Source organism: Nocardia grenadensis NBRC 108939, assembly GCF_001613445.1.
In the GTDB taxonomy this organism is placed as follows: domain Bacteria; phylum Actinomycetota; class Actinomycetes; order Mycobacteriales; family Mycobacteriaceae; genus Nocardia; species Nocardia grenadensis.
On the sequence record NZ_BDCJ01000022.1, the window covers coordinates 1 to 115,061 of the forward strand.

A 115,061-nucleotide genomic window follows, 5' to 3' on the forward strand; every position below is an offset into this window, starting at 1 on the left:
ACCCGGCGCTCACCGTAGCGGTGACTCACCGCGTCGAAGACGATCTCGCTCATTACATCCGCTCCACGAGTACTGCGATCCCCTGACCACCGCCGATAGCACAGGCCGCCAGCCCGAGGGCGGGCCCGTCCGGCCGTAACATCTGGCTCGCCAGCCGCACCAGCAGGACCGCACCCGAGGCGCCCCAGGGATGGCCCATGGCGATCGCGCCGCCCTCCGGGCAGAGAACCGCCTCGTCCACACCCAGTTCGTCGGCCACGGCCAGCACCACCGAGGCGAAGGCCTCCGTGATCTCCACGATGCCGAGCTCGGCCACCGAGTGACCGGTCCGCCGCAGCACCTTCCGGATCGCCGGCACCGGTCCCAGCCCGGGCAGGGCGGGATCCGAGCCGCTCACCGCCGAACCGAGGACCCGCAGCGCGGGCAATCCGGCCGCGCGCGTCTCGCTCGTCACGGCCAGCACGGCGGCACCGTCGGAGATCCCGCAGGAGTTGCCGGCGGTCGCGGTGCCGTCGGTGCCGAAGCTGGGCCGCAGCCGGCCCAGTCGCTGCGCGGTCATCCCCGGCCGGATGCGCTGGTCCCGGCTCACTCCCGCGACCGGTACCAGCTCCGCGCCGAAATCGGTGGCGGCGGCACGCGCATGGGAGCGGGCGGCGTAGGCGTCCTGGCGTTCCCGGCCGATACCGCGGTGCCGGGCGAGATCATCGGCGGCGACACCCATATCCGGGTCGGGAAAACCCTCGGGCGCGAACGGCGCGCGGGTATAGCGCACCGGTTCCCGCTCCGGCTCGGGCGGCCAGAACCGCCACGGCGCGGTACTCGCGGATTCGACACCACCGGCGAGGATCAACCCGTCCCCGCCGCTGCGCACCCGCAGCGCAGCCTGCATCACCGCGTCCAGCCCGGAGCCGCACTGCCGGTCCACGGTGACGCCGGGTACCTGCGTACCCAGCCCGGCCCGCAGCGCCGCGACCCGGGCCGGATTCCCGCCGGGGCCCAGACAGTTGCCCAGCACCACATCGTCGATCTCGTCGTCCATCCCGGCCACGCGCAACTCCCCGGCGACGGCCCGCAGGACCGGGGCGGCCAGATCGGTCACGGTCAGCCCGGCGAACGCGTGCCCGGCCGTGCCGATCGGGGTGCGCCGGGCGGCGACCAGAACAGGAACAGCACTCACGCCAGCAAGTCTTTCAACCGGCCGCGGGCGACCTTCCCCGCGGTCGTAGTGGGAAGCTCCCCGACCCGCACCCAGCGCCGCGGCAGCGCTTCCCGGCTCAGCAGCCCGCGCGCCCGCCGCCGTACCTCCTCGATCGCGATCCCGTTCAATTGCACTGCCGCCGTGACGGTTTCACCGAACACCGCATGCGCCGAACCGATCACCGCGGCCGCCACCACCCCGTCGATCCCGCCGAGCACCCGTTCCACATCCTCGGCGACGACGGTGGTACCGCCGACATTGATCACCGCCGCACCCCGTCCCCGGACCGTGAGTTCCCGGTCGTCGCCGAGTACGGCCAGATCACCGACGCCGAACCATTCGGGCGCACCGAGCACCGTGTAGGGCGACCGCACGTAGAGCAATCCGTCGCGGATCTCGGCGTCCACCTCGTCGAACAACCGCAGCGGTTCCGGTACCCGCCGGGCCGCGACCAGCGATACCTCGGAGGAGCCGTAGTACTCGACGACCCGCAGGTGACGGGCCGCCGCGAGCGCGCCGGGGTCGGCCGCGATACCCGCGACGACGGCGGTGTGCAGTTCGGGCGCGGCCCGCACGACCTCGCGCAGTACCGCCGGGACGGCGTGCACGACGGTGGCCTGTCGTGGGTCGTCGGTGACGCAGGCCCCGCACCACAGCGCGTGCAGGGCCCCGAACAGATGCATTGTCGCGTGCAGCGGGCCGGTGAGCAGGACCCGGTCGGCGGTCGCGACCTCGGTGATCGCGGTGAAGGACGGAAAACTGTCGTACCAGGAGGCGGCGGTGCGGGCCAGCGGCCGGGGCCGTCCGGTCGATCCCGAGGTCGCGACCAGCAGGAACGCCGAGGCCGGCCATTCGGTGCGGTCCGGACGCGTAGCGGGGTCCTCCACGGTGACCGGGACACCGCGCCGCGCGGCCGCGCAGACGCAGATCAGCGCGTCGGCGACCGGCAGGCCGGACGCGTCGTATCCACCCGGGCCCGGTTCGTGCCGGTCGATCCAGCGGTCGACCGCGCGATCGAGTTCGGCGTAGCTGTACCGCCGCCCGTCGAGATCGAGCGCGGACGCGGCACCGGCGCCGCCGAGTACCGGCGGATCGACCGGAATGATCTCCTTGTCGATCCGCCCCGCCGTCGGCCCCCGGCTAGCCACGAATCAACCCGGGGTAGGCGCGGTGCACCCCTTTGGCCACCATCGTCGCGACGACCACCTTCAGCGCATCGCCCGCCAGGAACACACCGTTGGAGGCGATGGCCGGCCACAGCGCCATATCGGTGCGCAGCAGCAGTCCGAGGGTTCCGAAGAAGTAGATGACCACCATCCCGCCGATCGCGTTGATCAACAGCGCCGGCAGGACCGCGTACCTGGGCACGATCCGGGCGGTGAGCAACCCGATGAACAGTGCTGCCGGGATCCAACCGACCAGATAGCCGGCACTCGGGCCGGCCAGCGCGGTGAGCCCGGTGCGGCCGCCCGACAGCAACGGTAACCCGATGACGGTCAGCGCGATGAAGACCGCCACCGCGGCTGTGCCCTTGCGCGGACCCAGCACCGCCCCGGCCAGTACGACACCGAGAGTCTGCACGGTGATCGGCACCGGACTGAATCCGACCGTGACGGCACCCGGCAGTCCCAGCGCCGCGATCAACGCGGCGAAGACCGCGATCTGCGCCATATCGCGTGCGGTGATACCCGGCCGCGGCATCCGCTCGTTATCGACACCGCTCACCGGGATACCTCCGCAACACCATGACTTGAACAACGTTCAAGATAGCAATCGCCGGGTGACCTGCCGACAGGTCCCCCGCGGTCGGCCCGCCCGGCGTCCGAATCCGGGCGCCGCCCACCCCACACCCCGCTTCACACCGCGACCCGGTCGTACGGTGATCGATGACCCGGATCACCGTACGACCGCCCGAAGGACCACGATGACGCAGCCGCTACCGACCGCGACACACTGGGGCAACTTCCTGATCGATCGCGCCGGCGACGGCGAACTCCGCGTCACCCCCGCCGGGTCCGACCCCGACCCCTCGCCGATCGGCCGCTCGCTCGCCGCGACCCACGACCCCGACCACCGGATCGCCCGGCCCGCCGTCCGGCTCGGCTACTACCGGGACCGCGAGCACAGCGACACCACGCGCCGCGGCCGCGAACCGTTCGTGGAGGTCGACTGGGACGAAGCCCTGGATATCACCGCCGACGCCCTGCGGTCCACCCGGGAGCGCTCGGGTAATCGCGCGATCTACGGTGGCTCCTACGGCTGGGCCAGCGCCGGCCGGTTCCACCACACCCAGGGGCAGATCCATCGCTTCCTGCGGATGTTCGGCGGCTACACCGCCTCGGTGGACACCTATTCGTTCGCCGCCGCGGAGGTCACCATCCCGCACGTATTGGGGATGAACGCCTACTACGCGGCCCGGCAGTCCCCCACCACGGAGGAGATCGTGCGGCACTGCGCCCGCATCGTCTTCTTCGGCGGGGCAGCGGCACGGAACGCCCAGGTCAACCCGGGTAGTTTCGGTGCCCACGGCTATCGCGACCATCTCGCGGCCCTCCGTGCGGCCGGCGTCGACACGATCAATATCGGTCCCGTCCGCGACGACCTCGAGCCGGTGCCGGTCGCCCGCTGGGTCCCGTGCCGGCCCGGCAGCGATGTGGCGATCATGCTGGCCCTGGTGCACACCCTCCTGGCCGAGGATCTGCACGACCGGGCTTTCCTCCAGCGCTACACCGTCGGTTTCGACCGTTTCGCCGACTACGTGACCGGGCGCGCGGACGGCGAACCGAAAACCCCGGAATGGGCGGCATCGCTGTCGGAGGTACCCGCCGCCGAGATCCGGGAGCTGGCCCGGCTACTCGCCCGGGAACGCTGCGTGATCGGGCTGCCCTACGCGCTGCAACGCGCGGAACACGGAGAGCAGACCTACTGGGCCGCGTGGGCACTGGCCGCCGCCCTCGGCCATATCGGCCTGCCCGGCGGCGGCGTTCTCATGGGCGCCGGCAGCGGAATGACCAACGGAATGCAGCGACGGCACCTGCCGTTCGAGATCGCCGCCCTGCCCCAACCACCGAACCCGGTCGCCGACGTGATCCCGGTGGCGCGCCTCACCGACATGCTGGAACGTCCCGGCGAGACCGTCGACTACAACGGCCGCGTCCTCACCTATCCGCATATCGACCTCGTCTACTGGGCCGGCGGCAACCCGTTCCACCATCATCAGGACCTCAACCGGCTGCGCCGCGCCTGGACCCGACCGCGGACGGTCATCGTCAACGAGATCGGCTGGACGTCCACCGCCCGGCTGGCCGATATCGTGCTGCCCGGCACGGCCGCCCAGGAACGCGAGGATTTCGCCGCCTCGCGGGTCGATCACTGGCTCTCCCCCATGCGCGCGGCCCTGCCGCCCTACGGGGAGGCACGCGACGATTACGCGATCTTCGCCGCCCTCGCCGACCGGCTGGGCTTCGGTCACCGGTTCACCGAGGGACGCACCGCGCGGCGGTGGGTGGAACACCTGTGGCAGACCACCGTCGACAACGCGGCCGCCGCCGGCATCTCCCTCCCTGATTACCGCGAGTTCCGGTCCGGTGCGCCGATCGACCTGCGCCCCCGGCTTCCCGAAAGCCGACACGTCCTCGAACGTTTTCGGGAGGACCCGGACCGCCATCCGCTCGGTACACCGTCGGGCCGGATCGAGATCTTCTCCCGCACCGTCGCGGACTTCGGCTACCCCGATTGCCCCGGTCACCCCGCCTGGTTTCCGGCCCGGGAATGGCTCGGCAGCCCCCGCGCGCAACGCTTCCCGCTGCATCTGCTCTCCCACCAGCCCGCGACCCGCCTGCACAGCCAGCTCGACTACGGCGCCACCAGCCGGGAATCCAAGATCCACGACCGCGAACCGCTGCGCATGCACCCCGCCGACGCCGCCGCCCGCGACCTGCGTGACGGCGATATCGTCCGCGTCTTCAACGACCGCGGCACCCTTCTCGCGGGCCTCCGGCTCACCGACATGGTCCGTCCCGGCGTCGTGCACATGGCCACCGGCGCCTGGTACGACCCCTTGGATCCCGACGACCCGGAAGCACTGGACGTACACGGCAACCCGAATACCGTCACCCACGACATCGGCACCGGTTCGCTGGCCCAGGGACCGGCGGTCAACAGCTGCCTGGTCCAGATCGAACGCTACGCGGGCGACCTCCCCCCGCTGCGCATCCACCGCCCCCCAGAGCTGATCCCGGCCGGACGACTCGGCGACCGCCCCGAATAATGGCCCGGCGACCAGCTCACGAGGGTCGATACGCTATCCGGTAGGCTCGTCGACCGGCCCGAAGCCACTTCCGACGGCTCGCCGCCAAGGCCACGATTGCCCGGGGCCGCCGGACGGTCAGGGACGATTCCCGCCCGCGCGTGGACCACCGACCTGCGGCCGATAGTACCCGAAAGATATTGCCGCATAACATGACTCGAGCGTCACACTGCAGGCTCGGCAGTCAGCAGATCATCGGTCCCGAGCTCGACCCGGGTGCCGAAACGGTAACTGATATCGGCGAGCCGAGTTCGTAACCATTGCGTATCCGATCGCCCTGGGCGCTCGAGCCGGAGACGACGGATACGCAGGGGCAGCATTCGCAGCACGGCCGGACCGGAAAGGTCGACGGTGGCGAGATACAGCAATCGCAGTTCGGGCCGGTAGGACTCGTGGCCGCCGATACCCTCGTAGTCGTCGATCACATCCCCGCATCCGTACAGGATGGGTTTGCCCCGGTAGATCTCGACAGGTCGAGGGTGGTGTGCGGAGTGGCCGTGCACGATATCGATACCGGCGTCGATGAGGCGGTGCGCGAACTGCCGCTCGCTCAGTCCGGTCCCGTACCCCCAGTTCGATCCCCAATGGACCGATACGACCGTCGGTTCACCGGCACGCCGGTGGGCCGCCAGGTGCGCCGCGATCTCGTCGGCGTGGCGCACCGAGGGATGGTCGATGCGCCGGACTCCGGGACGGCCGGCGGCAGCGGCCCAATCCGCTGGAACGCCGCTGGACCGGGTCGATACGGACGCGATCAGCATCCGGCGCCCGCCCGGTAGCGGCACCGCGGCGGGCTGTTGCGCCGCCGCGAGGTCGGCTCCCGCCCCCACGGCCCGGATATCCGCGGCGGCCAGCACGTCGAGTGTGTCCATCAATCCGCCGATACCGAAATCGAGAGCATGGTTGTTGCTCAACGCACAGACATCGGGGGCGAACGCGGTGAGTGCCGGCAGATTGCCGGGCTGCATCCGATAGTGGATGGCTTTACCGGGAGCGAAGTCGCCGTCCGCGGTGATCGCGGTTTCCAGATTGACCAGGCGCACTTCGGGCGCGAGTTCGTCCAGCAGGCCCGGCAGCTCACCCCACACCCAGTCGTAGCCGCAGGGCCGCGGCACCGGCCCGTGGGCCCGTTCAGCCAATTCGACGTAGCGCCGGGCGTCCCAGACCCATGGCTCCCGCAGTTCCGGGGATCCCGGATGCGGCAGGATCTGGTCCACGCCACGGCCCAGCATCACATCACCCCCGAGCAAGACCGTAACCGTCATCGTTACGCCACCTTGTACGGCACCGGCTCGGCCCGGCGCGCCCCCGAACCGACAACGCGCCGCGCCGGGGCGATCACGTGAGGCATCGGCCACACCCCGAAACCCATACCTGAAAGCTATCACTGAACCTGGGGCGACACCGGCCCGGGCACCACCCACCCAGGGTGGGACACCTGCTCAGATACGCATATCCAGGTATCGCTACCCCTCCCAGGCCTCGCGCACGACATCGGCCACTCGGGGCGCTTGCGCGATACCTGCGTCCGTGGCGGCAGGCGCGGTTGCCGGATCCAGCGGATTCACGCCCCAGGTGGATCTCGAGGCCCGGTCGGGCGTGATCAACAACTTCTCGGTATGGGAGCCGAACCCGCGCATCTCGCGGCGCGCACCGAATGGAATCGGCGCTATCACGATCACGCGGTCACGACCTGCCGCGAGATGCGCATTGACTCCCGACCACATACCGCCATCCATGTACCGGTGCGAGCCCAGGTGTACCGGCGGCCATACGAAAGGGACAGCGCAACTGGCGGTGACCGCGTCGACCAATTCGACAGAACCGTCCCGGTCGAACACTTCGAGCCGACCGGTATTGATATTCACCGCGGTCACCTTCAGGTCAGCGTCCGGCCAGGCATGCTCCGGTAATCTCCCGGCCAGCACAGCGCGCCGCCCCACGGCCAGGTCCGGGTTCGACCGCCGTGCCACCTGCCGGCCGAGCCGGCGAAGCCCCGCCGCTTTGTCGAGCGTCAACTTCGATGCCGCGATACGCGTGACCGCCCCTGCGCCGAGCCTGACCACCGGCCCTCCACTCGCGCCCGCGCGCTGCGAATCACAAAGATCCGACAAAGAGGTACCGCCTGCGAGCTGCGCTCCCACCACCGAGCCGGCCGATGTGCCGACCACCAAGTCGGCCCGGCGAAGGTGCAGACCCATCCGCTCGAGGCCGAGCAACAGACCCGTCATCCACGCACTCCCCGCTATACCGCCCCCACCGAGAACCAGAGCACGGCCGCCCGAAGCGGACCCACACACACCTTCCATGGCCCTGGTCCTATCACGGCCGGCACATAGTTCGGGTATGAACGTCGCCTGGGCCGTGCGGTATTCCGCGCTCCGGCGCCACCAATGCGACCCCGGCGGAGTAACCGGCCCCGCCTATGCGCATACCACCACCGAGCAGGGCCGACCGTGGCGAATCAGCGCGCAACGTACGTGCGATTCGGGGCCGGAGCTCGGCGGTATCCGACGGTCGATCCCAGGCCTTCGACTAGGCCGGCCCCGAACACAGAAAACCCCCTGACCAGTTGATATGACAGGGGGATCTTGTGGTCCCAGCTGGGATCGAACCAGCGACCTTCCGCGTGTGAGGCGGACGCTCTCCCGCTGAGCTATGAGACCGGGATGAACTGCTCGGGGAGATCTTTCGATGCCCTCCGAACGAGTACGAACTTTAACACGCACCACCCGTTCGCCACCAAATCACCCGGTTATCATTCCCGCACCTCGGTCGACCGGTGCCCTACACGCCGCCTGTTGCCGCCAGAGTCGGCCGGCCCCGGCCACTCGCCCGGCGTGAGCCGCACCGATACCTGTGGAAAATGACAAGGTTGTGATTTACCGGCATCTACCAGGCGATTTGTAGGTTTCGCCGAACGTCGGCTAATGTTCTGTCTCGCACCACGGAGGACGGAAACGGCCACCGGGGAGGCAGAATGCGGATGTAGCGCAGCTGGTAGCGCATCACCTTGCCAAGGTGAGGGTCGCGGGTTCGAATCCCGTCATCCGCTCGAGAGGTAGGGCCAGGCGCATAGAATGCCTTCCTCCTTTGCGCGGTGGAGTGGCCGAGTGGTGAGGCAACGGCCTGCAAAGCCGTGCACACGGGTTCGATTCCCGTCTCCACCTCGCGCGATTAGCTCAGCGGGAGAGCGCTTCCCTGACACGGAAGAGGTCACTGGTTCAATCCCAGTATCGCGCACCAGTCATATCGGTTGAGAGGCACTTTCCGAGCGAGTCGGAAGGTGCCTCTACTGCTTTCCGGCGCCACTACGCCGCGTAGCGGAGTATGCCCGCGATCTGTGTCCCATCGGGCAGGTCCTCGGCGCGCACGGCCAGGACCCGGCCACCGGTGAGCAGGACGCGGCGGCTTATCTCATCCAGGATGCCAGGCGTGTCGACCGGCTCCGGTTCGGCGAATGTGACCGCGCCGTCGGCGGATACGGCGCCGGGCGCCGAGGCGTCGATATCGACGAGCAAGGTGTCGACGGCGCCCGCGGTGGCCGCTCGGGCGAGATCGGAGATATCGGTGGCGGCCCGGCCCTCGCTGCGCCGACGGTCCAGTAGCTCGATCAGTTCGGACAGTTGCGCGGCGTAGTGGCGGTCCAGCACCGCCCGCGAACGATCGGCGAGCTCCTGGTCGGAGGCGTGCTCGGGGTTGCCGGAGATGCTCTCGGCGAGCAGACCGTCGTAGCTGTTCACCGACCGGAACAGGGAGTCGGTCGGTTCGGCGGCCGCCAGGATGAGCGGCACATTGCGGCCGGACAGGAAATCACGCAGTTCGGTATCGATGGCGCGGGCGTACTGGCGGACCCGCATCTTGCGGCCCTCTTCGCCCTGGATGCGACGCTTCGGGGCCCGATCGCCCAGGCTCGATTTGCCGGCGTACGCGGCCGCATTGGCCGGCAAGCCGGGTATCCGCACCGTGTACGCCGGTTTGTCGGCGCTGACCTCCACCAACCGGACGCTGCCTTCGGCCAGCGCCAGGACGAACGCCGACTGCGGGAAGGTCACGGCGCGGAGCAGGCGTTTGAGGTAGAAACTCTCGCCCACTGTGACGGAGGCGTTCAACTCGTTGGGTACCCGGAAGGTGCGGATCCGCGTCGGGGTGGCGAAAGCGACCAGGGTGCGCGACTGGTAGCGCCAGAACTCGGCGTCGTCGATGTGGCCGTCGAACTCCTCCTCGAGGGCTGTTCGCGCCGCCGGATCGGTGACCTGGTCGAGTGCCTGCCGGACCTGGTCCCAGAACGCGATCCGGTTGCGGTCCGGATCCGCGGCGTCCGAGTCGGTGGGGGTGTAGATCGACACGCACCAGTCGTCGGTGAGAGCGGCGAGTGCTTCGATCTCACCGCGGGTCGGGATATCGGTGTGCAGCACGAAATCCTCCACATCATGGGATCGGCGCGCCGAATCCGTGGAACCGGGGATTGCGGCGGCGGGTCGTGGCGGGCTCATCCGGCGGAGCGGGCTTCGCGAAGATCGGCCGAGGGGCTGATACTGCTCAGGGCGATTATTCGGCAAACTTCATTAGAGCACAGGACGACCGCGGACAGCCGGTACGCGTCCACCGGGATTGTCGGTGGACGCGGTTAAGCTGTCTCGCACGAACTCGGGCCGGCCGGCCCACCGGGTCCCGACAGGGGGTGTGTGTGCAGACGGAACCAGCCCGCGAGGTGCTGCCGGACGCCACGGACACCGGGGAATCGTTCCCGGACGATCTCCGTGCGCATCTGTCCTTCGCGCTCGAGGAATGCGGCCACGCCCTGGCCGAACTGGTGGACGAGTACGCGGTCGACCGGGAACGCGCCGCGACGATCCTGCGACTGCGGCTCGGTATCACCGGGGACCGTCCCGAAACGCTCACCCGTATCGGCGCGCGACTGGATTTCGCGCGGGACCGGGCCCGCCAACTGCACACCAAGGCGGTCGGCGAACTGCTCCGGCACACCGCGCGCTCCGGGCGGCTGCCGGTGCCCGAGTATGCCCGTCGCTACCCCGTGGGCACCCGGGATTCGACGCTCACTCGCGCGCTGCTGGCCGAAACCTACGCCACCGATACCGATATCGCGGTGAACGATCTGTCGTACCTGAAATTGCGGCTGGCGGGGCATACCGCGGCCGACGCGAAACGGGTCGCGGGTTTTGTCACCCAGCGCATCGTGGGTTGGCGCAAGAAGACCAACCACCTGCTCTCCCGGTTGCGCACCGACGGCGAACCCGCCGGACCACCGGCCCCCTGGCTCGACCGGATCGACTGGCCCACCGGAACCGGTTCGCCCGCACCGCTGCCCACCGGTCCGGCCCGGACGTTCGATGTGGACGACGACGGTCGTGGCCGGTTCTATCTATCCAAACCCGGACGTGATATAGGTTTCGACTCCGGGCTCGAGGCCCGGCTCCTCCGCCTGCTCGACGCGGACGACCGGATCCGCAACTTCCAGGAGTATCCCGACGCCGTGGGATACCGCATCGACGGTACGGAGCAGCTGCATTTCCCGACCGTCGTCGCCGAACTCACCGACGCACGCCTGGTACTGATCGACGAACAACCCCTGGGGCATATCGGTTTCCATGTGAACCGGGCGAAGTCCGCCGCGGCCCGCGCCCGGGCACACGAGAACGGCTGGGGCTGGTTGCTCTGGACGGGCAGCCACCTCGGTGAACCCGAACTGGTGTCCCACCGGGTGCCCGCGGGCGTCGAACACCGGCTCACCGAACTGCTCACCGAAGGCCCTGTCCGGCTACCCGCGCTCCGGCAGGTGCGGGCCGATACCGGATTCGACATCCTGGACCTCATCGCGCTGGTGGTCCGCAACGAATGGCGTTGGGAGCGAGGACCGTTCCGGCTCACTGCCGGGTAGCGGACGGAACTTCCGGCCGCGCCGCGGCGGGACCGCGTTCGGTGCAGCGGCGCGGAAACCGCCGGGTCGCGCCCGGCCGGTCTACCCAACGGGATCGGGCACAGTGAACGACGAGAGCGTACTGCTCGCGCTGCCGGACATCAGCCGGGCCCGGAGCCGGGGCGGGACATGCGGGAGCAGGCGCATCGCCGTCTCGCTGACGAGTAACCGGCCCCGGGAGCGTGGAATACCCCGCCGCAACACTGCGGGCGCGACCTCGCTACAGCGCCGGGCGTACGCGTCGACCTGCGCCCGGTAGGTGGGGAAGGCCACCGTATGATCGCCGTCGGCTTCGGCCAGCGCCCGGGCGAGGAGGTAGGCACCGACAACGGCGAGCGAGGTGCCACCCCCGACTGCCGGTCCGGGTGCGTACCCGGCGTCGCCCACCAGCGCCACCCGGCCCCGCGACCAGGTGTCCAGCTGGATCCGGCTGACAGAATCGAGATAGAAATCCTCGGCGCGGTCCATCTCGTCGAGCAGCAGCGGTATATCCCAGCCCTCGTCGCGGTACTCCGCGCGCAGCAGCCGGCGCTGGGCACCGATATCGCGAAGGTCGTGCCCCGGTTCTTCGCCGCGCCGGAACAGGAATACCGCCCGTGCCAGTCCGGTTTGCCGGACCGGATACATCGCGGCGATCCGGTTCACAGCGCTGTACAGCAGCGTCAGCCCGTCGAGCTCCCGATAGTTCGGGAGAGTGCCCACCGCGAAGTAGGCACCGAGATGTCGGCGCCAGCGCTCCTCCGGCCCGAAAACCAGCTCCCGGACTCTGGAATGCATACCGTCGGCACCGATGACGAGGTCGAATCGGGCCGAGTCACCACTGTCGAACGTCACCACCACTCCGTCACCGTGGTCGGTGAGTTCGGCGATCGAATTGCCGAAGCGGTAGTCGACGCGGCTACCGGTCGCCTCGTGCAGGATCGCCGCCAGTTCCCCGCGCATGATCTCGAGATGGCGCCCGTCGGCGAAAGCGTCCGAGATATCGCGCAGATCCACCGCGATGGGCCGTTTACCCGGCCGTTCGAGTCGGAGCGCGGTCGATTCGGTACTCGCCTCGCGCAGCGGCCCGAGCAGGTCCATATGGCCTATCACTGCCGTCGCCGGGGCGAAGAGATCTACCGCGTGACCACCCAGGCCCAGCCGTGGGAAGGGGGTGCGCTCGACGATCACCGGCGTGAATCCGAACCGATCGAGCCAGTAGGCGAGGACGGGCCCGGCCACGCTCGCCCCGGAAATCAGGATGTCCATAGTAATCCCTAGATTGTTTACTTATCGGTAGGTAAGTCAGCTTACTTACCGGGCGGTCAACACGCTAGGGTGAGGAAGTGCCGAGAATCAGATCCAGCGAAACCCGTGAGCGCATTCACGCCGCGGCGCTCGAACTCTTCACCGCGCGCGGTATCCAGGAGACGAGCCTGCGCCAGATCGCCGAAAAACTCGGACTCACCAAACCCGCGCTCTACTACCACTTCTCCTCACGCGAGGAGCTGCTGCGCAGCCTGGTACAGCCGTTGTTCGACGATGTCGAGGCCACGATCACCGCGGACGAAGACCGCGCCGGCAACGGCCCGGTGGACGCTCGGGAAATACTCGGGCGCTATTTCGATGTCTCCTACCGGCATCGCGCGGTTACCGCGCTGCTGCTCCGCGATATCGCGCCGCTGGCCGCGCTCGGCTTCCTCGAACGTATCGTCGAATGGCGCCGTCGGCTCACGACTCTGTTGGTGGGGCCCGAGGCCGAACTCGGCGATCGGGCCCGCGCCATCGTCGCACTGGGCGGACTCGGCGACTGTCTGGTTCTACTCGCCGACGCACCGGCGGAGGAACTGCGCGTGGCCGCACTCGACGCGGCGTGCGCCGCGCTGGACAGACGACCGCCCGCGCCGGACTCCGCGGCTCCCCCGCGCTGAGATCCGCCCGCCGGGTACGAGTTCGGGCCGGGCAGTTGCCGTCAGGGCTTGACCAGCATGGTCGCCGCGATGAAGGTCGCCAGCAACAGCATGACGAAAACCGTGATGAGCTGCCAGTTGTCGATGGTTTTGTGCAGGCGCCGGATGGTGTCCTCCAGCGCACGGTGCACCCGCCGCTCGTCGGCGATCCGGCGATCCACCGCCGCCACCGCCTCGGCCTGCTCCCGGGCGCGCTGCGCCGTCCGCTCCATCCGGGCGACGGTCCTGGCGAGCTGCCGCTTCTTCTCCCGCACCGCCTGCCGGGCCACGGCCAGCGCGGTGCGCTGCGACATCAGTTCCTGGCGCTGCTGTTCGAGCAGCAGTGCCTGGGCCCTGGTGTGCTTCTCCCAGTCGGTCACGGCCGCCCATCCTTTCCTCATATGATCGCGGTAACCCCACGCGACCTCGCCGGCCACCCACTCCCGCAGGAACTCCCGCAATTCGTAGGGCCGCGCGGCCGGCACGACCAGACCGGTGGGACCGGATTCCAGCATGCCGCTCACTGCACGGTACTCACACGAGGCGGGTGCGAGATCGGCGATACCGAGGGCGGGCAACTGGGACACCCAGAAACCGGGCGCGCACAACCACAGCACATTCGCACAACCCAACGCCCGCAGCCGGTCCGTATGTTGTTGCGCGAGTTCCTGGGTCAGTGGGCCGGTGCGCACCTCGATCGCACCCTGCTCGGTGCCGCGCCGCCACCAGACATCGACGGTGACCGGACCGCAGCGCCGGTCCACCACCGCCTCGTCCGCCCCGAACGCGAGCAACCGGCTCGCCAGCCAGAACTTGAGTCGCTGCGCATCCCACTGCGCCTCCACACAGTGCGCACAGCCGCAACCATAGCCGGAGGTGGTCTGCGGCGCCGTATCCGTGCTCACCGGACCGTCGGATATACCCAGGTCGGACAACATCGTCCGGCGCCCGCACCGAATATCAGTCCGCCGCTTCGTCTGCATGCGACCACCCATCTAACCCGTCCCACCATGTCGGCCCGACACCACACCGACGTATTCCAGGGTGCGCCACAAAGGCCGGTCGACGCCAGGTTTCTGCCCAGCAGTTACCCAGATGGGACCCACGCGACCCTCACCCCCGGCGGTGTCCCGGTCACCGGATCGGGGGCTGTCAGCACCGAACGCACCAGGGTGCGCAGCCACGCGTGCGCGGGGGCGGGGGTGTTGCGCGGATGCCAGGCCAGCGAAATCGTCACCTCCGGCAACGGCAGCGGAATCTCGAACGCGCACAGACCCAGTGCCGGCAGGGCGGTGGCCGCCACGACCGCGGGGGCCGGGCACACCGCGACACCGGAACGCACGGCGAGCAACGCCGTTGTCAGATCGGGGACAGTGGCCACGACGCGGCGGGTGCGGCCGTGCAGGGCGAGCCGGTCGTCGATGGGGCCGCGGGCGATTCCGCGCGCCGAGACGCTGATATGGGCCGCGGCGGCGTAGGCGGCCACGGTCACCCGTTCGGTGACCAGCGGATGCCCGGGGGCGGCGACACCGATCAACCGGTCCCCGCGTACCCGTTCCACCCGGGTCTGCGGATCGGCCTGCGCGATCACCCCGACCTGTGCGTCGATCCGGCCGTCACGCAGCGCGCTCGCCGAACCGGCCGCTTCGCCGGGCACGAATCGCAGGGTCACGCCCGGCGCTCGGGCCCGGACCTCGGTGAGCAGCCGGGCGGCGAGTTCGGGCAGCACCGCGTCGTCCACGTGCACCGCGAACCCGCGGACCAGGGCGGCCGGGTCGACGGTATCGGGTTTCGCCAGCAGCGCCCGTCCTTGTTCGACCAGCGCACCGACCTCGAACCGCAACTCGAGCGCGCGGGGAGTCGGCACAAGTTGGCGCCCGGCCCGGACCAGCAGCGGGTCGTTGTAGACCCGGCGCAATCGCGCCAGGGTGCGGCTCATCGCCGGTGGCGAGGTGTTGAGCCGTTCGGCGGCCTGCGTGACACTGTTGGTCTCGAGCAGGGCGTGCAGGGCCACCAGCAGGTTCAGATCCAGATCCGGCACGGCCGGGTCAGGTTCGCGAGGACGCGCCGGTGGCCTGTGTCTCGGGTTCGGAGGCCGCCGATTCCGAATCGCCGATTGCCCGTTCCGGTGTCTCCGGTCCGGCGGCAGACACCGAACCGGTGGCCGGTGCCCGCTCGGCGGTCTCGGCCGCTACCGGGTCGGTCGTTCCGGGAGCCGGTGCCGAACCCGCCGTTGCCGCGGGCGCCGTGCCGCCGGCGCCGGCAGCCGGTGTCCGGTCGGTGGCGGCGGCCGACTCCGTGCCCGTGCTTCCGTTCGCCGGTACCGGATCGGTCTCCACCGGTTCGGCGCCGTCCGGTGCCGTGGTGGCTGTACCCGGTTCCGTCGCCTCCCGGGTGCCGGGCTCGGCGGTGGACGCGGATGCCGCGCCCGCCGGGGCCTCGCCGGGTGTCTGCGGATCGGGTGACGGCGGCGCGGAGTTCTCGGCGGCCGCCGCGGCCGCAGCCGCTTGGGCCGCCCGCATATCGAGCCGGACCGTGGGGCTATTGGATCGTGCGGCGATACCGGCCGCCCGCTTTTCGGCCGCCGCCCGCCGGGCCGCGTCCCGGGCGACGTCCACCGCCGACTGCTGCGCGGCGGGAGGCGGCTCCGTGGGTTGTGTGTCGGCGGACGGCGCCGCGTTCTCCGGATGCGGCGTGTCCGGCGGCTGTGGGGCGTTCACCGGCCACCGGGTGTGCACCGCCGCGGGCGCGGGCCGGGACTGCTCCACCGGTTGCGGAGGTGCTCCGGGCGCGGTGTGCGGTTCCGGTCCGGCCGGGTGCGCGGCAGGCATCGCAATGATCTTCGTCCGCTCGTCGGCGCCCGGGAGAGCCGACTCCGGCAGTTTCACGGTCGGCGATTCGGAGGCCACCGGTCGCCCGCCGGACGAGTCGGGGCGCGCGGCACCGGTGTGAATCGGTTCGGTCGCACCGGTCGGCGGGGACGCCGGCTGCGGTGGCGACAAGGGCGGCTGCGGCTGCGACGAGGGCGCACCGTAGGCGTCCGCGCCGAGAGGCCGGCCCACGGACCCCCGTTTCCGGCGCGACACCACCTTGTAGTCACCGGGCCGGGCCGGACGCACCCATTGCGCGGCACGGGCCGCGAGAGGCAACTTCACCCCGAGATCGGCGAGCAGTTCATCGATATCGCGCAGGGCGTAAGGCGTCACCGAGGTACCGTGCGCGTGGTGACCGCCGGTGTACTCGTGCATCCAACGCAAGCGGGCCTCGATCCGCTCGCTCATCGTCTCCGCGGGCGGCAGGGACAGAGTCCGGGTGAGCAGGGCCGAGGTCCAGTGCGCGCCGACCTCCGCACCCACCGCACTCAGCAACGAGGAGTTGTAACCGGCGAAGGTCAGATGCGGTACCTGCAACGGCAGGATCTGCCGGTACAGCCGGAAATTACCGTTGTCGTCGGTGAGCTGGCGCTGCACGTACGGGGTCAGGAACGGGACCCGCTGCTGGAAACCGGTGGCGCAGACAACGATATCCGCACGGATCAACCGGCCGTCGGACAATTCGGCATACGGGCCGCCCTGGCCGCCACCCAGCGCGGCGACCTCCGTCCCGCCGCACACGGTGATCCGGCCGGCCGCGACCTGATCGGCGAAATCATCGGCGACCAGGCCGAACGCGGCCTCGTGGGCCCGGTCGAACCGCACCGGCGGCACCAGCCCGAGCTCCGCGGCCCGGGACCGCTGGGCCACCAGCGCTTCGATGAGATCGAGGTTGCTCTCCCGGAAGGAACGGCCCGGGCCGTGCAGCAGGCGCTCGAACCGGCCGGGCTCGGGATGCCGGAAATGGGCGGTACCGGTGCGGGTGAGCAGCACCCGTTCGGCGTCCAGCCCGGGGGCCGGCCGGCGCGGCATCTTCCACAGCAGCCGACGCGCCACCACCGTGGTCTCGGCGGCCACCCGGCTGATCTCGGTGGCCAGGTCGCAGGCTGCCGCGCCGTAACCGACCACCACGACCGAACGGTCGCGGACCGCGTCCACATCCAGGAACTGGGTGCTGTGCCCCAATTGGCCTCCGGCACGCCCGAATTCGGTCATTCCCGCGAAATCGGGGAGCTCCGGTTCGCTGAACACACCGTTGGCGATGACGAGGTGATCGCAGGAGGTGCGGTGCACACCGTCGAGATCGCGTATCTCGAGCAGCCAGCCGCCGTCGACCGGGTCGGCCGCCACCACTTCGGTGCGCAGCCGGAGGCGATCGGTCAGCCCGAAGGCACGCACGTAGCTCGCCAGGTACTCCTGCATCCGGGCTCCGTCGAGCACCCGCGGGTAGTCGGCGGGCATCGGATGGTCGGAGAAGTGGTAGGTGTACTTGCTGCTCTGCGCGCGTAAGCCCGGGTAACGGCGAGTCTCGCTCCACACGCCGCCGATATCGGGGGCTCGGTCGAAAACCTCGACCGCGAACCCATCCTCACTCAGGACCTTCGCGCAGACCAGACCCGCGATACCCGCACCGACGATCGCGATGCGGTTCCCGCTCCTCATGGGCGAGAGATTACGTCGGATGTGTCCGGAGGCAAAGCCGGAGGCTCTATTACGCCTATCGCCGCAGGTCGCACGAGTCCACCGGAACCTCGGACCAGCTGTCCGCAGAGCGGGCCCGTACCGTCCGGACCAGCGCAACACCGGAGGCCGTACCGCTGTGGTCTCATGGGGATATGACCACTGTCACCGTGGACCGGGCCGGACTGTGGGACGCCGAGGCGCTCAGCGATGTCGCCGCCGCGACGTTCCCGCTGGCCTGCCCGCCGGGTTCGGATATGGAAGATATCGAGGTATTTCTGGCGGAGGTGCTCTCCGGTGAACGGTTCGGGGAGTATCTGTCCGATCCGGCGCGCACGGTCCTCAAAGCGGTCGCGGACGACGAGATCGTCGGATACGCCATCCTGCACAGTGGGCCGCCCTCCGATTCCGCGGTGGCGGCGGCGGTCGCGCTGGATCCAGTGCTCGAGATCAGCAAGATGTATGTGCTGCCGGGCCATCACGGCACCGGAGTGTCGAGCGCGCTCATGCACGCGGCCCTGGAGCAGGCCCGCGGGGCCGATTACGCCGGCGTCTGGCTCGCCGTGAACCAGGAGAACCTGCGGGCGCAACGCTTCTACGCCAAGTACGGCTTCGAGCAGGTGGGTACCCGCACCTTCACCGTCGGGCGTCAGGTGCACCGGGACTACGTACTGCGACTCGAGTTCTGAGCGTCGGCCGGACCGGTGGCCCGCCGGCGCGGTCTCAGTCCAGCATGCGCTGTTTCAGCGCGTCGACCTCCGCGGAGCTCAGCCCCAGGCCCTCGCTCACATAGCGGTCGAAACCGCCGTAGCTCACCGCGACCTGATCGAAGGCGGCGTCGAGCCATTCCCGCTGGACCCCGCCCACCGGGTCGCCGGCCGCAGCGCCGCGGTAGTGGTTGGACAGCAGATAGTCCTCGGTGACCGTGGTCCGATCCACCCCGAGCAGCGTGAGCAGTACCGCGGCGGTCCAGCCGGTCCGGTCCTTGCCGGCGGTGCAGTGGAAGAGCACCGCGCCGGCGTCGGGACCCCGCCCCGACGCCGCGATATCGCGCAACACCCCGGCCACCGCCTGGTTCGCGCCCGGGGCGGTGATGAACGCCCGGTACAGGTCGCTGCCACCGGCGAGGGTCGACACGAGTTCCGGCAGCGGGGCGGCACCGATCATGTCGTACCAGTGGGCGCGGGCACCGGCGGGGATCCGGTCCGGGCCGAGCGCGCGCTCGTAGACCGTGCGCAGATCGTCGACGGTACGGACTCCGCGCCGGGTCAGTTCCGTGAGATCCGTGGGCGTGAGGTTTGTGAGCTGATCGGTGCGGAACGCGATACCGGTGCGTACGGTGCGCCCGTCCACGGTGCGGTAGCCGCCGAGATCACGGGCATTGGGAGCGCCGGTCAGGTGTAGCGACCGGTCGACGGTGAGCACCTCCGCGGCCGCCGGCGCCATGGTGACATCCGCCGCCGCGACCGGGCCGAAGGCGATCAGGGCACCGGTGAGAACAGCGGCCGGTACACGCGCCGAACGATGAACCATGCGCGGAACTCCCCTCGCTCGCCGGCACCCCCGCGTGGCGTGCCGGACTCAGCAAACCAACCCCGGGGTTCGGGGTCAACCCGAAAACGGCGCGTCGTCGCACGCCGCGCGGATCGACACCCGGCGGCCGGAACGACCCGGCTACCGCAGGGCCGCGCTCAGGCCGGGACCTCGAAGCGGGACAGCGCCAGCAGGCGCGAGATCGCCCGTAGGTACTTCTTGCGATAGCCGCCGTCGAGCATCTCCGAGGAGAAGATCTCGTCGAGTTTCGCTCCCGAGACGGTCACCGGGACGCCCGCGTCGTAGAGCCGGTCGGCCAGCACCACCAGGCGCAGGGCCACCGCCTGATCGTTGACCGGATGCACCCCGGAGACGAACACCGCCGACACCCCGTCGATCAGCGCGCCGAATTTCGACGGGTGCAGGGTGCTCAGATGGCGCAGCAGGGCATCGAAATCGTCCAGCGTCGCCGCCGGGGTGCCCACCGCCCGTTCGTTCAGCTGCGCATCACTGCTGGGTTCCGGGGCCGGCGGCAGATCCCGGTGCCGGTAGTCGGGGCCGTCCACCCGCACCGTGTCGAAGATCGAGCCGAGCTTCTTGATCTCGCGCAGGAAATCCTGCGCCGCGAACCGGCCCTCGCCGAGCTGCCCGGGCAATGTGTTGGAGGTGGCCGCCACCGAGACGCCGCTCGCCGAAAGCTCGGTGAGCAGCCGGGAGACCAGCATGGTGTCCCCCGGATCGTCCAGTTCGAATTCGTCGATGCACAGCACACTGTTGGCCGACAGCCGCTCGACCGCGTTGCCGAAACCCAGCGCGCCGACGAGGTTGGTGAGTTCACCGAAGGTGCCGAACGATTTCGGCGCCGGCGCGTTGTGGAAGATCGAGGCCAGCAGGTGGGTCTTGCCGACACCGAACCCGCCGTCCAGGTACAGCCCCGCGCCCTGGGCCGGCTTCTTCTTCCCGAAGAAGGATTTCTTCTGCGCGGCCTTGTGGATGCCGGTGACCTTTTCCGCGAAGGCACGGGCCGAGGCGACCGCCGCGGCCTGGCTGGGCTCGTTCGAGTCGGGAATGTAGGTATCGAAACCGACCTCGTCGAACATGGGCGGCGGTACCATCTGGGCGACCAGCTGGTCGGCGGGGACCTCCGGGCGGCGGTCGACGAGGCGATCTGGCATGGACGTAGCCTAGTGACGTGGTATGAGCTGTTGGTATGCAGCGTATCCCCGATGCGATCCAGCTCACAGACCTCGACAACGACGCGCTCGCCGATCTGTACGCCTACCCGGGCGGGCCGGACGACAGTCGGCTGCGGGTCAATTTCGTCTCCAGTATCGACGGCGCCGTCACCGGATCCGGCGGCGTCTCGGGTGCGCTGGGCACACCGGCGGACAAACGGGTGTTCCATCTGCTGCGCGAATTGTGCGATGTCGTCCTGGTCGGCGCGGGCACGGTACGCGCGGAAAACTACGGGGGCGCGCAGACCGACCCGGGCCTGCGCCGGGAACTGTTCGCCCGGGGCATCGGCGGCCACGCCGAGGGCGACCCGCCGCCGATCGCGATCGTGACCGCCTCCGCCGCACTGGACCCCGGCCATCGGGTGATCGCCACCGCCCGGACCCCTACGCTGATCCTCACCACCGCGGCGGCGCCCGCGCAGCGGGTACGCGCGCTCGCCGCGGCGGGCGCCGAAGTGATCGAGATCGGGGACGAGATCATCGCGCCGCAGGCGGTCCCGGAGGCGCTTGTGGCGCGCGGGTTGCGGCGGATGCTGTGCGAGGGCGGACCGCAGCTGTTCGGCTCGCTGGCCGGCGCAGGCACGGTCGACGAGCTCTGCCTGACCACCGCGCCGCTGCTGGTCGGCGGGCCAGCTCGCCGGATCTCGGTGTCGCACGAGGAATTCGGGATGCGGATGACACCGGCGCATGTACTGCTGGACCCGGACGGGACGATGCTCACCCGCTGGGTGCGTGCCTGAAACCCGAGCGGCGCACCTGCGCGGCGGGGCCCGGGCGTCCCGATCCGGCGGATCCGATCCGGACCTGGCAGGGTATAGCGCATGCGCTGGACTCGGGCAGTGGTGCCGGCCTCGGCACTTTTGATCATGATCGCCGGTTGCGGGGCCGGTCCCTCGGACCGCCCGCACGTCGCCGTCGAACGTCCACCTGTGCCAGGCGAATCCACCACCTCCGCCCAGGTTCCACCGCCGCCCGCCGCCGAGGTCCCGAAGAAGGACCTCGCGTGGCGGGAGTGCACCCGGGAAACATTCGACCAGGCCGGGATGGGCCCGGGACCCGCCGGGCTGGTGCTGGAATGCGCCGATTTCTCCACCCCGATCGACAGCGCGGGCTCGGTGCTGGGCAACTTTCGTACCGGCGCGGTGCGCGCCCGGTTGCCGCAGACCCCGCCCGACGCCGCACCACTGGTCCTGACCTCCGGGGTGGACCGCTCCTCCGGCGCCACCCTCGCTGGGCTGGCCACCGGTCCGGCGAGCGCCCTGCTCGGCGCCCACCCCGTGGTCGCGGTGGACCGCCGGGGTATCGGCACCTCCCAGCCGATCGACTGTCTGCCCGCCGATATCCGCAGTGGTCTGCAGGACAACGCCCAGTTCACCCCGGGCGGTGACGCGGTGACCGGTATGTCCGACCTGTCCCGCAACGGAACCATTTCCTGCCGGGACTTCCTGCAGCCCTACGACGGCACCTTCGACGCCGCACACGCCGCCGACGATATCGAGCAATTGCGCCGCGAGTGGAATGTCGACCACATCGCCGTGCTGGGTACCGGCAGCGGCGCGCTGGTGGGCCTGGAGTACGCCCGCAAGTACGGTGATCGGCTGGCCCGGCTCGTCCTCGACTCCCCCACCCCGGTGGGTGTGGACACCGTCACCCGGACCGAGACCGCGGTCCAGGGTGCCGAGGCGGCGCTGTCGGCATTCGCCCAGCAGTGCGCCGGTATCTCGTGCTCGCTCGGACCCGATCCGCGCGCGGCCGTGACCGAACTGATGCAGAAAGCGGCCGACGGGCAGCTCGGCGACATCTCGGCAAACGGGGTCCGCACGGCCGTCACCGGGTTCCTCGGCAACCCCCGCGCGGACCAGACCGGCCGGATCGGCGTACTCGCCGACGCCCTGTCCGCGGCCGGGCGCGGCGACCTGGGCGCGCTGAAGGGACTGATCGATCAGCAGGAGGCCGCCACCGCGACCGACGGCCAGTTCGTCAACGGCTGCACCGATATGCCGCAGACTCCGCCCGCGCCGCAGGTCACCGACCTGACCGGTATCTGGGCGCAGAAGTATCCGGCGTTCGGCCGGGCGACGGCCCTGTCGATGCTGGCCTGCTTGGCATGGCCGGTGACCGAGGCGCCGGCGGCGCTGGAGAAACTCCAACTGCCGGTACTGGTACTCACCGGTGTGGCCGACCCGGTGACCGGGATCGCCCAAGCCTCGGTGACCGGTGCCCTCGGGGCCGCGGGCGCCCGGACCTCGACCATGACCTGGCAGGGCTGGGGTCACCCGGTGAGCGCGCACTCCGGATGCGCGCAGACCGCGCTCGTAACGTATCTGAAGGACGGGCGGCTGCCCGGCGACGGCACCGCCTGCCCCGCCTGACCGGTACTGCCCGAAGGCGCCTCGCGCAGGGTCCGAGGCGCGCCTGACCGGCGCGTCGAGGGTGGGCCCCGGCAACACCACGGCACCGCCCGGTGTACCGTGCCGTGGTGTTCCTTCGACAGCTCGAGCCCCGCACTGCTCGAACAACCGCCGACGTGATCCGGTTCGCGCTCTGGCCACTGGCGGTCATGACCGTGCTGAACCGGGTGTTCATCCAGGCTGTCAACGGTTTCGTGACCGACGACTACAAGCCGGTCTACCAGGCCTCGCTGGATTTCCTCAACGGGCGCGAGGTCTATACGGCGAATTTCGATTCGGTCGACCCGCACTACCTGTACCCGCCCAGCGGCACCCTGCTGATCGCGCCCATCGCGGTGATCGACTACGAGAAGTCGCGCTGGCTGTTCATCCTGCTCAACGCTGTCGCCATCCTGATCGCCTGGTATCTGCTGCTGCGGCTGTTCAACTACACGCTGCGCTCCATCGCCGCCCCGGTCCTGCTGCTGGCCATGTTCTTGTCCGAGACGGTGATCAACACGCTGGTGTTCACCAACGTCAACGGATGCCTGCTGCTGGCGGAGATGCTGTTCCTGATCCTGCTACTGCAACGAAGAGACCTGTGGGCCGGGGTGATCATGGGTCTGACGATCGCCGTGAAACCCACCCTGGCACCGCTGTTGCTGATAGCCCTGGTGCGCAAACAATGGAACGTGGTGATCGGGGCCGCCGGCATCCCGCTCGTACTGACCGCGATCGCCTGGCCACTGTCCCGAGATCCGGACAAGTTCTTCACGGGTACCTTCCCCTACCTGTTGGAGACACGCGACTACTTCAACAGCGCTATTCCCGGCAACGCCGAGTACTACGGGTTACCGCCCTGGCTGACCTGGGGCATCCGCCTGTCGATGGCGGTGCTGGTGCTGCTCTCGTTGTGGATCCTGTACCGGTACTACCGCGAAGATGAGCTGTTCTTCGTCACGACCTCCGCGGGAGTCCTGCTCACTGCGGAATTCCTCCTGTCCTCACTCGGCCAGATGTACTACTCGATGATGCTGTTCCCGTTCCTTATGTCGGTGGTGCTGCGCAATTCCGTGCTGCGCAACTGGCCGGCCTGGCTGGCGGTTTTCGGGTTCATGTCCTACGACAAATGGCTGTCGCACCGCTGGCCCGATATCGGCCGCAATCTGGAATACCTGCGGATCACCTTCGGCTGGGGCCTGCTGCTGGTCGTCGTGTTCTGTGTGCTCGGCGACCGGTACCTGGCCGCCCGGCGCGCGGGCCGGTTGCCGCGGCTGGACCCGGTGTGGATGGCCGAGGCGCCCGACTCCCGGGATGCCGGAGTGGACGATTTCGCCGCACCGGCCCCGCCGGTCCGGTCCTCGGTCGCCGGCCCCGGGGCGGAGCCCGAACGAGCCGGTGCGCGCGTGGTCGAGACGCAGGCCGTCCGCGGCTGATACGGGACGCGCCGCGGCACACGTATTAGCGTGGAGGCATGAGTTCCGAAACGGACGCGACCGATACCTCCCTGCCCGCCCCGAAGATCCAGCTCAGCCCGCAGGAGTGGCGGGCCAGGCTGGACCCCGCGGAGTACGCGGTGCTCCGCGAAGCCGGCACCGAGCGACCGTTCACCGGCGAATACACCGACACCACCGCCGAGGGGGTGTACAGCTGCCGCGCCTGCGGCGCCGAACTCTTCCGGAGCACGGAGAAGTTCGAGTCGCATTGCGGATGGCCGTCCTTCTTCGATCCGGCCGACTCGGACGCGGTACTACTGCGTGAGGACACTTCGCTGGGCATGCGCCGCGTCGAGGTGTTGTGCGCGAATTGCCACAGCCACCTCGGGCATGTCTTCGAGGGCGAGGGATATCCGACACCGACCGACAAGCGGTACTGCATCAACTCGATCTCCCTGCGCCTGCAACCCGCGACCGATACAGCACAGTGACCCGGCCCGCGTCCGGGCAGCACGTCATATGACAACCGCCCGGCGGATATCCCCCTACCCGGGGCCTCCGCCGGGCGGTTGTCCGACTGCCGGTCAGGGTAGTGCGGCGATGAGCTGATCGAGTTCGACCCGCGGCCCGGTGTAGAAGGGGGTCTCCTCCCGGACGTGCATCCGGGCCTCGGTGGCTCGCAGGTCGCGCATCAGATCGACGATGCGGTGCAGTTCCGGCGCCTCGAACGCGAGAATCCACTCGTAGTCGCCGAGCGCGAACGAGGCGACGGTGTTGGCTCGCACATCGGGATAGCCGCGGGCTTCCTTGCCGTGATCGGCGAGCATCTTGCGGCGTTCGTCGTCGGGCAGCAGATACCACTCGTAGGACCGGACGAACGGATAGACGCAAATGTAGTTCCCGGGTTCCTCGCCGGCCAGGAACGCCGGAATATGGCTCTTGTTGAACTCGGCGGGCCGGTGCAGCGCCACATTGCTCCAGACCGGGGTGCTCGCCCGGCCGAGTTCGGTGGTGCGCCGGAAATCGGCGTAGGCGGCCTGCAGGTCCTCGACCCGCTCGGCATGGCTCCAGACCATGAAATCCGCGTCGGCGCGCATACCGGCCACATCGTAGATACCGCGCACCACGACACCGCGATCGGCGAGCCCGTCGAAGAATTCGCGGGCCTCCTTCAACGTTGTGGCGCGGTCGTCCCCGAGCACTCCGGGCCGCACCTGGTACACGGAGAACATGAGATAGCGGATGGTGGAGTTGAGAGACTGGTAATCGAGTCGCGCCATAGCCCCATCGTGCCACTCGCCGGATCGTCGCGGGGGCGGGGCCGGTCGATCGGCGGCCCGGCTGCCCGGAACCCGATGTGCGGTGTTCAGGCCGGTGCCGGAGCCGCCCCGCCGGCGATACGCGCCGCGGCCCGCGTCGCCGCAGCCACGCACGCGGGCACCCCGACACCGTGCAGGTAGGCGCCGGTCACCGCGAGATCGCCGAAAGCGGCCACCGCGGATTCGATCTCGGCGACCCGTTCGGTGTGCCCCGGGGCGTACTGGGCGAGCCCACCCGGCCAGCGCTGCACGATCGCGGACCGCGGAGTGATCGGCAACCCCGTGACGGTGGCGAGGTCGGCGGCGGCGGCATCGATGAGTTCGGCATCGGACAGGCCCAGCACCGCGTCGTCACCGAATCGGCCGAACGAGACCCGCACCAGGGCCGAGCCCCGCGCGGCCAGATGCGCCCATTTCCGGCTGGACAGGGTGAACGCCTTGGCCCGCAACGGCTCCCCCGTCGCGACCAGCACACCCGAATTCGCCGGCAGTGCGGTGTCCTTCGGCAGTTCCAGTGCGACCAGGGCCGAGGAGGACAGCTCGATCCCGGCGGCCGCGCGCGCCGCCACGGGCGCGATATCGGCCAGCAACCGGGCCGTCACCGGTGCCGGGGTCGCGAGGACGACCGCCTCGAATTCCCCGAGCGGTTCCACCGTCCAACCACCCGGTATCCGCCGGAGACCGGTGACGGCGGTGTCGCCGACCGTGGTGGCCGCCGTCCGACCGGCCAGCGCGTCCAGCAGCGCGCCGTAACCGTCACGCAGCGCCCCGAACACCGGTGCGCCGGAAGGTGGGGGCAGTGCGGCCGCTACCGCCTCGGTGAGGCTCCCGGCGCCACGGTCCAGCGCGGCCGCGAGTGTGGGCAACGCCGCGCGGAGCCCGATGGACCGGGCAGAACCGGCATACACGCCGCCGAGTAGCGGGTCGACACTGCGCGCCACGGTCTGTTCCCCGAAGCGATCGGCCACCAGCGAGCAGACATCGATATCGGCACCGGGCCGCCACGTGAGCGGACGCCGCGGTTCGGCGGCGATACGCGCCACCGTCGCGACATCGACCAGTCCCTCGACAGCCGCCGCATCGGCCGGGATACCCATCAGTGTGCGCTCCGGCAGTGGATGGGCGCGCCCCTGCGACCAGATCAGCGGGCGCAGACCGGCCGGATGTACCAGCTGGTCGGCAATGCCCAGCTCATCCAGCAACTCGGGCACCTCCGGCCGCCGGCCGACGAACGCCTCCGCGCCCAGATCGACCGGTTCGCCCGCGATCTCGCTGGTCCGCAGCACCCCGCCGAACCGGTCCCGGATATCGGCCACCGTGATCGCGGCCGATTCCCCCAGCAGCCCGCGCAACCGGTAGGCCGCGACGAGCCCGCTGATCCCCCCACCGACCACCGCGATTCTCATCCCCCGACCGTATCCGGCGCCCGCGCACCGCGCGATCGAGCCCTCCGCACCCGAAACCCCCACCCGGCCGGGAGCGTCCGGTCCCGGGAGTCGATGTCAGGACGGGCGCCGCGGCCTCACAGCTCGTGGACCAGCTCCACCAGCGCCGTGAGCACCCCGGGATCGGTCTCGGGCAGTACCCCGTGACCCAGATTGAAGATATGGCCCGCGGCGCCCATGGCCAGCGCCGAATCCGCTTCGTCGGCGATCCGGCGCGCTTCGGCCTCCACGACCGGCCAGCCCGCGAAGAGCACCGCGGGATCGAGATTGCCCTGCAATGCTTTTCCGGGACCGACCCGCCGTACCGCCTCGGTCAGCGGCAGCCGCCAATCGACACCGACCACATCGGCCCCGGCCTCACCCATCGCGCCGAGCAGTTCCCCGGTGCCCACCCCGAAATGGATCCGGGGCACCCCGGCGTCGGCGAGTTCGGCGAAGACCCGTTCCGAATGCGGCAGCACATAGCGGCGGTAGTCGGCCAGCGCGAGCGCGCCGGCCCACGAGTCGAACAGCTGCACCGCGTCGACTCCGGCCTCGAGCTGGGCCCGCAGGAACACGATGGTGATATCGGTGAGCACTCCCAGCAGCGCGTGCCAGGCCTTCGGATCGCCGTGCATCATGGCCTTGGTGCGCTCGTGGTTCTTGCTGGGGCCGCCCTCCACCAGATAGGACGCCAGCGTGAACGGCGCACCCGCGAAACCGATGAGCGGAGTTTCCCCGAGCTCGGCGACCAGCAACCGCACCCCGTCGGTGACCGCGCCCACTTCCTCGGGCCGCAGCCGGGGCAGCGCCTGGATATCGGCGGCCGTACGGACCGGTGCGCTCACCACCGGACCGACACCGGCGACGATATCGAGGTCGATTCCGGCGGCCTTGAGCGGAACGACGATATCGGAGAACAAGATCGCCGCGTCGACGCCGTGGCGGCGGATCGGCTGCATGGTGATCTCACAGACGAGTTCCGGGTCGAAACACGACTCCAACATCCCGATACCTGCCCGGACCTCGCGGTATTCCGGCAGCGACCGGCCCGCCTGGCGCATGAACCACACCGGCCGCCGCGCCGGTGTGGCGCCGGTGGCGGCGGCCAGGAACGGGGCATCGGACAACCGGCGGCGCGTATATGTGCTCATCACCCGCCATCGTATGCGGCCCCACGCGGCCCGGCGCGCAAGGCCGCACAGCACCGCCGGGAGCGCTGATCCGCCGTCCTGGGCGGCGGCTGTGTACGCCGTCCGGCGAGTTGCGCGCTGTTTACCACGCTCGGGCCCGTCCATGCAGCAACAACGGTCGCCCGGCGCGCCTCCGCCCACCCCGGGGGCTACGGGTCTACCGTCATTCCCCGTGACACCGCTCGATATCCGCGACGGCGCACCCGACGACGGGCCCGGCGATGAACCCGCAGCGTTTCGTGCCGCCGTCTCGTCGATGGGCGCCGCATCCGTACATCCGCGGATCGAGCTCTCCCCGATCCGTCCGCCGCAGCGTCTCGCCCCGTACTCCTACGCGCTCGGCGCCGAGGTGATCCACGAGGACTCACCCGTCGTACCGATCGACTCCGACGGCGACGCCTTCGGGCGGCTCATCCTGCTCCACGACCCCGGTGGGGACGAGGCGTGGCACGGCGTCTTCCGGCTGGTCGCCTATATTCAGGCCGATATCGACGGCGCGCTGGCCGCCGATCCGCTCCTGCCGGAGGTCGCCTGGAGCTGGCTGGTGGACGCCCTGGAATCCCGGGAGGGGCCGTTCACCGCGCTCGGCGGTACGGTGACTTCCACCAGCTCGGTGCGCTACGGAGATATCGCGGGTCCGCCCCGCGCGCATCAGCTGGAACTACGGGCCTCGTGGACGGCCCGCACCACCGAGATGCGCCCCCATGTCGAAGCGTTCGGGGAAGTCCTGGCCTATGCGGCGGGTCTGCCGCCGGCGGGCATCACCGATCTGCGGCCCTCGCCGGTCGGCGAGACCGACCGTGGTTGAATATCGGACGCAGCCTCGGCCACGTAGAGTGGCCCTTTATGCCGGTAGTAGAGGAGCCCGAACACCTGTCCGGTGACCACCCGGATGGTGGCACCGGCCTGTCTCCGGCGTCCGATTCGGGCCCGTGCGCCGAGGCCACCGATTCCGGTCCGGCCGAGCCCACCGCGGTACCGCTGCTGGTCCCGGCCGAGGGTGTCCCCCCGGTCTGCCGTACCGCCGAGGGCGTAGCGGCGGCCGCGGAGCGTCTCGCCGCCGGATCCGGGCCGCTGGCGGTGGACGCCGAACGCGCCTCGGGTTTCCGGTATTCGTCGCGCGCGTATCTCATCCAGTTGCGCCGGGCCGGGGCGGGCACCGTGCTCATCGACCCGATACCGGTCGCCGACGCGCTCGCACCGCTGGCCGCGGCGATCAACGGACTCGAATGGATTCTGCACTCGGCCGACCAGGACCTACCCGGCCTGGCCGAGCTGGGCCTGCGCCCGGCGGTGCTGTTCGATACCGAACTGGGCGGGCGGCTGGCCGGGTTCCCCCGGGTCGGTCTGGCCGCCATGGTCGAGCAGTTGCTCGGCCGGGAGCTGCGTAAAGGGCACGGCGCCGCGGACTGGTCGACCCGGCCCCTTCCGGAGGCGTGGCTGAACTACGCCGCACTCGATGTGGAACTGTTGATCGAACTCCGTGCGGCTGTGGCCGCCTCGCTGGCCGAGCAGGGCAAAACCGATTGGGCCGCGCAGGAGTTCGAACATATCCGGCTACTCGAACCGGCCACGCCGAAACCGGACCGCTGGCGGCGCACCTCCGGCATCCATACGCTGCGCCGGGCCCGCCAGCTGGCGATTGTGCGAGAATTGTGGACCACCCGCGACACCCTGGCGCGCGGCCGCGATATCGCGCCCTCCCGGATCCTCCCGGATTCCGCCATCATCGCGGCCGCCAAGGCCGAACCCGCCTCGATCGGGCAGCTGCGCGAGCTACCGGTGTTCGGCGGCCCGCGCCAGCGCCGCTACTCCAGGGAATGGCTGGGCGCGGTGGAACGCGCGCGCGCTCTGCCGGACGAGGACCTCCCCCGGATGAGCCAGCCCTACGACGGACCGCCGCCGGTCAACCGCTGGGAACGGCGTGATCCCGCCGCCGCGGCCCGGCTGGCCCGGGCACGCGCGGTGATGACCCACATCTCCGAGCGGGTGGCGGTACCGGTGGAGAACCTGCTGTCGCCCGATCTGGTGCGCCGGCTGTGCTGGGACGGTCTGCCCGATTACCGCGGCGGGCCGGAGGCCGCCGGTGAGGTCACGGCGGCGGTCGACGGCTTCCTGAAGAGCCACGGTGCCCGGCCCTGGCAGCGCGAACTCGCCGCACAGCCACTGGCCGCCGCCCTGATCGATCCTCCGCCGAGCTGACGACCGCCCGCGGGCACGGGCGGCCGCGGGCGGGGCTAGCGTGCGTCCAGCCAGCCGGTGACTCGGCGGGTGATATCGGGGGCGGTCAGACCCAGCTCCTGGCGCACCTGCGCGATACTGCCGTGCTCCAGGAATTCCTGCGGAATGCCGATATCGCGCGCGGGCACGTCCAGACCGGCGGCCCGCAGCCGGGAGGATACGGTCGCCCCGATACCCCCGTGCAGACCGCTGTCCTCCAAGGTGACCACCAGGCGATAGTTCTCGGCCAGTTTGACGACGGTATCGGATACCGGCAGCACCCACCGCGGGTCGATGACCGTAGCGGTGACTCCGTCCGCCTCCAGCAGCTCCGCGGCCTGGAGCGCGGCCGGTACCAGGGCACCGACGGCCACGAACAGCACATCGCCGCGCTGGGCCTGCGCCGACGGCCCCTCCCGGTCCGGCAGCCACAGCACATCCACGCCGTCGAGCCGCTCGATCGCCCGGATCTCGGCACCCACACTGTCCTTGGGGAACCGCAACGCCGTCGGCCCGTCGTCGACCGCCAGCGCCTCGGAGAGTTCCTCGGCCAGGGTCGCGGCATCCCGCGGGGCGGCCACCCGCATACCGGGCACGATGCCGAGGAGTGACAGATCCCACATACCGTTGTGGCTCGCGCCGTCGGCGCCGGTGACCCCGGCACGGTCCAATACCAGGGTGACCGGCTGTTTCAGCAACGCGACATCCATCAGCAGCTGATCGAAGGCCCGGTTCAGGAAGGTCGAGTAGATGGCCACCACCGGGTGCAGGCCGCCCAGCGCGAGACCCGACGCCGAGGCCAGCGCGTGCTGTTCGGCGATACCGACATCGAAGAGCCGATCCGGGAAACGTTCGCCGAACGCGGACAGCCCGGTGGGCCCGGGCATGGCTGCGGTGATCGCGACGATATCGTCGCGGCGTTCGGCGTGGGTGATGAGTTCCTTGGCGAACACCGAGGTCCAGCTGGCCGCGGACCCGCTGCTCACGGATTCGCCGGTGAGCGGGTCTATGGGGCCGCAGGTGTGCATCTGATCGGCCACATGGTTCTCGGCCGGCTCGTAGCCGTGCCCCTTCTGGGTGACCGCGTGCACCACCACCGGGCCGCCGAAATCCTTGGCGTGCCGCAGCGCCGACTCGAGCGCGACGAGATCGTGGCCGTCCACCGGGCCGACGTATTTGAGACCCAGATCGCTGAACAGCTCCTGCGGGCTCACCGCGTCCTTTATCCCGGCCTTCACCGCGTGCACCATCGAGTACGCGGAATCACCCACGCCCGGAATGCTTTTCAGGAACCGGCGGCCCGTGTCGAGCATATGCTCGTACACCGGCTGGGTGCGCAGGGCCGTGAGCCGGTCGGCCAGCCCGCCGATGGTGGGGGCGTAGGAACGGCCGTTGTCGTTGACCACGATCACCACCGGGCGGTCCTTGGCCGCGGCGATATTGTTCAACGCCTCCCAGCACATACCGCCGGTGAGGGCCCCGTCGCCGACGACCGCCACGACATGGCGGTCCTGCCCGGTGAGCGCGAAGGCCTTGGCCAGGCCGTCGGCGTAGGACAGCGACGCCGAGGCGTGCGAGGACTCCACCCAGTCGTGTTCGCTCTCGGCACGGCTGGGATACCCCGACAACCCGTTCTTGCGGCGCAGGCTGTCGAAGCGGTCCTTGCGACCGGTCACGATCTTGTGCACATAGGCCTGGTGCCCGGTGTCGAAGATCAACGGATCGGCGGGCGAATCGAATACCCGATGCAGGGCGAGGGTGAGTTCCACCACCCCGAGGTTGGGTCCCAGGTGCCCGCCGGTGACGGCGACCTTGTGCACCAGGAATTCGCGGATCTCGGCCGCCAGCTCCCGCAGTTGCGGTGCCGAGAGCCGACGCACGTCTTCGGGCGTATCGACCCGGGAAAGCACTCCCACCTGATTCGCTCCCTCCGGATAGCGCAGTAGATCCGACCAGTCTAGGAGCCGCGGCCGACTGCACCACCCGGGCGGCAAGCCGTGCCCACCTCCGTACCGGGCCGGAACCGCGGTCCGGCGTACCGGTCCAGCCTAAGGTGAGGGGCGGGTGCCGCGCGAACCGAGTCCGGCCGCGGGCCCCGGGACGGCGGCGCACCGACGAGCGCCGCACACCGACCGCGAGGAGACCGGATGACCCAGCCACCGGCGGGAACGGTAACCGTATTCGGATACGGCACCGTCCGCGCCGCCCCCGACCTGATCGTGCTCTCGATCGGCGTCGAATGTCGCGCGAGCACCGTCGGACTGGCCTACGACCGGGCGGGCCGGAGCGTGACGGCGCTGACGACCGCGTTACGCGAAGACGGTGTCCCCGGCACCGATATCGGCACCGGCATGCTGTCGGTGCGCTCGGATACGGCCTGGCAGGACGGTACCGCCCGGGTGGTCGGCTATATCGCGACCAGCACGCTCACGGTCACACTCGCGGCCGCGGCCGATCCCGCGCGACCGGCGCCGTCGGAGGTGGTGGCCCATGCCGTGGCAGCGGGCGGCGACGACGCGCGGCTGGGTGGGCTGCGGCACACCTTCGCCGACCGGGAACGGCTCCTGGCGCGCGCCCGTGATGCCGCCTGGGACAACGCGCTGGACAAGGCGCGGCAGTACGCCCGGCGCGCCGCCCGCGAACTGGGTCCCGTGCTCGAGATCACCGAGCACACGACCGCGCCGCCGCCGACCCAGCCCGCTGAGCCCGGCGGGATCCGGATGGTGGCCGCGGCCGCGCCGGCGCCCGTGCCCATCGAATCCGGGGAGACCGAGATCACCGCGACACTGCGGGCCACCTGGCAGCTGAAGTAGGGCGCCGCGGCGCCGCACCGATCCGGTCAGCGCTCCAGGAGTGCAAGGCATTCCACATGATGGGTCGCCGGAAACGCGTCGAAGGCACGCAACGCGGTCAACCCGTAGCCGGCGTCCAGGTAGAGGCGCAGGTCCCGGGCGAACGACGCCGGATCGCAGCCGATGTGCACGATCCGGTCCGGCGCCGCGGCGGCCACCGCGTGCACCACCGGTTTACCCGCCCCGGCCCGCGGCGGATCGAGGACCACCACCCGTGGCCGCGGGTGGTGGTGTCCGGCCGCCCACTTCTCGACCCGCCCGGTGCGCAGGTCCAGCCACGGCAGATCGACCAGGGCGGCATTACCGGCGGCGACCGCGGCCGGTGCGGATTCCAGCGCCCGCACCGCGCCGGTCGGGCCGACCTGTTCGGCCAGGCGCGCCGCGAAAACCCCCGCGCCGCTGTACAGGTCCCACGCGGTCGCGCCCACGCCCGCATCGGCCCAGTCGGCGACGACATCCGAATAGCACTGCGCGGCACCGTGGTGCGCCTGCCAGAATCCGGCCACCGCCACCTCCCAGCGCCGCCCGGCCACGTACTGCACGGCCCGGCCGCTGCCCTCGACCACCCATTCGTCGCGGTCCGCGTGGGTGGCGGCGCGCCGGGCCGCCGTGCGCCGCCGCTGCGCACCCGGCGCCTCCGGCTCCGCGCCGGGCCGGCCCGCGCCGTCCCGCGGACCGCGGGTGCGTCCGGTACGCCGGTCGGCACGGCCTCCGGGGCCGGAACGGCCGGCGTACCGGTCACCGCCGCGCCGGCCGGTGTCGGGTATCGGCGGAGCGATTTCGACGATATGCCGGGCCCCGGTGTCGTCGACCGCGATCACGAGCTCCGCGCCGGGCGTCCAGCGGCGCCGGTCGATATCGTCCAGGGCGCCGGGCACGGGTTGCGGACACCGGAGGTCGGTGAGCACCCCGGTGCTGCGGTAGCGGTGCACACCCGCCCGGCCCGCCATATCCACCACGAGGCGGATCCGGGTGCGCCAACCGGCGGTGCCATCACCGGCGCCGGTGATGGGTTCCACCTCGACCGCGCGTTCGATCCCGGTAATGCGGCTCAGCTGTTCGGCGACCACCGCGGCCTTCAGCTGCCGCTGCGCCACCGCGGTGGCGAAGGAGAAATCGCAGCATCCCGCCCCACCCGGGCCCGATACCGGGCAGGTGGCGGGGATCCGGTCCGGTGAGGCCTCCAGGATTTCCACGGCCTCGGCCCGGCAGAACGCGCCGCCGCGGTCCTCGGTGACCCGCGCCCGCACCAGCTCACCGGGTAGGCCGTGCCGGACGAACACCACCCGGCCCTCGTGGCGTGCCACACAGAATCCCCCGTGCCCGGGCGGCCCGAGCCGTACCGACAGCACCCGATCGCGCCATGAACTCATCGGACCTCACCCATTGTCGCCGTAGCCGCGCCGTACCGCGCCCGGTGCCGCGGGTTCGCCCGCCGCCCGGGCGCGCGCCGAAGAACTCAGCTGCCACGGCACGCTGGTCACCATCACACCCGGTTCGAACAGCAACCGGCCCTTCAGCCGCAATGCGCTCTGATTGTGCAGAACCTGCTCCCACCAGTGCCCGACCACGTATTCGGGGATGAAGACGGTCACCACATCGCGTGGGGCGTCCTTGCGCACCCGCTTCACATAATCGAGCACCGGTTTGGTGATCTCGCGGTAGGGCGATTCGATAACTTTCAACGGGACCGGATTATCGCTCTTCTCCCAATCCCGCACGAGGGCCCGGGTGTCGTCCTCGTCCACGTTGACCGTGATCGCCTCGAGCGTATCCGGCCGCCCGGCCCGGGCGTAGGCCAATGCCCGGCGGGTCGGCAGGTGCAGTTTCGACACCAGGACGATCGAATGGGTCCGGCTCGGCAGGACCCCGTCCCATTCGTGTTCTTCCAGTTCCCGGGCCACCGAGTTGTAGTGGTGGTGGATCATCTTCATGATCACGAAGATCGCCGCCATGGTCACGATGGCGATCCAGGCGCCGGCGAAGAATTTCGTCACCAGCACGATTACCAGGACGGCCCCGGTGGCCACCAGGCCCAGCGCGTTGATGGCCCGGGACCGCATCATCCGGCGCCGTTCGGCCGGATCGGTCTCCCGGCCCAGCAACCGGCTCCAGTGCCGCAGCATGCCGGTCTGACTGAGGGTGAACGAGACGAACACCCCGATGATGTAGAGCTGGATCAGCCGGGTCACTTCCGCGTCGAACGCCACCACGAACGCGATCGCGCCGACCGCCAGGAACAGGATCCCGTTGCTGAAGGCGAGCCGGTCGCCGCGCGTGTGCAGCTGGCGGGGCAGGAAGCGGGCCTGGGCCAGGACCGAACCCAGGACCGGGAATCCGTTGAACGCGGTATTGGCGGCCAGTACCAAGATCACCGCGGTCACCGCGGCCACGAAGTAGAAACCGGGGGTGAAACCGCTGAACACCGCGTGCGCGATCTGGGCGATCAACGTTTTCTGGTGGTAGCCCTCGGGCGCGCCGACGAGTTGTTCGGGATCTTCGGCGAACACCACGTGCGCCTGGCGCGCGAGCACGATCATGCCGAGCAGCAATACTATGGCGATCGTCCCGAGCATCAGCAGGGTCGTCGCGGCATTACGCGATTTGGGTTTGCGGAAGGCCGGCACGCCGTTGCTGATCGCCTCGACACCGGTGAGCGCCGCGCAGCCGGAGGAGAAGGCGCGGGCGAGCAGAAAGATCAGCGCCAGTCCGGCCAGATGCTCCTCCTCGGCCCGGAGTTCGAAACCCGACGATTCCGCGCGGACTTCGTCACCGAGTACGAAGATCCGGATCAGCCCCCAGGCGAGCATGGTGAACATTCCGAACAGGAAGGCGTAGGACAGCAGCGCGAACGTCCGGCCGGACTCACGTACCCCGCGCAGGTTCATGGCGGTGATGAGCACGATGGCGGCCACCGCGAAGAGCACCTTGTGGGTCGCGACGAAGGGGATCGCCGAGCCGATGGTGGACGCGGCCGATGCGATCGAGACCGCGACCGTGAGCACATAGTCGACCAGCAGCGCGCTACCCACCGCCAGGCCGGCCGTGGGGCCCAGGTTCGTGGTGACCACCTCGAAGTCGCCACCGCCGGACGGGTAGGCGTGTACGTTCTGGCGGTAGCTGGTCACCACGATGACCAGTACGACCGCGACCGCGAGGCCGAGCCACGGGGCGTACGCGTAACCGGCCAGCCCGGACACCGACAGCACGAGGAAGATTTCCTCGGGCGCGTACGCGACCGAGGACATCGCGTCCGAGGCGAACACCGGCAGCGCGATCCGTTTCGGCAGCAGGGTGTGGCCCAGGGAGTCACTACGGAATGGCCGCCCCAACACCAGACGCTTGGTGGCGGTCGTCAACTTCGACACTGGACGGAGCATAAGCCCCCGTGCCCCGGTGCGCTGCGACGCACCACTGCACGGCGGGGTTTGGCCGCCCCCCGCGGGGGGAACGTGGCTGGGGGCGAGAACCAGCGGGTACGGTTCGGTTTCGCAGCAGCCACACGGCTGTTTCACTTGCCGCAGGGCACACACCGAGTCAGGAGCGAGGTTCACGGTGTACGTGGTGATCATGGGTTGCGGCCGGGTGGGGGCGTCGCTGGCCCGCGCCCTGGTCCGGATAGGTCACAAGGTCGCCGTCATCGACCGCAATCCGGACGCGTTCCGCCGCCTGGGCCCGGATTTCGCGGGTGAACAGGTCGTGGGCGTCGGATTCGACCGCGATGTCCTGCGCCGGGCAGGTATCGAACGGGCCGGTGCCTTCGCGGCCGTCTCCTCGGGCGACAACTCCAACATCATCTCCGCGCGGGTGTCGCGGGAGATGTTCGGTGTCGAACGTGTGGTGGCCCGTATCTACGACGCCAAACGTGCCGCCGTCTACGAACGGCTCGGTATCCCGACCATCGCCACCGTGCCCTGGACGACCGACCGTTTCCTGCACACACTGATCGGTGACGCGGGCACCACGACCTGGCGTGATCCCACCGGGACCGTCGCCGTCGCCCAGCTGATCCTGCACGAGGACTGGTACGGGCGCACGGTCAGCGAGCTGGAGGTCGCCACCGGCGCCCGGGTCGCGTTCGTCATCCGGTTCGGGCAGGGCATCCTGCCCGACGCCAAGACAGTCGTCCAAGCCGACGACATCGTGTACGTGGCCGCCACCTCCGGCTCCGCCGGGGAAGCCGTCGCGCTGGCCGCGAAACCTCCAGCCGATAAGGACCGATCATGAAAGTGGCCATTGCCGGAGCCGGCGCCGTCGGCCGCTCCATCGCCCGCGAACTACTCCGGGCGGGCCACAGCGTCATGCTGCTCGAACGCCAGCTCGACCATATCGACCGCGAGGCGGTGCCCGAAGCGATCTGGGTCCATGCCGACGCCTGCGAACTGCAACTGCTCGAGGACGCCGGGCTGGAGGACTACGAGGTCGTGATCGCCGCGACCGGCGACGACAAGGCCAACCTCGTCCACAGTCTCCTGGCCAAGACCGAATTCGGAGTGCGCCGGGTGGTCGCCCGGGTCAACGATCCACGCAACGAGTGGCTGTTCGACGGCTCCTGGGGTGTCGATGTGGCCGTCTCCACCCCGCGCCTGCTGGCCTCTCTTGTCGAAGAGGCGGTTTCGGTGGGCGATCTGGTCCGCTTGATGACCCTGCGGCAAGGGCAGGCCAATCTGGTCGAACTCACCCTGCCGCCGGATACGACGCTGGCCGGTAAACCTGTGCGCAATCTGACCCTGCCGCGGGATTCCGCGCTGGTCACCATCCTGCGTGGCGGGCGGGTCATCGTGCCGCAGCCCGACGACCCTTTCGAGGGCGACGACGAACTGCTGTTCGTCGTCTCCGCGACCGCCGAGGAGGAACTGCGTGCGGTGCTGGCACCGCACGGGATGGAACCGCAGACCGGCGCCACCACCGGCCTGTCCCCCGCGCAAGACGCCGAATACTGACCACCCGAGAGCACTCGGCCTACGTCCGCGGCCGTCAGGCGGCGACGGGCCGGGCCGCCCGCGCGCGCAGCTTGTTCAACGCGCGGTACTGCATGACCCGGATCACGCCCGGGCTGGTGCCGATCGCCGCCGCGGTCTCGGCCGCGCTCCAGCCCAGGACGATCCGCATCACCAGCACTTCCCGGTGCACGGGGTTGAGCTGCTGCATCAGTCCGCGGGCGAGGGCGCCGCGTTCGGCCGCCAGCGCCCACTCCTCGGGGCCGGCCGCGGTGCAGACCGCTTCGGGGACCTCGGCCACCGGATAGGCCGGATGGACCTGCGCGCCGCGGAACGCGTCGGACACCTTGTTCGCGGCGATGCCGTAGACGAAGGCGAGGAACGACTTCCCCTGATCCCGGTAGCGCCCGATGGCGTGCACGGTGGCCATCAGCACCTCTTGCGCCACATCGTCGGCAGTGACGTGCAGATGGTTGGCGCTGCCCAGACGGGTCCGGCAGTAACGCTGGACCAGGGGCTGGACCAGTCGCAGGATCTCGGCCACGGCGGCGCGGTCGCCGTCGGCCGCCGCCGGGACGAGGACGTCCAGTTCGGCGGAGATCCGGCGGCTCTGGGACCGCACCGGATGTTCGGATCCCCGCTCGGGGCGGGTGATCGGGTGCTGCTCGGTTCGCATTCGCCAATCCTCTCGGGAGATCGTCTTCACCAACGATCGTCCGATGAACGGCGCGTACGGGATAGACACCAAAGGGTGGGTCCTGGTCCACCCTTCCGGATGACGCCGACCCGCACCTCCGGATGACGCGGCGCCGCGAGAGTCAGGCCCGGCCGGCGGAATGCCGTCCGGAGCCGGCGGGCAGATGTCCGGCGCGGCGCACCGCCCAGACCGTCACCACCAGCGCGACGGCGGTGAGCGGCCAGCCCATCGCGATCCGCGCGGTGGCGAGCCAGCCTGTGCTGTCGGTGTCGTAGAGGTGGTTCTGAACCAGGTAGCGGGCACCGAAGACGAGTACCCACGCCACGGTCGCCAGATCGTAGAGGCGGACCACCCGCGGATCCGCACGCCAGTCGCCGCCGTGACCGTTGAGGACGCCCCACACCACCCCGACCAGGGGTCGTCGGACGATTATCGAGATCAGGAAGGCGGCACCGTAGATCAGGCTGGTGTAGATCCCGAACAGGAAGAAGCCCTTGGCCTCGCCCACCCGCCAGGCGATCAACGCGCAGATACCCACGCCCACGAACCCGGAGACGGCGGGCTGGATCGGCTCGCGGCGCACCAGCCGCCAGACCAGGATCGCCGCTGCCACCCCGAGCGCGGCCCAGATGGCCGCGGCGAGCCCGAACAGGGTGTTCACCGGGACGAAGACCAGTACCGGCAGCGTCGAGTAGATCAGGCCACCGAAGCCACCCAGCTGTTCGAGCAGGGTCCGCTCGTCCGGTTCCTCAGAGGTGTCGGTGGTGGCATCGGCCCGGGCGGCTGGCGCGGTCTCGGAAGTGGTCGCGGCCCGGGGCAGCGGTCTGGTGGCGTACTCGTCGCTCGATGGCATACGTCAGCTGTTTCCGCGCAATTCGTAGTAGGGGTTGTACATCACCTTACGGCCTTCGAGTTCTCCCACCCGGCCGCGCACCATGATGCGCCGTCCCGATTCGATACCGGGAATCCGGCGTCGCCCGATCCACACCAGGGTGATGGCATCGGTACCGTCGAAGAACTCCGCCTGCATACTCGCACCCGAGGACTGCGGACAGGAGTCGACACTGCGCAAACGGCCCAGCATCGTCGCCTCCTCACCGCGCCGGCACTCCGAGACCCGGCAGGCGCCCGAGGCGTCCGCCTTCTCCGCCAGCTCCTCGGCGTCGAGCTGATCGATATCCTCGGTCAATCTGCGGCCGAGCCTGCGAAAATATCCGGTCGCGGACTTGGCGCCCGCTTTTCTTCCTGCCGCGGAAGACATCGCCTGCTCTCCTGTGCGCGGACGACATGGATCGCACGTCGTCCGAATTTCCTTACTCCGGCCCGGCTGTGGCCGTACCCGCCACTGTAGATGGGTACCGGCGGCACCGCTACGCTCGGTCCGGTGTTCGATTCCCCACGTCCGGCCGTTGTCGTAGCTCTGCCCGGAACCGGTTCCGACGCATATTTCGCCCGCCGCGCGTTCGGTCCCGCATCCACCGCCGCGGGGATCGATTTCGTCGCCGTGGACCCCGATCCGGCCGCGGTGATCGACAGCTACCGGGCCGCCCTGGACGAGGCCGCCACCCGCGGCCCGGTCCTGGCGGCGGGTATCTCGATCGGGGCCGCGGCCGCTGTCGAATGGGCCGCGGGCCGGGAACCGGGCGAGGTCGGTGGCGTGGTGGCGGCACTGCCGGCGTGGACCGGCCCGGACACCGCGGAATGCCCCGCCACGCACAGTGCAGCGGTCACGGCGGCGCAATTGCGGGCCGAGGGCCTGGACGCGGTGATCGCCAGAATGCGGGCGAGCAGCCCCGGCTGGCTGGCCGACGCACTCACCCGTTCCTGGCGCTCGCAGTGGCCCGAACTGCCGGCGGCCCTAGAGGAAGCGGCGCAGTACAAATGGCCGGAACCGGCACTGCTGGACGCGCTGAGCGTCCCGCTGGTGGTGATCGCCGCCTCGGACGACCCGGTGCATCCGGTGACCGTGGGCCGGGAATGGGCCCGTCGGGCACCCCGGTCGGTGCTCACCGAGGTGACGCTGGACGAGTTCGGCGCCGATCCGGGCATCGTCGGACGGCTGGCGCTGCGGCACCTCGGCTGACGCCGGCTCGCCGCCCCGCCACGCGACCGGGTCACCTGGTCCGGCGCCCGCTCGGGCACCGGACCACGCGAGCGGTCAGTTACGGCCGAGCTGCTGCATCGCCGACCCTTCGGCGCCCCGCCGCGGCTGCTGCGGCTGCTGCGGTGGTAGCACCGCGGGTGTCGGCGAGGGCCGGGCACCGGGCGGCGGGGTCGCGACCTGTTGCTGGGCCTGCTGTTGCTGCTGCTGGTGGGCGGCGGTGAGCTGTTCGGCGAGTTGCTGGGGCAGGACCACGGGCAGCGGTTCACGTACCGGCAGTGCGTCGGTTCCACGCCGGATGATCGTCTCGCTGAGCACGGTGCGCGCCGCGACGACCAGCGGACCGCCCGCCGCGGTGGACCCCGAGGGTCCCGCCGCCACCAGCCGGATCATCCACCGGGAACCGTCCACCCCGATGAAGCGCAGATCGGCGCCCTCGGTGACGGCCACCAGTTCGCGGCCCCACGGGCCCTTCTCCACCGAGACCCGGGCCCCGTCCTTGCGCAGCGATTCCGCCAGATCGGCCGCGACCGTGCGCCACTGCCCCTTGGACTTCGGCGCGGCGTAGGCCGCGACGGTGATGCGTCCGTGCTCGGTGGCCAGATGGACCGCCTGCGGAGTACCCTGCGGGGTCATCTCGACCTGCAGCTGCCCACCCGGCGGCACCGGCAGGATCACCGAACCAAGATCGAGCCGGGTATCGGTGAAGTTCTCCAGGACCTCGGCGACATCGTCGTAGTCGTAGGGGCCGCGCCGCTGGGGTTCGGTGTCGGGGTCGTCGATCGCGGCGTCGTAGGCGTCGCTGTAGGCGGCGCCGCCGTAACCGTCGTCGTAGCTGTCGTCATAGGGCTCGTCGTAGTCGGCACGGTGATAGCCGCCGTCGTCGTAGTCCTCGTATTCGCCGGTTTCGTATGCACCCGTGGTGTACTCGCCGGTGTCGTGCTCGTCGCCGGATCTGCGTCCGCCGGATTTCCGTCGTCCGAACATGTCAGGCCTCCTTGCCGTCGGCGGCGGCCGCCCCGCCCGGCGTCAAACTCGCGTGTCCCCCGCTGGACCCGTAACCGCCCGCGCCGCGCGCGGACTCGTCGAGCCGGTCCACCGCCACGAAGTCGACCAGTTCGACCCGCTGCACCAGCAGCTGCGCGATCCGGTCACCGCGGCGCAATTCGATGGGTGTGCGCGGATCGTGGTTGATCAGGCAGACCTTGATCTCACCCCGGTACCCGGCATCGATGGTCCCCGGCGTGTTCACCACGGATAGTCCGGCCTTGGCCGCCAGCCCGGAGCGGGGATGGATCAGGCCCACGGTGCCCACCGGCAGCGCGACGGCGATACCGGTGCCGACCAGTACCCGCTCCCCCGGCTCCAGGACGACGTCCTCGGCGGTGCACAAATCCACGCCCGCGTCGCCTTCGTGGGCGCGCGTCGGCATGGGAATCCCGGGGTCCAGCCGGAGCAGCGGTATCGGTGAGAGTGCGTTCACGTCCGATCAGCCTACGCGCAGGCCCGGCCCGGGTGTCGCTTAGTGTTGAGTCGTGTCCGACCAGCCTCGACCCACCGAAACCGAGCATCCCGCGCGACCGGAACCGTCCGCCTATCGCGAACGCCTCTGGGTGCCGCTGTGGTGGTGGCCGGTGGGCTTCGCCCTCGCCGGCCTGCTCGCCGCGGAAATCCATATGGGAGCGCCCGGCCTGCGGGCCTGGCTGCCCTATGTCCTGCTGTTCCCGGTGCCCGTCTGGGTGCTGCTGTGGACGAGCCGGCATCGTCTCGAAGTCACCCAGGATGCGGCGGGCACCCCCGAACTGCGGGTGGACCGGGCCCATCTGCCGGTATCGTTCGTCGCCCGGGCGACCGTGGTGCCCAGGAGCGCCAAGAGCACGGCGCTGGGCCGTCAACTCGATCCCGCGGCCTATGTCCAGCACCGTCCGTGGATCGGCACCATGATCCTGCTCGTTCTCGACGACCCGGACGACCCGACACCCTACTGGCTGGTGAGTACGCGCCGGCCCACAGCGGTCCTGGCCGCGCTCGGAATTCCGAGCGCGGATTGACCTCACGCTCCGCTCAGGCCGCGCAATCCATGCAGATCATCTGACCGCCCGCCTCGCTGGCGAGGCGGCTGCGGTGATGTACCAGGAAACAGCTCGAGCAGGTGAACTCGTCGGCCTGTTTCGGGATCACCCGAACCGTCAGCACTTCCTCGGACAGGTCCGCGCCGGGGAGTTCGAACGACTCCGCGGTATCGGATTCGTCGACATCCACGACGGCGGACTGGGCCTCGTTGCGACGAGCCTTCAGCTCCTCCAGCGAATCCTCCGACACATCGTCGGACTCGGTACGCCTCGGTGCGTCATAGTCGGTTGCCATGTCGTCTTCCCCTCGTCCTTACTCCGTATATCCGGATCGGCGCACGCCGTCTCTCGACCGCGCCCGCCGCCCCGCCGGTGGTGCACTTCACACCCGCACCGGTCCTCTATCAGCGCGAATCCGATGGACTCACCTCCGATAGCGTCCGGACAACGCATGAGTTGCCCTGCTTGTTCCCGCGACCGAACGCCGATTTACTCATGGATATTTCGGTCTGGGCGGCCAGACAATAGCGGACGGTGCGGAAAATGTCGCAATCGAAACCCAGCCGTGTCGAAACCGCTGGGCAATCGATACGCCGCTCCGAGCGAGCCGTGACCGGCCCCGGTAACGCGCCCGGAGCGGCCTGGGTAATGCGCGACGCCCGGGACAGGGTACGTACAGTATCGACGTGGTTTCACTGATCACCGAAGGCAGACCGACGGATGCCAAAGGCCGTCCCTACCCGCGTCGACGGCCGCGACCCTGGCTGATCCTCGTCGTTGTTCTCATGGTTGTTTGCGCAGGTCTGTGGATCAAAGCACTGACCACCAACGATGACGACCACACGCCGATGGCATGCAATTCGCCCACCCCGGCCACCGACCCCAAAGCCGCACCGCAACCGCTGCCCGGCCAGCGGGTCGGGCCGAGTCGCCTCGAGGATGTGGAGCCCGCACCGACCGCGGGCACCCAGGTACGTGTCCTGAACGCCAACGGGCAGCGCGGCCAGGCCGCGCATGTCGCGGCCCAGCTCGGTGATCTGGGCTTCGGCAGCCCGCCCGGGGATCCATACGGTAACGATCCGATATACGCCAACGGTGACCTGGAATGCACCGGCCAGATTCGGTTCGGGGAGAGCGGCCGCCCGGTCGCGGCCGCGGTACAGCTGGCCGTCCCGTGTGCCGAACTCGTCGAGGACAAACGATCCGACAAATCCGTCGACCTGGTGCTCGGCTCGCTGTTCGGCGGCGACCTCCAGCCCAACAACGACGCCGAAGAGGTGCTGCGGTCGTTGAAGAACCCGGTGAGCGGGGAGAGCCCGGCCATCGACCCGGATATGCTCGCGGCCGCCCGGACCGCCCGCTGCTGACCACGGGCCGGGATCAGGTCTCCGGGATCGGCTCGGCCACGCCCAGCCGATCGAGCAGCGCGAACAGTTCGTCGGCGATACCGGGCGCCGCGGCCACCACGAGTGCCCCCGCGGCGCCGGTCGTCGGCAGCGGGGGCAACCGCAGCACCGCACCGGCCTCGGCTGCGATCAGCGCGCCCGCCGCCCAGTCCCACGGATTCAGGCCGTGTTCGTAGTGCGCGTCCACCCGACCCTCGGCGACCATGCACAGATCCAGCGCCGCCGCGCCGATCCGGCGGATATCCCGCACATGCGGCAGCAACTCCGCAACGCGGGCCGCCTGCCGGGTGCGGCGGGGCACCCCGTAGGCGAATCCGGTCGCGACCAGGGCCAGCCGCACGGAGCGCACCGGGTTGCACCGTAGCGGGGTATCCCGGCCGTCCGGGCCTATCCGCAGTGCCCCGAGACCCGTGGCCGCGATGTAGACCGTCGACGCCGCGACATCGGCGACCGCCCCCGCGACCGGTCGCCCGCCGCGCACCGCGGCCACCGACACCGCGTACGCCGGAATTCCGTAGAGGAAGTTCACGGTGCCGTCGATCGGATCGACCACCCACACCACCTCGTCGTCCCCCGCTGCGGCCAGATCGCCGCCACCCTCCTCGCCGAGAATCCGGTCGCCGGGGCGCAGCCGGGCCAGTTCGTCGCGGATGAGCTGTTCGGTCTCGGTATCGACAACGGTCACCGGGTCGGTCGGAGTGCTCTTGGTGCGCACCGCGGCCTCGGCGGAGGCGGCGGAGGCGAAGACCTCACGACGGCGGACCCGGGCATGGGCGGCGGCGATACCGGCCAGATGGGCCGCGATCCGGCGTAGCACGGTGGCATCGGCGGGGGCGGGTTGGGTGGCAGCGGTGAGAGACCAAATCGATTCCGGCACGTCCTCCATCGGAGCACAGATCCTGCGATGAGGTCGTCCGGGCGCGCACATTACCCTTGTCGTGCACACCACACCGGCGGAGCGTGGCCGCGGAGGAGGCAGCGCGACGCGGGTGGCCCGACGACGCCGTCCGGATCCCTCGCGCGCGCGGCCGGGCCCACCCGGAAACCGGTGCGACGCACCACGACAATCAGCCAGCACAGGGAACGAGGAACCCGCATGTCCGTTGGACGGCACGCGTTCGGTATCGATATCGGCGGAAGCGGCGTCAAGGGCGCCGCGGTCGATCTGGACACCGGGGAGCTCGTACACGAGCGCATCAAGATCGCGACCCCACATCCGTCCACCCCGGGCGCGGTCGCGGCGGCCGTGGCGAAGTTGATCGAGATCGCGGACTGGGACGGGCCGGTGGGTCTCACCCTGCCGTGTGTGGTCCTCGACGGCGTCGCGTACACCGCCGCCAATGTCGACAAGTCCTGGATCGGCACCGACGCCCGGGCCCTGTTCGCGGCGGCGCTGGGCGGTCGTGAGGTGACCGTGCTCAACGATGCCGACGCCGCGGGGCTCGCCGAGGACCGCTACGGCGCCGCCCGCGATATCCACGGCCTCGTACTCCTGCTCACCTTCGGTACCGGAATCGGTTCCGCGCTGCTCAACAACGGCTCCCTCGTTCCCAACACCGAACTCGGGCATCTCGAGATCGGCGGCATGGAAACCGAGCACCGGGCCGCCGCCTCGGTCAAGGAAAGGGAAAACCTCGACTACCCCGAGTGGGCGGCGCGGGTGAGCACCGTATTGAGCGGCCTGGAGGACCTTTTCTGGCCGACGGTGATCGTCGCCGGTGGCGGGATCAGCCGCGACGCCGACCAGTGGATTCCACTGCTGACCAACCGCACCCGCGTGGTTCCGGCGAACTTGAAGAACACAGCGGGTATCGTCGGCGCCGCCATGGCCGTTGCTGCCGGGATCACCCCCTGAGGTTGTCCACGGCACGGGTCAGTGCACACTGGTCGGATCGTTACAATGGAAGCACCCGGCGGTGAGCCGGACACCCGACCGGCGTTTTAGCCGGTAAACCCGACAGACCGCTCCGCCGGAATACTACTCTGGCGTGACGCCGCACGAGACCGTCACGAAAGGGCGTACGTGGTAGCCACGAATACCCGTCAGACAGCCGAATCGGCCGACGCCGAGGCCACGGAAGTTCCCGCGGCACGCCCGGCCCGCAAGGCCGTGGCCAAGAAGGCCCCGGCGAAGAAGACCGCTGCCAAGAAGGCTCCGGCCAAGAAGGCCGCTGCCAAGAAGGGAGCTGCCAAGAAGGCCCCGGCCAAGAAGGCGGGGAGCGCGGGCGCCCCGGGCACGGGCGAGGAACAGCTAGACGACGATTCGCTGGATGTGGCGGATCTCGGTGATCTGGAGGTCTCCGAGGACGATCTCACCGAAGAGGGCGAGGATCTGGTCGCCGAGCCCGTCGAGGAGGAATCCGAGGGCGAGGCAGCCGAGGACGGCACCTCCGAACCCACCGCGGCGGACAAGGCCTCCGGCGATTTCGTCTGGGACGAGGAGGAGTCCGAGGCGCTGCGCCAAGCGCGCAAGGACGCCGAACTGACCGCTTCCGCGGACTCGGTGCGGGCCTACCTCAAGCAGATCGGTAAGGTCGCGCTGCTCAACGCCGAGGAGGAGGTCGAACTCGCCAAGCGGATCGAGGCCGGGCTCTACGCGGCGGAGAAGATGCGCGAGTTCACCGAGGCCGGGGACAAGCTTCCCGTGGCCACCCGCCGTGATTTCAACTGGATCATCCGCGACGGCAACCGGGCCAAGAACCACCTGCTAGAGGCGAACCTGCGGCTGGTGGTATCGCTGGCCAAGCGCTACACCGGCCGCGGGATGGCGTTCCTGGATCTCATCCAGGAGGGCAACCTCGGCCTGATCCGCGCGGTCGAGAAGTTCGATTACACCAAGGGCTACAAGTTCTCCACCTACGCCACCTGGTGGATCCGGCAGGCGATCACCCGCGCCATGGCCGACCAGGCCCGCACCATCCGTATCCCGGTGCACATGGTGGAGGTCATCAACAAGCTCGGGCGTATCCAGCGCGAGCTGCTCCAGGACCTGGGTCGCGAACCCACCCCGGAGGAGCTGGCCAAGGAAATGGACATCACCCCGGAGAAGGTGCTGGAGATCCAGCAGTACGCCCGGGAGCCCATTTCGCTGGATCAGACCATCGGCGACGAGGGCGACAGTCAACTCGGTGATTTCATCGAGGACTCCGAGGCCGTGGTCGCGGTGGACGCGGTCAGCTTCACCCTGCTGCAGGATCAGCTGCAGTCGGTGCTGGAGACCTTGTCCGAACGCGAGGCGGGCGTGGTCCGGCTGCGGTTCGGCCTGACCGACGGCCAGCCGCGCACTCTGGACGAGATCGGTCAGGTCTACGGGGTGACACGCGAGCGGATCCGGCAGATCGAATCCAAGACCATGAGCAAGCTCCGGCACCCCAGCCGATCACAGGTCCTGCGCGACTACCTGGACTGAGTCCCGGCAGCGCACTCGGCGGCCCCTGGACACCTGTGGAACCATCGGTTCCCACGGTGTCCAGGGGCCATTGCGCGACTACCCCGCTGCGCCGTCGGATAATCGGCCGGACGGGCCCGGCAGGATCGGGTCCCGGGATGTGTCCTTCAGCGTCACACCGGAGCGATCGAGCCGGCGGGCCCCGGCCACCAGGGCGGCGACGACCTCCGCCGCCCGCCGGTATCCCGTGCCCTCGGGCGGGTGGATGTTCGATACGCAATTGCGGTCGGCGTCGGTGCGGCCGGGTCGTGGCCGATGGGTCAGGTAGATACCGAGGCTGTCGGCCACCGAGAGGCCGGGACGTTCACCGATCAGCACCAGCACGGTCGTCACCCCCAGGGCGGCACCGATATGGTCGCCCAGCGCCACTCGCGCCTGCGTCGCCACCACCGGCGTCGAGATCGACCAGTGCGGGCGCAGCACCTCCAGCAGCGCCGCGACAGTGGGCGGCCCATGGACGATGAGCGCCCGGGCGGACAATCCGTCGGCGAGGACCAGGCCGATATCGGCGCCCGAGTGCGCCAGTCGCACCGGCCCGCCGTCCACCGCGCCCGGATCGCCGGCCGGCACCCGGCCGAGGTCCGGGCGCCGCAGATACTCGGCCCGGTCCCGGGCCCGGCTACGGATATGCACCGGATCGCCCACGCCCAGTTCGGCGAGCCGCGCGCACAGCGCCGGTACCTCGAGCGGGATGTGCACCGCGTCGCGGGCGGCGGCGTGCGCGGCTGCGAATTCCAGGACGCGCCGGGTGGGTAGCGCGTCGCCGGCCCGGCCCAACCCGATACGCGCCTGGGTGAACGACCGCAATCCGGTCCAGAACTCCTGGGAGTCCGCGGGTTCCCTCTCTTCGCCGGTGGTCATCGGCTCCCTGTCAGCGCGCGCAACGGCGACGCGGCCGGCGCCACCGGCAGCACCCGGCCCGTCTCGTCCAGCATCCCGAGCCGGTCCAGCCACTGCGCGAACTCCGGGGCGGGCCGCAGTCCCAGCACCCGGCGGGCGTAGAGCGCGTCGTGGAAGCTCAGGCTCTGGTAGCCGAGCATCACATCGTCGGCGCCGGGCACCGCGATGACGAAGGCACAGCCGGCGGCACCGAGCAGAGTGAGCAGCGTGTCCATATCGTCCTGGTCGGCTTCGGCATGGTTGGTGTAGCAGACGTCCACGCCCATCGGCAGGCCCAGCAATTTGCCGCAGAAATGATCCTCGAGGCCCGCCCGCACGATCTGTTTGCCGTCGTAGAGGTACTCCGGGCCGATGAACCCGACCACCGTGTTCACCAGCAGCGGTCGCAGCTCCCGGGCCACACCGTAGGCGCGCGCCTCGAGGGTCTGCTGGTCCACCGGTCTGCCGCCCGTGCCCCGGTGCGCGTCGGCCGACAGCGCCGACCCCTGACCGGTCTCCAGATACATCACATTGTCGCCGACGGTGCCGCGCCGCAGCGACCGTCCGGCGTCGTTCGCCTCCCGGAGCAGCGCAAGGTTCACCCCGAACGCGGAATTGGCGGCCTCCGTACCGGCGACGGACTGGAAGACCAGATCGACCGGCGCTCCGGCCGAGATCAGTTCGAGCGTGGTGGTGACATGGGCGAGCACGCACGACTGCGCCGGAATATCGAAGCGGGTGCGGATATCGTCGAGCAACGCGAGCAGATCCGCCGCCGCCCGCGGGGAGTCGGTGGCCGGGTTGACGCCGATCACCGCGTCACCACAGCCCAGCAGCAGGCCGTCCAGGATGGCGGCGGCGATCCCGTCGGGGTCGTCGGTGGGATGGTTGGGTTGTAGCCGGGTGGCCAGTGTGCCGGGCGCCCCGATGGTGGTCCGGAACGCCGAACCCACACGGGCCGCGTGCGCCACTGCGATGAGGTCCTGATTGCGCATGAGTTTGCTGACCGCGGCGGCCATCTCCGGGGTCAGTCCGGGCGCGAGCGCGCGCAGGCCGGCGGCCGGGTCGTCGGTCCTCTCGCCGGCCGCGACAGCGAGCAGCCGGTCCCGGAGCCCGCCGACCGTGAGCGCGGCGACCGGACCGAACGCGGCGCGATCGTGGGTGTCCAGGATCAGCCGGGTCACCTCGTCGCTTTCGTAGGGAACCACGGGCTGCTCGAGGAATTCGGTGAGCGGGATATCGGCGAGCACCCATTGCGCGGCGGCTCGTTCGGCGTCGGTACTCGCGGCACATCCGGCCGATTCGTCGCCGCTGCGCCGGGGCGTGGCCTTGGCCAGCACATCCACGAGTCCGTCGAAGCGATAGTTCCTGCCGTCGAGGCGCTGGGTGTAGACCGTCATCCGGTTCCCGTCCGTCCGGGCCGCTGTGCCGGCCCGGCCGGTGGACGGTGTCCTACCGGACCGGTCGATGGGCGGCCGACATACACGGTGCCCCCGCAGATTACCGCCGTTGCGGGTTCCGCGCCCGGACGCCGGGAATCTCGCGCGACCACGGCCCGGCCGAGACGGCTCCGGTGAGCGGACAGCTTCCCTGCGAAGGTCCCGACCGCGCCGGCATACTCGACGCCCGGACGCGTGTGCCGGAGAACGCCATCGGCAGGTCCGCAGTTCGTACCGGCACCGCTCATCACTTCGATGGATCCGGGCCGCGCAGCCGTGTGTTGAGATGAACGGATGCAGCGGTGGTCGGCGTTATCGGCGACGACACGGGACGTCGTCGTGGCGGGCGGATGGTTCCTGTTCGGCGTGCTGCTGTACCTGGCCGGCTTCCATATGATGTTCGCCCCCGACGCAGAGGCCGGCTCGCTGTGGCCGCGGATCGCGATCCTCGCGCTGGCGAGCGCGGTACTGCTGGTGCGGCGCCGGGCACCGATCACCGCGATGGCGCTGGGACTGGCTCCCCTGGTGATGGACCTCTCGCTCGGGCCGACCCTGCCGGTCTGGCTGGTGTACACCGACCTCATCTACGCGGCCGTGGTGTACGGCACGCGCCGCCAGATGCAGGGCGCGGTGGTGGCCTGGCTGACCCTCTCGGCGACCGCGGCGGGGGTGGTGCTGGCGATCACCGGCGACTGGCATCTGATGTCGCTGGCGCTGGTACTGGCGGCGGCCTTCGTCGGCACCTCGCTGTGGTGGGGGCTGACCGTCCGCGCGCACAAGGAGACCGCCGACGCCGAACGGGCCCGCGCCCGCGCCCTCTCACTCGTCGCCGAACTGGACCGGCGGGCGGCGGTCGCCGACGAACGTAAGGCCATGGCCCGTGACCTGCACGATGTGATCGCCGGGCATCTGTCGGCCATCGCCCTGCAGTCCGAAGCGGCACTGGGCGGTCTCGACGGTGCCGCCGACCCGCGGCTGACCGGCGTACTCGGCGCGATCCGCACCAACAGCGTCGAAGCACTCCGGGAGATGCGGACGATGATCGGTCTGCTGCGCCGCGAGGACGACGCCGATCAGACCACCGCGCCGGGGCGCCTGGCCCAGCTACCCGGGCTGGTCGAGTCGGCTCGGCAGGCGGGTATGCGGGTACGGGTCCGGCTGGATCTGGGCGAGACCGTACCGGCCGGGGCGGTGGACCAGGCGGCCTATCGCATCGTCCAGGAAGCGGTGACCAATGTGATGAAACACGCCCCCGGGCAGGAGGTCGATATCGACGTGCACGCCGAGTCCACGACACTGGTGCTGACGGTACACAACCCGCTGGGCACCGGGCCGGCGCCGGACTCGTCCGGCGACCGGCGCGGCCTGTCCAACATGCGCGAACGCGCGGCCGCCCTCGGCGGTACGTTGCGGGCGGGGCCGGAAGCCGGCGCCTGGTGGGTGCGCGCCCGGCTCCCCCTGGCCGCAGTGCCCGAAACCGCGGGTGATCCGCGGTGACCGTCCGGGTTCTCATCGCCGACGATCATGCCGCGATCCGCGCCGGACTGCGCATGATCCTGGACGCGGCCGGCGATATCGAGGTGATCGGTGAGGCCGCCGACGGCGAGGTCGCGGTGGCCCAGGCCCGGGCGCTGCGGCCGGATGTGGTGCTGATGGATGTGCGCATGCCGGGAGTGGACGGCATCACCGCGACCACCCGGGTGACCGGCGAGGGCCTGGCCCGGGTGCTCGTTCTCACCACCTTCGACCTCGACGAGTATGTGTTCCGCAGCCTCCGCGCGGGCGCCGCCGGGTTCGTGCTGAAGTCCGCGTCCGGGCCCGCGCTGGTCGACGCGGTCCGCGCGGTCGCCGCGGGCGAAGGGGTGCTCGCCCCGGAGGTGACCCGTGCGGTGATCGACGCCTTCGCCGGAACACCGGCCGACCGCAGACCCGAACCGCCACCGGGGATGGCCGAGCTGACCGGCCGAGAGAAAGAGGTGTTCGACTGTCTGGGCGGCGGGCTGTCCAACGCGCAGATCGCGGCGCGGCTGTTCATCAGTGAGACCACGGTCAAAACACATGTGTCACGTGTGCTCACCAAACTGGGGATGCGGTCGCGGGTACAGGCCGCGATCCTGGCGCGCGAACTCGGCGACGGGGCCACCGGATACCCGTAGCCGAGACCGGTCGCGGCTCAGCCGGGCAACGGCGCGAAGCGCCCGTCGGTGCCCGGAAGGTAGCTGTCCACCCCGATCACGGCCGCGACCGGCAGCGGACCGTACAGATGTGGGAAACGCAACGCCGGATCGTCACTGGGTGCCCCAGGCTCCCAGCGCACCGGCGCCGCGAGGCGGCCCGGGTCCAGACGGAGGAGCAGAAGATCGCGCCTACCTGCGAAAAGCCGGTTAGCGGGCAGGTGCACCTGCTGCGGCGCGGAGAGATGAACGAAGCCTTCCGTCCGCAGCGAATCGGGCCGATGCTCCCCATCTTCCCGGGCAAGTGCCCACTCACCGGGAGTGCAGAGGTGAACAAGGGTGTGAGTGTCACAGGGCACGGGTAACCTCCGATACACAACTCGACAGTCGGTACGGAGCGACGGCCGTGCGTTTTCCACACCCGGCCCGCGGTGTTCGCCACAGGCGAAAACCGCTGGTCGTGTTAGGGAAAACACACTGGTTCCCCACGGGGAACAAACCCGATGCCCCGAACGTCTGACAGAGTAGTTACACCACTGCTGGGAAGTAGCGGAAGCGAGCCCGCGGAGTGACCACGGGCCTCACACCAGGTGAACGGTTTTGTGCCGGAAGCCAGGACGGAGGAGTCATGCCAGGAACCCTGACTAGCACCCCACTGACCGCGGTCGATCGCTGCGATCGCTGCGGGGCGGCTGCGCGTGTACGTGCCGTTCTGCCCGCAGGTGGCGAGTTGCTCTTCTGCCAGCACCACGCGAACGAACATATGGAACGACTGCGCGAGCTCGACGCCGTGATCGACACGGAGTCCGCTCCCGCTCTCTGACCCGTCCTCGCGTCCGACACAACAGCATCGAACAACAGAACACCGTCTCCGTGGCGGGCGACCGATCCGGTCGCCCGCCACGGGCGTTTCAGCCGGGCAGAATGCCTTCGATCAGGCGTTGCAGCCCGTAATCGAAGTCGCCGGCCGGGTCGCCCGGTGCCTGGTAGAGCTCGCCGACGGCGGCGCCGACCCGGGCGGACAGTGGGAAGTCGGTGGCCGGCATGACCTGCTCGAGTACCGGGCCGTGCGCCGCCCACCAGTCGGCATCGGATTGTTCCCGGATGCTGCGGGCCGCGGCGAGGGCGGTGCGCGCGTTACCGGTGGCGAATTGCGACAGCACCGCGATCACCCGGTCCATCTCGATATCGTCGAGACCCGCCCCGTCCACCGCCGCCAGGTGCCGCTCGTACCGCCGCATCCGACCGGGCCCCAGCACCATGCGCCAGGAGGGCACCTCGAACAGCCACGGATGGGTCAGGTATTCGTCCCGGATCTGCCGGGCGACGGCCACCAGCCGGTCCCGCACAGGCAGGTCGGCGGGGATGGGGGCATCCTCCAGCGCGACCGCGTCGACCATCAGGACGGTGAGTGCGTCCTTGCTGGGGACGTAGGTGTACAGACTCATCGGCCGCAGTCCCAGCTCCGCGGCGACGGCGCGGACCGATACTTTCTCATAGCCCTCCCGGTCCGCGAGCCCGATCGCCGCGGCCACCACCTCGTCGACGCTCACGGTCTGCCGGGGGCCGCGACCTCCGCGCCGGGGCGGTAGCTCGTGCCGCCACAGCAGTTCGAGTAGGACACGGGCAGGATCGGGCGAGCCGGTCACCGGCGCGTCGTCGCCGCTCATCGCATTCCTTTCACCAGGTAGGGGTACCACGCGAGCATCGAGCGGTAGGTACCGGAACAAATCCGGTACGGTGCACGTTGGCCTAATACTCCGTACACCATACGTCGATAATAGGGGTGCGCTCTGCCGACCATCGAAACCACCTATCTGCCCGACCGTCACCTGTTCGCCCTGTGGACCTGGACCGGCCGCGAGCCCGGCCCGGCGCCCACGGGAATCGGCGACACCGCGACCCTCACCCTGGCGGTACCCGGCGGCACCCGGGCGCAGGCCCGTGCGGGGAGCATCACCGTGCAGGTCGCCGCGGTCGACTGCGCACTGGTGGACCCCGCCGGGCTCGCCGGCCTCGCACCCGCCGATCCAGGCCACTCCACCCGCGCCTGGCAGGCGATCCTCGCCGGCGAACAGGCGGACCTCCCCCTCGCCGGGCACGCGTTTCCCAATGCCACGGGGACCGCGATGCTCACCGGTGACCACGCCCGCTCGGTACTTCACGACACCGCGGCCGTGGCCGCCGGCCTGCGCGATGAGCTGCGCGCCGACCTGCGGCCCTATCAGGCGCGCGGGATCGGCTGGTTGCGCGATACCGTAACCCGCCACGGCGGGGCGATCCTCGCCGACGAGATGGGTCTCGGCAAAACCGTACAGACCATCGGCCTGCTGCTCGGACGGGCCGGCCGCGGTGCGCAACTCGTAGTGTGCCCGACCTCGCTGGTGGGCAACTGGGTCCACGAGATACAGCGCTTCGCCCCCGCGCTGCGGCCGGTGGCCTGGCGGGGCGGCGAGACCGGCACCGCGGCAGGCGATATCGTCGTGACGGGTTACCCGGTGCTGCGGCTCCACGGTCACCGGCTCACCGAGAATGTCTGGGCAACAGTGGTGTTCGACGAGGCCCAGGCGCTGAAGAATCCCCGTACGCAGGTGTCGAAGGCGGCCCGGTCGCTCGACGCCGCGGCCGTCGTCGCGCTGACCGGCACTCCGGTGGAGAATCACCTCGACGAACTGTGGTCACTGCTGCACCTCGTCGCACCACGCCTGTTCGGGCATCGCGCCCAGTTCCGCCGGCGCTTCGTCAAACCCATCGAACAGGGTTCGGCCACCGCGGCCGCGCGCCTGCAGGACGCGATCGAACCGGTCCTGCTCGCCCGCCGCAAAACACAGGTCGCCGCCGCACTCCCGGCCAAGATCCACAACGACCTGCTGTGCGATCTCACCCCCGAGCAGGAGAAACTCTACGATCAGTTGCTCGACCGCGCGGTCACCGACGGCTTCGGTACCGGCACCCGGCGGCAGACCCGGGTGCTGGCGGCGCTCACCGCACTGAAACAGGTATGCAACCATCCCGGTCTGGTGCACGGCGACCAGGGCGAATTGACGGGCCGCTCGGGGAAACTCGACCTGTGCACCGATATCGTCGCCGCCAACCTCGACAACGGCGCCCCGACGCTCATCTTCACCCAGTACCGGGCCACCGGTGATCTCCTGGTGCGGCATCTGGCCGAACAGTTCGACATCACCGCGCCCTTCTTCCACGGCGGGCTGACCCAGGCCGAACGGGCGGCGATCGTCACCCGGTTCCAGTCCCCCGGCGGGCCACCGGTTCTGGTGCTCGGCCTGCGCGCGGCGGGCACCGGGCTCACCCTCACCCGGGCCGCCGATGTGATCCATTTCGACCGGTGGTGGAATCCCGCGGTGGAAGCCCAGGCCTCCGACCGGGTGCACCGGATCGGGCAGACCCGTACGGTCACCGTCACGACCCTGACCTCGGCCACCACGGTCGAGGAACATATCGCGGGAATGCAGCGGCGCAAATCCGCATTCACGGAGCTCGGCGACGGTAGCGGTATCGCCGAGCTCGCCCGGCTCGACGACGAGCGGCTCCTGGAAGTGCTGCGACGGAAGCGGGGAAACTGATGGCGGACAACGAATTCGGCTACACGCACTGGGGGATGGACTGGGTCCGGCTGGCCGAGCCGCTACGACAGACCCGCCCGGATCCGCTGCTTCCGCGAGCACGCAGTATCGCCCGCAACGACGGTTGCGACCCCGAGATGGAAGGGCGGATCGTTCGCGCGCACATCCACCGCGGCGGCCAGGCGTCGGTCGTCCATATCGAACTGGCACCGCTCGCTCGGACCGCGCTCACAGCACTGTCCGCGATCGTCGGCGCCGAACGCACCGCGCTCACGGACGAGATGCACACGGCGGCCCGCGCGGCGGGCGTCCCGGTAGCGCCGGAACCCACCGCGATCGACTGTTCGTGCAGTGCGCGCACCGCACGCTGTCTCCATGTGCTGGCCACGTTCTACACCCTCGCCCGCCGGGTCGATGAGGATCCGCGGCTGAGCCTGGATCTGCAAGGCTACGGGCACCCGGAGCACGGTGCCGCGCCGGACGAGTCCGGCGCCGAACCGGACATGCCGCGCTGGGTACCGCTCAACACGCTGGACCCCGCCATGTTCTTCGACGTGTGAACCGAACCGCGGGACGGATACGGCCCGCTCCCAGATGCACGGCGGCATGGCACGGAACACGGGATCGAGCGCCGTTTCTTCGAAAAGGACGGGCAGCCGCGGCGCACAGAATCGTCCCCGTCTCCGCGGAACGGCGGGGGCGTCCCAGACACGAGAGCCGAACCGGCCTCCACAGAATGACGGTGACCTCGGACACCCGAGAGCTCATCGGCTCCTCCGAACGACGTGAACCCCGACGCAGGAGATCGGCGCCCTCTCCGCGGAGCGGCGGCTACAGCCGACGCGGGCAAGCGCTCGGCGACGCAGCCCACGGCAGGGCAGACCGGAGAGCCGACGCCACCGGCGACGAGTCCGCGGACCCGCCGCGGCGGTTCACATCCGGCGCAGCGCCGCGATCCGCTCGCCGAGCTGGTCGACGGTGGCCAGTGCGGTGGGCGGTCCGCCGCACTGGCGCCGAAGCTCGCCGTGGATCACCCCGTGCGGTTTCCCGGTGCGGTGGTGGTGCATTGCGACCAGACTGTTCAGCTCGCGCCGCAGTTCGCCCAACTTGTCGGCGGTCGCCACCCGCTCAGCGGCATTTCCCGCCGCAGGCGAGGCAGGGGCCGGCGCCTCCGGTTCGGCCTTGGATCGGTCGGCGATCTGCCGGGCCTGGCGCTCCCGCAGCAGCGCACGCATCTGGTCGGCATCGAGCAAGCCGGGAATGCCCAGGTAATCGGCTTCTTCGGCGCTACCGGCGAAGGTCGCGGTACCGAACGAGGACCCGTCGTAAATCACCTGGTCCAGTTCGGCGTCGGCGGCCAGCGGTACGAACGCCTTCTCTTCCTCTCCCGGTTCGTCCTGCTGTTTGTTCGCCTCGGTGAGCAGATCGTCGTCGAGACCGTCCTTCTCGCGGTGCGGTTTCCCGATGACATGGTCGCGCTGCACCTCGAGCTGCGCGGCCAGGTCCAGCAGCACCGGAACCGACGGCAGGAACACACTCGCGGTCTCACCCGGCCGCCGCGCGCGGACGAAACGACCGATGGCCTGGGCGAAATACAGCGGCGTCGAGGCGCTGGTGGCGTACACACCCACCGCCAGCCGCGGGACGTCCACGCCCTCGGAGACCATCCGCACCGCGACCATCCACGGCTGGGTGCCCGTACTGAACTCGCCGATGCGGGCCGAGGAGGTGGGGTCGTCGGAGAGCACCAGCACCGGCCGGGTACCGGTGAGATGCTCGATCAGTTCCGCGTAGGCACGGGCCCGCTCCTGATCGGAAGCGATCACCAGACCGCCGGCGTCGTGCATACCGCCCTCGCGCAGCTGCGCCAGCCGCATATCCGCCGCGCGCAGCACCGCGTAGATCCAGTCGCCCGCCGGATCGAGCGCGGTACGCCAGGCCCGGGCGGTCTGTTCGGCGTTCAGTGGTTCACCGAGCCGGGCGGTGTACTCCTCGCCCGCGCTGTCGCGCCAGTGCGCTTCGCCGGAGTAGGCGAGGAACACCACCGGCCGCACGACCCCGTCCGCGAGCGCCTCGGTGTAGCCGTAACTGTGATCGGCCCGGGACCGCGGCAGACCGGCCTCGTCGGGTTCGTAGGTGATGAACGGGATCTGGCTGTCGTCGCTGCGGAACGGGGTACCGGTAAGCGCCAGCCGGCGGGTGGCGTCACCGAACGCCTCGGCCACCGCGTCACCCCAGCTCTTCGAATCACCTGCGTGATGGATCTCGTCCAGGATCACCAGGGTGCGCCGGTTCTCGGTGCGCACGCGGTGCTTGAACGGGTGCGCGGCGATCTGGGCGTAGGTGACCACCACGCCGTGATAGTCCCCCGAGGTGCCGCCGGTGGTGTTGGAGAAGTTCGAATCCAGCGCCAATCCCGAGCGCGCCCCCGACGCGGCCCACTGATGTTTCAGATGTTCGGTCGGCGCGACCACGGTGACCTGGTCGACCGTACGGTCGGCCAGCAACTCCGCGGCGACCCGCAGCGCGAAGGTCGTCTTACCGGCCCCAGGCGTCGCCACAGCGAGGAAATCACGGGGTTTGGTCGTGAGGTACCGGGTGAGCGCGCGCCGCTGCCACGCGCGCAGGGATGCGCCCGGAACCTCCGTCGCAATAGCACCGCTCGCATCGGTCACGGAGAGAAACACTAGCGGCCGTGGCGGCGATGACGCCAAACCGGCGCGGAGCGCGCGACCGGTGTCACACACCGTGGGGGCCGGTTTCCGGGCCGTGCCCGGTAACCGGCGATTCACCCATCGACCCCCGACACGTTGCCGGCCGCCATACCGCTGGGCGCTCGGGTGCGCGATGCTGGACAGACCATGCACAGTTACGGACGCGAACCCGGCGCGGACCCGTCGGGTACCGCGTGGGCTCGCCGCGCCCTCGCCCAGATCGGCCGGTTGGTGGTCCGGGTGGCCGTCAAGGCCTGGGACGACTCGATTTTCGCGAAATCCGCCGCCGCCGCATTCTGGCAGACCCTGTCGCTGGTACCGCTGTTGTTCGGCCTGCTCGGCGGGCTCGGTTACGTCAGCGGTCTCTTCGGGCCGGACACCGTGGAGATCGTGGAATCGAAAACTCTCACATTCAGCCGCGACCTGTTCAGTCAGAGTGTGGTCACCGATCTGATCGAACCGACGATCCGCGATGTGCTCGGGCGCGGCCGGGCCGCGTTCGTCTCGGTGGGTTTCGTGCTCTCGCTGTGGGCCGGATCCTCGGCCATGGCGACCTTCGTCGACGCGATCGTGGAGGCGCACGACCAGCAGGACGCCCGGAACCCGATCTGGCAGCGCATCTTCGCCCTGCTGCTCTACGTCCAGTTCCTGGTCGCGGCGATCTTCATCCTGCCGCTCGTTGCGCTGGGCCCGGTGCTGATCGGGCGGATTCTGCCGGATTCGTGGCTGGAACCGGGGCTCCGCCTGGTCGATATCTTCTACTACCCCGCGGTGGGATTGCTGCTCATCGTCGGGCTGGCCACGCTGTACAAACTCGCGCTACACAGTTCACTGCCCTACCACCGGTTGTTCTGCGGGGCGCTGCTGGCGGCAGTGTTCTTCATGGCGGCCAGCGAGATCCTGCGCAGCTACCTGACCCTGGTGACCCGGACGGGCGTCACCTACGGCGCTCTGGCCACCCCGATCGCCTTCCTGCTGTTCACGTTCTTCCTGGGTTTCGCGGTGATCCTCGGCGCGGAATTCAACGCGGCGGTTCAGGAATTCTGGCCGGCCCGCGCCACCCGGATGGAACAGTTCAAGGCCTGGCTGGCCAAACGCCGCAGCGCCGCGCAGGACGGCGACGAAGCCGACCCGGCGGATCCCGGTACACACCGGATCCCGCGCCGGCGCGGCGCGCGGCGTGGTGACGACAGCGGACCGGAGGGCGGTTCCGGAGGTGGGACGTCGGCTCCGCTGATCACCCGCTGATCTGCCGGCCGGGCATTCGGTGGTCGGCGAGGCCGGGTGCCCCGCCACCGGATACGCGCGCCGGGCCGTCATTGTTCCGCCGAAGCGGCCGCGCCCATGTAGTGGGGCAAGAAACAGCCGGCAAGCCGGTCCGGTGACCACGCTCGCGTTTCGGGCGCCGAACCCCGCAGCGCACCGGGGTACGCCCGGTGCGGCAACCTCGCCGGTACCGCCCTCGGCGCACACTCAGGTGTAGCCGACGGCCCTACGGGCTCGGTCCGGATGCGGTCAGTCGCCCTTGCGGAGGGACTCGTAGACCTTCTTGCACTCGGGGCAGACCGGCGAACCGGGCTTCGGCGAACGCGTCACCGGAAAGACCTCCCCGCACAGGGCGACCACCATGGTGCCCATCACGGCACTCTCGGCGATCTTGTCCTTCTTCACGTAGTGGAAGAACTTGGGGGTGTCGTCACCGGTGGTCTCGTCGGTGGTCGTATCGGGGCGGACCAGAGTATCGGTACTCACGCCCTCCATGATGCCGCATCACGGCACCCCGTTCGCACGATCACCCCCGCGACCGGGCAGTACCCGGCGTGTGGCGGTGGCGGCCACCACCGTCCCACCGGCGCGGGCCGACGGGCGACACGCCTACGTGAAACCGGTCGTCCGCCCGGGCGAAGGCGCATTCCCTCCGCCCACAGGCGATGACGATCCGGCACCAACTCGACGAGGCCGGACCCGGCATCACGCCCACCGCGCACGGTTACCGGCGGACGCGTTGTACACGGTGACAGCGATAGTGCAAGACTCGAAGGTATGCAGCAGCACGGCGAAGACTCCGAGCGCGGCTCGGAGCACCTCGACGCCGGTGCGAGCGGTCCCGGCGCGCCCCCCGGCACACCGCGGCCGGCCCGTCCCTCTCGTTCGCGCGGATACTTCCCCGGCGACGACGCCCGGCACGCGGCGCTGATCACGAAGGCGGCCCCCTCCTTCGAGGAGCAGCACCGGGCCCGGGTCCGGCGGTACACGATCATCATGGCGTTCCGGATCCCGGCGCTGATCCTGGCCGGGGTGGCCTACACGGTCTTCGGCAATGCCCTGATCTCGATCCTGATCATGGCGGCTTCGGTACCGCTGCCCTGGATCGCGGTCCTCATCGCCAACGACCGGCCGCCGCGGGACAAGAACGAGCCCAGCCGCTGGGACCGTCCACGTCCCGCGCTGGAAGAACGCCGGCACGACCAGATCGACGGCTAGACCGCTCGTCATCGCCGACTCCGGCCACACCGCCACGGCGGTGCGGCCATCCGGCCGTTACCGCAGGGGTGGCAGAGTACCGCTGTGCCCACCTACGGATCGACTGTCCGCTCACCGCTGACCGCCCTGTGCCCCGCCCTGCGCACCGCGCTGACCAGGGTGGGATACGACGCCGACACGCTACTCGAAACGCTGGGCGACGACGCGCACAGCGCCCTGGGCCGCGGAGAACCGGTACCGGTGCGCCGGGCCGCACGTACCGCCGGTGAACTGGGTTCGCTCGTCCGGCTGCTGCTCCTCGGTGACGCGCTGGACGAGCGCGAGGCCGCCGCGGCGCTGGCCCCGGTCCGGATCGACGAGGCCGTGGCGGCGGGACTGCTGACCCGCTCGGGCGGCGAGATACGCGCGGCGTTGGACCTGCGCCCGACCGATATCGGTGCGGGAAACCGCTGGATCCTGTCCGATCTCGACGAGTCGATGCACCGGCGCACCCTGACCGAGGATCATGTGCTCGGGGTCGGCCATGCTTCGCTCTCACTACTGCGGGCCACCCCGACGGCACCGGTGGGCTCGGTGCTGGATCTGGGCACCGGCTGCGGTATCCAGGCCGTACACGCCGCCTCCTACGCCCGCTCGGTCACCGCCACGGATGTGAACCCACGCGCGCTGTGGCTGGCCGAGGCCACCGCGGCACTCAACGATCTGGATATCGACCTGGTGCCGGGATCGTGGTTCGAACCCGTCGCCGGGCGGCGGTTCGATCAGGTGGTGGCCAATCCACCCTTCGTGGTCGGGCCCGCCCGGGTCGAGCACACATACCGTGATTCCGGGCTCGCCCTCGACGGCGCCAGCGAACTGGTGATCTCGGGTGTCCCCGAGCTACTGGCCCCCGGCGGGACCGCCGCGGTGCTGGCCGCCTGGGTGCACACCGAAGACCGGGATTGGCGGCAGCGCGTCTCGAGCTGGTTGCCCGCGCACGGTATCGACGCCTGGGTCGTCCAGCGCGATATCGCCGACCCCGCGCTGTACGTGGGCACCTGGCTGCGCGATGCCGGCCTCGATCCACGCGCCCCCGCGGCCCAGCAGCGGGCCGAGGAATGGCTGACCGCGCTGGACCGGGCCGAGGTGACCGGTATCGGTTTCGGTTTCGTCTACCTGCGCGCCGTGGACGCGCCGACCGAAGTGCTGGCCGAGGACCTCACCCACGGCTTCGACGATCCGCTGGGTACGGAAGTGCTCGCCTACTTCCAGCGATCCGCCTGGTTGCGCGAGATCGCCGCGGATCCGGACCGGGCCCGGCGCTCGCGCTACCGGATCGACCCGGCGACCGCGCTCGAGCGGGTGTCGCTGCCGGGTGAGCAGGGCTGGGAGCAACAGGTGGTACGCCTACACCGGGGCGATGGACCGCGCTGGCAGCACGAGGTGGACGAGACGACGGTCTCCCTACTGGCGGGAATGCGGTCCGACGGCCTGCCGTTGTACGAACTGATCGAATTGCTGGCACTGTCACAGGGAGCGGAGGAGGTTTCCCCCGAGTTCGCGGATGCCGCCCTCGGAGTGGTCACCGGTTTGGTGCGGCATGGGTTGATCCATCCGGTGCCGCACTAGAGCGACGCCCCACCGCGTGTTCCGCCGCCTGCCGAGGCGCTCTCGTTCTCAGGAACTTCTCAGAACGCCACAGTGATAACTGCAGTTCAGAGCGGTTTATCCGTGCCCGGCGAGGGAACTTTCCCTATGTCGGGTCCGTTGTTCGGAGTGAGACACCACCGACAGGAGGCAAGTCATGACAAGCCCCGCCACTACTCGTGTGCGCCCCACCGATTCGGACCTCGACGCTCAGAGCCCCGCCGCCGACCTGGTACGTGTGTACCTGAACGGAATCGGCCGGACCGCGCTGCTCACCGCTGCCGACGAGGTCGAACTGGCCAAGCGCATCGAGGCGGGTCTCTACGCCCAGCACCTGCTGGAGACCGGCAAGCGTTTGTCGGCGACCCGCAAGCGTGATCTGGCCATGGTCGTCCGAGAGGGCCAGGCCGCGCGGTCGCACCTGCTGGAGGCCAACCTGCGCCTGGTCGTCTCGCTCGCCAAGCGGTACACGGGTCGCGGGATGCCCCTGCTGGACCTCATCCAAGAGGGCAACCTGGGCCTGATCCGCGCGATGGAGAAGTTCGACTACGCGAAGGGCTTCAAGTTCTCGACCTACGCCACCTGGTGGATCCGGCAGGCGATCACCAGAGGGATGGCCGATCAGAGCCGCACCATCCGGCTCCCGGTCCATCTGGTCGAACAGGTCAACAAGCTCGCCCGGATCAAGCGCGAACTGCATCAGCAGCTCGGGCGGGAGGCCACCGACGAGGAACTCGCGTCCGAGTCGGGTATCGCGGTGGAGAAGATCGCCGATCTGCTCGATCACAGCCGCGATCCGGTGAGCCTGGACATGCCGGTGGGTAACGACGAAGAAGCCCCGCTGGGCGATTTCATCGAGGACTCCGAGGCCACCTCGGCCGAGAGCGCCGTAATCGCCGGTCTGTTGCACCACGACGTGCGCAGCGTGCTCAACACCCTCGACGAACGCGAACAGCAGGTCATCCGCCTGCGGTTCGGACTGGACGACGGCCAGCCGCGCACCCTGGATCAGATCGGCAAGCTGTTCGGCCTGTCCCGGGAACGGGTCCGGCAGATCGAGCGCGAGGTCATGTCCAAGCTGCGTAAGGGCGAGCGGGCGGATCGGCTGCGCGCCTACGCGAGCTGATAGCGACACCTGTCAGGGAAACGGTGACCGGCCGGTTTCGGCCGGTCACGCTGTATCGATGCCCCGTCTACACGGCCTTATACCCGGTCGGATCACGCTGTGCCGGGGCCGGCAACCAGCGGCCTGCCTGCCGGTCCGGCGGAATGGCCCCGAGAAGGCCCGGCACGGGACCCGCTGCCCGATTCCTATCCCAACCGGCGTGGCCCGGTGTCGAAGCGGCTCGGCTGCGGACCGATCCGGGCGCGGGCATAGAGGATCGCCGCAGATTCCGGGGCGGCCAGCACCGGCTCGAAGGACAGTTCCCGTAGTTCGGGGAGATCGTCGAACATCGCCGAGATACGCCGGGTGAGTTCGATGAGAGCCGCTTTGTCCACCCGGGGACTCGCCGGGGTCCCGTTCAGTAGCGGGGCGGCACGCGGTGCGTCGATCAGCGCGGCGGCTTCCTGGGCCGACAGTGGCAGCGCCCGATAGGCCCGATCGCCGAGGAGTTCGATGATCGGCCCGGAGAGCCCGAATTCGATGACCGAGCCGAACGCCGGGTCGTCCTGCACCTTCAGCACACAGCCGACGCCCTTGGGGGCCATCCGCTGGATGTGCAGGAGCGGGTCCCCGCACAGCTCGACCAGATCGCGATAGGCCTGGCGTACCGCGTCCGGACGCCACAGGTCCAACCGCACCCAGCTCATATCGGGGCGGCGCCGCCAGCTCTCATTGGTGGCCTTCGCCGCCACCGGATATCCCAGCGCCTCGGCCGCCGCTACGGCCGCCTCGGCATCGCGGACCGCCCGGAACTCCACCACGGAGATGCCGTAGGACTCGAGCAGTAGGACGGTCTCATCGTCGGTCAGCCACCGCCCGGCCGGATCGGTCGTCCACTGCTCCATCAACCGCACGGCCCGCTCGCTATCGATACCGGCCGGTCGCCCGTTCTCGTCGCCGGTGTGGATGGTCTCGGAGTCCGGGAACGCGGGCAGGTCGCGCCAGCGCGCGTAGCGATGCACTCGGGCCAGCGCGCGGACCGCGCGCGCCGGGTCGGGGAAGGACGGAATGGATCCGCGGATCGCGGCCGCGCCCGGACCGCGGACGGCCAGCAGGTTCGGGATGCCGTCCCCGCCGGCGAAGGTGGTGAGCACCGGCTTGGTCGCGGGCACCGAGGCCACGGCCGCCCGGATCGCCTCGGCATATCCGGTCTGCGGCAGCGGGATCGGTGGTGCGAAGATCACGATCACCGCATCGGTGTTCTCGGCTTCCAGTGCCGCGGCGACTGCGATCCGGAAGTCCTCGGGGGTGGCCTGTGGACCGAGATCCACCGGCTGGACCACGGTGAGCCCCTCACTGCGCGCCGCGTCGGAGGTCAGCCAGTTGAGCGCGGTGCTGTTGCCCACGACGGCCGGCCGGGGTCCGCGGGGCAGCGGCTGGTAGCCCAGCAGGGCCGCGCAGTCGAACATCTCGGAGATCGAATCCGCCTGCACCACACCGGATTGCGCGAAGAGATCGCGAACGATGGATCGATCCAGCCCGCCGTCCGACATCCCGCGGGCGGCCAGCCGGCTGGGACTGACCGCGACGATCGGTTTGTTGCGGGCCACCCGGCGCGCGATACGGGAGAACTTCCGCGGATTACCGAAACTCTCCAGATACAGCAGGATCACCTCGGTATCGGCGTCGGTATCCCAGTACTGCAGCAGATCGTTGCCGGAAACGTCGGCGCGGTTACCGGCGGAGACGAAGGTGGACAGTCCCAGATTGCGCGTGGCGGCCTCGGCGAGGATGGCCACCCCGAGCGGCCCCGACTGACAGAAGAAACCGATCCGTCCGCGGCCAGGCAACAGGGTGGCCAGCGTGGCATTGAGACCGACCGCCGGGTCGGTGTTCGCGATGCCCAGCGCACTCGGCCCCACGACGCGCATGCCGTGCCCCCGGGCGGCCGCGACCAGTTCGGCCTCCGCCCTGCGGCCCTCCTCCCCCGTCTCCCCGAACCCCGCCGACAGCACCAGTAGGCCTTTGACGCCCTTGGCCATACAGTCGTCGAGCACCGATCCGATGGCGGTGGCGGGTACCGCGACGACGGCAAGGTCCACCTCGTCCGGGATATCGCGAACCGTCGGATACGCGTGGACGCCGCGGACCGAACGCCGCTCGGGGTTCACCGGGTAGACCGCACCCTGGAACGTTCCGTCCAGCAGATTGGCCAGCACCACACCGCCGACGCGGGCGGTGCTCGGCGTCGCGCCGATCACCGCCACCGAACGCGGGGCCAGCAGGTTGCCCACACTGCGTGCCTCCGAGGCACGTTCCCGCGCGTCGCGCACCGAGCGCAATGCCTCGGTGGGGTCGATGGCGAATTCCAGATGCAGCACCGAACCGTCCCGACTGCGTTCCACCTGGTAGCCGGCCTCACGGAACACGGTGACCATCACGGTGTTCTCGGCCAGCACCTCGGCGACGAAGGTGTCGATCCGGTTCTCCGCGGCTGCCCCGGCCAGATGTTCCAGCAGGATCGACCCGAGCCCGCGCCCCTGATGCTCGTCGGCCACCACGAAGGCGACCTCCGCCGCGCGCGAGCCGGCCCGGTCCAGGATCTCGTAGCGCCCGACGGCGATTATCGCGTCCCCGAGGACCACGACGAGTCCGACCCGGTCCCGATAGTCGAGGTGAGTGGTGCGGTGTAGATCCTTCGGCGATATTCGCGGGTACGGCCCGAAATAGCGCAGGTAGCGGCTGCGCTCGGACAGTGCGGTGTGGAATCGCTGCAGCTCGTCGGCGTCGGCCGGGGTGATCGGGCGCACCCGCACCACACCGCCGTCGGAGGCCAGGACATCGGCCTGCCAGTGCAGCGGCGCCGGCGGCGGATGGTCGGGAGCACGGTCGGCGGGGTCAGTCACGCGGATCCTCCGGGTCCAGGCCGAGCGGGCCGAAGCACGCTCGGCGGGTGGCGAGAACGGCCGCATCGACGGCGTGCTGGGCGCGGTCGAATCGCGCGTCCCCGGTTTCGGCGGTCCCCCCGGGACCGTCCCAGCGCCGGAACGCGATATCCACACCGTCGCCCATGGTGCGAGGCGGTGATATCCGTGGCCTGTCGGTGTGCACGAGATCGATCCAATCCTGCGGTATCGGGGCCGCCGGGTCCACCGGGCGGTCGAGCGCGATACCCAGGAGATGGGTCCAGGCCCGGGGCACCACCCGCACCAGGCCGTACCCGCCCCCGCCGACCGCCAACCACCGCCCCTCGGCATATCGGTCGGCCAGCTCGCGCATCGCCAGGAAGGCCGCCCGCTGCCCCTCGATACCCAATTCGAGCTCCGCGAGCGGATCCTCTCGGTGGGTATCCACCCCGCACTGGCTGACCACCAGCTGGGGCCGGAACGCCGCCACCGCGCCGGGTACGACCGCGTGGAAGGCGCGCAACCATTGCGGATCGCGGGTCCCCGGCAGCAGCGGGAGATTGATCGCGGTGCCGTCTCCGGGGCCGCTACCGGTCTCGTCCGGCCAGCCGGTGTTCGGCCACAGTGTGGCGGGATGCTGGTGGATCGATACGGTGAGCACCCGCGGATCCCGATAGAACGCGTGCTGTACCCCGTCACCGTGATGGACATCCACATCGAGGTAGGCGATCCGGTCGAAACCGTGGTCGAGCAGCCAGGAGATGGCCACCGCCGCGTCGTTGTACACACAGAAACCGGCGGCCCGGCCCGGCATGGCGTGATGCATACCGCCACCGATGCTCACCGCCCGTCGTGTGGCGCCCGTGGCGATGGCGTGGGCCGCGGCCAGGGTACCGCCGACGATCACCGAGGCGGCCTCGTGCATTCGGGGGAACACCGGATTGTCGCTGGATCCGAGCCCGTAGGGCGGGTCGACCGGTAGATCACCCACTGTCTCCCGCGGCACCGCCGAGCGGACCGCCTCGATATAGGCGCCGGTGTGTATCCGGAGCAATTCCGCGCGGCCGGCCGCGCCGGGCTCCAGCAGTTCGATTCCGTCGAGTATCCCGAGCGAGCGCGCCAGCGCCATCGTGTACTGCAGACGCACCGGTTTCATCGGATGCTCGGGGGTCCACGAGTAGTCCAGGAAACGGTCGGTCCACACAACGGTCCCCGGTTCGCGGGGGCCGGGGTTCACGTCCGGCGGTGCAGTGGCCATGATCGCAACCGTATCGGGAAGGGTGAAACCCCATCGCACGTTGTCATGCAGTAGAAATACATGTATGCGCGACTGCGGCGTCGGGCCGCGCGCCGAATGTATTCCCATCGCGTCAGGCGACCCGTTCGATTCGACCGGGGTCGCTGGTGCGCAGGTAGAATTCGTGCCGACGAAGGGGCAACAGTGAAGGATCTGGTCGACACCACGGAGATGTATCTCCGTACCATCTACGACCTCGAGGAGGAGGGCGTAGTACCCCTGCGGGCCCGGATCGCCGAGCGCCTCGAGCAGAGTGGCCCCACGGTCAGCCAGACCGTGGCCCGGATGGAACGCGACGGACTGCTGCTCGTCGCGGGTGACCGGCATCTCGAACTGACCGAGAAGGGCCGCAGTATGGCGGTCGCGGTCATGCGTAAGCACCGGCTGGCCGAGCGGTTGCTGGTGGATATCATCGGCCTGGACTGGCAGAACGTGCATGCCGAAGCCTGTCGCTGGGAACATGTGATGAGCGAGGATGTCGAACGGCGGCTCGTCGAGGTGCTCAACCACCCCACGACCTCTCCCTACGGCAACCCCATCCCCGGCCTGGACGAACTCGGTATCTCCGCGGCCCAGTCGCTGGAGGAACCGCTGAAGCGGTTGTCCGAACTGCCGCAGGGCCGTACGCACGCGGTGGTGGTGCGCCGGCTGGCCGAACACATTCAGACCGACCCCGAGGTGATCGGCCGGCTGCGGGAGGCCGGCGTGGTGCCCGACGCCCGGGTCACCGTCGAGAGCAAACCGGGTGCCGTCGTCATCACGGTGCCGGGCCACTCGGGGTACGAACTGCCCGACGAAATGGCCCACGCCGTTCAGGTGAAGCTGGTCTGATCGATGAAACTTCTGGTCACCGGCGGAGCCGGATATGTGGGTGGCGTCTGCGCGCTCGTGCTGCGGGAGCAGGGACACGAAGTGGTGGTCCTCGACGATCTGTCGACGGGTAATGCCGATGGGGTGCCCGAGGGCGTCGAATTCGTCGAAGGTGATATCGCCGAGGCCGCGCCGGACTTGCTGCGCGCCCGGCAATTCGACGGAGTTCTGCATTTCGCGGCACAATCGCTGGTCGGCGAATCGGTACAGCGGCCCGAAAAGTACTGGCACGGCAATGTGGTGAAAACCCTCGCGCTGCTGGACGCGATGCGCGAAACCGATACCCGGCGACTCGTCTTCTCCTCGACGGCGGCGGTGTACGGCGAGCCGGAACAGGTTCCGATCACCGAGGAGGCACCGACTCGCCCCACCAACCCGTACGGCGCGTCGAAGCTGGCGATCGATCACGCCATCACCTCGTATTCCGTCGCCCACGGGCTGGCCGCCACCAGCCTGCGCTATTTCAATGTGGCCGGGGCCTATGGCGGCCTCGGCGAGAACCGGGTGGTGGAGACGCATCTGATTCCGCTGGTGCTGCAGGTGGCCGCGGGACATCGGGATTCCATTTCGGTATTCGGCACCGATTGGCCGACCCACGACGGCACCGCGGTCCGCGACTACATCCACATCCTGGACCTGGCGCAGGCACATCTGCTGGCCTTGGAGACCGCCGCGACGAGCACCCATCGGGTGTTCAATCTCGGCAGCGGTACGGGCTTCTCCGTACGCGAGGTGATCTCGGCGTGCGAACGGGTCACCGGCGGGCCCATCGCCGCGGTCGATGCCCCGCGCCGCGCCGGTGACCCGGCCGTGCTGATCGCCTCCAGCCGGCGCGCGATCGACGAACTCGGCTGGCGACCCGAGCACAACGACCTCGACGAGATCGTCTCCACCGCCTGGAGTTATCTGCGGGGCCTCGGCTCGCGCGCACACAGCGCACGCTGATCCGGGCGCAGCGGGCCTCACCACACGGCGGCCGGGTCGACGCCGAGGGCGGTGGCGGCGTCGCGGCCGCACTGCGCCAGATCGCGGAGGCGTTCGGGTCGCATACCGGCCTCCAGCGCGGTATGCAGCAGGGCCGCCATCGAGTGGTGCGGCTCGGCGTCCAGCGCCGCGTCCAGGGCGATTCCGGCGAACGGGCCGTCGCCTCGCACATAGGCGAAATAGCCGAGCAGGGTCGCCGCTTCCGCTCGGTCGGCACCGTCCAGCGCACGGGTCAGCAGGGCCAGTAGGCTTTCGGCCGCTTCGGCGTGCGCGGTATCCGCCACGGCGAAGAGGGCGTCGCGGACCTCACGGTCCCGCAGGGCCACGGTGATCTGGGCGAGCTCCCGGGCATCGAGTCCGGGGCCGGATTCGGCGTTCGCGATGAGCCAGAGCACGGTCATCAGTTCGCCGCGCAGATATCCGGCCGGATCACCGCGCTGCGCGGCGGCCACATATCTGTCCTTGGCGCGATTCCTGGCATCCTGCAGTTCGCTCGACACCCGCGCACGCAGCATATCGTCCGGGGCGACCAAGGCGGTCAGTTCGTCCCGGCTACGGCGGATCGGCCGCCCGTCCAGAACCCGGTCGAGGGTCACCGTCGAGGCCACCGGATCGGCGATCCGCCCGCGGCACGGTGGACCCGTCACACTCCACCACGGCTGCCCGGCCGCGATTGACCGAGCGGCCCAGGCGCCGCGCACCGGCACCGCACAGGATGCCAGTTGCCGTTCCAGTTCTCCGAAGACCGGAATCCGTTGCGGTCCGGCCGGTTCCCCCTCGGTCAGCGCATCGTCCACCAGGACGGCGAGCACTCCGACCACTCCTGGGCGGGCACAGATCCGGGCGGCCGCGGCGGCCACCGTCTCGGTATCGGACGGCGCGCCGGTGCCGGGATGGCGCAGATCGAAGCGCACCACGAGATCGATGACCGCACTCTCCGCCGTGGACGCCGCGCACAGGACGGCCAGCACCAGCGAACGCTCCGGCCGGAAGCCGAGCATGGCGGGGAGCGCGGCGAGCAGATCTCCCGGGTCGTCGAGCCGGGCGGGTCCGGTCCGGAGCGGGCGGTCGTACTCGTGACCGGCCCGGTCGGCGCAGCGGGCTCGCGTAGCCGCGGCGTACTCGTAGGTAGGCCGCCCGGGGAGGCGCGGGGCGGAAGCGTTCCCACCGGATGCCGGGGGCGACGGAACACGTGAGCCGCCGGGTGCGGTCAGCGCCCGCGCGGTGGGGCAGCGTCCCGCGGCCCGGTGCGCGCGGGGCGGCGCGGCGCCCGGGCGGCCGCCCCGGTGCGGGACCGGCCGGGCGTCGGCGGAGGGGGAATGGGAGAACGGCGCAGCGGAAGTCATGGCCCGAGCATGCGGTATCGGATCTCCCGCAGTCTTGGCGTGAGCTGGGAAAACACCGGTCCTCAGGAAGTCTGTGGACAACTCGGGGTTGTGGACAACTCCGGTCAGCGGCCTGCCATGGCACCGAGACCGGGTTACCGGCCGGGAAATGGGGTACGTCCGCCAGCGGAGTGTGCCAGACTCCCCGGTGCGTTCACCGGCCACAAGACCACACCGATTCCCCGACCCGCCCGCCGGGAGCGGGGAATTCACCGGCGGCGACCGCTGTTGTCAGCACAGAGAGCCGATGTACGGCCGCGTGTGGCCCGACATCTGCATGGGGGACAATGGAGGCGATTCGCGGCACGCGGCACGGCAGCGGATACCAGCAGTGTTGCCCGACCGCCCGCACGGATCGCGCAGGAAGGAGTACGCGATGGACTACGAGTCGCGAATGTACGAACTGGAGTTCCCCGCTCCGCAGCTGTCGTCCGACGACGGTTCGGGGCCGGTCCTGGTGCACGGCTTGGAGGGGTACTCCGACGCGGGTCACGCGGTCCGGCTGGCCACGACCCACCTGCGGGAGAGCCTGGAGAGCGAACTCGTCGCCTCGTTCGATGTGGACGAGCTGCTGGACTATCGCTCGCGGCGCCCCCTGATGACCTTCAAGACCGATCATTTCTCCGAGTACGCCGAGCCCGAGCTGAACCTGTGGGCGCTGCGCGATACCGGAGGCACCCCGTTCCTGCTGCTCGCTGGCATAGAACCGGATCTGCGCTGGGAGAAGTTCACCACCGCGGTCCGGTTGCTGTCCGAACAGCTCGGTGTGCGCCGCAGTATCGGTCTGAGCGCCATCCCGATGGCGGTTCCGCACACCCGGCCGCTGGGGCTCACCGCGCATTCGTCGAACCGCGATCTCATCCCGGAAAACCAGCGCTGGCCGGGTGAACTGCAAGTACCCGCGAGCGCGGCCACGCTGCTGGAGTACCGCATGGCCCAGCACGGGCACGAATCGCTGGGTTTCTCGGTACACGTCCCGCACTATCTGGCGCAGACCTCGTACCCGGAAGCCGCGCAGACCCTGCTCGAACACGTCGGTGAGAACGCGGGCCTCGAGTTCCCGCTCGCCGCGTTGGGTGAGGCGGCGGCGCGGGTACGCGAGCAGGTCAACGAGCACATCGCGGGGAACGCGGAGGTGGAGACGGTGGTGCACGCACTGGAGCGCCAGTACGACACGTTCGTCAGCGCCCAGGAACGGCAGTCCAGCCTGCTGGTAGGTGAGGGTGAGCTGCCCAGCGGCGACGAGCTGGGTGCCGAATTCGAGCGTTTCCTCGCCGAGCAGGGCGGCTACACCGGCGACGACGACGAACGCGGCTGATACGTCCCGGCGGGTGAGACCCGGCACACGCCTACCGTGCCGGTGATCGACCTGCGGCAGCACGTAGGGTGTCCGGGGTGGATCTGACCGAACTGCTCGAGATACCGGGGACCGACGCCGACGCACTGTATGAGTCGTTCGCGATATGGGCCGCCGAGCAGGGTACCGCGCTCTATCCGGCTCAGGACGAGGCGTTGCTGGAGCTGGCGGCCGGGTCCCATGTCATTCTCGCCACCCCCACCGGTTCGGGAAAATCACTGGTCGCTGTGGGCGCCCATCTCTTCGCGCTGACCCGGGGGCTGCGCAGCTACTACACCGCGCCGATCAAAGCGCTGGTGAGCGAGAAATTCTTCGCACTGTGCGAGGTTTTCGGCGCCGAACGGGTGGGCATGGTGACCGGAGACGCCGCGGTGAATCCGACCGCGCCCATCATCTGCGCCACTGCCGAGATCCTCGCCAACCTGGCGTTGCGGGAGGGTCCGGAGGCCGATATCGGGCAGGTGGTGATGGACGAATTCCATTTCTACGCCGATCCCGACCGCGGCTGGGCCTGGCAGGTGCCGCTGCTCGAACTGCCCCGCGCGCAATTCCTGCTCATGTCTGCCACCCTCGGCGAGGTCGATTTCTTCGCCGCCGACCTCGAACGCCGCACCGGCCGCGCGGCCGCGGTGGTCGCCGGTACCGAGCGCCCGGTGCCGCTGCATTTCTCCTACGCGCGTACGCCGATCACCGAAACACTGACCGAGCTGGTCACCACGCATCAGGCCCCCGTGTATGTCGTCCATTTCACCCAGGCCGCGGCGCTGGAGCGAGCGCAGGCGCTGACCAGCGCGAACTTCGCCACCCGGGCCGAGAAGGACGCCATCGCGGAAGCGCTGGGCGGCTTCCGTTTCTCGTCCGGTTTCGGGAAAACGCTGTCCCGCCTCATCCGGCACGGCATCGGCGTCCATCACGCCGGGATGCTGCCCAAATATCGCCGGTTGGTGGAGCGCCTCGCCCAGGACGGATTGCTGAAGGTCGTCTGCGGTACCGACACGCTGGGCGTCGGGATCAATGTCCCGATCCGCACCGTGTTGTTGACCGGTCTCACCAAATTCGACGGTGTGCGCACCCGGCGGCTCAAGGCCCGGGAATTCCACCAGATCGCCGGGCGGGCCGGGCGAGCCGGTTTCGACACCATGGGCACCGTAGTGGTGCAGGCACCCGAGCACGAGGTCGAGAACACCCGGTTGCTGGCCAAGGCCGGCGACGATCCGAAGAAGATGCGCAAAGTGCAGCGCCGCAAACCCCCCGAAGGTTTCGTCTCGTGGAGCGAGGAAACATTCGACCGGCTGGTCGCGGCCGCGCCCGAACCCATGGTGTCGCGTTTCGCGGTCACCAACGCCATGCTGCTGAATGTGATCGCGCGGCCGGGCAACTGCTTCCGGGCCATGCGGCATCTGCTGGAGGACAATCACGAACCGCGCCCGGCGCAGCGGCGCCATATCCTGCGCGCCGTCCGGCTGTACCGGGCGCTGCGCGACGCCGGTGTGGTGCAGCAACTGTCCGAACCCGACGAGCACGGCCGCTACGCACGGCTCACCGTGGACCTGCAGCGGGATTTCGCATTGGACCAGCCGCTGTCACCGTTCGCCCTCGCCACCTTCGAACTGCTCGACAGCGCGTCGCCGAGCTACGCGCTCGATATGGTGTCCCTGGTCGAGGCCACCCTCGAGGATCCCCGGCAGCTGCTGATGGCCCAGCAGCACAAGGCACGCGGGGAGGCCGTGGCCGAGATGAAGGCGGAGGGTATCGAGTACGACGAGCGGATGGAACTGCTCGAGGACATCACCTGGCCGAAACCGCTCGCCGAGCTGATCGAGGGCGCCTACGAGACCTACCGAGCCGGGCATCCATGGCTGTCGGAGTTCGCGCCGTCACCGAAATCGGTGGTGCGCGACATGGTCGAACGGGCCATGACTTTCACCGAACTGATCTCCTACTACGAACTCGCCCGCTCCGAAGGGGTGGTGCTGCGCTACCTCGCCGACGCCTACCGGGCCCTGCGCCGGACCGTGCCGGAGTCGGCGCGCACCGAGGAACTCGACGATCTCACCGAATGGCTGGGCGAGCTGGTGCGGCAGGTGGATTCCAGTCTGCTCGACGAATGGGAGCAGCTGACCGGGCCGGGTGCGGAGGCCGATGCCGGGCAGATCGCGTTCGGTGGGGAGAGCGTGCGCCCGGTCACGGCCAACGAGCGCGCGTTCCGGGTGATGGTGCGCAATGCCGTGTTCCGCCGGGTCGAACTGGCCGCCCGCCAGCGCTGGGACGAGCTGGCGGAGCTGTCCCCCGGTCCGGACTGGGCGGCCGACCTGAGCCCCTATTTCGATGAGTACGACACCATCGGTACCGGTCCCGACGCGCGCGGTCCGCAACTGTTCCGGGTCGAGACGCGGCCCGGTTTCTGGCAGGTGCGCCAGACCTTCGACGATCCGGCGGGCGATCACGGCTGGGCGCTGTTCGCCACGGTCGATCTGGCCGAATCGGATGCGGCCGGTGATGTGGTCTTCGACGAGGTCACGGTGGTGTCGGGGTGATCCCGCGCGCCGTTGCGAGCGATTGAGGCCGAAGGTGGCGGCGGAATTCAGCGGCCGGCATGTGCTGGCCGAGTTCGGTGGGGTGGACCCGGCACTGTGCGACGATCGCGGGCGGCTCGAGGCCGCGCTGCGGCACGCGCTGTCCGCCGCGGGGGTGACCGTCTGCGAGGTCGTCGGTAAACAGTTCGACCCGCACGGGGTCACCGTGCTGGCACTACTGGCCGAATCGCATGCCTCGCTGCACACCTACCCGGAGACCGGGGATATCTTCGTCGACGTGTTCACCTGCGGGGCCGCCGCGGACAGTGCCGGTGCGGTGGCCGAGCTGTTACGCGCGGCGCTCGCCCCCGAACACGTCCGGATCTCGACCGTGCTGCGGGGCCGGGCCGCCGGCGGTCAGGCCAGCAGCATATAGGCCATACCGAGATCCATGATGAGATGCGGGAGCACGGCGACGGGCAGTCCGCGGCCGGCGGCCGCCGCGACCGGATGCGCTGCCCACCAGCGTGCCCGTCCGCCGCGCACCGAGATCAGCACCACGACGGCGTCCGTCAGGAACAGGGCAGCGAATACGGCGGCCGGCCCCGGGTCCGCGCCGTGTCCGCCACCGCTGTGACCCGCCATCGTGAAAAGCATCACCGCGGCCGCGACCAGGTGGTATCCGATGGCCGCCGCACGCCGGCCCGACCGTGGATACGCATCGCGATACCAGCGCACGAGCCGATCGCCCAACAGCAGGGTGAACACGAGCGTCATCGCGAGCAGTACACCGTGCAGGGCGTGGCCGTGCACGCGGGTGGGGAACAGCACCATCACCAGCATGACCGCGCACATCAGCAGATGCGCGGCGTCGGATTCGTGATCACCACCGTGCGCCGGGTCGCCGCAGCCCCCGGCACTGCCCGCGGACTCCCCCGTCGCGAGCACCGGCACGGCGGATATCACCCGGGCCAGCACCACCAGCGCCGCCACTGCGAACGCCAACGCCACCAGGGCCCGCACCCCGGCCTGGTCGAGTACGAATCCGGCCATGCCGCACCGCCTTTCGCAAAAGCGCACCTCGTCCATACTCGCACGACCGGACGACCACGGGGAGATCTTCGATCCGCCGGGCACCGCCCGCCGCACCGTCGGCCGTCGCCACCGGACCGGGCCGCGACCCGGCCGGACGCCGGGTTTCGATAGGCTGGTCGATGCAATGACCAGGACCGCAGTCACGCACCGGGAGCTTCGTACCCGGTTGGCTTCTCTCACCCTCCGCGACGAACACCGGCTGCACCGGCAACTGGATCGAGTGCGCGGCGGCGACCTGTCCCGGATCGAGTCCGAGATCACGGCGGCCGAGGAACGTATCGCGGCCCGGCGGGCCGCGGTGCCGGCGATCACCTATCCCGGGCAACTGCCGGTCACCGGGCGGCGCGACGATATCGCCGCCGCCATCGCCGCCCACCAGGTTGTGGTGGTGGCCGGGGAAACCGGCTCCGGTAAGACCACGCAGATCCCGAAGATCTGTCTGGAGCTGGGCCGGGGTATCCGCGGCGCGATCGGGCACACCCAGCCCCGCCGGCTGGCGGCGCGCACGGTCGCCGAGCGGATCGCCACGGAGCTGGGGACCGAACTGGGCGACGCGGTCGGCTACACGGTCCGCTTCACCGATCACGCCGCCGAGCACACGCTGGTCAAGTTGATGACCGACGGTATCCTGCTCGCCGAGATCCAGCGGGACCGGCTGCTGCGTGCCTACGACACGATCATTATCGACGAGGCCCACGAACGCAGTCTCAATATCGATTTCCTGCTCGGTTACCTGAAGCAGCTGCTCCCCCGGCGGCCGGATCTGAAGATCGTCATCACCTCGGCCACCATCGACCCGGAACTGTTCGCCCGACACTTCGCCGATGCCACGGGCAACCCGGCGCCGATCGTGGAGGTCTCGGGCCGGTCGTACCCGGTCGAGATCCGGTACCGGCCACTCGCCCTGCCGGCGCCGGAGGAGGAAGACGAGGAAGAGGATCACCGGCCGGTCGACCGCGACCCGGTCGACGCGATCTGCGCCGCGGTCACCGAACTCTTCGCCGAGGGTGACGGCGATGTGCTGGTGTTCCTGTCCGGGGAACGGGAGATCCGCGATACCGCCGACGCGCTCGCGGACCTGAAACTCTCCCGGACCGAGATCCTGCCGCTGTACGCCCGGCTGTCCGCGGCCGAACAGCACCGGGTGTTCGCCCCGCACACCGGCCGTCGGGTGGTACTGGCCACCAATGTCGCCGAGACCTCGCTCACCGTGCCGGGTATCCGCTACGTGGTGGACCCCGGGACCGCCCGAATCTCCCGCTATTCCATGCGGACAAAGGTACAGCGGCTGCCGATCGAACCTGTTTCGCAGGCATCGGCGCGGCAGCGGTCCGGCCGCTGCGGCCGTGTCGCCGACGGTATCTGCATCCGCCTGTACTCCGAGGACGATTTCGAATCCCGTCCGGCGTTCACCGATCCGGAGATCCTGCGTACCAACCTCGCCGCGGTAATCCTGCAGATGACCGCGCTCGGACTGGGTGAGATGGAACGGTTCCCGTTCGTGGAGGCGCCCGATCAGCGCGCGGTCCGCGACGGTGTCGCGCTGCTGGAGGAGTTGGGCGCCCTCACCCGCGGCACACCGGACGAGCGCCCGTCGGCGGCGGCCCCGGAAACCGATGGCCGGGACGCGGATTCCGCGAATCGCGACGAGACCGTCGCGGTCCGGCGACGCCGCCGGGCCGACTCGGGCCCGACCCTCACGCCGACCGGCCGGGAAATGGCGCGACTGCCGGTGGACCCGCGCATGGGGCGGATGCTCGTCGAAGCCCACCGCAACGGCTGCCTGGCCGAGATGCTGGTGATCGTGGCCGCCCTGTCGATCCAGGACGTCCGCGAACGGCCGGTCGACCAGCAGCAGGCGGCCGACGCGAAACATGCCCGGTTCACCGTGCCGAACTCGGATTTCCTGACGTACCTGCGACTGTGGGAATACCTCACCGGGCAGCGCCGGGCGCTGTCGGCGAATCGTTTCCGGCGGATGTGCCGCGAGGAGTTCCTGCACTACCTGCGGATCCGCGAGTGGCAGGACCTGTACGGCCAGCTGCGCACCATTACCAAGGGGATGGGCTGGTCGCTGCACGAGCCGGCCGCCGAGCCCGAGACCAAGGATTCTCGCCCCGCACGTTCGAGGAACGATCCGCGGCGCGGAGGCGGACCCAACGGTGCGAAGCCGGAGCCGGAAGCCGCCGGACCCGTACGGACCGCCCCGGCGGCCCCTCGGCCCGTCGAGGAGATGACCTCGGACACCGATCCGTGGGACGCGACCGCCGTCCATCAGGCGCTGCTGTCGGGCATGCTGTCGCATATCGGGGTGCGGGAAGCCGAATCCCGCGAGTTCCTCGGCGCCCGCAACGCCAAGTTCATGATTTTCCCTGGTTCGTCGCTGGCCAAGAAGCCGCCCCGCTGGGTGATGGCCGCGGAACTGGTGGAGACCTCACGACTGTGGGGCCGGATCGCCGCCCGCGTCGAACCCGAATGGGCCGAACGGCTCGCCGGGGATCTGGTCAAACGTATCTATTCCGAACCGCACTGGTCGTCCAAACGCGGCGCCGCCCGGGCCTACGAACGCGTCACCCTCTACGGCGTCCCCCTGGTGACCGGCCGGCCGGTCGACTACGGGCGGATCGACCCCGAGGTCTCGCGAGAACTGTTCCTGCGGCACGCCCTGGTGCAGGGTGAATGGCAGACCCGGCACGAGTTCTTCCATCGCAACCGGGCGCTGCTCGACGATATCGCCGATCTCGAGCACCGCGCCCGGCGCCGGGACATCATGGTCGACGACGAGGTGCTCTTCGAGTTCTACGACCGCCGGATCCCCGCCGATATCGTCTCCGTCCGGCATTTCGACGCCTGGTGGAAGACGGCCCGCCGACAGGACCCGCACCAGCTCGATTTCACGACCGAGACGGTGGTGAACGAGAACGCGAACACGCTGGACCCCACGGATTTCCCGGACGCCTGGCGCCAGGGCGAGCTGTCCTTCCCACTCACCTACCAGTTCGAACCGGGCCAGGCCGACGACGGTGTGACCGTGCGCATTCCGGTGGCGCAGCTGGCCCATGTCCGGGCGGTCGGGTTCGACTGGCTGGTACCGGGAATGCGCGCGGAACTCGCCGCGGCGCTGATCAAGACCCTGCCGAAACAGTTGCGGCGCACGGTGGTCCCGGCGCCGGATTTCGCCGCCGCCGCTCTGCGCGTGCTCACCCCGCGTGCCGAACCGCTGCGGACCGGCCTGGCCCGGGAGCTGACCCGCCTGGCGGCCACGCCGATCGCACCCGGCGATATGGACCCGGCCGCGCTCCCCGAGCATCTCCGGATGACCTTCGCCGCCACCGACACCGACGGCCGCGTCCTGACCACCAGCAAGAGTCTGGCGCAATTGCGGACCCGCCTGGCCGATCAGGTCTCCGCCTCGGTGGCCGCGGCCACGGCGAATGCCGAACGCGCCCCCGCGACGGTGTGGACCTCGGAATCCCTGGGCACCCTGGACGCCACGGTGCGCCGGGAAGTGGGCGGTCAGACCATCACCGGCTACCCCGCGCTGGTGCCGGAGGCCGACGGAGTCGCGGTCCGGGTGCTCACCTCGCCCGCCGAACAGACCCGGGCCATGCGGGCCGGAACCCGGGCGCTGGTGCTCAACGCCGTCCCCACCTCGGTACGTGCCGTCACCGCGGGCCTGTCCCCGGCGGACCGGCTGGTCCTCAGCCAGAACCCGTACGGTTCGGTCGACGCGCTGGTCGAGGACTGCCGCGCCGCGGCGGCCGACCAGCTCATCGCCGCCGCGGGCGGACCCGTCCGCGACCCCGCGCAGTTCGAGCGTCTGGTGTCGGCGCTGCGGCCGAAGCTGAACGAGGTGGTCACCAGGATCGTCCGGCTGGTTGTGCCGGTGCTGGCCGCGGCGCACGAGGTGTCGACCGCGTTGCACGGTGTGCGGGAAGCCGATATCGCCGAGGATGTCCGGGATCAGCTGGCGGAGCTGCTGTTCGACGGGTTCGTCTCCGAATGGGGCCCGGCCCGGCTGCGGGAACTGCCCCGGTATCTGCGCGCGGCGCGGGCCCGGCTCGCGGCGCTGCCCGGGTCCGCGGTACGCGACCGCCAGGCGATGGCCGAGGTGGACACCGCACTGGGTGCCTACGATCAGTTGCTGGCCCGGCTACCGGAAGCGCGCCGGACCGCATCCGACGTCACCGAGATCTGGTGGATGATCCAGGAGTTGCGGGTGAGCCTGTTCGCCCAGAAGGTGGGTACACCGTATCCGGTCTCCGTCAAGCGGATACAGAAAGCGGCCGCGGCCGTGCGCCGCTGACTCCGCCCGGTCAGTCCCCGGGGCCGACCGCCGCCCGGGCCTGGCGCATATCCCGGATTTCGCGTTCGAAATCCTCGGCGGAGGTGAAGGATCGGTAGACCGAGGCGAAACGCAGATACGCCACCTCGTCCAGTTCGCGTAGCGGCCCGAGAATCGCCAGGCCGACCTCATGACTCGGCACTTCGGGTGACCCCTTGGCCCGGACCGCGTCCTCCACCTGCTGGGCCAGCAGGTTCAGCGCGTCGTCGTCGACCTCGCGGCCCTGGCAGGCGCGCCGCACCCCGCGGATCACCTTCTCCCGGCTGAACGGCTCGGTGACCCCGCTGCGTTTGACCACCGACAGGATCGCCGTCTCCACCGTGGTGAAGCGACGGCCGCATTCCGGGCAGGAGCGTCTGCGGCGAATGGCGGCGCCCTCGTCGGCCAGTCGCGAGTCGACGACCCGGGAGTCGGGGTGTCGGCAGTACGGGCAGTGCATCCGGGGTCCTTCGTCGCTGCGAACGCTCGCGGCCGAACCGGCGCCGGTCGCGGGTCCGGCGAGCGCGGGTACCGGGCCGGTGCCCGGGTACGGGTGGGCCGGTCACACGCACCGGCTCGAGTGCATAACACGTCGAGGATACCGGTACGGGGTGTGCCGTGCGCGCGCTCACCCCTGGTCCGGACACACGCGCCGCCGGCACGCTACCGGGGCCCGGGTGCCTCGGCCGCCGGACCGGGCACCGACCCGGCCGGAATTCCGGACGGTGTCGGCCCGGGCGCCGGATCCGGAGCCCGCAGATGCGCCAGCGCGAGGAAGGCGACCACCACCGTCGCGGTGATCACGGCGGTCAGTGCCGTCGCCGCGTAGCCGGCCCGGGCCCGCTCGACCAGATCGCCGGGTTCGGGTGGCCGGGGCCGGGGTGCCACCGCCGGCCCGCGGCGCGCTACCGGCGCCGTGGGCCGGACGAGCGGGCGGTACCCGTTCCCCCCGCCCCGGTGCGGTGCCGCGGCACAGGGGCGGAGCAGGGCGGGCCGCCGCGTGTCCGGGCCCGGCAACCCGCCCTCGTCCGGATGGGCGGTTCCGGTCTCCCCCGGCGGGACCGGACCACATTGCACCCGGGCGGCGACGTCTTCCCGCGTGCCGGTACCGGTCACGCTGATGGCGGTGTTCATCGGATAGACCTCCGTGCTGGTTGCTCGCGGAACCATCGGTATTCGATCACATGTTCGACGAACGAATGTTCGATTTCTACCACGCCGGAGGGATAATGTCAGTAGCAACGCCGGACATACCTCGAACAGATGTTTGATAGATCGGAGAGGGCCGACTAGATTCACTGCACGACATCAAACCTCGGGCACAGCCGGTCCGGGCCGTCTGCCGGGACGGCGGTCACCGGGCCGGAAACCGACGAGAAAGGGCGGTTGTGGTGAGCCAATCAGACGACACGGGTGCCGGGGCCGGCCCCGGCACCGAACCGGGGGTGACCGGTGCGGATCTCACCGTGCGTCAGCGCAAGGTGCTCGAGGTCATCCGGTCCTCGGTGAGTCTGCGCGGCTATCCGCCCAGCATCCGCGAGATCGGTGACGCGGTCGGCCTGAACTCCACCTCCTCGGTCGCCCATCAACTGCGCACCCTGGAGCGCAAGGGGTATCTACGCCGCGACCCCAATCGTCCCCGCGCCGTGGACGTCCGCGGTATGGACGAGGCGGTCCGCTCGGTGACCACGCTGCCGCCCGCCGATACCACCGCTGCCACCGAGGCGGCCGGCGATACCGATCACCCGATCCCGACCTATGTACCGGTGCTCGGCCGAATCGCCGCCGGTGGCCCGATCCTGGCGGAACAGGCGGTGGAAGACGTGTTCCCACTCCCTCGCGAACTGGTCGGCGACGGTTCGCTGTTCCTGCTGAAGGTGGTCGGCGAGTCCATGGTCGACGCAGCCATCTGCGACGGTGACTGGGTGGTGGTCCGGCAGCAGAATGTGGCCGACAACGGCGATATCGTCGCGGCGATGCTGGACGGCGAAGCGACCGTGAAGACGTTCAAACGCAGCGGCAAGGACGTCTGGCTGATGCCGCACAATCCGCATTTCGAGCCGATTCCGGGTAACGACGCCCGCATTCTCGGCAAAGTCGTCACCGTGATCCGCAAGGTCTGAGACCGTTTGCCGGCACCGGGCACGCGCCGGCGCCGGACCATCTCCCGGTGGCGGTGAGGAGCCCATGGCAGTACCCCAGGTCGCGGTCGTCCGGCCACGTTCGGGACTCGGCTCCGGGCCGATCCCGAACCGGGTCTGGTATGCCGCCTACGGATCGAATGCCGATCCGGAGCGCCTGCGCTGCTACCTCACCGGGGCCCGCCCCGCCGGCACGGTCCATCGCCCGCCCGGTACCGGGCCCGGTGCCCTGGAGGGTTGCCGCGACCGGGCGGCGCCGGCGCGTACGATCGCGCCGACGCTGCCCGGGTTGCTGTATTTCGCCACTCAATCGGCGATCTGGACCGGCGGCCGCGCCTTCTACGATCCCACCGCCCCCGCCGAGACCCCCGTGCGCGCCTACCTGCTCACCCGGTCGCAGTTCAGCGATATCGTCGCCCAGGAGATGTATCGTCCGGCCGGCACCGACCTCGACCTGTCCGAGGCGGTGCGCACGGGCCGGTCACGCCTCGGCCCCGGCCGCTACGAAACCCTGGTCTGCCCAGGCATATTCGACGGCCTTCCCATCTTGACCTGCACCGCCCCGTGGCGCTGGCGCGAGATCGCCGGGAACCCACCGGCCGCCGCGTACCTCCATCGGATCGGCACGGGTCTGCGTGCGGCACATCGATGGTCGGTCCACGAGGCAGCCGGTTATCTGGCCGGTCGCCCGGGCGCCGCCGGACACTGGACTGCCGGTGAGGTGGCCCGGCTGCTGCGCGGCGAATACGACACCTGAGCTCCGCGAGGGTCGTATCGGCGCTACCGCGGCCCCGTCTCACCCGTCCGCGGTCCGCAGTGCCACCGAGATCGATCGGGCGCCCGCGCGCACGATGTCGATATACCGGGATCGGTCCGCCGGACCGGCCTCCGCCCGCAACGGGCCGAGCTGGACCTCGTAGGGTGCTTCGTCGCCATGGAAGACCGGCGCGGACACATAGCTGAGCGGCAGCGGGTGCCGGGTGCGAATATCGGCCTCGGTATATGCGCGCGAGGTCAATCGGCCGAGCTGGCGCAGTGCCTCGGCCCGTAACTTCGGCCGCAGGAGTTCGGCGCCGAGCGCGCCGAGCAGTTCGGTCAGCAGATCCACGAGCCCGGCGTCGTCGGCTTCGGGCCGGAACATGGCGAATCCGTGTGCGGTGACGAAGCCGAGTAGTTCCGCCGCCCCGGTCCGCCCGTGTGTCGTCGCCAGCCAGCGCTGCCGTTCGGCGGGCGTCCGCCACGGCATCACCGCGGCCCCCGCCGGGTAGACGACCGGAACCGATTGCCCGACGGACAGACCCGGCACTATCCGCGCACCCGCGTACTGTTTGGCGACGATGGTGAGCTGATCGTCGGAGATCCGGCTCAGGGTGGCTCCGCAACCGGCGGCCTCGGCCAGAGCCGCCAGCTCGGCGCCCACCGCGACCGCCGCGCCCACGGGTTCGGCGGGTGACAGGCGGGCCAATGCGGGTCCGCGCCGGTAGGCCAGGCTCGCGTCCCGGACCACCCAATGCGCCTCGCACAGCTCGGTGAGCACCGCGGTGACCGTGGCCCGGGCCAGTTCCAGACGTTCGGCGATCTCCGAAACGGTCAGCGCCCGCTCCGATTCCGCGAGCAGTTCGACCACCGCCACCACCCGGCGTGTCGGCGGGGATCCGGCCGTCGCCATATCCGATGCTCCCTTGTCGCCCGGTATCCCGGGATCTACACTGCATCGACTATTCGATAACACGACGTCGAATAGTCGACATCAGCTTACTTCAGGAGGCGCCATGATTCTGGACCGGTTCCGGCTCGACGACCGGGTCGCCGTGGTGACCGGTGCCGGGCGCGGACTCGGCGCGGCCATCGCCCTCGGTTTCGCCGAGGCGGGAGCCGACGTCGTGATCGCCGCCCGCACCGAATCCGAACTGACCGCAGTGGCCGAGCAGATCCGCCGGGCGGGTCGCCGGGCCCATATCGTGGTCGCCGACCTGGCCGATCCCGCGGCCTGCGCCGCCCTCGCCGAGACCGCGGCGGCGGAGTTCGGGCGGCTCGACATCGTGGTGAACAATGTCGGCGGCGCCATGCCCACCCCACTACTGGACACCACACCCGACGCCCTGACCCAGGCCTTCGGCTTCAATGTCGCCAATGCCCACGCCCTGGTCCGGGCCGCCGTACCGATCATGCTGGACACCGCCGACGGCGGGTCGATCATCAACATCACCTCGACGATGGGCCGGCTCCCCGGCCGCGCCTTCGCCGCCTACGGCACCGCCAAAGCCGCGCTCGCGCACTACACCCGGCTGGCCGCCATGGATCTGTGCCCGCGCATCCGGGTCAATGCCATCGCCCCCGGCTCCATCGCGACCTCCGCGCTCGAGGTCGTCGCCGCCGACGACACCCTGCGCGGCGCCCTGGAGAAAGCCACCCCGCTGCGCCGGATCGGCGATCCCGCCGATATCGCGGCCACCGCACTGTTCCTGGCATCCCCTGCCGGCGGTTACCTGACCGGGAAGGTGATCGAGACCGACGGCGGCCTGATCGCCCCGAATCTCGATATCCCGATTCCGGATCTGTGAGGAGACAGCTGTGACGTATCGCGTAGTGCACTGGGGCACCGGCAATGTCGGCCGCCACGCCCTGGCCGGGATCATCGATGATCCGCGGCTCGAACTGGTCGGCGTCAAGGTGTCCGGCAGCGCCAAGGAAGGCCGCGACGCCGGGGAACTCGCCGGGTCGCAGGTCCGTACCGGGATCCTGGCCACCACCGACGCCGCCGCGCTCCTGGCCACGAAACCGGATTGCGTGGTCTACACGGCCATGACCGACAATCGGCTCGTCGAGGCGCTCGCGGATCTGCGCACGATTCTGGCTGCAGGCGTCAATATTGCCGCGAGCGCCCCGGTCTTCCTGCAATACCCCTGGCAGGTGCTGCCGCCGGAGATGCTCGCCCCGATCGAGGAGGCGGCCGCCGCGGGCGGTGCGTCGTTGTTCGTCAACGGGATCGACCCGGGCTTCGCCAATGACCTGCTGCCGCTGGCGCTGGCCGGTACCTGCCGGCGGGTGGACCAGATCCGCTGCATGGAGATACTGGACTACGCGACCTACGACAATGCCGCGGTGATGTTCGACATCATGGGGTTCGGCAAACCTCTGGACGAGACCCCGATGCTCCTGCAACCCGGGGTGCTCTCCCTGGCCTGGGGCAGCGTGGTGCGCCAGCTGGCGGCCGGGCTGGGCGTGGAACTCGACGCCGTCACCGAAACCCACGAGCGGATTCCCGCGCCCGAGGACATCGAGATCGCGGCGGGCACGGTCGCGGCGGGCACCACCGCGGCCATGCGATTCGAGGTCCGCGGAATGGTCGGCGACCGCGTCGTCACGGTACTGGAACACATCACCCGGACGCGCGCGGATCTGGCGCCCGACTGGCCGCGGCCGGCCCAGGAGGGCGGCTCGTACCGCGTCGAGATCACCGGCGAGCCGAATTACGCCATGGATCTCTGCTTGTCCAGCGACAACGGCGACCACAACCACGCCGGCCTGGTGGCCACGGCCATGCGGGTTGTCAACGCGGTCCCCGCGGTGGTGGCCGCCGCACCGGGTATCCGCACGACCCTGGACCTTCCGCTGATCACCGGGCCGGGGCGGGCGGGATCCGGCGGATCCTGAACCGGGACCGTCACATGCCGCTCCGGTGGATCCCGGAGCGGCCGGACCGACCGACCGTCAGCAGAAGGTGATGACGGTGCCGTTGACCACCGAGACACCCGATCCCGGAGTTGCCTTCTCCTCGTGTGCGGGCGGTCCCTCGCCCGCCCCGTTCACACGACTGGCCACACTGGATCCCGAGGGTTCCCGGCGTTCAGGACAGCTTCAGGCTGCGCCCGATGATCTCCTTCATGATCTCGGTGGTGCCACCGTAGATCGTCTGCACCCGCGCATCGAGGTAGGCCTGGGCGATCGGGTATTCGCGCATATAGCCGTAGCCGCCGTGCAACTGCAGGCAGCGGTCGATCAGGTCGACCTGCTCCTCGGTGCTCCACCATTTGGCCATGGCGGCATCCTCGGCCGAGAGGGTGCCCGCATTGAGCTCGGTGATGCAGCGGTCGACCAGCACCCGCACGGCCGTGGTCTTGGTGGCCAGTTCGGCGAGCACGAACCGGGTGTTCTGGAGGGCGCCGATCGGCTTACCGAAGGCCTTGCGGTCGCGGACGTACTGGCAGGTGTAGTCCAGGCAGGACTCCATCGCCGCAGCCGCCATGACCGCGATCGACAGCCGCTCCTGCGGGAGGTTCTGCATCAGGTGGATGAAGCCCTTGCCTTCCTCACCGAGCAGGTTGGCCGCGGGGACCCGGACATCGGTGAAACTGAGTTCAGCGGTGTCCTGTGCTTTCAGGCCCAGTTTGTCCAGGTTGCGGCCCCGTTCGAAGCCCGGCATCCCACGTTCCACCACCAGCAGGCTGAAGCCCATGGCACCGGCGGAGGGGTCGGTCTGGGCGACGACGAGGACGATATCGGAGTTGATGCCGTTGGTGATGAAAGTCTTGGCACCGTTGAGGACCCAATCGTCACCGTCGCGGACCGCGCGGGTTTTGATGCCCTGCAGGTCCGAACCGGTGCCGGGCTCGGTCATGGCGATGGCGGTGATGAGCTCGCCGGAACAGAACTTCGGCAGCCAGCGCTGTTTCTGCTCCACGTTGGCCAGTTCCAGCAGGTAGGGCGCGATGACATCGTTGTGCAGGCTGAAGCCGAGGCCGGAGTACTGTCCGCGTACGGATTCCTCCGTGATGATGGAGTTGTAGCGGAAATCCTGCACACCACCGCCGCCGTACTCCTCCGGCATAGCCATACCCAGAAAGCCCTGTTTACCGGCCTCGAGCCAGACCGACCGGTCCACGACGCCCTGTTCCGCCCACTGGTCGTGGAACGGCGCCACATGCATCTCGAGAAACTTGCGGTACGACTCCCGGAACAGCTCGTGCTCGGGCTCGAACAGTGTGCGCTCCACACCAACCTCCTAGTGAACACTCCGGACGGGACCGCGCCGGCCCGTCACTGTGATCCACCGTACCCGGAATGCGAATCATTGTTCACTTCACGGCCCGAATTACCTGGTGCTCCCCTCCCGCGCGGGACAGTCGCACCGCCTTCTCATTCACCGGCGGGACCGGCCCGCGTCAGACGGGCAGCAGTTCGCGCAACCGTCCGCCGAGCGTGCGGCCGCGATCGACGGCCTGATGGCCGAGCAGGAAGAGCAGTTCCTCCCGCACCGCCTTCTGCACCACCCGCGAGAGTTGTTCCGCGGCCTCGTCGATATCGCCGGTATCGCGCCACGGCCCGGTATCGATGGGCGTCCCGGCGGTGAAATAGAACCGTTCGGGACGCGGAATAGGCGTGATACCGATACCGCGCACCAGCGGCGGAGTGAGCTCGGCGTGGATACCGAGCGATTCGACCAGCAGTCGCAGCGGTCGCAGCAACCGGTCGTCCTTGTCGGCGATGATGTCGTAGGCATCGTCGATCCCGATCATCGCCACCGGCACGATCGGCGCACCGCATTCGATGGCCATCCGCGCGAAGCCGGTGCGGCCCTCCCACCGCAGCGCGTACTTCTCCCCCTTGCGGCGGATCGCCTCCCGGCCCCCACCGGGAAAGACGAGAACGACTTCGCCCCGGTCGAGTAGTGTCCGGCAGTTGTCCCGGGTCCCGCGCACCGATCCGTAGTAATGCAGTAGATGCCGTACACCCGGTACGGAGATGAGCAGATTCTCGGCGAGACCGCGGATCAACCGGCCGCGCGTCCGCAGCACTTCCGGTAGCAGCAGCGGCGCGTCGATCAAGCCGAGCAGGTTGTGATTGGCGACCAGTAGCACCGGACCTTCGGCGGGGATGTTGTCCAAGCCGAAGAAACGGGGACTGCTCCAGACCCGGAGCGGCGCCAAGGCCGCCTCCAGAACCCGGAGGTCGATCGCACTCGGATCGACCGAAGCCGGCGCGCCGTCACTGAGCCCGGTCCGGTCCATCAGCGCCCTGCGCTGTCGGTCGTCGCCGCCGAACGCGGTGCGGCCAATCTGTGACATAAAACCCTCCTGAGGTCGACTCATACCGATTGTGAATCGACATGGGTCGATATCCCACAGGGTTATGCAATGTCCCACATTTTCTGGACCTAGATCAGCCCGGGCTGGGTGTGTGCGAATCCGTCAGGCCGGTGCGGCGCCTGCGTTGGCATAACCGGACAGCGCTGCCGCCAGCGCATTCGGTACGCGCGCCTGGACCCGGGTGCCGTTCTCGGTGTGCTCGGATCGCGAAATCCGGCCGTCGGCATGGATTCTGGCGAGTAAATCGCCGCGAGTATACGGAAGAAGTACGCTCACTTCCACATCCAGCCCGCCGAGAACTTCGTCAAGCCTGGTACGCAACCGGTCGATACCGAGATCCTTGTGCACGGAGACGAACTCGGCCCCGGGCAGCATCCCGCGCAGCCGGGTCAGTTCCACCGGATCGACTTCGTCGATCTTGTTCACCACCAGCAGTTCCGGCGGCGCGGGCTGTCCGGATTCCCGGATCACCTCGGTAACGACCTCCCGGACCGCCTTGATCTGCTCGGCGGGCAGCGCGTCGGAACCGTCCACCACGTGCAGCAGCAGATCCGCGCCGGTGACCTCTTCCAGAGTGGAGCGGAATGCCTCGACGAGCTGGGTGGGCAGGTGGCGGACGAAACCGACGGTATCGGTGAACACCACCTCACGGCCGTCCTCCAGCTCGGCGCGGCGGGTGGTCGGGTCGAGGGTTGCGAACAGCGCGTCCTGCACCAGGACGCCCGAGCCGGTGAGCGCGTTCATCAGGCTCGATTTACCGGCATTGGTGTAACCCACGATGGCCACCGACGGCACGCCACTGGAGGTGCGCCGCGCGCGCTTGGTGTCGCGGGCGGTCTTCATCTCTCGGATCTCGCGCCGCAGTTTGGCCATCCGCTCCCGGATCCGCCGCCGATCGGTTTCGATCTTGGTCTCGCCGGGGCCGCGCAGGCCCACCCCACCATTGCTACCGGCCCGGCCGCCTGCCTGCCGCGACATGGATTCACCCCAGCCGCGCAGCCGGGGCAGCATGTACTCCATCTGGGCCAGCGCGACCTGCGCCTTACCTTCGCGGGAGGTGGCGTGCTGGGCGAAGATGTCCAGGATCAGCGCGGTCCGGTCGACCACCTTGACCTTGACGACCTTCTCCAACGCGGTCAGCTGTGCCGGGGTGAGCTCACCGTCGCAGATCACGGTGTCCGCGCCGGTGGCCAACACCACCGCGCGCAGCTCCTCGGCCTTACCCGACCCGATATAGGTCGCGGGATCGGGCCGGTCGCGCCGCTGGATCAGGGCTTCGAGCACTTCGGATCCGGCGGTTTCAGCGAGCCGGGCCAGTTCGGCCATACTCGCCTCGGCCCGCGCCACGCTGCCCTCGGTCCACACCCCGACCAGCACGACACGCTCCAGTCGCAGCTGCCGGTACTCGACCTCGGTGATATCGGTGAGCTCGGTGGACAGACCCGCGATACGGCGGAGCGCGCTCCGCTCGTCCAGCTGGAGTTCGCCGGTGGTCGGATCGGCGGACCAATTACCACGCCGGGTACTCGGCGTGGCTCCGCTGGCATCGGGCGCACCCGAGTCGATATCGTCGACGGTGGCGACCGAATCCGTCTCCTGCGCGTCGAACGATTCAGGGGACCCGTTCACGGTCCCGGAAATGTCAGAATTTCTCATACACCATCCATGCTGCCACTGATGCGCTGGTCGGCGCACATGATTTTCCGTCCGGACGCGGCTACAGCGCCTCCCACCACTGCGCGGCGAGCCGGCCCGTCGCGAGCAGTTCGGAGGGGCCGCGCAGCCACGCCGCGCCCGCGCTCAGCCCGACGCGAACCTGCCCGCCCGGAATCCGGACGCCGACCTCGCCGGTCCCGTCCGCGAGATCGAATCCGTCGGCCGCCAGGGCCGCGGCGGCTGCGGCGACGGTCCCGGTACCGCAGGAGCGGGTCTCGCCGACACCGCGTTCATAGACCCGCATATCGACCGTGCCGTCGGCATCGAGTCCGGTCAGGATCTCGATATTCACGCCCCGCGGGAACATATCGGGGTCGTATCCGGGAGGCGCCGTGAGATCCAGTTCGGCCAGCGCACCGGGCGACAGATCCGCGACACACGCCAGATGCGGATTGCCGACATCGATCCCCAGGCCGGGATGGCCCCATCCGGCCACCGTGGCGGTCGAAGCACCGAGCACCCGCACCGGACCCATCTGCACGGTAACCTCGCCGACGACCGCACCGGCCGAATGCACCACGACCGGACGCGCCCCGGCCCGGCTGCCCACTACGAACTCCGGCCCCTCGGCCAGACCGCGGGACACGAGATAGTGCGCGAAGACCCGAACCCCGTTCCCGCACATCTCCGCGATCGAACCGTCGGCGTTGCGGTAATCCATGAACCAATCGCCCGGGCCCACATCCTCGGGGTACTCGTCGAGTACCCCCGCGGTGAGTAGTTCGCCCGCCCGGGCGACGCGCAGCACACCGTCGGCGCCGAGCCCGCGGCGCCGGTCGCACAAGGCCGCCACCCGGGACACGGTCAGGTCCAGCCGGACCTCCGGGTCGGGCAGCACCACGAAATCGTTCTGGGTGCCGTGGCCCTTGGTGAATTCCACGTCCTTGTCGTTCCCGCTCCGGGACACGTCGCGGCTCTCCTGCACGTCGGGACTGTTCTGCACGTCGGTTCGGTTCTCCTCGTCCGCTGTTCTCACCGGGCAAACGTCCGGCGCTGCCGGGAAATTTCGTACAGCGCCACAGCCGCGGCCGACGGCGCTCCGAGCGAACTCGCACTGCCGCCCATCGGAATGGTGACCGTCCGGTCGCAGGCCGCCAGCCAGGCGGCGCTCATACCACTGGTCTCGTTGCCGACGACCAGAATCGTGGCGTCGATCAGATCCTCGTCGAAGACGGCGCGCTCACCGTTCTCGTCGGTCCCCACGATCCGGGTGGGCACACCGCGCGCCATCTGCCGGTTCCGGAACTCCAGGACCTCCGCGGGCCCGGGCACCCGGAAGACCGGGACCGAGAACAGCGATCCGGTGGAGGCCCGGACGCAGCGCGGGTCGTACTGGTCGGCACCGTGCCCGGCGACCACCACCGCCGACGCGCCGAACGCGTCGGCGGACCTGATCACGGTGCCCAGGTTCCCGGGCGAATTCGGCCGGTCGAAGACGACGACCACCGGCGCCTCCCCGGGCTCGCCGAGTTCGCAATCGGTCAGGTCGCCCCCGGCGTACTCCGCCACCGCCACCAGTTCGGGCGGTCCCGCCGTCTTCTCCCCCAGGTCGGCCATCAGCTCGGGCGCCAGCCCGACCGCGGGCACCGCACTCGACTCCAGGATGTCGCGCGCCCACGCGGACAGCCCCGGATCACCCAGGCGGTACAGCAAGGTTTCCAGCGGCCAGTCGTGTGCGAGCGCCTGGGTGATCGGCCGGACCCCGTGCACCAGGAAGCGGCTGTCCCGGTGCCGTTTGGCGCGATTGTCCAAATAGGCCGTCCACACCTGGACAGTGGCATTGCGGCGATGGATCTGCCGGGTCACGAGCGGGTTCGCTCCTCGGGTAGGCGATCGGATGCCCGCGGACCGGGCGCCGGTGGATGGGATACCGCAGAGTCTGCCAGCAGGGCGAGGGCGGTCGCGGTCGAGCCCGGGGCAGCGCCGTCCAACCAGCGCACCCGGCGATCACGCCGGAACCAGGACCGCTGCCGCCGGACGTAGCGGCGGGTCCCGATGAAGGTGCGCTCGCGCGCCTGGGCCTCGTCGTACTCGCCGTCGAAACAGGCCAGCACCTGAGCGTAGCCGATGGCCCGGCGCGCGGTCTGCCCTTCGCGCAGCCCGCGGTCGAGCAGCCCGCGCACCTCATCCATCAGGCCCTGCTCGAACATCGCGGCGGTACGCCGGACGATCCGCTCGTCCAGTTCGGCCGTCTCCCGGTCCACCCCGAGAATGCGGGTGCCCCAGCGCGGCGCACCGATCACCGGCGCGGAGGCCGCGAACGGCCGTCCGGTGATCTCGACTACCTCCAGCGCGCGCACCATCCGCCGGCCGTCGGTGGGCAGGATGGTGGCGGCGGCGGCCGGGTCGGCCCGGCGCAGGGCTTCGTGCACGGCGGCCACCCCCTGCGCGGCCAGCACCGCTTCCCATTTCGCCCGGACCGCGGGATCGGTGGCCGGGAACTCCCACCGGTCGAGCAGTGCCTGGACGTACATCATCGAACCGCCCACCACCACGGGCACCCGGCCGCGGGCCATGATCGCCTCGATATCGGCGGATGCGGCGGCCTGGTACGCCGCGACGGTCGCCGTGTCGGTGACGTCGAGGACATCCAGTTGATGGTGCGGGATTCCGCGCCGCTGGTCCGGGGGCAGTTTCGCGGTCCCGATATCCATACCTCGGTACAGCTGCATCGCATCGATATTGACGATCTCACCACCGAGCTGTTCGGCCAGGTCGAGAGCAAGATCGGATTTACCGGTCGCGGTCGGTCCGACCACCGCGACCGGGCGTGGGCCCCCGCTCACCGGGCCACGGCGGCCGGCCGCCACAGACCGGCGAACCAGCCGACACCGAAGGGTGCGCCCCGATACCGCTCGGTCACCAGCGGGGGTGCGGTGTCGACGGCGAAGAGCCCGGCGAGGGCTTGGTAGGCGGCGCGGCCGGACATCATCAGGTCGGCGCACAGGGCAGGGTCGAGGGCGAGCAGGGCCTCCGTATCGCCCGTCCCGGCCGCCCGGTCGAGCACATCCTGTACCGGTGCCGCCCGCGGATCGAAATATCCGGGAGCGGCGGTGGACAGGGTCGCGGCACCGTCGGCGACCACCAGCACCCCCTGTGCTTCGTCCTCGGCGTCGAGTTCGGCGCGCAACTTCGCACCGAACTCGACGCATTTGCGCGCCGGAGTGTCGGCGGCGAGCATCTGCGCCCGCGCCGGCACATGCGGAGCCACCGCCCCGCGCAACCAGCCGGCGACGAGGACCGCCAGCGGCAGGTCCGGGGCCGGGGCCCCGGAGGTGCCCGCGCCCGGTCCGCCCAGACTCACCCGCACATCCACGCCGAAGCCGCGGAAGGTACCCGCCGTATCGGCGCCGTAGCTCTGCTCGCCGGGCCCGACGCCGAGCACCGTCCAGTGCGGTGTCGCCTCCGCCAGGGCCGCCCCCGCCGCGAGCACGGCCGCGCGGAGATCGTTCACCGCTGCCTCCGGGGGCCGCGTCCCGTCCCGCGCACCGGTGGGGCCGGAACCCATACCGGCCGGCGCGCCGCCGCACAACTCGGGGACGAGAACGGGCGGCGAGGGGATCAGAGCCGCTAGACAGAACACGCCGTCAACCGTAGCCCGTACCCGCCGACCAGGGACGCGGCCGGTTCTCCGGCATCGCCGCGCCCCGCGCACGGTACGAGTGTCTCTCCCGGAAACCGCGTGGCAATTGCTAGGGTGCGAAGTATCCGGACCAGGTCCGACAGGTCCGGATCTGCAGGTCCGGCTAGTCGCCGCCGCTGTCGGCGGTGTGGTTTCCGGAGGTGCGGCCGAGTTGAATGGTGGAACGTGCGGCCGCACGGGCAACGCACGCACGAGACGTCTACCCCGCCACGGCCGAGACGGGCGGACGTAGCCAGAATGAGCAGGCGTAGCCAGAATGAGCAGAGCATAGCCAGAATGTGCAGCGCGTAAACCAGGCAGCCGTGACGCGCGGCAGGGACGAGGAGCAATGACCCACAGCAACGGAACCGCCAAACCCGGCCCGGGCAAGCCCGGTCGCCCGTCCAGCGCTCCCAAGCCGGGCAACCGTCCCAAACCCGGCGAGGCGCATCCCACCCCGGCCGCGCTGAAAACGTCCGGGCCCGCCGCCGAACACCCGCATCCGGTGGTGGTGCCCAGCTCCACCGACCCCGGTGCCTGGGGCCGGGTCGACGAGGACGGCACCGCCTGGGTCAAGACCGCCGACGGCGAGCGGATCATCGGTTCGTGGCAGGCCGGGGACGCCGCCGAAGGGCTGGCGCACTTCGGTCGCCGTTTCGACGATCTGGCCACCGAGGTCGCCCTGCTGGAGGCGCGGCTGGCCGCCGGCACCGATGCCCGCAAGACCAAGGCCGCCGCGCTCGCCCTCGCCGAAACACTGCCGACGGCCGCGGTGATCGGCGATATCGAGGGCCTGGCCGCGCGGCTCCGCGCCATCGCCGAACATTCCGACGAGGCGGCCGCCCAGGCCAGGGAGGAGAAGGAACGCACCCGGCACGAGCACACCGAGCGCAAGGAGGCGCTCGCGGCCGAAGCCGAACAGATCGCCGCCGAATCCACTCAGTGGAAAGCCGCCGGCGACCGGCTGCGCGAGATCCTCGACGAATGGAAGACCATCCGCGGGGTGGATCGTAAGGTAGACGATGCGCTCTGGCGCCGGTACTCCAAGGCCCGCGAGGCATTCAACCGCCGCCGCGGCGCTCATTTCGCCGAACTGGATCGGGAACGGGCCGCGGCCAAGACGCGTAAAGAGGAACTCTGTGTCCAGGCCGAGGAACTGTCCGAGTCCACCGATTGGTCCGGAACCGCGGCGGTGTTCCGGGAACTGCTGGTCGAGTGGAAGAACGCGGGCCGGGCGCCCCGGGAAGCCGACGAGGCGTTGTGGCGCCGGTTCAAGAGCGCCCAGGACGTCTTCTTCGCCGCGCGCAATGCGGCAGCCTCCGAACGCGATGCCGAGTTCGCCGATAACGCGGTCGCCAAGGAAGAACTGCTGAGCAGCTACGAACCGGCCATCGATCCCGATACCGACCTGGAAGGCGCCCGAGCCGCCCTGCGCGATCTGCAAGAACGCTGGGACGCCATCGGCAAGGTTCCCCGCGAGCGGATGCACGATCTCGAAGGCCGGTTGCGCGCCCTCGAGAAGCGTGTCCGGCAGGCCGCCGACGCCCAGTGGCGCCGTACCGACCCGGAAGCGCTGGCCCGGGCCGCGCAGTTCCGGGAGCGGGTCGCCCAGTTCGAGGAACAGGCGGCCAAGGCCACCGCCGCCGGGAGAACGCGCGATGCGGAGAAGGCTCTCGCGCAGGCACAGCAGTGGCGGGAATGGGCCGATGCGGCGGAGGGCGCGGTCAGCAACCTCTGATCGGCCCCGTTCGGCGATCCGTCCGCCGTGGCCACCGGCCGCGGCGGACGGCCCCTCTCTTCGGTGTCAGTCCTTACCGAACCGGTCGCGCCGCTGCCGCTCCTCTTCGCGGGCCGCGGCGAGCCGCCGCTGTTCCTCGGCCGCCAGTTGCAGCGCGGTCCGGCTCCAGACGACCTTCACCCAGTGGAAGGTCAGCACCATGATCGCCAGGGTGCCCAGCACCAGGCCGATACCGGGCCCGGACCCCACATAGTTGTTCAGGCCCGGGGTCTGCCGGTGCCAAATCGAGAACACCCCGAACGCACTGGCGACCGCCGAGCCGGCCACCGCGATCCACGCGAGCACCCAGCGCCGGGTCATCAGGGCCAGCAGCGAGAAGCCGATTCCGAAGATCAGGACGAACCAGACGAAGATCCGCGACGGCAGCCCGACGTGCTCGGCCGCGGCCGCCTCGGAACCCAGCAGCACATCGAAACCGCGTGCGCCGCCGGTATGCGGCAACACCAGCGACAGCAGCAGCAGGAACACCGCACCGGCCACCACCATGGCACGCACGCCCGGGTCGATCTCACCCGCGATCCGGCGCTCCACCGCGTCGAGATCTTCGCGGAATTCTTCGAACTGTTCGGTCTCGGCCGGATTCACGTGGTCCTCGTCTCCCTCGCCTGGTCGGTCGCTGGGGGTCGGCGCGTCGTGCGCCGGCGGGGTCGCGTCCCGCGCATCCTCCGCCGCGCGATCCGCGTCGCGCCGGTCGTCGTCGCCGGTGCCGTTCATGTTCCGCACCCGGAGGCGCAGCCCGCGGCGACCGGTTCCGGTGTGGGCGCCCCGATCCGCGGCAGCCCGAGCCCGACACCGATCGGCGCGGTCTTCGGCGTGGTACCGGCCTCGTGCGCGTCACCGGCCCGGGTCCGGCGATGCGCGCGGATCCCCGAGTCCGCGACCAGGTGATGCGGTGCCGCACCGGTCACCTCGACGGTGACCAGGTCGCCCGGACGGATCGGCGCGCCGGCGCCGTCGGGCCGGAAATGCACCAGGCGCCCGTCCCGGGCCCGCCCGCTCATCCGGGCGGTCGCGGCGTTCTTCTTGCCCGCGCCGTCGGCGACCAGGAGTTCCACCTCGGTGCCGATCAGGGCGTGATTGGCCTCCACACAGATCTGCTCCTGCAGCGCGATCAACCGGTCGTAACGCTCCTGGACCACCTTCTTGGGGACCTGATCGGCCATCTCCGCGGCCGGGGTGCCCGGTCGCGGCGAGTACTGGAAGGTGAAAGCGCTGGTGAACCGGGCCTGCCGCACCACCTCGAGGGTCTGCTGGAAATCCTCCTCGGTCTCCCCCGGGAAACCGACGATGATATCGGTGGTGATGGCCGCATGCGGCATCGCCGCCCGCACCTTCTCGATGATCCCCAGATAGCGGGCCTGCCGGTAGGACCGGCGCATGGCCTTCAGCACACGGTCCGAACCCGACTGCAGCGGCATGTGTAACTGCGGGCATACATTCGGGGTCTCGGCCATCGCCTCGATCACATCGTCGGTGAACTCCGCCGGATGCGGCGAGGTGAAGCGCACCCGCTCCAGCCCCTCGATCCCGCCGCAGGCCCGCAGCAGTTTTGCGAACGCACCCCGGTCACGGGGCTGTTCGGGGTCGGCGAAGGAGGCGCCGTAGGCGTTGACGTTCTGCCCGAGCAGCGTCACCTCGAGCACGCCCTGGCCCACCAGCGCCTGGACTTCGGCCAGCACATCGCCGGGACGCCGGTCCACTTCCTTGCCGCGCAGGGCGGGCACGATGCAGAAGGTGCAGGTGTTGTTGCAGCCGACCGAGATCGACACCCACCCCGCGTAGGCCGATTCCCGGCGCGCCGGCAGTGTCGACGGGAACGCCTCGAGCGATTCCAGGATCTCGACCTGGGCTTCGTCATTGTGCCGGGCACGTTCCAGAAGCACCGGCAGCGAACCGATATTGTGGGTACCGAACACCACGTCCACCCAGGGCGCCCGGCGCAGGACCGAGTCGCGGTCCTTCTGGGCCAGGCAGCCGCCGACCGCGATCTGCATACCCGGCCGGGACGCCTTGATCGGCGCGAGATGGCCGAGGGTTCCGTACAGCTTGTTATCCGCGTTCTCCCGCACCGCGCAGGTGTTGAAGACCACCAGATCGGCCGTCGCGCCGGGCGCGGCCTTCCGATAGCCCGCATCCTCGAGCAGGCCGGACAAGCGTTCGGAATCGTGCACGTTCATCTGGCAACCGAAGGTGCGGACCTCGTAACTGCGCGCGCCGGCCGACTCGATCCGGGTGGGGAGCGCTACCTGTCCGATCGAATCCACGCGTCCAGGGTACGGGCCACCGTCCGGGCGTTTTCCAGCAGATCCGCACCACCCGCCGTGGCGGCCGGACCGGGCCCGCCGCGACCGTGCCCGCAGAGCGCGCCCGCCGTGGCACTTCCCACATATGGGGACGCGACCGATCTGTCCGCCACTGATGCCCCGGCGGCCCCGCGACGGGCAAATCCGGGCCGAGCGAACGGATTACAGCGGATGACCACCGGGTTAAACCCGAATTTCGGCTCGGTGTGGCGCCGGGGAGTGTCGCCGAAAGGCTCGCAAAACCGAAATTTCGGCTTAAGGTCAGTGCCATGACCGACACCGACGCCGACACGCCAGAGGCGGCCGGCGACACCACTGCTGTGCCCATGATCACCCTACGCGCCGTCGACAAGCACTTCGGTGCCCTGCACGTGCTGCGCGATATCAACCTCGAGGTGCCCCGTGGGCAGGTCGTGATCGTGCTCGGACCGTCGGGCTCCGGGAAATCGACGCTCTGCCGCACCATCAACCGGCTGGAGCCGATCGATTCGGGTGAGATCAGCGTCGACGGCGTACCGCTGCCGGCCGAGGGTCGCGCCCTCGCCGCCCTGCGCGCCGACGTCGGCATGGTCTTCCAGTCGTTCAACCTCTTCGCGCACAAGACGATCGTGGACAACGTCATGCTCGCGCCGTTGAAGGTCCGCGGCACCAAGAAGGACGCGGCCCGCCGCCACGCCATGGAACTGCTGGAACGGGTCGGTATCGCCAACCAGGCCGATAAGTATCCCGCCCAGCTCTCCGGCGGTCAGCAGCAACGCGTCGCCATCGCCCGGGCCCTCGCCATGAACCCCAAGGTGATGCTGTTCGACGAGCCGACCTCGGCTCTCGACCCGGAAATGGTCAACGAAGTCCTCGATGTGATGGTCTCGCTGGCCAAAGAGGGCATGACCATGCTGGTGGTCACCCATGAGATGGGCTTCGCCCGCCGTGCCGGCGATCGGGTGTTGTTCATGGCCGACGGCCAAATCGTCGAGGACACCGATCCGGAGACATTCTTCAGCGCACCGAAGTCCGATCGTGCCAAGGACTTCCTGGGCAAGATTCTCAGTCACTGAATCTGCCCGGCGGATAGACAGGCACAGACTCGAGGGCATCGCGCCGTCGAGGAGATGAGGGAAGGAAACCGATGAGGATCAACCGAGCACTCCGCATGGCGGTCGGCGCGGTCGCGGTGGCCGTCACCGCTGCCACCACCGCGGCCTGCGGCAGCGGCAGCGACAAGACCGCGCTGGAGAACGCCCAGGAGGGCGGACTCACCATCGGCATCAAATACGATCAGCCCGGTCTGGGCCTGCGTAACACCGACGGGACCTTCAGCGGCTTCGATATCGAGGTCGCCAAATACGTGGCCTCGAAACTCGGCGTCCAGCCGGACGGCATCAACTTCAAGGAAGCCCCCTCCGCGCAGCGCGAGACCCTGATCGAGAACGGGCAGGTCGATTTCGTGGTCGCCAGCTACTCGATCACCGACGCCCGCAAGGAGAAGGTCGATTTCGCCGGCCCCTACTACATCGCGGGGCAGAGCCTGCTGGTGCGGGCCGACAACAACGATGTCACCGGCCCGGACAGCCTGAAGGGTAAGACGGTGTGCTCGGTGACCGGTTCCACGCCCGCGCAGAATATTCAGAAGAAGTACCCCGAGACCCAGCTGCAGACCTACGACACCTACTCGCTGTGCCTGGAGGGCCTGAACAGCGGTGCCGTCGCGGCGGTGACCACCGATGACATCATCCTGGCCGGTTACGCGTCGCAGTCGCCCGGCAAGTACAAGGTCGTCGGCGAGAAGTTCACCACCGAGAACTACGGGATCGGCCTGAAGAAGGGCGATCAGGAAACTCGCGACAAGATCAACGACGCGATCGAGGAAATGATCAGCTCGGGCGCCTGGGACACCGCGTTCCAGGAGACGGTAGGTAAGGCCGCGAGCTACGAAACCCCGCAGGCCCCGCAGGTGGACCGGTACTGACCACCGCATCGGAGGGCCGGGCCGCGATCGTGGCCCGGCCCTCCGATCCCGGCCCATCCCGCCGATCGGAGGCGCGCAACCACCGTGTTCGATTTGATCTCGGAATACGACACCCAGTTGCTCGAAGCATTCTGGATGACCATAAAACTGACCGTGTTCTCGGTGGTGGGTTCCCTGGTGCTGGGTACCGTTGTCGCCGGAATGCGAGTATCGCCGGTCCCCGTGGCCCGCTGGGTCGGCACGGCCTATGTGACCGTGTTCCGCAACACCCCGCTCACCCTCATCCTGGTGTTCTGCTCTCTGGGTCTGTACTCCACCCTCGGGATGAACCTGGCCTCCGAGGGGCCCACCTCGCTGGCCGACAACAACTTCCGCTGGGCCGTGATCGGCCTCAGTGTGTACACGGCGGCATTCGTCTGTGAATCACTGCGGGCCGGTATCAACACCGTGCCGATGGGCCAGTCGGAGGCCGGCCGCTCACTGGGGTTGAGCTTCCTGCAGAATCTGCGGATCATCGTGCTGCCCCAGGCGTTCCGCTCGGTGATCGCCCCGCTGGGCAGCGTGTTCATCGCGCTGACCAAGAACACGACGGTCGCCTCCGCGATCAGCGTCGCCGAGGCGTCGTTCCTGATGAAGAACATGATCGAGACCGAAGCGGCGCTGCTGGCCATCGGCCTGATCTTCACGCTCGGTTTCGTGATCCTGACGCTGCCCGCCGGCCTGCTGTTCGGACATCTGGCCAAACGATTCGAGGTGGCCCGATGAGGCAATCCCTTCGCCTTCGCCGCGGCCTTCGCGGACCGCATGAACCTGCTCCGTGGGGGGCCAAATGACACGCCAGGCTTCTGTTCTGTACGACGCCCCGGGGCCCGTCGCCCGTGTCCGCAATATCATCTACTCGGTCGTATTGTTCGTGGTGGTCGTTGCCGCGGGCTGGTTCGTCTACCGCGGTTTCGCCGACAAAGGGCAATTCACGGCCGAGAAATGGGAGCCGTTCCTGGACGGGGCGGTCTGGAGCACCTATATCCTGCCCGGCCTGCGCGGCACGGTGGTGGCTGCGCTGCTGTCCATCGTGTTCGCGATGGTGATCGGCATGGTCTTCGGTATCGCCCGGCTCTCGGATCACCGCTGGGTGCGCTGGACCGCGGGCACGATCGTGGAGATCGCCCGCGCCATCCCGGTGCTGATCCTCATGATCTTCCTGTTCGCCCTGTACTCCCAATACAACCTCTTCGAATCCGAATATCTGGCATTGGGCGCCGTGGTGACGGCACTGACCATCTACAACGGGTCGGTGATCGCCGAGATCGTGCGCGCCGGCATCCTGTCGCTGCCCAAGGGGCAGACCGAGGCCGGGGCGGCGCTGGGCCTGCGCAAGGGTCAGCTGATGCGACTCATCCTGCTCCCGCAGGCGATCACGGCGATGCTGCCGGCGCTGATCTCCCAGATGGTGGTCGCGCTGAAGGATTCGGCGCTGGGCTATGTGATCACCTACGAGGAGGTTGTCCGCAGCGCACAGCAGCTCGGCGCGGCCGAATCCAATACGATTCCCGCGCTCATCGTGGTCGCCATCATCATGATCGTGCTGAACGTGCTCCTCTCCACGGTCGCCACCGGACTGGAGAAGCGCCTGCGGGCCGGTCGTCGCAAACGCGGCGGCGCGGTCGTCGCGGCCGATTCGGTCATTGCCGACGCTGTTCCCGGGGTGGATATCACCAAGTAGTTCCGCTGTGGTGCCGGGCCTCACGGGGTCCGGCACCACGGACCGTCGGCGGGAAACCACCACGCTGGGAGAAGCCGGTCCGGCCGAGATCCCGATGGATACCGCCCGAGCCTGCGTCGAGTACTCCGGCCCCGGGCGATCGACCGCGTGCACGGTGTCCACGAACTGGGTGACCGGCTGCACGGACCACGCCGCCCGGACCCGCAACGCGCCGCCGTCGCACCGGACTATCGGGCGATCGCCGAGCGTGTTCGACCGGCGTCCGAACTCGAGCAGCACATCAGCTGTCCGGTCGGCGTACGTGGCGCCTCGATGAGACGGGCGATGGCCGGACTCCGCCGATCGCGAACCCGTGTTCGGGTCCGCTCCACTTCGTCGACCGCATCCATCTCCACGTAACCGGGCCCGCCGCGGCTGATCGGCGCGAGGCATGCTCAATCCGGCGGGGCGTCCTCGTCGCCGAACCCGGCGGACTCGTATTCGGCCTTGACCACCGCGTACGACACCGAATGCCCGTAGCCGCGGCGAGCGAGCATGCCGACCAGCCGCCGGATGGCCTTCTCTCGGTCCAGCCCCGCCGGCAGACTCCGCAGTTTGCGCCGCACCAGTTCGGTGGCGCGTTCGTATTCGTCGTCCGCGGTCACTGTGTCCAGCGCGGCCGCGGAATCCTCCTGCGATACCCCTTTACGCCGCAGCTCCTGTTCCAGCGCGCGCCGCCCCTTGCCGGAGACACCGTGCCGCTGCCGTACCCACTGCCGCGCGAAATCGGCGTCGTCGATCAGCCCGACCTCGGCCAGCCGGTCGAGTACCCGCTCGATCACCTCGAGCGGGTACCCCTTGGCGGACAGCCGCTGCGCGAGCTCGGCTCGGCTCCGGGCCCGGACGGCCAGTAACCGCAGGGCGGCCTCTTTCGCCTGTTCGATACCGTCCTGCGCGGCGTCGCCGGCGCACCGGTCGATCCGCAGGTCGTCCGGTGAACCGGAGTCGGCCGGACGAGCCCGCTGCGGATCGGGCTCGTCCGGCCGTGGACTCCGGGCGGGATCGGTGGCCACACCACCGGCCGCCAGGAGTTCGTCGAGTCGGCGCCGCATCTGCGCCACCGGATCGGTGGCCTCGGTGCGCGCCCCGGACCGTTCGTCCACCGGGTCAGAAATCGGCCGGGGTCTCTTCCGTCGCGGTCACATCCGCACCGATCCCCAGCTTTTCCTTGATCTTCTTCTCGACCTCGTCCCGGATATCGGTGTTCTCCAGGAGGAATTTGCGGGCGTTCTCCTTACCTTGGCCGAGCTGATCGCCCTCGTAGGTGTACCAGGAGCCGGACTTGCGGATGAATCCGTGCTCCACCCCCATATCGATCAGCGAGCCCTCCTTCGAAATTCCGTGCCCGTACAGAATGTCGAATTCGGCCTGCTTGAACGGCGGGGAGACCTTGTTCTTCACGACCTTGACGCGGGTCCGGTTACCGACCGCGTCGCTCCCGTCCTTCAGGGTTTCGATACGGCGCACATCCAGCCGCACGGACGCGTAGAACTTCAGCGCCTTACCACCCGTGGTCGTTTCGGGGGAACCGAACATGACGCCGATCTTCTCGCGCAGCTGGTTGATGAAGATGGCGGTGGTGCCGGAATTGTTCAGGGCACTGGTCATCTTGCGCAGCGCCTGGCTCATCAGGCGGGCCTGCAGGCCGACGTGACTGTCACCCATTTCGCCCTCGATCTCGGCGCGGGGCACCAGGGCGGCCACCGAGTCGATGACGATGATGTCGATGGCACCGGAGCGGACCAGCATATCGGCGATCTCCAGGGCCTGTTCACCGGTATCGGGCTGGGACACCAGCAGCGCATCGGTATCGACACCGAGTTTGGCGGCGTAATCGGGATCGAGGGCGTGCTCGGCGTCGATGAAGGCCGCAACGCCCCCGGCGGCCTGCGCGTTGGCGACCGCGTGCAGCGCGACCGTGGTCTTACCGGAGGACTCCGGACCGTAGACCTCCACGATGCGGCCGCGGGGCAGACCCCCGATCCCCAGGGCGACGTCGAGCGCGATGGAACCGGTCGGGATCACCGAGACCGGCTGGCGGGCTTCTTCACCGAGGCGCATCACCGCCCCTTTGCCGAAGCTCTTCTCGACCTGCGCGAGCGCGAGTTCGAGCGCTTTGTCGCGGTCATAGGGCTGTGGCGCCATCTGACTCCCCTTTTCACCGGGTGGTAGGTAGGTGGTGTGGTTGGCGCCCACAGTAGAGGGCGGCACCGACAAGTTCCGGCCTCAGCCTAGACGAACAGGTGTTCGAGTCAAGCTACGCGGCCGCGCGTCGCGGGCCCCTCGGCACGCCGGTCCATCACTGCGGGAGCTCGGTCGTATCGCCCTCCGGCCGGGGCCCGTGGATGCGCCGCTGTGCCCAGGTGATGGGTATATCGTCGATACTCGCCTCCCGCCGCGCCACCAGCCCGTCCGGCGCGAACTCCTGCTGTTCGTTGCCGTAGCTGCACCACCACCAGGCATGCTCGATCAACGCCCCCACCTCGGTGAACCGCCGGCCTTCGATCTGCTGAACACGCGATGGATCGAGCACGGCCCGCGCGACCTGCGCACCGATGTGGCCGGTCTGCGGATCTGGCTGGAATCGGCGGGCCTGGCCGGCACGGCTCCGACGGGCGAAACGGACCCTGGAGGCGCTGCTCACCGCCCGCTCCGCCGTATACGACGCGGTCGTGCAAGCGGCGCGCATCATGCGACGCCGCGGCTCACCGCTCCGTGCGCGCCACATCACCAGCGCGAGCGCGGCACGTCGAATTCGGCGCACAGTGCACGCCATACATCACGCGGATCGACACCGGCTTCGATGGCGACAGCACCGGTCCGGCCGCCGAGCGCGGGGATGACGTGATCGTTGAGCAGGGTGTCGCCCCGGGCCTCGCCGAATTCGGTGTGCATGAGTTCCTGGAATTCCGTCAACCGCACCCGGCACAAGATACCCGCATCGACCTCGGCGGGCTCGGGACGGTCAGTGCGCCCGCACCGAGTCCAGGACCCGGTGGCAGATCTGTACCGGATCGGCCACCTCGGCGGTTCCCGCGGCCGCCGTCCGCGCCGCCGCCGTGAAACCCGGCTCGGCCAGCAGCCGCAGCACCGCGACGCGCACCGCCTCCGGGGTGAGCGGGCGGACCAGCAACGACGACCCCTGACGTTGCGCGCGATTGGCGAGTTCCCACTGGTCGCCGCCACCCGGGACGGTCACCACGGGTACTCCCGCGGCCAATGATTTCGCCAGGAGCCCGTGTCCACCGCCGCCGACCACCACGGCGGCGTGGGTGAGGAGTTCGTCCTGCCGGCCGAGCCCGGCGGTCGCCCATTCCGGCAACGATCCCGGTGGCTCGTCGAGCATCGAGATCGCCACCCGCACTCCGGCTCCCGCCAGTGCCTTCAGCACCGTCTCCGCCATTCCGGCCACCCCGGTGTGCGCGGTGGACGGCGCCACCACCACCAAGGGGCCGTCCCCCGGCGGTAATTCCAGGCGCCGGTCGGTGGGCTCCCACAACAGCGGGCCGACCAGTTCGGCCTCCTGCGGCCAGTCCGGCCGTGGTACCTCCAGCGCGGGCAGGGTGGCGACGAGCCGCGCCGCCGGACCCGGATCGGTGGCCGGCAGCCCCACCCCGGCCCGAGCGGCCTCCCGCTGCCGCTGCCCGGTCCGCACCGCGCGCGCGGTGAACATGCGCAGCACCGAGTCCCGGGCGCGACCGCGTACCCCGGTGCCCGGCGCGAGCCCGCTGCCGATCGGCGGCAGCCCTTTCGATGGAAGGTAGAGCGGATGCGGTGACAGTTCGACCCACGGCACCCGCAACCGTTCGGCGGCCATTCCGCCTCCCGCGGTGAGCACATCGGAGACGACCAGCTCCGGCAGCATCGCCCCGAGTTCGGGCAGGATCTCGGTCGAGATGTAGGCCGCCCGTTGATGAATCCGCGCACCGGCGTCGCCGTCGTCGTCGATCGGCCTGGGCGCCAGCCCCTTCAACCGCCGCACGCCGATACCGGCCGCCCGCGCGGCCTCGAACCAGCGCGGTCCGGTGAAGAGGACAGGATCGTCACCCGCATCCCGGAAACGCAGGCAGAGCGCGATAGCGGGAAACGCATGACCCGGATCGGGACCGGCGACGACAGCCACTCGCATCCGGTCATGCTATCGGCGCGCCCGCGGGCGCGCCGAGTCCGGGCCGTGCTTCGGTGGCCGTGCCGAGCCGGCCGCCGGGGCGCTGTCCGCCACAGTGATACCGCATTTCCCGTGCCGGTGGCTCAGCCGGCGAAGGTGTACAGCTCGAACCCGACGGCGCGCTCACCGGCGAAACCGTCCACCGGGCCCGTGGTCATCGCGACCACCGCGCGCACCTGATCGGCCACCGGCTCCGGACTCAACGCCTCCAGGTAGCGCCGGTGTTCGGCCAATGACGCCTCGGCGGCGCCGATGGTGGCGGTGACGTCCACCGCGTGGGTGGCGCCCGCCGGGACGGCCACGGCCGCCCAGCGCGCGGTCCACGGCGGTACCGCGGTGATCTCGGGGAAGATCCACTCGTTGCCGGCATCGGATACCGCGTCGAGCGCCGCGCGGCCGACGGCCCGGTGGTCGGCGCTGTTGACGATGCCGGGGGCCCAGGTCGACCCGAAATGTCCCAGCACCACCAGTTCCGGACGATGCCGGCGGATCGCCGCGGCCAGATCGCGGCGCAGCGCCGGGTTCGCTTCGATCCGACCGTCCGGATGGCCGAGGAAGTGCACCTCGCCGACCCCGACGACCGCGGCCGCGGCCCGCTCTTCGGCTTCCCGTAGCGGGCCCGCCTCGGCGGGCGGCATACCGACGATCCCCGCCTCGCCGTAGGTCACCAGCAGATAGCGCACATCTTTCCCCTGACCGGTCCAGCGGGCCACCGCGGCGGCCACTCCGTACTCGATATCGTCGGGGTGCGCGACGATCACCAGGGCCCGCTGCCAATCCTCCGGAAGGTGCTGCATGGAGCCATTCGAACACAGACGCCCGCCCGGTGACACGGAAAAGCCGGATGACCCTCCGGGCGAAGAGGCATCCGGCCGCATGTTCGCGCGGATCAGACCTTGGTGACCGAGTTGTCGGCCGAGCCGGAAATCGCCTTGTAGAGCAGGTACAGCCCGAACACCACCGCACTGATCACCAGGATCGGGAACAGTCCTTTGATGAGTGCGCCGATCACCGCCAGCGCGATCCAGACGACGGCGACCACGCCGATGATCTTCCACAACATTTTGTGCCTCCCAGCGGTTGTCTCCTGCTTCGAGCATGGCACCGCGGACACGGGAAATCACCAGGTGAAGCGCAATATCCGGGGAAGATCAGGGTTGACCCTGAGACCGTTACGGGCGGGTGCGAACGCCGGGCGCCTCGACCGGCGGCTGCCACGCGGCGGGCGGCAGCGGTCCGGGGGCCCGGTCGGCGAGCTCGGTGAGTGCCTGTGCCCAGCCGTCCATCCGGTCGGCGGCGTGTCGCAGCTCGGCGACGATACCGTCGAACTCGTAGCGGAGCGCTCCGGATTCGTCGACGGCGAGCACCCTGGTGGCCGCGGCGACCACCTGCTCGTACTCGGCCACGCCGCCGTCGAGCCGGGCGACGATCGACCGCAATGTCTCCTCGAGCCGGTGTACGTCGGCCGCGTCGGTGATCTCGGCCGCTCCCCCACCGAGGACACGAACCGCACCTTCCATCGTGGCGATATCGGCGGCCAGCGCGGTGAGCGCGGCGGCGCCGGAACCGGCGGTGGCGATCAGATCCTCGAGTTCGTCGGCGGGCAGCCGCCTCGACCGAGCGATCTGCCCGGCCACCTCGTGCAACGCGCGTTCGGCGCGCGCCAATCGAGCCATGGCGGGCCGGGCGGCGGACCGACCGGAGGGAAGTTTGCGCGGGAGATAGCCGGCGAGCGGCAGCGGCGTCTGCCGGAGCCGCAGATAACGGCGGGTACTCAACGCGGCACCGGTGACCAGAGCGACCGCCCCGCCGCCGAGCACCACGACCGCCCAGGCGGGAGCGGACAGGATCACCAGCCCGACCGCCCCGGCGGTGGTGAGACCGGAGACCGTGCCGAGACCGATACTGCGCCGTCGGGCCCGGCGGCGCCGGCGGAGTTCGCGTTCCCGGGGATCCGCCCAGCGGCGGACCGCGACGAGCGCGTTCTCGCCGGCCTCTCGCAGACTGTCGGCGACATAGGCCGCCTGCGGCTGCAGTTCGGGCCAGGCGCGGGCGAACTCCCGGGACCCGCTGCGGAATCGGGACCTGTCAGACTTCATCGCTGTCCTCGCCGAACTCGGTGGAGCCGCTACTGCTGTGCGGTCCGATCCTTATCCATCTGTGGTTGTGGTTGTGCGGGTTCGGCTGCCGACTTCCCGGCGTCGAGCGCCGAACCGGTGTTTCCGGCGGGCAGGGCATCGCCGCGCATGGATGCCCGGATCTGCTCGAGCCGGCTGTGACCGGCCATCTGGACGCTGGCCTGCTGGACCTCGAGCATGCGCCCCTGGACGGTGTTCTGGGCGAGTTCGGCGGATCCCAGCGCAGTGGCGTAGCGGCGTTCGATCTTCTCCCGCACTGCGTCCAGGCTGGGGACGCTGCCGGGCGCGGACAGCGTGCTGTCCATCTGCTGCAGGGAGGCGCTGACCTGCTCCTGCATCTTGGCCTGTTCGAGCTGGCTGAGCAGTTTGGTGCGCTCGGCGACCTTCTGCTGGAGCAGCATGGCGTTCTGCTCCACCGCCTTCTTCGCCTGCGCGGCGGCCTGCAGCGACTGATCGTGCAGTACCTTCAGGTCCTCGACCGACTGTTCGGCGGTGACCAACTGCGCGGCGAACGCCTCTGCGGCGTTGGTGTACTGGATGGCCTTCTCGGCATCACCCGCGGCATTGGCCTGGTCGGCGAGGACGACGGCCTGACGGGCGTTGGCGTTGAGCTTCTCGACCTCGTCGAGCTGCCGGTTCAGCTTCATCTCCAGCTGACGCTGGTTCCCGATCACCGAGGCGGCCTGCTGGGACAGGGCCTGGTGCTGACGCTGGGCCTCTTCGATAGCCTGCTGAATCTGGACCTTCGGATCCGCGTGCTCCTCGATCTTGGAATCGAAGAGGGCCATCAGGTATTTCCAGGCCTTCGTGAACGGATTAGCCATCGGTTGATCCCGCCTCCATCTACTGTGCCGCCTGGGCGACTCGGAGTGCGCGACCGTCACGCACTCGGTATCTGCCTATCCTCCACCATGCGGCGCCGGGTCCCGGCCACCGAACGACGCCGCGTCTCGCCGAGAACGGCCGCGCCGACGCATACTACGAATCTATCCGGTCACCGGCGCCACGCGCATTGTCACGATCGGGTATACGACGGCTATAACCGATCAGGCCGCTTCGACCAGCACGAGCGGGCCGTTGGTGGGCGCCGGGATGACGATCCTGGTCTCGCCGTCGACCTGGGTCCGGGCACCGGTCGCGGCCGACGCGACGGCGGGTTCGGCGGCCGCGGGCTCGGCGGCCGGCTCGGCCGGTGCCGGAGTGGCCGCTGCGGCGGGTTCGCGGGCCGAGGTGGCGCCCGCCGGCAGGTCCTCGCCGGCGATCGCGGTGCTCACGTCCCACAGCACCCGGGACAGCGGGACGTCGAGCGCCTCGCAGATCGCGGCCAGCAATTCACTGGACGCTTCCTTACGACCCCGTTCGACCTCGGAGAGATAGCCCAGGCTCACCCGCGCCGAGGTGGATACTTCGCGCAGGGTCCGGCTCTGGGCGAGGCGCGCACGCCGCAGACTGTCCCCGATCGCTTCTCGCAGCAGCGTCATCGAGTTCTCCTTCTCCCGGTAGGCGTCGCCCACGGCACGCACGCGGTTCTCTCTTCGCACAACGTCGGAACCGGCCCCGGGGGTTCCCGGGCCGGTCGCGGAACTGCTCACCGGGTGGGTGAATCGCCCCGCACGCACCGCAGCAGTTCCCGAACCGCGGCTTGCGTCGCTGTGAACCTGATATTCCACCGGTCGCCGGTGAGTTTCAACCGCATCACCTCGGTATGCCCGGGTCCGGCGAGCCCGAGGAAGACGGTGCCCACCTCGATCCCGTCCTGGGGATCGGGCCCGGCGACCCCGGTGAGCGCGATTCCCCAGTCGGCACCGCAGCGGGTCCGGGCGCCGACCGCGAGCTCCTGTGCGGTACTCGCGGCCACCGGGCCCTCGGCGGCCAGGACCTGCTCATCGACCCCGGCCAGACTGTGTTTGAGGTCGGTCGCGTACACCACCAGTCCACCGCGTAGCACGGTGCTGGCACCGGGCACGCCGGCGATGGTGGCAGATACCAGGCCCGCGGTCAGCGATTCGGCGGTGGCGACGGTCTGTCCGCCGCCCTTCAGAGCGGCGACGAGATCGGCGGCCGCGCTGTCCGCGGTCAGCGGACCGGAGTGCCCGGCCGTCATCCGCGGGTCCGGTGCGGTCCGGCGAGCCAGAGCCTGGCCGCCTGGCCGACGTAGTCAAGGCCGGTGACCACGGTGAGGACCAACGCGATCCACATCAGCGTCATTCCCGCGGTGGCGAAACCGCCCGAGAGCGGTAGCAGCAGCACGCCGATGGCCACCGATTGGACGAGGGTTTTGAGTTTCCCGCCGCGACCGGCCGGGATGACGCCGCGGCGCACCACCGCCAACCGCAACAGGGTGATCCCGATCTCGCGGGCGCAGATGACGACGGTCATCCACCACGGCAGATCACCCAGCAGCGAGAGCCCGATCAGTGCCGCACCGATCAGCGCCTTGTCCGCGATGGGGTCGGCGAGTTTGCCGAAATCGGTGACGAGACCGTATTTGCGGGCGAGCTGACCGTCGAACCGGTCGGTGATCGCGGCGAGGGCGAAGAGGAGGGTCGCGGTGATTCGCCAGCCGGTCTGGTGTCCGCCACCGGCGAACAGCGCCAGAACGAACAGCGGCACCAGCGCGATCCGGATCATGGTGAGGATGTTCGCGATGTTCAGCAGTGGAACCGCGGATTCGGCGGGTGCGGGCACCGGCCCGCCGCGCGGTGGTCCGGGCACGGTCAGCCGCCGGTCCATCTCTTCGGGGTGCACGCTCATGGCCGCCTCTGCGTCGCGGCGCCGGGACAAGCGCGCGAGGTCGAGCGGGAGGGCGGAGTCTGCGGCACACACTCAGACTATCGGTAGCCCGGCCGACTACTGTGCACCCCATGACCTCACGGGGACCACTGAGTGGTTCGATCAGCGACGTGCCCGGTACGCAGACCGCCACCGTGCGGGTGCGTCGCGCCCGCACCTCCGATGTCCCGGCGATCAAATCGCTCGTCGATGTGTACGCGGGCCGCATCCTGCTGGAGAAGAACCTCGTCAATCTGTACGAGTCGGTCCAGGAGTTCTGGGTGGCCGAGCTCGGCGACCGCGTGGTGGGCTGCGGTGCGCTGCACGTGCTGTGGGCCGACCTCGGTGAGGTACGCACGGTGGCGGTTCTGCCCGAGGTGAAGGGCCACGGTGTGGGCAAAGTCATCGTGGAGCATCTGGTCGAGGTGGCGCGGGAGCTCGAGCTGCGGCGGTTGTTCGTCCTCACCTTCGAGGTCGAGTTCTTCGCCCGGCACGGTTTCGCGGAGATCGAGGGCACCCCGGTGACCGCCGAGGTATACGCGGAGATGTGCCGGTCCTACGACACCGGTGTGGCGGAGTTCCTGGACCTCAGCTTTGTGAAACCCAACACTCTCGGCAACACCCGGATGCTCCTCACGCTCTGAGATTCACCGCCCACGGCCGGACACCCTCCGTGGAGGAGGACACCACGGCACCACGGCGCGCACTAGAGTCGGCTGGTGCCTCTTTTCGCTGTTCACTACACCTATTCCGAAGCGACCGCCCCCGCTCGGGACACGCATCGCCCGCGCCACCGGGCGTGGCTGTCCGACCGGCTCGCCGAGGGCGCGCTGGTGAGCAGCGGACCGTACCCGGACGGTTCGGGCGCCCTGCTGCTGTTTCGCGCGGCCGACGCCGCGGCCCTGGACGAGCTACTGGCCCAGGATCCATTCGCGCAGGAGAAGCTGATCGACGGCGTGCGGGCGGTCGAATGGCGGCCCGCGCTCGGCGCGTTCGCCGACTGAGCAGTACCGCGTCCCGGCCGGGCGTCGGCCGGGACGCATCGGCTCTATTCGCCCGGACCGGCGGCCGACTTCGGCCGGGACTGCCCACGGGTGCGCAGCAGGCTGGCGACGGTCGCGACGACCAGGATGCCGAGGATCACCGACAGCGACAGTGCGGTGGAGATCTCCGGGACGCTCACGTGCTCGCCGCCGTTGATGAACGGCAGGTTGTTCTCATGCAACGCGTGCAGTATCAGTTTGACACCGATGAAGGCCAGGATGGCCGCCAGACCGTAGGACAGGTAGACCAGCCGGTCCAGCAGGCCGCCGATCAGGAAGAAGAGCTGCCGCAACCCCATCAGCGCGAACGCGTTCGCGGTGAACACGATGTAGGGCTCCTCGGTGAGGCCGTAGATGGCCGGAATCGAGTCGAGCGCGAACAGTAGATCGGCGAAGCCGATGGCCACCAGGGCGAGCAGCATCGGTGTGAGCGCGCGCCGGCCGTCGATCCGGGTCACCAGTTTGTCGCCGTCGTAGGTCTCGGTGGTCGGCACGAAGCGCTTGATGAGCGCGACGATCCGGCTGTCGCGTTTCTGTTCCTCTTCTACCTCGTGGCCGCTCTCCTTCAGGAGTTTGGCCGCGGTGTAGACCAGGAAGAATCCGAACAGGTAGAACACCCAGCTGAAGGCGCTGATGGCGGCGGCGCCCACCGCGATGAAGACACCGCGCATGACCAGGGCCACCACGATGCCGATGAGGAGCACCTTCTGCTGGTAGATCCGGGGCACCGCGAAGGTGGACATGATGATCAGGAAGATGAACAGGTTGTCGACCGAGAGCGCTTTCTCGGTGACGAAACCGGCGTAGTACTCGCCGGCGAAGGTGCCGCCCCATTTCCAGGCGATCACCCCGCCGAAGGCCAGGGCCAGCCCGATGTACACCGCGGACCAGAAGCCGGACTCGCGGAAGGTCGGTTCGTGCGGGGTGCGCACATGGGCGAAGAAGTCGAAGACGAACAACCCGAGGATCACCAGGATCGTGATTCCCCAGACGAGAGCGGTTACCTGCATACGGTGATCCGTTCAGCGGTGCGAGTCATGCCACCAATAATGCCCGATATGCCCGTTTCGGCCGACTTGCGGGGTGGTTGCCCGCCATCGTCGCATATCGGCTCCCCGGCCACCGGCAGCACGCCGGTCAGCCCGCATCCGGTGCCGGTGGCTCCTCGCCGCCACCGCCCCGGATCGACCACAGTAGGCCGTCGAGTTCGTCGGGTTTGATCAGCACATCGCGCGCCTTGGAACCTTCGCTCGGCCCCACCACGCCCCGGGTCTCCATCAGGTCCATCAAACGGCCCGCCTTCGCGAACCCCACCCGCAATTTGCGCTGCAGCATGGATGTGGACCCGAACTGCGAGGTGACCACCAGTTCCACCGCCTGCAGGAAGACATCGAGATCGTCGCCGATATCGGGGTCGACATCCTTCTTCTCCCCGGCCTTGGCCGCGGTGACGCCCTCGGTGTAATCCGGTTCGGCCTGGTTCTTGGTGAACTCGACGACCCCGTGGATCTCCTCATCGCTGATGAAGGCGCCCTGCAACCGGGTCGGTTTACCGGCACCCATCGGCAGGAAGAGACCGTCGCCCATCCCGATGAGTTTCTCGGCGCCGGGCTGATCGAGGATAACGCGGGAATCGGTGAGCGAGGAGGTCGCGAACGCCAGCCGGGACGGCACATTGGTCTTGATCAGGCCGGTCACCACATCCACCGATGGCCGTTGGGTGGCCAGCACCAGATGGATACCGGCGGCGCGGGCCTTCTGGGTGATCCGGACGATGGCGTCCTCGACATCGCGGGGCGCGGTCATCATCAGATCGGCGAGTTCGTCGACGATGGCCAGAATGTAGGGATAGGGCCGGTACACCCGTTCGCTGCCCAGCGGCGTGGTGATGGCGCCGGATTTCACCTTGCGGTTGAAATCGTCGATATGGCGGACCTTGCTGGCCTGCATGTCCTGATACCGCTGTTCCATCTCCTCCACCAGCCAGGCCAGCGCGGCGGCGGCCTTCTTCGGCTGGGTGATGATGGGCGTGATCAGATGCGGGATCCCCTCGTAGGGGGTCAGTTCCACCATCTTCGGGTCGATCAGGATCATCCGGACCTCGTCCGGGGTGGCCCGCTGCAACAGCGACACCAGCATCGAGTTCACGAAACTCGACTTACCGGAACCGGTGGAACCCGCGACCAGCAGATGCGGCATCTTGGCCAGATTGGCCGAGACGAACTCGCCCTCGATGTTCTTGCCGAGGCCGATGACCAGCGGATGGTGATCATTGCGGGTGGCCGGCGCGGTGAGCACGTCGGCGAGGCGGACCAACTCCCGGTCGGCATTGGGCACCTCGATACCGACGGCGGATTTCCCGGGGATCGGCGCGAGCAGGCGTACGTTCTCGGTCGCCACGGCGTAGGCGATATTGCGGGTCAGCGCGGTGATCTTCTCGACCTTCACGCCGGGCCCGAGTTCCACCTCGTACCGGGTGACGGTCGGGCCCCGGACGAACCCGGTGACCGCGGCATCGATCTTGAACTGCACCAGCACCTCGGTGATCGCCTCGATCATCGATTCGTTGGCGGCGCTGCGTTTCCGGGGCGGGTCACCTTCGACCAGCA

105 protein-coding genes and 4 tRNA genes (1 of these 109 running past the window's edge) are annotated in these 115,061 nt (G+C 69.5%); 47 read left to right on the plus strand and 62 right to left on the minus strand.

Translation table 11 applies throughout. The annotated features are described in order from the left end of the window. Positions 1-52 precede the first annotated feature (52 nt). The 3 genes from NGR01S_RS22755 to NGR01S_RS22765 are packed head-to-tail and all read right to left on the minus strand — an operon-like array spanning position 53 to position 2,899. Entirely contained in the window at positions 53-1,177 is a 1,125-nt protein-coding gene (locus NGR01S_RS22755; RefSeq protein WP_063040130.1) for a thiolase family protein, read from the minus strand. Next, entirely contained in the window at positions 1,174-2,301 is a 1,128-nt protein-coding gene (locus tag NGR01S_RS22760; RefSeq protein ID WP_063040301.1) for an AMP-binding protein, read from the minus strand. The genes NGR01S_RS22755 and NGR01S_RS22760 overlap by 4 nt, the downstream gene beginning before the upstream one ends. Before the next feature lie 37 nt (positions 2,302-2,338). Next, on the minus strand, positions 2,339-2,899 hold the full coding sequence (locus tag NGR01S_RS22765; RefSeq protein WP_490885165.1) for a biotin transporter BioY: 561 nt from the start codon (positions 2,897-2,899) through the stop codon (positions 2,339-2,341). A 223-nt stretch (positions 2,900-3,122) separates the two neighbouring features. Between NGR01S_RS22765 and NGR01S_RS22770 the strand changes: the two genes are divergently transcribed. After that, positions 3,123-5,468, plus strand: a complete 2,346-nt coding sequence (locus NGR01S_RS22770; RefSeq protein WP_063040132.1) for a molybdopterin-dependent oxidoreductase — start codon at positions 3,123-3,125, stop codon at positions 5,466-5,468. Positions 5,469-5,671: 203 nt separating this feature from the next. On the opposite strand, the gene NGR01S_RS22775 is transcribed toward NGR01S_RS22770, so the two are convergent. The 3 genes from NGR01S_RS22775 to NGR01S_RS22785 form a co-directional block, all read right to left on the minus strand. Further along, the gene (locus tag NGR01S_RS22775; protein WP_063040134.1) at positions 5,672-6,772 is read right to left on the minus strand and encodes a CapA family protein; all 1,101 of its coding nucleotides are present in this window, start codon (positions 6,770-6,772) and stop codon (positions 5,672-5,674) included. 201 nt (positions 6,773-6,973) lie between these two features. Continuing rightward, a complete protein-coding gene (locus tag NGR01S_RS22780; RefSeq protein WP_084481607.1) occupies positions 6,974-7,816 on the minus strand; it encodes a patatin-like phospholipase family protein in 843 nt (280 codons plus the stop codon). Positions 7,817-8,101: 285 nt separating this feature from the next. Then, positions 8,102-8,173, minus strand: a tRNA-Val gene (locus NGR01S_RS22785). A 316-nt stretch (positions 8,174-8,489) separates the two neighbouring features. On the opposite strand from NGR01S_RS22785, the gene NGR01S_RS22790 reads away from it, so the two are divergent. The 3 genes from NGR01S_RS22790 to NGR01S_RS22800 all read left to right on the plus strand — a co-directional run bounded on the left by NGR01S_RS22790 (position 8,490) and on the right by NGR01S_RS22800 (position 8,753). Next, positions 8,490-8,562 (plus strand) — tRNA-Gly (locus tag NGR01S_RS22790). A gap of 44 nt (positions 8,563-8,606) precedes the next feature. After that, positions 8,607-8,677, plus strand: a tRNA-Cys gene (locus NGR01S_RS22795). Position 8,678: 1 nt separating this feature from the next. Next, positions 8,679-8,753: transfer RNA gene (locus NGR01S_RS22800), tRNA-Val, on the plus strand. A gap of 65 nt (positions 8,754-8,818) precedes the next feature. Here the strand turns inward: NGR01S_RS22800 and NGR01S_RS22805 are convergent. After that, positions 8,819-10,003 (minus strand): baeRF11 domain-containing protein, encoded by a 1,185-nt coding sequence (locus tag NGR01S_RS22805; RefSeq protein WP_245664720.1) that lies wholly within the window; start codon positions 10,001-10,003, stop codon positions 8,819-8,821. A gap of 194 nt (positions 10,004-10,197) precedes the next feature. On the opposite strand from NGR01S_RS22805, the gene NGR01S_RS22810 reads away from it, so the two are divergent. Further along, on the plus strand, positions 10,198-11,409 hold the full coding sequence (locus NGR01S_RS22810; RefSeq protein ID WP_245664721.1) for a sigma-70 family RNA polymerase sigma factor: 1,212 nt from the start codon (positions 10,198-10,200) through the stop codon (positions 11,407-11,409). A gap of 81 nt (positions 11,410-11,490) precedes the next feature. On the opposite strand, the gene NGR01S_RS22815 is transcribed toward NGR01S_RS22810, so the two are convergent. Beyond that, positions 11,491-12,696, minus strand: a complete 1,206-nt coding sequence (locus NGR01S_RS22815) for an FAD-dependent monooxygenase (protein ID WP_063040138.1) — start codon at positions 12,694-12,696, stop codon at positions 11,491-11,493. Positions 12,697-12,773: 77 nt separating this feature from the next. On the opposite strand from NGR01S_RS22815, the gene NGR01S_RS22820 reads away from it, so the two are divergent. Next, positions 12,774-13,358, plus strand: a complete 585-nt coding sequence (locus NGR01S_RS22820) for a TetR/AcrR family transcriptional regulator (protein WP_063040140.1) — start codon at positions 12,774-12,776, stop codon at positions 13,356-13,358. A 41-nt stretch (positions 13,359-13,399) separates the two neighbouring features. Here the strand turns inward: NGR01S_RS22820 and NGR01S_RS22825 are convergent, their stop codons facing one another. The 3 genes from NGR01S_RS22825 to NGR01S_RS32035 all read right to left on the minus strand — a co-directional run bounded on the left by NGR01S_RS22825 (position 13,400) and on the right by NGR01S_RS32035 (position 17,911). Next, complete coding sequence (locus tag NGR01S_RS22825) at positions 13,400-14,281, minus strand: hypothetical protein (RefSeq protein ID WP_245664722.1); 882 nt, start codon at positions 14,279-14,281, stop codon at positions 13,400-13,402. A gap of 182 nt (positions 14,282-14,463) precedes the next feature. Then, positions 14,464-15,417, minus strand: coding sequence for a LysR family transcriptional regulator (locus NGR01S_RS22830; protein ID WP_174551737.1), 954 nt, complete (start codon positions 15,415-15,417; stop codon positions 14,464-14,466). Positions 15,418-15,424: 7 nt separating this feature from the next. Further along, positions 15,425-17,911 carry a flavin-containing monooxygenase gene (locus NGR01S_RS32035; RefSeq protein ID WP_218020816.1) on the minus strand — a complete coding sequence of 829 codons (2,487 nt, stop codon included), beginning with the start codon at positions 17,909-17,911 and terminating at the stop codon, positions 15,425-15,427. A gap of 173 nt (positions 17,912-18,084) precedes the next feature. Between NGR01S_RS32035 and NGR01S_RS22840 the strand changes: the two genes are divergently transcribed. Then, a complete protein-coding gene (locus NGR01S_RS22840) occupies positions 18,085-18,618 on the plus strand; it encodes a GNAT family N-acetyltransferase (RefSeq protein WP_063040142.1) in 534 nt (177 codons plus the stop codon). A 34-nt stretch (positions 18,619-18,652) separates the two neighbouring features. Here NGR01S_RS22840 and NGR01S_RS22845 read toward each other — a convergent pair whose 3' ends face one another. After that, complete coding sequence (locus NGR01S_RS22845) at positions 18,653-19,462, minus strand: tyrosine-protein phosphatase (protein ID WP_063040143.1); 810 nt, start codon at positions 19,460-19,462, stop codon at positions 18,653-18,655. Between the two features lie 158 nt (positions 19,463-19,620). Beyond that, positions 19,621-20,637, minus strand: a complete 1,017-nt coding sequence (gene zapE / locus NGR01S_RS22850) for a cell division protein ZapE (RefSeq protein ID WP_063040145.1) — start codon at positions 20,635-20,637, stop codon at positions 19,621-19,623. 35 nt (positions 20,638-20,672) lie between these two features. On the opposite strand from zapE, the gene NGR01S_RS22855 reads away from it, so the two are divergent. The 4 genes from NGR01S_RS22855 (at position 20,673) to msrB (ending at position 25,014) form a co-directional block, all read left to right on the plus strand. Beyond that, positions 20,673-21,437, plus strand: coding sequence for a pyrimidine reductase family protein (locus tag NGR01S_RS22855; RefSeq protein ID WP_063040147.1), 765 nt, complete (start codon positions 20,673-20,675; stop codon positions 21,435-21,437). An 81-nt stretch (positions 21,438-21,518) separates the two neighbouring features. Continuing rightward, on the plus strand, positions 21,519-23,069 hold the full coding sequence (locus NGR01S_RS22860) for an alpha/beta hydrolase (RefSeq protein ID WP_063040149.1): 1,551 nt from the start codon (positions 21,519-21,521) through the stop codon (positions 23,067-23,069). A gap of 107 nt (positions 23,070-23,176) precedes the next feature. Continuing rightward, a complete protein-coding gene (locus NGR01S_RS22865; RefSeq protein WP_245664723.1) occupies positions 23,177-24,523 on the plus strand; it encodes a glycosyltransferase family 87 protein in 1,347 nt (448 codons plus the stop codon). 38 nt (positions 24,524-24,561) lie between these two features. Next, positions 24,562-25,014, plus strand: coding sequence for a peptide-methionine (R)-S-oxide reductase MsrB (msrB, locus tag NGR01S_RS22870; RefSeq protein WP_063040151.1), 453 nt, complete (start codon positions 24,562-24,564; stop codon positions 25,012-25,014). A gap of 93 nt (positions 25,015-25,107) precedes the next feature. Here the strand turns inward: msrB and hemQ are convergent, their stop codons facing one another. The 3 genes from hemQ to hemE form a co-directional block, all read right to left on the minus strand. Then, positions 25,108-25,803: a hydrogen peroxide-dependent heme synthase gene (gene hemQ, locus NGR01S_RS22875; RefSeq protein ID WP_063040313.1), complete on the minus strand. Its 696-nt coding sequence runs from the start codon at positions 25,801-25,803 to the stop codon at positions 25,108-25,110. 86 nt (positions 25,804-25,889) lie between these two features. Further along, a complete protein-coding gene (locus tag NGR01S_RS22880; RefSeq protein ID WP_063040315.1) occupies positions 25,890-27,248 on the minus strand; it encodes a protoporphyrinogen oxidase in 1,359 nt (452 codons plus the stop codon). Between the two features lie 116 nt (positions 27,249-27,364). After that, complete coding sequence (gene hemE, locus NGR01S_RS22885) at positions 27,365-28,420, minus strand: uroporphyrinogen decarboxylase (protein ID WP_063040153.1); 1,056 nt, start codon at positions 28,418-28,420, stop codon at positions 27,365-27,367. Between the two features lie 295 nt (positions 28,421-28,715). Here hemE and NGR01S_RS22890 point away from each other — a divergent pair, with 295 nt between their 5' ends. Both NGR01S_RS22890 and NGR01S_RS22895 read left to right on the plus strand, forming a co-directional pair. After that, positions 28,716-29,267 (plus strand): DUF3000 domain-containing protein, encoded by a 552-nt coding sequence (locus NGR01S_RS22890; protein ID WP_063040317.1) that lies wholly within the window; start codon positions 28,716-28,718, stop codon positions 29,265-29,267. 38 nt (positions 29,268-29,305) lie between these two features. Then, positions 29,306-30,661: a ribonuclease D gene (locus tag NGR01S_RS22895; protein WP_084481610.1), complete on the plus strand. Its 1,356-nt coding sequence runs from the start codon at positions 29,306-29,308 to the stop codon at positions 30,659-30,661. Positions 30,662-30,696: 35 nt separating this feature from the next. On the opposite strand, the gene dxs is transcribed toward NGR01S_RS22895, so the two are convergent. Continuing rightward, positions 30,697-32,595: a 1-deoxy-D-xylulose-5-phosphate synthase gene (gene dxs / locus NGR01S_RS22900; RefSeq protein WP_063040155.1), complete on the minus strand. Its 1,899-nt coding sequence runs from the start codon at positions 32,593-32,595 to the stop codon at positions 30,697-30,699. 231 nt (positions 32,596-32,826) lie between these two features. Here dxs and NGR01S_RS22905 point away from each other — a divergent pair, with 231 nt between their 5' ends. Further along, positions 32,827-33,492, plus strand: coding sequence for an SIMPL domain-containing protein (locus tag NGR01S_RS22905; protein ID WP_063040157.1), 666 nt, complete (start codon positions 32,827-32,829; stop codon positions 33,490-33,492). A 26-nt stretch (positions 33,493-33,518) separates the two neighbouring features. Here NGR01S_RS22905 and NGR01S_RS22910 read toward each other — a convergent pair whose 3' ends face one another. Both NGR01S_RS22910 and NGR01S_RS22915 read right to left on the minus strand, forming a co-directional pair. Next, positions 33,519-34,904 (minus strand): class I SAM-dependent RNA methyltransferase, encoded by a 1,386-nt coding sequence (locus tag NGR01S_RS22910; protein WP_063040159.1) that lies wholly within the window; start codon positions 34,902-34,904, stop codon positions 33,519-33,521. A 6-nt stretch (positions 34,905-34,910) separates the two neighbouring features. Next, positions 34,911-36,899: an APC family permease gene (locus NGR01S_RS22915; protein WP_063040161.1), complete on the minus strand. Its 1,989-nt coding sequence runs from the start codon at positions 36,897-36,899 to the stop codon at positions 34,911-34,913. Positions 36,900-37,086: 187 nt separating this feature from the next. Between NGR01S_RS22915 and NGR01S_RS22920 the strand changes: the two genes are divergently transcribed. Both NGR01S_RS22920 and NGR01S_RS22925 read left to right on the plus strand, forming a co-directional pair. Further along, positions 37,087-37,758, plus strand: a complete 672-nt coding sequence (locus NGR01S_RS22920; RefSeq protein WP_063040163.1) for a potassium channel family protein — start codon at positions 37,087-37,089, stop codon at positions 37,756-37,758. Further along, positions 37,755-38,474: a potassium channel family protein gene (locus NGR01S_RS22925; protein WP_063040165.1), complete on the plus strand. Its 720-nt coding sequence runs from the start codon at positions 37,755-37,757 to the stop codon at positions 38,472-38,474. Before NGR01S_RS22920 ends, NGR01S_RS22925 begins: the two co-directional genes overlap by 4 nt. A gap of 34 nt (positions 38,475-38,508) precedes the next feature. Here NGR01S_RS22925 and shbA read toward each other — a convergent pair whose 3' ends face one another. The 3 genes from shbA to NGR01S_RS22940 form a co-directional block, all read right to left on the minus strand. Beyond that, the gene (gene shbA / locus NGR01S_RS22930) at positions 38,509-39,147 is read right to left on the minus strand and encodes an RNA polymerase sigma factor ShbA (protein WP_084481611.1); all 639 of its coding nucleotides are present in this window, start codon (positions 39,145-39,147) and stop codon (positions 38,509-38,511) included. 142 nt (positions 39,148-39,289) lie between these two features. After that, positions 39,290-40,021 (minus strand): DUF3159 domain-containing protein, encoded by a 732-nt coding sequence (locus tag NGR01S_RS22935; protein WP_063040167.1) that lies wholly within the window; start codon positions 40,019-40,021, stop codon positions 39,290-39,292. A 3-nt stretch (positions 40,022-40,024) separates the two neighbouring features. Next, entirely contained in the window at positions 40,025-40,429 is a 405-nt protein-coding gene (locus NGR01S_RS22940) for an OB-fold nucleic acid binding domain-containing protein (protein ID WP_063040169.1), read from the minus strand. A gap of 90 nt (positions 40,430-40,519) precedes the next feature. Between NGR01S_RS22940 and NGR01S_RS22945 the strand changes: the two genes are divergently transcribed. Continuing rightward, positions 40,520-41,251, plus strand: a complete 732-nt coding sequence (locus NGR01S_RS22945; protein ID WP_063040171.1) for an alpha/beta fold hydrolase — start codon at positions 40,520-40,522, stop codon at positions 41,249-41,251. A gap of 75 nt (positions 41,252-41,326) precedes the next feature. Here NGR01S_RS22945 and NGR01S_RS22950 read toward each other — a convergent pair whose 3' ends face one another. Continuing rightward, positions 41,327-42,256: a DUF3710 domain-containing protein gene (locus tag NGR01S_RS22950; RefSeq protein WP_063040173.1), complete on the minus strand. Its 930-nt coding sequence runs from the start codon at positions 42,254-42,256 to the stop codon at positions 41,327-41,329. Position 42,257: 1 nt separating this feature from the next. After that, positions 42,258-42,752 (minus strand): dUTP diphosphatase, encoded by a 495-nt coding sequence (gene dut, locus NGR01S_RS22955; protein ID WP_084481612.1) that lies wholly within the window; start codon positions 42,750-42,752, stop codon positions 42,258-42,260. Between the two features lie 52 nt (positions 42,753-42,804). Between dut and NGR01S_RS22960 the strand changes: the two genes are divergently transcribed. Further along, positions 42,805-43,320 carry a DUF3093 domain-containing protein gene (locus NGR01S_RS22960; protein ID WP_063040175.1) on the plus strand — a complete coding sequence of 172 codons (516 nt, stop codon included), beginning with the start codon at positions 42,805-42,807 and terminating at the stop codon, positions 43,318-43,320. Between the two features lie 13 nt (positions 43,321-43,333). Here the strand turns inward: NGR01S_RS22960 and NGR01S_RS22965 are convergent, their stop codons facing one another. Then, positions 43,334-43,636 carry a DUF4193 domain-containing protein gene (locus tag NGR01S_RS22965; RefSeq protein WP_030521610.1) on the minus strand — a complete coding sequence of 101 codons (303 nt, stop codon included), beginning with the start codon at positions 43,634-43,636 and terminating at the stop codon, positions 43,334-43,336. Between the two features lie 391 nt (positions 43,637-44,027). On the opposite strand from NGR01S_RS22965, the gene cei reads away from it, so the two are divergent. After that, a complete protein-coding gene (gene cei, locus NGR01S_RS22970; protein WP_063040177.1) occupies positions 44,028-44,708 on the plus strand; it encodes an envelope integrity protein Cei in 681 nt (226 codons plus the stop codon). Positions 44,709-44,721: 13 nt separating this feature from the next. Here the strand turns inward: cei and NGR01S_RS22975 are convergent, their stop codons facing one another. Beyond that, positions 44,722-45,633, minus strand: coding sequence for an inositol monophosphatase family protein (locus NGR01S_RS22975; RefSeq protein ID WP_063040179.1), 912 nt, complete (start codon positions 45,631-45,633; stop codon positions 44,722-44,724). 210 nt (positions 45,634-45,843) lie between these two features. On the opposite strand from NGR01S_RS22975, the gene ppgK reads away from it, so the two are divergent. Both ppgK and NGR01S_RS22985 read left to right on the plus strand, forming a co-directional pair. Further along, positions 45,844-46,602, plus strand: coding sequence for a polyphosphate--glucose phosphotransferase (ppgK, locus tag NGR01S_RS22980; RefSeq protein ID WP_084481614.1), 759 nt, complete (start codon positions 45,844-45,846; stop codon positions 46,600-46,602). A 168-nt stretch (positions 46,603-46,770) separates the two neighbouring features. Next, positions 46,771-48,156: an RNA polymerase sigma factor gene (locus NGR01S_RS22985; protein ID WP_063040181.1), complete on the plus strand. Its 1,386-nt coding sequence runs from the start codon at positions 46,771-46,773 to the stop codon at positions 48,154-48,156. Between the two features lie 78 nt (positions 48,157-48,234). Here the strand turns inward: NGR01S_RS22985 and eutC are convergent, their stop codons facing one another. After that, entirely contained in the window at positions 48,235-49,056 is an 822-nt protein-coding gene (gene eutC / locus NGR01S_RS22990; protein ID WP_063040183.1) for an ethanolamine ammonia-lyase subunit EutC, read from the minus strand. Further along, complete coding sequence (locus tag NGR01S_RS22995) at positions 49,053-50,474, minus strand: ethanolamine ammonia-lyase subunit EutB (RefSeq protein WP_063040185.1); 1,422 nt, start codon at positions 50,472-50,474, stop codon at positions 49,053-49,055. The genes eutC and NGR01S_RS22995 overlap by 4 nt, the downstream gene beginning before the upstream one ends. A gap of 333 nt (positions 50,475-50,807) precedes the next feature. On the opposite strand from NGR01S_RS22995, the gene NGR01S_RS23000 reads away from it, so the two are divergent. Further along, complete coding sequence (locus NGR01S_RS23000) at positions 50,808-52,010, plus strand: sensor histidine kinase (RefSeq protein ID WP_063040186.1); 1,203 nt, start codon at positions 50,808-50,810, stop codon at positions 52,008-52,010. After that, positions 52,007-52,669, plus strand: coding sequence for a response regulator (locus NGR01S_RS23005; protein ID WP_063040188.1), 663 nt, complete (start codon positions 52,007-52,009; stop codon positions 52,667-52,669). Before NGR01S_RS23000 ends, NGR01S_RS23005 begins: the two co-directional genes overlap by 4 nt. Positions 52,670-52,686: 17 nt before the next feature. On the opposite strand, the gene NGR01S_RS30465 is transcribed toward NGR01S_RS23005, so the two are convergent. Further along, positions 52,687-53,046: a DUF952 domain-containing protein gene (locus NGR01S_RS30465; protein ID WP_084481615.1), complete on the minus strand. Its 360-nt coding sequence runs from the start codon at positions 53,044-53,046 to the stop codon at positions 52,687-52,689. A 269-nt stretch (positions 53,047-53,315) separates the two neighbouring features. On the opposite strand from NGR01S_RS30465, the gene NGR01S_RS23015 reads away from it, so the two are divergent. Next, complete coding sequence (locus NGR01S_RS23015) at positions 53,316-53,510, plus strand: DUF7455 domain-containing protein (protein WP_030521621.1); 195 nt, start codon at positions 53,316-53,318, stop codon at positions 53,508-53,510. Between the two features lie 88 nt (positions 53,511-53,598). Here the strand turns inward: NGR01S_RS23015 and NGR01S_RS23020 are convergent, their stop codons facing one another. Then, positions 53,599-54,357, minus strand: a complete 759-nt coding sequence (locus NGR01S_RS23020) for a TetR/AcrR family transcriptional regulator (RefSeq protein ID WP_063040192.1) — start codon at positions 54,355-54,357, stop codon at positions 53,599-53,601. A 162-nt stretch (positions 54,358-54,519) separates the two neighbouring features. Here NGR01S_RS23020 and NGR01S_RS23025 point away from each other — a divergent pair, with 162 nt between their 5' ends. Both NGR01S_RS23025 and NGR01S_RS23030 read left to right on the plus strand, forming a co-directional pair. Next, positions 54,520-56,271 (plus strand): DEAD/DEAH box helicase, encoded by a 1,752-nt coding sequence (locus NGR01S_RS23025; RefSeq protein WP_063040194.1) that lies wholly within the window; start codon positions 54,520-54,522, stop codon positions 56,269-56,271. Next, the gene (locus NGR01S_RS23030; protein ID WP_063040196.1) at positions 56,271-56,831 is read left to right on the plus strand and encodes a hypothetical protein; all 561 of its coding nucleotides are present in this window, start codon (positions 56,271-56,273) and stop codon (positions 56,829-56,831) included. The genes NGR01S_RS23025 and NGR01S_RS23030 overlap by 1 nt, the downstream gene beginning before the upstream one ends. Before the next feature lie 372 nt (positions 56,832-57,203). Here the strand turns inward: NGR01S_RS23030 and NGR01S_RS23035 are convergent, their stop codons facing one another. Continuing rightward, a complete protein-coding gene (locus NGR01S_RS23035; RefSeq protein ID WP_084481631.1) occupies positions 57,204-58,946 on the minus strand; it encodes a DEAD/DEAH box helicase in 1,743 nt (580 codons plus the stop codon). A 186-nt stretch (positions 58,947-59,132) separates the two neighbouring features. Here NGR01S_RS23035 and NGR01S_RS23040 point away from each other — a divergent pair, with 186 nt between their 5' ends. Further along, positions 59,133-60,233: a YihY/virulence factor BrkB family protein gene (locus NGR01S_RS23040; RefSeq protein WP_084481616.1), complete on the plus strand. Its 1,101-nt coding sequence runs from the start codon at positions 59,133-59,135 to the stop codon at positions 60,231-60,233. A gap of 267 nt (positions 60,234-60,500) precedes the next feature. Here the strand turns inward: NGR01S_RS23040 and NGR01S_RS23045 are convergent, their stop codons facing one another. Next, positions 60,501-60,737 carry a DUF3039 domain-containing protein gene (locus NGR01S_RS23045; RefSeq protein ID WP_063040327.1) on the minus strand — a complete coding sequence of 79 codons (237 nt, stop codon included), beginning with the start codon at positions 60,735-60,737 and terminating at the stop codon, positions 60,501-60,503. A 291-nt stretch (positions 60,738-61,028) separates the two neighbouring features. Between NGR01S_RS23045 and NGR01S_RS23050 the strand changes: the two genes are divergently transcribed. The 3 genes from NGR01S_RS23050 (at position 61,029) to NGR01S_RS23060 (ending at position 64,221) form a co-directional block, all read left to right on the plus strand. Next, entirely contained in the window at positions 61,029-61,469 is a 441-nt protein-coding gene (locus NGR01S_RS23050) for a DUF3099 domain-containing protein (RefSeq protein ID WP_039825702.1), read from the plus strand. An 84-nt stretch (positions 61,470-61,553) separates the two neighbouring features. Continuing rightward, positions 61,554-63,077 carry a DUF7782 domain-containing protein gene (locus tag NGR01S_RS23055; RefSeq protein WP_063040200.1) on the plus strand — a complete coding sequence of 508 codons (1,524 nt, stop codon included), beginning with the start codon at positions 61,554-61,556 and terminating at the stop codon, positions 63,075-63,077. 175 nt (positions 63,078-63,252) lie between these two features. Continuing rightward, entirely contained in the window at positions 63,253-64,221 is a 969-nt protein-coding gene (locus NGR01S_RS23060; RefSeq protein WP_063040202.1) for a sigma-70 family RNA polymerase sigma factor, read from the plus strand. 185 nt (positions 64,222-64,406) lie between these two features. Here the strand turns inward: NGR01S_RS23060 and NGR01S_RS23065 are convergent, their stop codons facing one another. Both NGR01S_RS23065 and NGR01S_RS23070 read right to left on the minus strand, forming a co-directional pair. After that, positions 64,407-67,106, minus strand: coding sequence for a bifunctional acetate--CoA ligase family protein/GNAT family N-acetyltransferase (locus NGR01S_RS23065; RefSeq protein ID WP_063040331.1), 2,700 nt, complete (start codon positions 67,104-67,106; stop codon positions 64,407-64,409). Then, positions 67,099-68,364 carry an acetoin utilization protein AcuC gene (locus tag NGR01S_RS23070; RefSeq protein ID WP_063040329.1) on the minus strand — a complete coding sequence of 422 codons (1,266 nt, stop codon included), beginning with the start codon at positions 68,362-68,364 and terminating at the stop codon, positions 67,099-67,101. The genes NGR01S_RS23065 and NGR01S_RS23070 overlap by 8 nt, the downstream gene beginning before the upstream one ends. 183 nt (positions 68,365-68,547) lie before the next feature. On the opposite strand from NGR01S_RS23070, the gene NGR01S_RS23075 reads away from it, so the two are divergent. After that, the gene (locus NGR01S_RS23075) at positions 68,548-69,234 is read left to right on the plus strand and encodes an iron-dependent transcriptional repressor DtxR (protein WP_063040204.1); all 687 of its coding nucleotides are present in this window, start codon (positions 68,548-68,550) and stop codon (positions 69,232-69,234) included. Between the two features lie 3 nt (positions 69,235-69,237). Beyond that, on the plus strand, positions 69,238-70,218 hold the full coding sequence (galE, locus tag NGR01S_RS23080) for a UDP-glucose 4-epimerase GalE (protein ID WP_063040206.1): 981 nt from the start codon (positions 69,238-69,240) through the stop codon (positions 70,216-70,218). Positions 70,219-70,235: 17 nt separating this feature from the next. Here the strand turns inward: galE and NGR01S_RS23085 are convergent, their stop codons facing one another. Beyond that, positions 70,236-71,603, minus strand: a complete 1,368-nt coding sequence (locus tag NGR01S_RS23085; RefSeq protein ID WP_063040208.1) for a DUF4192 domain-containing protein — start codon at positions 71,601-71,603, stop codon at positions 70,236-70,238. A 415-nt stretch (positions 71,604-72,018) separates the two neighbouring features. Between NGR01S_RS23085 and NGR01S_RS23090 the strand changes: the two genes are divergently transcribed. From NGR01S_RS23090 to speD, 3 genes are all read left to right on the plus strand, one after another. Then, positions 72,019-72,960: a PAC2 family protein gene (locus NGR01S_RS23090; RefSeq protein WP_063040210.1), complete on the plus strand. Its 942-nt coding sequence runs from the start codon at positions 72,019-72,021 to the stop codon at positions 72,958-72,960. Between the two features lie 77 nt (positions 72,961-73,037). Then, positions 73,038-75,536 (plus strand): DEAD/DEAH box helicase, encoded by a 2,499-nt coding sequence (locus tag NGR01S_RS23095; protein ID WP_063040212.1) that lies wholly within the window; start codon positions 73,038-73,040, stop codon positions 75,534-75,536. A gap of 34 nt (positions 75,537-75,570) precedes the next feature. Then, on the plus strand, positions 75,571-75,951 hold the full coding sequence (gene speD / locus NGR01S_RS23100; protein WP_218020817.1) for an adenosylmethionine decarboxylase: 381 nt from the start codon (positions 75,571-75,573) through the stop codon (positions 75,949-75,951). Here speD and NGR01S_RS23105 read toward each other — a convergent pair. Then, on the minus strand, positions 75,933-76,568 hold the full coding sequence (locus tag NGR01S_RS23105; RefSeq protein ID WP_063040217.1) for a DUF5134 domain-containing protein: 636 nt from the start codon (positions 76,566-76,568) through the stop codon (positions 75,933-75,935). The genes speD and NGR01S_RS23105 overlap by 19 nt on opposite strands. Positions 76,569-76,734: 166 nt before the next feature. On the opposite strand from NGR01S_RS23105, the gene hrpA reads away from it, so the two are divergent. Further along, the gene (gene hrpA / locus NGR01S_RS23110) at positions 76,735-80,916 is read left to right on the plus strand and encodes an ATP-dependent RNA helicase HrpA (protein ID WP_063040333.1); all 4,182 of its coding nucleotides are present in this window, start codon (positions 76,735-76,737) and stop codon (positions 80,914-80,916) included. A gap of 10 nt (positions 80,917-80,926) precedes the next feature. Here hrpA and nrdR read toward each other — a convergent pair whose 3' ends face one another. Then, positions 80,927-81,394, minus strand: coding sequence for a transcriptional regulator NrdR (gene nrdR, locus NGR01S_RS23115; RefSeq protein WP_039825717.1), 468 nt, complete (start codon positions 81,392-81,394; stop codon positions 80,927-80,929). Positions 81,395-81,597: 203 nt separating this feature from the next. Next, a complete protein-coding gene (locus NGR01S_RS23120) occupies positions 81,598-82,068 on the minus strand; it encodes a hypothetical protein (RefSeq protein WP_157107393.1) in 471 nt (156 codons plus the stop codon). A gap of 257 nt (positions 82,069-82,325) precedes the next feature. Between NGR01S_RS23120 and lexA the strand changes: the two genes are divergently transcribed. Continuing rightward, positions 82,326-83,057, plus strand: coding sequence for a transcriptional repressor LexA (lexA, locus tag NGR01S_RS23125; RefSeq protein ID WP_084481633.1), 732 nt, complete (start codon positions 82,326-82,328; stop codon positions 83,055-83,057). A gap of 64 nt (positions 83,058-83,121) precedes the next feature. Continuing rightward, on the plus strand, positions 83,122-83,832 hold the full coding sequence (locus tag NGR01S_RS23130; RefSeq protein WP_063040221.1) for a hypothetical protein: 711 nt from the start codon (positions 83,122-83,124) through the stop codon (positions 83,830-83,832). Positions 83,833-83,871: 39 nt separating this feature from the next. On the opposite strand, the gene NGR01S_RS23135 is transcribed toward NGR01S_RS23130, so the two are convergent. Continuing rightward, complete coding sequence (locus NGR01S_RS23135; protein ID WP_063040223.1) at positions 83,872-84,744, minus strand: helix-turn-helix domain-containing protein; 873 nt, start codon at positions 84,742-84,744, stop codon at positions 83,872-83,874. 103 nt (positions 84,745-84,847) lie between these two features. On the opposite strand from NGR01S_RS23135, the gene NGR01S_RS23140 reads away from it, so the two are divergent. Both NGR01S_RS23140 and NGR01S_RS23145 read left to right on the plus strand, forming a co-directional pair. Further along, a complete protein-coding gene (locus NGR01S_RS23140; protein WP_063040225.1) occupies positions 84,848-85,639 on the plus strand; it encodes an SDR family oxidoreductase in 792 nt (263 codons plus the stop codon). 10 nt (positions 85,640-85,649) lie between these two features. Continuing rightward, complete coding sequence (locus NGR01S_RS23145; protein ID WP_063040227.1) at positions 85,650-86,732, plus strand: NAD(P)H-dependent amine dehydrogenase family protein; 1,083 nt, start codon at positions 85,650-85,652, stop codon at positions 86,730-86,732. A 193-nt stretch (positions 86,733-86,925) separates the two neighbouring features. Here the strand turns inward: NGR01S_RS23145 and NGR01S_RS23150 are convergent, their stop codons facing one another. The 7 genes from NGR01S_RS23150 to NGR01S_RS23180 all read right to left on the minus strand — a co-directional run bounded on the left by NGR01S_RS23150 (position 86,926) and on the right by NGR01S_RS23180 (position 94,463). Beyond that, entirely contained in the window at positions 86,926-88,071 is a 1,146-nt protein-coding gene (locus NGR01S_RS23150) for an acyl-CoA dehydrogenase family protein (protein WP_063040234.1), read from the minus strand. Between the two features lie 169 nt (positions 88,072-88,240). Continuing rightward, positions 88,241-89,143 carry a lysophospholipid acyltransferase family protein gene (locus tag NGR01S_RS23155; RefSeq protein ID WP_063040236.1) on the minus strand — a complete coding sequence of 301 codons (903 nt, stop codon included), beginning with the start codon at positions 89,141-89,143 and terminating at the stop codon, positions 88,241-88,243. A 123-nt stretch (positions 89,144-89,266) separates the two neighbouring features. Beyond that, positions 89,267-90,820, minus strand: a complete 1,554-nt coding sequence (hflX, locus tag NGR01S_RS23160) for a GTPase HflX (protein ID WP_084481620.1) — start codon at positions 90,818-90,820, stop codon at positions 89,267-89,269. Between the two features lie 61 nt (positions 90,821-90,881). After that, on the minus strand, positions 90,882-91,760 hold the full coding sequence (gene dapF / locus NGR01S_RS23165) for a diaminopimelate epimerase (RefSeq protein ID WP_063040338.1): 879 nt from the start codon (positions 91,758-91,760) through the stop codon (positions 90,882-90,884). A 92-nt stretch (positions 91,761-91,852) separates the two neighbouring features. Then, a complete protein-coding gene (locus NGR01S_RS23170) occupies positions 91,853-92,686 on the minus strand; it encodes a TrmH family RNA methyltransferase (protein ID WP_084481621.1) in 834 nt (277 codons plus the stop codon). Continuing rightward, the gene (gene miaA, locus NGR01S_RS23175) at positions 92,683-93,666 is read right to left on the minus strand and encodes a tRNA (adenosine(37)-N6)-dimethylallyltransferase MiaA (protein WP_063040340.1); all 984 of its coding nucleotides are present in this window, start codon (positions 93,664-93,666) and stop codon (positions 92,683-92,685) included. The genes NGR01S_RS23170 and miaA overlap by 4 nt, the downstream gene beginning before the upstream one ends. Next, positions 93,663-94,463: a class III extradiol ring-cleavage dioxygenase family protein gene (locus tag NGR01S_RS23180; RefSeq protein WP_063040241.1), complete on the minus strand. Its 801-nt coding sequence runs from the start codon at positions 94,461-94,463 to the stop codon at positions 93,663-93,665. The genes miaA and NGR01S_RS23180 overlap by 4 nt, the downstream gene beginning before the upstream one ends. 388 nt (positions 94,464-94,851) lie before the next feature. Between NGR01S_RS23180 and NGR01S_RS23185 the strand changes: the two genes are divergently transcribed. Then, positions 94,852-96,240, plus strand: coding sequence for a DUF349 domain-containing protein (locus NGR01S_RS23185; RefSeq protein WP_063040243.1), 1,389 nt, complete (start codon positions 94,852-94,854; stop codon positions 96,238-96,240). A gap of 66 nt (positions 96,241-96,306) precedes the next feature. On the opposite strand, the gene NGR01S_RS23190 is transcribed toward NGR01S_RS23185, so the two are convergent. Both NGR01S_RS23190 and miaB read right to left on the minus strand, forming a co-directional pair. After that, on the minus strand, positions 96,307-97,014 hold the full coding sequence (locus NGR01S_RS23190; protein WP_245664724.1) for an Rv2732c family membrane protein: 708 nt from the start codon (positions 97,012-97,014) through the stop codon (positions 96,307-96,309). Then, positions 97,011-98,564, minus strand: coding sequence for a tRNA (N6-isopentenyl adenosine(37)-C2)-methylthiotransferase MiaB (gene miaB / locus NGR01S_RS23195; RefSeq protein WP_063040245.1), 1,554 nt, complete (start codon positions 98,562-98,564; stop codon positions 97,011-97,013). Before miaB ends, NGR01S_RS23190 begins: the two co-directional genes overlap by 4 nt. 365 nt (positions 98,565-98,929) lie before the next feature. On the opposite strand from miaB, the gene NGR01S_RS23200 reads away from it, so the two are divergent. The 4 genes from NGR01S_RS23200 to NGR01S_RS23215 all read left to right on the plus strand — a co-directional run bounded on the left by NGR01S_RS23200 (position 98,930) and on the right by NGR01S_RS23215 (position 102,292). Further along, the gene (locus tag NGR01S_RS23200) at positions 98,930-99,658 is read left to right on the plus strand and encodes an amino acid ABC transporter ATP-binding protein (RefSeq protein ID WP_157107399.1); all 729 of its coding nucleotides are present in this window, start codon (positions 98,930-98,932) and stop codon (positions 99,656-99,658) included. Positions 99,659-99,729: 71 nt separating this feature from the next. Next, the gene (locus NGR01S_RS23205; protein WP_063040249.1) at positions 99,730-100,569 is read left to right on the plus strand and encodes a glutamate ABC transporter substrate-binding protein; all 840 of its coding nucleotides are present in this window, start codon (positions 99,730-99,732) and stop codon (positions 100,567-100,569) included. A gap of 84 nt (positions 100,570-100,653) precedes the next feature. Next, a complete protein-coding gene (locus NGR01S_RS23210; protein WP_084481623.1) occupies positions 100,654-101,334 on the plus strand; it encodes an amino acid ABC transporter permease in 681 nt (226 codons plus the stop codon). A 64-nt stretch (positions 101,335-101,398) separates the two neighbouring features. Then, a complete protein-coding gene (locus NGR01S_RS23215) occupies positions 101,399-102,292 on the plus strand; it encodes an amino acid ABC transporter permease (RefSeq protein WP_063040251.1) in 894 nt (297 codons plus the stop codon). Positions 102,293-102,726: 434 nt separating this feature from the next. On the opposite strand, the gene recX is transcribed toward NGR01S_RS23215, so the two are convergent. The 12 genes from recX to pgsA all read right to left on the minus strand — a co-directional run bounded on the left by recX (position 102,727) and on the right by pgsA (position 111,370). Continuing rightward, on the minus strand, positions 102,727-103,383 hold the full coding sequence (recX, locus tag NGR01S_RS23225; protein WP_084481634.1) for a recombination regulator RecX: 657 nt from the start codon (positions 103,381-103,383) through the stop codon (positions 102,727-102,729). Between the two features lie 55 nt (positions 103,384-103,438). Next, on the minus strand, positions 103,439-104,476 hold the full coding sequence (gene recA / locus NGR01S_RS23230) for a recombinase RecA (RefSeq protein ID WP_063040348.1): 1,038 nt from the start codon (positions 104,474-104,476) through the stop codon (positions 103,439-103,441). Positions 104,477-104,630: 154 nt separating this feature from the next. Continuing rightward, positions 104,631-104,975: a DUF1348 family protein gene (locus NGR01S_RS33255; RefSeq protein WP_373861459.1), complete on the minus strand. Its 345-nt coding sequence runs from the start codon at positions 104,973-104,975 to the stop codon at positions 104,631-104,633. Positions 104,976-105,058: 83 nt separating this feature from the next. Then, positions 105,059-105,253 (minus strand): DUF3046 domain-containing protein, encoded by a 195-nt coding sequence (locus tag NGR01S_RS23240; RefSeq protein WP_039825751.1) that lies wholly within the window; start codon positions 105,251-105,253, stop codon positions 105,059-105,061. 43 nt (positions 105,254-105,296) lie between these two features. Next, entirely contained in the window at positions 105,297-106,460 is a 1,164-nt protein-coding gene (locus NGR01S_RS23245; protein ID WP_063040256.1) for a glycosyltransferase, read from the minus strand. Positions 106,461-106,582: 122 nt separating this feature from the next. After that, a complete protein-coding gene (locus tag NGR01S_RS23250; RefSeq protein WP_063040258.1) occupies positions 106,583-107,296 on the minus strand; it encodes a PIG-L deacetylase family protein in 714 nt (237 codons plus the stop codon). A gap of 92 nt (positions 107,297-107,388) precedes the next feature. Next, positions 107,389-107,562 carry a hypothetical protein gene (locus NGR01S_RS31625; protein WP_169811953.1) on the minus strand — a complete coding sequence of 58 codons (174 nt, stop codon included), beginning with the start codon at positions 107,560-107,562 and terminating at the stop codon, positions 107,389-107,391. Between the two features lie 109 nt (positions 107,563-107,671). Continuing rightward, on the minus strand, positions 107,672-108,598 hold the full coding sequence (gene pspM, locus NGR01S_RS23255) for a phage shock envelope stress response protein PspM (protein ID WP_063040260.1): 927 nt from the start codon (positions 108,596-108,598) through the stop codon (positions 107,672-107,674). 29 nt (positions 108,599-108,627) lie between these two features. Further along, entirely contained in the window at positions 108,628-109,461 is an 834-nt protein-coding gene (gene pspA, locus NGR01S_RS23260; protein ID WP_063040262.1) for a phage shock protein PspA, read from the minus strand. Positions 109,462-109,683: 222 nt separating this feature from the next. Beyond that, positions 109,684-110,118 (minus strand): helix-turn-helix domain-containing protein, encoded by a 435-nt coding sequence (locus NGR01S_RS23265; RefSeq protein ID WP_063040350.1) that lies wholly within the window; start codon positions 110,116-110,118, stop codon positions 109,684-109,686. A 107-nt stretch (positions 110,119-110,225) separates the two neighbouring features. Continuing rightward, complete coding sequence (locus tag NGR01S_RS23270) at positions 110,226-110,741, minus strand: CinA family protein (protein ID WP_063040264.1); 516 nt, start codon at positions 110,739-110,741, stop codon at positions 110,226-110,228. Then, positions 110,738-111,370, minus strand: a complete 633-nt coding sequence (gene pgsA, locus NGR01S_RS23275) for a CDP-diacylglycerol--glycerol-3-phosphate 3-phosphatidyltransferase (RefSeq protein ID WP_063040352.1) — start codon at positions 111,368-111,370, stop codon at positions 110,738-110,740. Before pgsA ends, NGR01S_RS23270 begins: the two co-directional genes overlap by 4 nt. 131 nt (positions 111,371-111,501) lie before the next feature. Here pgsA and NGR01S_RS23280 point away from each other — a divergent pair, with 131 nt between their 5' ends. Both NGR01S_RS23280 and NGR01S_RS23285 read left to right on the plus strand, forming a co-directional pair. Continuing rightward, complete coding sequence (locus NGR01S_RS23280; protein WP_084481625.1) at positions 111,502-112,053, plus strand: amino-acid N-acetyltransferase; 552 nt, start codon at positions 111,502-111,504, stop codon at positions 112,051-112,053. A gap of 75 nt (positions 112,054-112,128) precedes the next feature. Beyond that, positions 112,129-112,413, plus strand: a complete 285-nt coding sequence (locus NGR01S_RS23285) for a YciI family protein (protein WP_063040266.1) — start codon at positions 112,129-112,131, stop codon at positions 112,411-112,413. Positions 112,414-112,457: 44 nt separating this feature from the next. Here NGR01S_RS23285 and NGR01S_RS23290 read toward each other — a convergent pair whose 3' ends face one another. Both NGR01S_RS23290 and NGR01S_RS23295 read right to left on the minus strand, forming a co-directional pair. Beyond that, positions 112,458-113,462: a TerC family protein gene (locus NGR01S_RS23290; protein WP_063040268.1), complete on the minus strand. Its 1,005-nt coding sequence runs from the start codon at positions 113,460-113,462 to the stop codon at positions 112,458-112,460. 127 nt (positions 113,463-113,589) lie between these two features. After that, positions 113,590-115,061, minus strand: the 3' portion of a protein-coding gene (locus tag NGR01S_RS23295) for a DNA translocase FtsK (RefSeq protein WP_063040270.1). Its footprint extends 1,150 nt past the window's final position; the window shows 1,472 of its 2,622 coding nt (coding positions 1,151-2,622); the start codon falls outside the window, past its right edge; the stop codon is at positions 113,590-113,592.

Excerpts from the sequence above, each read along its gene's own strand:
- NGR01S_RS22840 (WP_063040142.1), top strand. The coding sequence starts at position 18,085 with ATGACCACTGTCACCGTGGACCGGGCCGGACTGTGGGACGCCGAGGCG.
- recA (WP_063040348.1), bottom strand. The coding sequence starts at position 104,476 with ATGGCGCCACAGCCCTATGACCGCGACAAAGCGCTCGAACTCGCGCTC.
- NGR01S_RS22880 (WP_063040315.1), bottom strand. The coding sequence starts at position 27,248 with ATGAGAATCGCGGTGGTCGGTGGGGGGATCAGCGGGCTCGTCGCGGCC.
- NGR01S_RS23105 (WP_063040217.1), bottom strand. The coding sequence starts at position 76,568 with ATGGCCGGATTCGTACTCGACCAGGCCGGGGTGCGGGCCCTGGTGGCG.
- msrB (WP_063040151.1), top strand. The coding sequence starts at position 24,562 with ATGAGTTCCGAAACGGACGCGACCGATACCTCCCTGCCCGCCCCGAAG.
- nrdR (WP_039825717.1), bottom strand. The coding sequence starts at position 81,394 with ATGCACTGCCCGTACTGCCGACACCCCGACTCCCGGGTCGTCGACTCG.
- NGR01S_RS23015 (WP_030521621.1), top strand. The coding sequence starts at position 53,316 with ATGCCAGGAACCCTGACTAGCACCCCACTGACCGCGGTCGATCGCTGC.
- NGR01S_RS23070 (WP_063040329.1), bottom strand. The coding sequence starts at position 68,364 with ATGGCCACTGCACCGCCGGACGTGAACCCCGGCCCCCGCGAACCGGGG.
- NGR01S_RS23030 (WP_063040196.1), top strand. The coding sequence starts at position 56,271 with ATGGCGGACAACGAATTCGGCTACACGCACTGGGGGATGGACTGGGTC.
- NGR01S_RS32035 (WP_218020816.1), bottom strand. The coding sequence starts at position 17,911 with ATGAGGAGCGGGAACCGCATCGCGATCGTCGGTGCGGGTATCGCGGGT.
- NGR01S_RS23155 (WP_063040236.1), bottom strand. The coding sequence starts at position 89,143 with ATGTCACAGATTGGCCGCACCGCGTTCGGCGGCGACGACCGACAGCGC.
- NGR01S_RS23020 (WP_063040192.1), bottom strand. The coding sequence starts at position 54,357 with ATGAGCGGCGACGACGCGCCGGTGACCGGCTCGCCCGATCCTGCCCGT.
- NGR01S_RS22975 (WP_063040179.1), bottom strand. The coding sequence starts at position 45,633 with ATGGAGGACGTGCCGGAATCGATTTGGTCTCTCACCGCTGCCACCCAA.
- NGR01S_RS22940 (WP_063040169.1), bottom strand. The coding sequence starts at position 40,429 with ATGTCTTCCGCGGCAGGAAGAAAAGCGGGCGCCAAGTCCGCGACCGGA.
- NGR01S_RS23090 (WP_063040210.1), top strand. The coding sequence starts at position 72,019 with ATGGACTACGAGTCGCGAATGTACGAACTGGAGTTCCCCGCTCCGCAG.
- NGR01S_RS23245 (WP_063040256.1), bottom strand. The coding sequence starts at position 106,460 with ATGCGAGTGGCTGTCGTCGCCGGTCCCGATCCGGGTCATGCGTTTCCC.
- pspM (WP_063040260.1), bottom strand. The coding sequence starts at position 108,598 with ATGAAGTCTGACAGGTCCCGATTCCGCAGCGGGTCCCGGGAGTTCGCC.
- NGR01S_RS22845 (WP_063040143.1), bottom strand. The coding sequence starts at position 19,462 with ATGGTTCATCGTTCGGCGCGTGTACCGGCCGCTGTTCTCACCGGTGCC.
- NGR01S_RS22855 (WP_063040147.1), top strand. The coding sequence starts at position 20,673 with ATGCAGCGTATCCCCGATGCGATCCAGCTCACAGACCTCGACAACGAC.
- NGR01S_RS23000 (WP_063040186.1), top strand. The coding sequence starts at position 50,808 with ATGCAGCGGTGGTCGGCGTTATCGGCGACGACACGGGACGTCGTCGTG.
- shbA (WP_084481611.1), bottom strand. The coding sequence starts at position 39,147 with ATGCGAACCGAGCAGCACCCGATCACCCGCCCCGAGCGGGGATCCGAA.
- NGR01S_RS22780 (WP_084481607.1), bottom strand. The coding sequence starts at position 7,816 with ATGGAAGGTGTGTGTGGGTCCGCTTCGGGCGGCCGTGCTCTGGTTCTC.
- NGR01S_RS23040 (WP_084481616.1), top strand. The coding sequence starts at position 59,133 with ATGCACAGTTACGGACGCGAACCCGGCGCGGACCCGTCGGGTACCGCG.
- NGR01S_RS23190 (WP_245664724.1), bottom strand. The coding sequence starts at position 97,014 with ATGAACGGCACCGGCGACGACGACCGGCGCGACGCGGATCGCGCGGCG.
- pgsA (WP_063040352.1), bottom strand. The coding sequence starts at position 111,370 with ATGGACCGGCGGCTGACCGTGCCCGGACCACCGCGCGGCGGGCCGGTG.
- NGR01S_RS22770 (WP_063040132.1), top strand. The coding sequence starts at position 3,123 with ATGACGCAGCCGCTACCGACCGCGACACACTGGGGCAACTTCCTGATC.
- NGR01S_RS23200 (WP_157107399.1), top strand. The coding sequence starts at position 98,930 with ATGATCACCCTACGCGCCGTCGACAAGCACTTCGGTGCCCTGCACGTG.
- hemQ (WP_063040313.1), bottom strand. The coding sequence starts at position 25,803 with ATGGCGCGACTCGATTACCAGTCTCTCAACTCCACCATCCGCTATCTC.
- hemE (WP_063040153.1), bottom strand. The coding sequence starts at position 28,420 with ATGAGCACATATACGCGCCGCCGGTTGTCCGATGCCCCGTTCCTGGCC.
- NGR01S_RS22905 (WP_063040157.1), top strand. The coding sequence starts at position 32,827 with ATGACCCAGCCACCGGCGGGAACGGTAACCGTATTCGGATACGGCACC.
- hflX (WP_084481620.1), bottom strand. The coding sequence starts at position 90,820 with ATGAGAAATTCTGACATTTCCGGGACCGTGAACGGGTCCCCTGAATCG.
- NGR01S_RS23060 (WP_063040202.1), top strand. The coding sequence starts at position 63,253 with ATGACAAGCCCCGCCACTACTCGTGTGCGCCCCACCGATTCGGACCTC.
- NGR01S_RS22860 (WP_063040149.1), top strand. The coding sequence starts at position 21,519 with ATGCGCTGGACTCGGGCAGTGGTGCCGGCCTCGGCACTTTTGATCATG.
- NGR01S_RS23140 (WP_063040225.1), top strand. The coding sequence starts at position 84,848 with ATGATTCTGGACCGGTTCCGGCTCGACGACCGGGTCGCCGTGGTGACC.
- NGR01S_RS22765 (WP_490885165.1), bottom strand. The coding sequence starts at position 2,899 with ATGCCGCGGCCGGGTATCACCGCACGCGATATGGCGCAGATCGCGGTC.
- NGR01S_RS23290 (WP_063040268.1), bottom strand. The coding sequence starts at position 113,462 with ATGCAGGTAACCGCTCTCGTCTGGGGAATCACGATCCTGGTGATCCTC.
- NGR01S_RS31625 (WP_169811953.1), bottom strand. The coding sequence starts at position 107,562 with ATGTTGTGGAAGATCATCGGCGTGGTCGCCGTCGTCTGGATCGCGCTG.
- NGR01S_RS23215 (WP_063040251.1), top strand. The coding sequence starts at position 101,399 with ATGACACGCCAGGCTTCTGTTCTGTACGACGCCCCGGGGCCCGTCGCC.
- recX (WP_084481634.1), bottom strand. The coding sequence starts at position 103,383 with ATGCGGCGCCGACTCGACGAACTCCTGGCGGCCGGTGGTGTGGCCACC.
- ppgK (WP_084481614.1), top strand. The coding sequence starts at position 45,844 with ATGTCCGTTGGACGGCACGCGTTCGGTATCGATATCGGCGGAAGCGGC.
- NGR01S_RS23130 (WP_063040221.1), top strand. The coding sequence starts at position 83,122 with ATGGCAGTACCCCAGGTCGCGGTCGTCCGGCCACGTTCGGGACTCGGC.
- NGR01S_RS22895 (WP_084481610.1), top strand. The coding sequence starts at position 29,306 with ATGCCGGTAGTAGAGGAGCCCGAACACCTGTCCGGTGACCACCCGGAT.
- NGR01S_RS22775 (WP_063040134.1), bottom strand. The coding sequence starts at position 6,772 with ATGACGGTTACGGTCTTGCTCGGGGGTGATGTGATGCTGGGCCGTGGC.
- hrpA (WP_063040333.1), top strand. The coding sequence starts at position 76,735 with ATGACCAGGACCGCAGTCACGCACCGGGAGCTTCGTACCCGGTTGGCT.
- eutC (WP_063040183.1), bottom strand. The coding sequence starts at position 49,056 with ATGACCACCGGCGAAGAGAGGGAACCCGCGGACTCCCAGGAGTTCTGG.
- NGR01S_RS22815 (WP_063040138.1), bottom strand. The coding sequence starts at position 12,696 with ATGGACATCCTGATTTCCGGGGCGAGCGTGGCCGGGCCCGTCCTCGCC.
- NGR01S_RS22950 (WP_063040173.1), bottom strand. The coding sequence starts at position 42,256 with ATGTTCGGACGACGGAAATCCGGCGGACGCAGATCCGGCGACGAGCAC.
- NGR01S_RS23250 (WP_063040258.1), bottom strand. The coding sequence starts at position 107,296 with ATGCAGCACCTTCCGGAGGATTGGCAGCGGGCCCTGGTGATCGTCGCG.
- NGR01S_RS23050 (WP_039825702.1), top strand. The coding sequence starts at position 61,029 with ATGCAGCAGCACGGCGAAGACTCCGAGCGCGGCTCGGAGCACCTCGAC.
- NGR01S_RS23120 (WP_157107393.1), bottom strand. The coding sequence starts at position 82,068 with ATGAACACCGCCATCAGCGTGACCGGTACCGGCACGCGGGAAGACGTC.
- NGR01S_RS22890 (WP_063040317.1), top strand. The coding sequence starts at position 28,716 with ATGGGCGCCGCATCCGTACATCCGCGGATCGAGCTCTCCCCGATCCGT.
- NGR01S_RS22995 (WP_063040185.1), bottom strand. The coding sequence starts at position 50,474 with ATGACGGTCTACACCCAGCGCCTCGACGGCAGGAACTATCGCTTCGAC.
- NGR01S_RS22805 (WP_245664720.1), bottom strand. The coding sequence starts at position 10,003 with ATGAGCCCGCCACGACCCGCCGCCGCAATCCCCGGTTCCACGGATTCG.
- NGR01S_RS22965 (WP_030521610.1), bottom strand. The coding sequence starts at position 43,636 with ATGGCAACCGACTATGACGCACCGAGGCGTACCGAGTCCGACGATGTG.
- NGR01S_RS22935 (WP_063040167.1), bottom strand. The coding sequence starts at position 40,021 with ATGCCATCGAGCGACGAGTACGCCACCAGACCGCTGCCCCGGGCCGCG.
- NGR01S_RS23085 (WP_063040208.1), bottom strand. The coding sequence starts at position 71,603 with ATGACTTCCGCTGCGCCGTTCTCCCATTCCCCCTCCGCCGACGCCCGG.
- NGR01S_RS23265 (WP_063040350.1), bottom strand. The coding sequence starts at position 110,118 with ATGACGCTGCTGCGAGAAGCGATCGGGGACAGTCTGCGGCGTGCGCGC.
- NGR01S_RS22925 (WP_063040165.1), top strand. The coding sequence starts at position 37,755 with ATGAAAGTGGCCATTGCCGGAGCCGGCGCCGTCGGCCGCTCCATCGCC.
- NGR01S_RS23280 (WP_084481625.1), top strand. The coding sequence starts at position 111,502 with ATGACCTCACGGGGACCACTGAGTGGTTCGATCAGCGACGTGCCCGGT.
- galE (WP_063040206.1), top strand. The coding sequence starts at position 69,238 with ATGAAACTTCTGGTCACCGGCGGAGCCGGATATGTGGGTGGCGTCTGC.
- NGR01S_RS23205 (WP_063040249.1), top strand. The coding sequence starts at position 99,730 with ATGAGGATCAACCGAGCACTCCGCATGGCGGTCGGCGCGGTCGCGGTG.
- NGR01S_RS23135 (WP_063040223.1), bottom strand. The coding sequence starts at position 84,744 with ATGGCGACGGCCGGATCCCCGCCGACACGCCGGGTGGTGGCGGTGGTC.
- NGR01S_RS22910 (WP_063040159.1), bottom strand. The coding sequence starts at position 34,904 with ATGAGTTCATGGCGCGATCGGGTGCTGTCGGTACGGCTCGGGCCGCCC.
- NGR01S_RS23270 (WP_063040264.1), bottom strand. The coding sequence starts at position 110,741 with ATGACGGCCGGGCACTCCGGTCCGCTGACCGCGGACAGCGCGGCCGCC.
- zapE (WP_063040145.1), bottom strand. The coding sequence starts at position 20,637 with ATGCCAGATCGCCTCGTCGACCGCCGCCCGGAGGTCCCCGCCGACCAG.
- pspA (WP_063040262.1), bottom strand. The coding sequence starts at position 109,461 with ATGGCTAATCCGTTCACGAAGGCCTGGAAATACCTGATGGCCCTCTTC.
- NGR01S_RS23185 (WP_063040243.1), top strand. The coding sequence starts at position 94,852 with ATGACCCACAGCAACGGAACCGCCAAACCCGGCCCGGGCAAGCCCGGT.
- NGR01S_RS22945 (WP_063040171.1), top strand. The coding sequence starts at position 40,520 with ATGGGTACCGGCGGCACCGCTACGCTCGGTCCGGTGTTCGATTCCCCA.